Source organism: Nocardia sp. XZ_19_385 (genome assembly GCF_015355755.1).
Classification (GTDB): domain Bacteria; phylum Actinomycetota; class Actinomycetes; order Mycobacteriales; family Mycobacteriaceae; genus Nocardia.
The window spans coordinates 57,672-173,014 of sequence record NZ_JACVEE010000007.1; the positions used below are offsets into that span (position 1 = coordinate 57,672).

Below are 115,343 nucleotides of genomic sequence, written 5' to 3' on the forward strand. Positions count from 1 at the left end.
CACCGTGGCGATCGACTTCATTCGGGCCGCCATGGCGACCGCCGCCGCGCGCGGGGTCGATATGCGCGGTGTGCTGCGCGATGCGCGCATCACTCCCGAGATGATCGGGCACGACCGCGTGCGCGTCACGCGGGAGCAGGCCGCCCGCGTCATGCAGTCATTGTGGGAGCGCACCGACGACGAGCTCGCGGGTCTCGGTCCGCGCCCCATCCCGCGCGGCACCTTCCGAATGATCACCCTGGGCATCATTCACACACCCGATCTGCGAGCCGCGCTGTCCCGCTTCACCGAATTCGTCATGCTCAGCACCGGATTGCGCTCGGAGCTGTCGGTGGACGGCGCACGGGCGCGGCTGGCGATCCACGGCAATCCGGAGTCACCGCTGGACCCACTGGTGGTCGATATCGCCGTCGCGGTCACCCACCGGTTCGCGTCGTGGTTGATTCGCAAGCAGATTCGGCTTACCGCGGTGGAATTGCCCTATCCCGCACCGGCGGACGGCTCCGAGTACCACCTCATCTACGGCGTGCTACCGACATTCGACGCACCGTGCGCCGCATTCACCTTCGACTCCATGTATCTCCCGGTCCCTGTGGTGCGCACCGAACCGGAGTTGGAGGAGTTCCTGCGCAGCGCGCCGGCCGGCTTGCTGTTCCGCAGTCGCTACGACGTGACCACCGCTGACCGCGTGCGAAACATTCTGGAGCGCAACACCTCCGCCGAATGGCTCAGCACAGAGGAAGTCGCCAAACGACTGTCCCTGAGCGCACAGCACGTGCGCCGTCTCCTGCGCGAGGAGGGCACCTCGTTCCGCGCGATCCAGGAGGACATCCTGCGAGACCGTGCGATCGAAAGCCTGGTCCAGGGCGAGGAAACGATCGAAGAGCTCTCCGAACGGCTCGGCTACTCCGAGCCCAGTGCCTTCCGCCGCGCCTTCCGCCGGTGGACCGGCATCGCCCCCGGTTCCTACCAGGGCACCACCGGTCCCTAGGAAGGGCGTCGAGGCAGGCGGGATACACCGCCCCAGCACAGGGTGACCGTCGCCTCGACCGCTTCGGATTTGGGAATCGGGCGTCCGGCTTCGAGCCAGTACTGTGCGGCGAACTGGCTGGCGCCGACCAGGCCGACCGCCAGGGTCCGGGCGCGGTGGTTGTCGAGCCCGGAGTTGTGCGAGACCAGGTCGAAGATCGCGTCGACGCACGCCTCGATGCCCTGGGCCGTGCGCCATTGCACCGAAGGCTCGCTGGGCACGTCGGATTCGAAGACCACCCGATAGCCCTGGGTCCGGTCATCGACGAAGTCGAAATACGCCTCGACGGCGGCCCGCACCCGCTGCTCGTTGTCGGTGGTGGACCGCAGCGCGTGCCGGACATTGTGCACGAGCACGTCGATATGGCCTTGCAGGACCGCCAGGTAGAGATCCAACTTGTTCGAGAAATGCTGATATAAAATAGGTTTGGATACTCCAGCGATCCGGGAGATGTTATCCATGCTGGTGGCGTAGTATCCGCCGGCGGCGAAGGCTTCACCTGCGGCAACCAGTAATTGCTCGCGTCGCCTGCTACGGCGTGCCCGGCGTGCGTCGCCGCTGCTCAGCACGGGGGGTTCGCTGCTCTCGCCGCTGGTTACCCAGCGCTGTTCAGGTGCTGTTGCGGCCATTGTCATGGTCCGACGGTATTGCGCGTTCCGCGCGGTTCCCAGGACAGCGAAGCGCGTGAGCGATGACCGAACCGCGCGTGCCGTACAGGTGCGTCCGAGCGTCGTTCACCGGGATTATTTCCCGGGTAGCGCGCCGTCGAGGCCGCCGACGTCGGTGATTTTCCAACCGGCGTTCTCGTCGATGGTGACGGCGTAGGTGACGGTGGTTTGGGTGCCCTGAGGGGTTTGGGCGCTGGCGGAGTTGACGTTGAGGAAGACGTTTACCTTGCGGATGCCGGCGGATTCGGAGGTGACTACCGCGGTGAGCGGGGTGGCGCTCGATTTCCATTGCAGGGGGAGCAGGATTTGTTCGAGTTGGGGAGCGGTGGCGTCGAATTTGGCGGCCAGTTGGGGGACGGTGTTGGCCTTGAGGTTGGTGAACCAGGCGGAGATGTTCTTGTGGTCGATGGTGGAGGCGCCGAGGGCGTAGTCGGTGGCGAGCTGTTCGGCGTGCTTGTCCTCGGATGCGCGGGCGTCGCGGTCGCGCAGGTCGCCGCGCGCGGACAGCCACAGCGCCGCGAACAAGCTCAGGCCGAGCACGAGCGCGGTGATCACCACACCGGTGAGCACCGTCGAGAGCCGGATTTCCTTCGGCGGCGCGGCCTTTCGAGGTGTGGGAGGCGCGGGCTTTTCGAGTTCGACTGTGCTGCTGACGGTTTCGGTCATGGTCATCTCCGGTGTCTATTTGACGTTGATGCGCAGGCGGACCGTGCCGTCGGGGCTCACGGTGTTCAGCGCCTGGGTGATCAATACGCCGAGGTCGAGTTGCCCGGCGGCGTTGCGGGAAGCGTCGAAAAGCGGACGCAGCGCGGGCAATTGGGCTGCGGTGCGTGGGCCGATCTTTTCCAGGTAGGCGGTCAGGTCGTGCAGGAACGGCACCAGGCCGTCCGGTTGCAGGAAGTCGCCGGGTTGGATGCCCTTGTCGAAGCTGCGGGTGGTGACGGTGATCGCATGGGTCAGCCGCGCACCGATATCGGCCCATTCCGGGCCGCCCGCAGTGAGAGCCGGCCCGGCCCAGGCCATATCGCCGCCGATGGTTTGCAGGTCGATCAGGAGCTGGCGGATGGTGTCGGTGCGGCTCAGGATGGTGGCCGCGAGAAGTTTGCTCGCGTGTTCCAGGCGCGGTATCTCGTTCTCGGTGCCGGTGGTCGCGGTGTCGACGGTCTGGACCAGCGCGGAGATGATCTTCGGATCGAGTTGGTCGAGTACCTCGACCACCCGCACCGACACCTCGGGGATTGTCATCGGAAGCTGGACGGATGCGGCGTCGATGCGCTGGTTGTCCGAGATGTACGGTGCGGTGTCCTTGATCGGCTCGAACTCGATATACGGTTCGCCCAGCGCGGACAGGTTCTCGATGCGCACCGTGCTGGCGGTGGGGATGCGCGGCGAATCATCGAGGCGCAGCGCGATTTCGATGCCGGCGGCGGTCTTGCCGACAGCGGTCACCGCACCGACTTCGATACCGGAGAGCAGCACCGGCGTGCCGACGCCGACCCCACCGGCCTCGGGCAATGTCATGGTCGCGGTGATGTGGTCGGCGAACGGGTCCATTTTCAGGACGCCGAAACCGGGATAGGAAATTCCGCTGATCAGCACCAAAACTATTGCGCCGAGGGAGAATACGGAACGTTTCGTCATCGCACCGCACCGATCATCCGCAGGGCCTCGAGCATTTTGGCCGTCTGATCACCCGGCGCGTCGCCGACCGTCACGGCGGTGATATCCACCTTGGGGCCGTGCTGTGCGAACGGAATGAGCTTGGTCTGAATGAGATCCATGAGCTTTCGGAGATTCGCCGGCGAGTTCAGATCCAGTGGCCGGGCCCCGAACAGCGCCGGTACCAGCGCGGTGGTGGTGGCGTCGAGCGCACCGACCAGCGGCCCGAGCCACGCCGCCGAGCGTGACACCGGCCCGAGGTCGCTGAATACGTACACCAGTTGGACAGCGGAATTCACGTTGGCGGTGACGTGCTCGACACCGTAATCGGTGAGCAGCCGATCCAGAATGTCGCGATCGGCCTGGACGAAACCGACCGTCGCCTGCAAACCCTCGAGTAACGAATCGACGCTGTCGAGGCGGCCCGCGACATCGATGATGTCGGTGCCGATCACACCGAAAACCCGTGCCGTTTCAGCCGGATTCTCGTCGAAGACCCGATTCAGCTGGCGCACGATGTCCTGAAAGTTGGTGATCGTGCCGCCGCCGACGGCCGTCGCGAGCCCGGCCATGGTGTCCTCGACCTGGGGGGAGGGTTTGGTAGCGGCGATCGGAATGGTCGCACCGTCGGTGAGTGTGGCACCGGTGGCCGCTACGGGGGTGGTCAAGGCGATGTGCACGTCACCGAGCGGGGTCGCCTGCCGCAGCTGCGCGGTGGTGGCCGTGGGCAGCCGGGCCGAGCTCGAAATCCGCACTGTCGCACGGACATAGCCGGTGGGCGGGCCGGATCGGTCCATTTCCGGGGTGATGATCTCGATCTCGTCGAGATTGCCGACCAGCACGCCGTTGGCGGTGACCTTGGCTCCGGGCGGCAAGTTCAGGGCGTCCGCGAATTGGATGTGCACCTGGTAGGTGTCGCCGGAGACCGTGGTGCCGGGAATGGGCACCTCCGAGGGATCGAAGGCGCAGCCGCCCAAGGCGAGCGCCCCGGCCAGGGCAACGGCCAAGACCTGAGATCGATTGCGTGACACTGTCATCGGGCTCCCACCTGTCCGAGAATGAGCTGCGCCAACTGCACGTGCACCAGGCCATCGCCGGGATCGGCGCACCGGCCGGGCGCCACCGCGTTGACCGCCGCGCACACCTGCGCGGCGGACTCGGCCGGAATCGCGACCCGGGCCGGCGCGTAGTCGAGCGCGGCGCGGCCGCTCACACTGTCGACGGAATTGCTGAACGCGGCGGCCAGCGCGGGCGTCATCCGAATGACCTCCAGCAGCGATCCGATCCCGGCCCCGGCCAACAGCAGCGCCGGATCCGCGGCGTCGAGCTCGCGCAATGCCCGGCCGCCGAACATGAGGGTGAGGTCGTTGAGCATGGGCAGCACATCGCCGATATCGGTGAGTACCTGGGTAATCGGCGGCACCGCCATGGTGTTGGCGGCATGCAACCCGGAGGGCAGCCCGGTCAGCACGGTCTCCACCTCACCCCAGCCATTGGCGGCGCTGCGGGCGAGTGCGGCCAGGGCGTCGAGCAGCCGGCCCAGATGCCCGATGCCGGCATCGGGTGATTTCAGCGCGGAACCGAGGGCATGCACCAGATCGTTGATCTGCTGTCCGCGCCCGTCGGTGGCGGCGTTCACCGCCGCCAGGCCCTCAGCCAGGCCGCGCTGCCGGGTGGGATCGTTGGCGCCGTTGAGCTCGTCGGCCAATTTCGCTATGGCGGAAAAGGTTTGGCTCAGGCTCTGCGGCGTGATGGTTTTGCTGATGCACTGTCCGGCGTCCCAGCCGGGACCGGCGGCCGGGCGGTTGCCGATGATCGCCAGCCGGCGATTGGCGACGAGGGTGTCCGACACCGTGGTCGCACCGACGTCGGGCGGTAGCTTCTCGTCGGCGGGCAGCTCGAAATCTACTCGGACGCCGGTTCCTGCCGGGGCGATGCGGGTGACAGTGCCGGACGGGATACCGCGGATGGTGACATTGCCGCCGGTGTAGAGCCCGATGCTGTCGGACATGAGCGCGCAGTAGGTCCGCATCGGAGGCTGCGGTCGCGCCAGGTGAAATCCGGCGACGACGACCGCGGCGAGCACCGCGAGTGTGGTCAACGAGAGGAAGGCGCGGGAGGCGAACAGGCGTTGAAGCATCAGCAGGTCCTTCCCGGCACCGGGACACACAGGGCCGGTGCGGTGATGGTGGTGCCGGACTGGTCGATCGAGACGCCGCCCTGCGGAGTGACCAGCGGTTGCAGCCGGGCACCGAATTCGCGCAGGGATTCGAGCAGTTCACCGAGCCGAGTGCCGATCTCGGTCAGCTTCGGGATCGATTCGGCCAGTGGCTGTGCCATCGGTTTCAGTGTCGACTGCCAGGCCTGGCCGAGCGGCACCACCCGTTGGACGGTCGAGGCGAGCAGGTCGAGTTGCTTCGCCACCTGGAATTTGTTGTTCTCGACGAGCGTGATCAGCACACCGAGGGTCCGGATCAAGCGGATGATCACGTCCTTGTTGGTGTCGATCGCGGACAGGTACTCATCGGCGACGGTCAACGCGCGGGAGATGTCGGCGTTCTGCCGATCCAGGATGTCGACAATGGTGCCGGCGGCGGTCAGGGCCTGCCCGATTCCGTGGGGGCTCTTGTCGATCGAGTTCTGTAGTGCGGCGAAGTCGCGGCGCAGCACGTCACCGTCGACCTTGCGGATAGGGGCGATCGCATCCTGGAACACCTGCGGCAGGCTGTAGGGAAGCACCACCCGATCCATAGGAATAGTGGTGTGGCCCAGGGGTTTCGACCCGGCGGGAATGAGCGCGACGTAGTGCCCGCCGACCACGGTGAGCATGCGGACGTCGAGGGTGGACTGTGCGCCGACGAAGACCTCGTCATCGACGGTGAACGTCATGGTGGCGCGGTCGGATCCCAGCGCCAGGGACCGCACCTTGCCGACCGTGACACCCGCGACCCGCACCGAATCGCCGGGGCGCACCGAGCCCGCGTCGGCCAGGTCGGCGGTGTAGGTCCGCTGTTCGGTGTCGGCGACATAGACGACCCCGACCCCGGCCAGCATGATCAGCACGAGGACCACACCCGCCAGACCCCAGCGCAGGTCCGATCGTGCCGCGGCCGGTTCGCTCTGCGGCACAGCGCTATTGCCGGAGAGCCGTTCGAGCAGACCGCTCGCTGCGGTGATCAGGGGTTGCACAGCGTGATCCTTTGGCCGCCGACGAACACCTGTAGCAGCTCAGGGGTCGCCGCCACACCCTTCGTGCAGGTGATATTCACTCCGGGGGCGGTTCGCGGAATGGTCGCACCCAGCGATTGCAGAAGTCCGGGAACGCGATTGAGCATGTCGACGGTGTCCTTGGGATTCGGGAACAGGGTGCGCAGAATGTTGTCGAGGTCCGGATTCGTGTTCGGGGTGAGCCCGAGAACGCCCACCATATGTTCGGCGGGCTCCAGCACCGGCGGGATGATGTTCGCGAAGTCGATCAGGCCGGTAATGCGCTGGGTGAGGGTTTCGAACAGCAGGGTGAGCTGCGACATCGAGGCGATGCTGTGCCCGGATTTACCGCCCAGATCCTGCGCGACGGTTCCGAGGTTGGACACCAGGGTCGAGATCACCGCCTGCCGGTCGGTGGCGTAGCCGCTGAGCCGCTCGATGGCGGCCAGCGCCGGCCCGAGACTGGTGCTGGTGCCATCGATTACGGCCAGCAGGCTGGTCGCGAACTGGTTCAGGTCCTCGGGCGTCAACTGGGCCAGCACCGGCTGCAGGCCGTTGAACAGGGCGGTGATATCGAAGGACGGGACGGTGCGATCGGTGCCGATGCGGGTGCCCGGGGCCAGTTTCGCGCTGGGTTCGGCGGATTGGCGGACGTCGAGATAGCGCTGCCCGGTGAGGGATTCGTAGCGGATGGCGAAGGTGGTGCCGGTGTAGAGGGCGTACTTCTCGCGCACCGTGAAGGTCACCCGCGCGCGGTCGCCTTCTAGTTTCACACCGCCGACCTTGCCGACGGCGACGCCGTGCAGTTTCACCTCGTTATTGACGAAAAGACCGTTGGCGTCGGTGAATTCGGCCGTGTAGGTGGCGGTGTCACCATCGACCGGCCGATTGATGGCTTGCAGGATCATGATGAGCAGCAACGCCATGGCCGCGCCGAAAGCGACGAGGCGGGCGATCAACGGCGGCATCGATTTCATCGCACACCTTCGGTAATGGCGGCCGGAAGTCCTTGCAGCAGTGGCACAGCCATGCCGGGAACGCCGCGCAGATCGAGGTCCACCCGCAACACCGGACCGTGGGGTGTATCGGGCAGCGCGGCACGGAGCCGGTCGAGTAGTTCGCTGATCTCCCGGGTCGACCGGTCAGACGGAGGCAGTGCCCGCGCGATCATGGTCAACAACGGAGCCAGTTCGTCGGTGTAGCCGTTGGAATAGCGTTGCGCGGTATTCAGCAGGGGCGGCAGGGCGGCGATGACCTGGTCGCGCACCAGCACGACACTCGCGTCGAAGCGCGCTCGGTCGCTGTCGGACATCAGTTCTGGGCTGTTGTAGAACGAATCGAGCACGCGCAGTAGACCATCCGGCGTGGGCGGCAAACCTTGCAGCGTCGATCCGTACTGTTCGAGCAGGAACGACGACGGCAGCCGCTGCGTGTCGGCGATCAATTGTGATGTGACAACAATGGTGTGGATCAGCGGCGTGAAGGCCTTCAGGTCGGTGGAGATCCGGCTCAGCACGGTGGCCAACTGCGGGGTGAGCACCTCGTTGGTGAGCTGCCCGACCGACTGCAGGACCGTCGAGATCGTCGCGTCGACGACCCGATCCGCGTGGCGCCCGGTCAGATCGACCTGTGCGTTCTCGGTGAGCGCCGTCCCGCCGCTACCGGATTTCAGGGCCAGCTCGCTGATGCCGAACAGGTTGCCCGGCGCGTACGCGACACTCAAGGTGTCGGTCAGCCCGAAGAGCTGATTCTTGTTGAGCTGCAGGGTGATCCGCTGCCGTCCGATGTCGGCGGTCGCGATCGCGGTGATCTTCCCGACCTTGACGCCGTCGAGGCGGATATCGCTGCCCTCCTCGACACCGTCACCGACCTGCTCGGTCACCAGGGTGACCGTCATCGACTCCGAATCATTATCGAGGGGCGCGATTCGCCAGGCGGTGAGCAGTACCGCGGCGATCCCGGCGGCGATCAGCCCGGTTCGCCGCGCACCGCGCGGACTGATGGAAACTCCCGGCATTCCGAATGCGGGCATGGTCGTCACCCCGTGAAAGACAGGGGCGTAGTGAAGCCCCAGAGCGTAATGGTCAGGATCATGTCGAGGGTGATGATGGCGACCAGGCTGGCCCGGATCGCGCGACCCGAGGCCACCCCGACGCCTTCGGGGCCGCCGGTGGCGAAAAACCCTTGGTAGCAATGGATGATGATGACCGCGACGGCGAAGACGAGCACCTTGATGGTGGCCGCGACGATATCCCAGAGGGCCACGAACTGATCGAAGTAATGGTCGTAGACGCCGCTGGGTTCGCCATGCACGACGGTGATCACCGCGGCGGTCGTCAGGTAGCTCAGGATCAGCGCGATCAGGAAGGTGGGCACGATCGCGACCACCCCGGCGATCACCCGGGTGGTGACGACGAACGGCACCGACCGCACACCCAGGGATTCGATCGCGTCGATTTCCTCGGAGATCCGCATCGACCCGATTTCCGCGGTCATCCGGCAGCCGGCCTGTGCGGCGAACCCGACACCGGCCGCCATCGGCGCCAGTTCCCGAGTGTTCGCGAAAGCCGAGATGACGCCGGTGATTTGGCCCAGGCCTACCAGATCGAGTGCGGCATAGGCCTCGATACCGCTGGACGCGCCGATCGCCGCACCCATCACCACCATGACCGCCGCCGTACCGCCGCCGACGATGATCGACCCGCGACCCCAGGTCATATCGGTGATGGTGGCGAGCGTTTGCGCGCGATAGTGCCGCAGCGTCAACGGAATCGACGACAGCACCTGCCAGGTGAAGCCGAGGATGAAGCCGAGCCCGTCGAACATCGACCACGGCCGGATCTGACGCAGCCGGCCGGTCCACCGAAAGCCCTTGGGCACATAGGAACTGGCGGTCATCAGGCGAACCTCGCGGGCAGGAAGAGGGCGGCGATCTGGGTGATCACGACGTTGACCACCGCGATGGACACCACCGACAGGATCACCGCGGCGTTCACGCCGTCGGCGACTCCGCGCGGGCCGCCTTTGGCCTCGAGCCCGCGCTGACAGGCGATCAGCACGACGAAGTAGCCGAAGATCGTCGACTTGGCGAGGGACACCCACACATCGGCGGAGGAGGCGAAGGCCCCGAACGACTGCCAGTAACTGCCCGGCGTGACATCCAGGGCCGCGATGGCGACGATATATCCGGCGAGAATGCCGACGAAGATGATCAGCACATTGAGCAGCGGCGCGACGATCAGCATCGCGGCGATACGCGGAACCACCAGGCGCTGAACAGGATTGATCCCCATCACGCGCATGGCATCGATCTCCTCGCGGATCGTGCGCGCCCCCAGGTCGGCCGCGATGGCCGCGGCTCCGGCCCCGCCCAGCAGCAGACCGGTCGCCAGCGGGGCGCCCTGTTTGATCACCCCGAGCCCGCCGGCGGCTCCGATCAGTGAATTCGCGCCGAGTTGATGCACCAGGTTGCCGACCTGCGCGGACACCACGACACCGAACGGAACCGCCATCAGTACACTGGGTAGCGCGGTGACTGTGATGAGAAACCAGGCTTGCGTGAGGGTTTCACGCCATTGGAACCGCAACCGGCCCGCGTCGGCCACCCCGATCATCGTCGCCTGCGCACCGCTGCGCATGGCCCGCCCGAAGGTGCCCACACTGGCCAGCACGGTGCTCGAGAAGTTGCTGCGCAACACCCCGAGCGACGACGGCTGCGGTCCGGCGTTCCCCCCACGCTCACTCATGACGAGACGGCCGCGAATCGTTCGCGCAGCGTGCGCTTGAGGATCTTGCCGGATGGATTCCGCGGAATCTGCTCGGTGATCACCAGATCGTGCGGCAGTTTGTAGGCGGCGATCCGCTCGGCGCAGAACTCGCGCAGCGCGTCCAGGTCAAGGGCCGCACCCTCTTTCAGCACCGCGATGGCGACGATGCTCTCCCCGTATTCGGCGTGCTGACGAGCGATGATCGCGACGTCGAGGATGTCCGGGTGCGCGGCGATGGCGTTCTCGACCTCGACCGAGTACACGTTGCGGCCGCCGGTGATGATCATGTCCTTGAGCCGGTCGACCAGGGTCATGTAGCCGTCGGCGTCGAGGCGGGCCAGATCGCCGGTGTGTAGCCAGCCGTCGCGGATGGCGTCGGCGGTGGCTTCGGGCTTGTTCCAGTAGCCCTTCATGAGGGTTTCGCCGCGCAACAGCAATTCGCCGACCTCGCCGGGCTGCACGTCGTTGCCGTCCAGGTCGACGATCCGGCATTCCATCATCGGCAGCGCCTGCCGGCCGCTGGCGTCCGGGCGTTCGCACACCTGAGCGTGGTTGGCGAAGATGCCGCCGGGCCCGGCTTCGGTCTGACCGCAGGCCTGCATGAATTGGACCTGTGGCAGGGCCGCGAGCAACTGCTCCACCGCGCTCGCAGGCATGGGTGCGGCACCGTAAATGGCGGTGCGCCAGGTGGAGAGGTCGCGCTGGGCCAGATCCGGTACCCGGAGCAGGAACTGGTACATGGTGGGGACACCGAAGAGCAGGGTGATGCGTTCGCGCTCCAGCGCGTCGGCCACCTTCATCGGATCGAACCCGCTCTGCACGATGTGTGTGGCGCCGACCATCGTGCCGGGAATGATCAGCATGCACAGCTCGGCGGCATGGTACAGCGGCGCGACATGCAGGAGCCGGTCACCGTCGCGCAGACCGGCGGTCGCCATCACCCCCATTCCGACCCACAGCTCACGATGATGATCGAACAGCGCGCCCTTGGGTGAGCCGGTGGTTCCGGAGGTGTAGAGGATCTGCGCATCGTCGGTCTCCTCGACCGCGGCCTCTACCACCGGGCCGTCATACGCGGCGGCCGATGCGAACAAGTCCGGGAACCCGTCGATCTCGGACATGGCCAAGGTTCGAAGGGTCTCGGCGAGGCCGTTCTCCACGGCCTTGCGCACCGTAGGCGCCACCGCGGCGTCGAAAACCAGTGCGGCCGCATCGGAGTCGCGCACCAGGTAGTCGAGTTCGGGCGCGGCAGAACCGGGGTTCACCGGAACGAAGATCGCGCCGAGCCGGTGCGCGGCGTAGAAGACGATGACGAATCGATCGGAATTCGTCGCCATCAGAGCGAGGCGATCACCCTTGCGGATGCCCTGCGCGGCAAGCACTCCCGCGACCCGGTCGACCTGAGCGTCGAGTTCGGCATAGGTGTAGCGGTGATCGCCGAATACCAGGGCCTCGCGGTCCGGCACCCGCTTCGCAGTCGAGCGCAGCGTTGCACCGATTGTCGCCATGGATCCTCCAGAGATACGATATGTGAATTTGCGGTAGTGTAACAGTGATCACAGGTGTCTCCGCAAGGGGCAATATTCCGGACGTTTATCCAGGCAAACATCGCAACTGGAACTCGTACTTGTGTAATGCCGACGTGCGGTGTTCACTAAGTGAATAGCTGATAGTCACTGAAATCGGGAGATCGACATGAGCAGACGTGTGGTGGTGGCAGGTGTGGGAATGATTCCCTTCACCACGCCCAGCCGAACCGAGACCTACGACCTGATGGGCACCAAGGCCGCCAGGGCGGCGCTGACCGATGCCGGGGTCGAGTACTCGAAGGTCCAGCAGGCCTATGCCGGGTACGTCTACGGCGACTCGACCTGCGGCCAGGCCGTGGTCTACGGCCTCGGACAGACCGGCATTCCGGTCATCAACGTCAACAACAACTGCTCCACCGGATCCTCGGCCCTGTTCCTGGCGCGCCAGGCCGTGGAATCGGGTGCGGTGGATGTGGCGCTGGCCGTGGGCTTCGAGCAGATGCAGCGCGGTGCGCTGGCCATGGGTTACACCGACCGGCCCACACCGTTCGACCGCTTCAACGAGGTGATGGATCAGATCCAGGAGCGGACCGACGCGCCGTTCGCGGCGCAGATGTTCGGCGGTGCGGGGCGTGAGTACTCGGAGAAGTACGGCACCTCGCCGGAGACCTTCGCCAAGATCTCGGTGAAGTCGCGCAAGCATGCGGCCAATAACCCGTACGCGGTATTCCGGGACCCGGTGACGGTCGAGGAAGTGCTGGCCTCGCCGCACATCTACGGCTCGCTGACCCGTTTGCAATGCTGCCCGCCCACCTGCGGCGCCGCGGCGGCAGTGCTGGTGAGTGAGGAGTTCGCCAAGGCCAATGGCATCGACGCGTCGGTGATCATCAAGGCCCAGGCCATGGCGACGGATTTCCCGTCCACCTTCACCGACAACAGCATGGCCAAGATCGTCGGTTACGACATGTCCAAGGCCGCGGCACAACAGGTGTACGAGGCCTCGGGTGTCGCGCCGACCGATATCCGCGTGGTCGAACTGCACGACTGCTTCACCGCCAACGAACTGCTCACCTATGAGGCCATCGGCCTGACCCCGGAGGGCACGGCGGAGAAGTTCATCAATGACGGCGACAACACCTACGGCGGCAGGGTTGTCACCAACCCCTCCGGCGGCCTGCTGTCCAAGGGGCATCCGCTCGGCGCGACCGGTCTGGCGCAGTGCGCGGAACTGGTGTGGCAGCTGCGTGGTCAGGCCGAGGCTCGACAGGTCGAGGGTGACTTGACAGTGGCGCTGCAGCACAACATCGGGCTCGGCGGCGCGGCTGTCGTGACCCTGTACGAGAAGGTGAGCTGAACCAATGCCCCTGGATCCCAGCGTGATCGGCAAGCAATTGCCGTCGAGCACCCTTGCGGTCGATGCCGGACGGCTGCGCTTCTTCGCCACGGCCATCGGTGAGACGAACCCGATCTTCACCGATCTCGCGGCGGCGCAGGCGGCGGGGTACGCCGATCTTCCGGTGCCTCCGACGTTCTTGTTCGGCATCGAACTCGAGAATCCGGACTCCTTCGGCTGGCTGGCCGAACTCGGTATCGATCTGCGCCGAGTGCTGCATGGCGAGCAGTCGTTCACCTATCACTCGACAGCGGTGGCCGGTGACGTACTCACCTCGACCCCGACCATCGGGAACGTGTACAGCAAGAAGGGTGGGACGCTCGATTTCCTCGAGAAGACCTCCACTGTCACGCGCGCCGACGGCGAACTGGTGGCCGAGCTGAAATCCGTTCTCGTCGTACGCAATCCGGAGGTAGGTGAATGACCACCATGCAAGCGGTCGAGGTCGGAACCGAGCTGCCGCCCTTGAAGATTCGGGCCATCTCGCGCACCACCCTCGCCCTGTTCGCGGGTGCCTCGGGTGATCACAATCCGATGCATATCGATATCGACGTCGCCAAGTCCGCCGGGCTCGACGACGTATTCGCACACGGCATGCTCTCGATGGCGTACCTCGGGCGACTGCTGACCGATTGGGTCGACCCGCAGGCGATTCGGTCCTACCGCGTGCGATTCGCCTCCATTACGCCCGTGCTCGCAAAGCCAACGGCCACGGGCAAAGTCGTCTCGATCGACGAGGTAGACGGCGAACGCCGTGCCACCTTGGAACTCACCGTCGCGCTCGCCGACGGCACCGTAACCCTTACCGGCGACGCCGTCGTCGCACTCCCGAACTGAAAGGTCCTCTCTCTCATGGGAACTCTTGATGGCAAGGTCGCTATTGTCTCCGGCTCCGGTCGCGGCATCGGCCGTGAAATCGCGCTGAAGCTCGCCGCCGAGGGCGCGAAGGTCGTGGTCAACGACCTCGACGCCGAACCCGCCAAGGAAACCGTCGCCGCGATCGAAGCCGCAGGCGGCACCGCGGTCTCGTGCGTCGGCAGCGTCACCGAAGAAGGCTTCGCCGAACGCTTCGTGCAGACCGCCGTCGAGGAGTTCGACGGACTCGACATCATCGTCAATAACGCCGGCTACACCTGGGATTCGGTCATTCAGAAGATGACCGACGAGCAGTGGGACGCGATCATCGACGTCCACCTCAAGGCGCCGTTCCGGATTCTGCGCGCCGCGCAGCCGGTCATCGCCGCGCAGGTGAAGAAGGCGAAAGAGGCGGGGGAGCCGATCCCGTGCCGCAAGGTCGTCAATATCTCCTCGATGGCGGGCACCGGAGGCAATGCGGGACAGGCGAATTACTCCTCGGCCAAGGCGGGCATCACCGGTCTGACCAAGACCATCGCCAAGGAGTGGGGCCGCTACAACGTCACCGTCAACACCGTGGCGTTCGGCTTCATCAAGACCCGACTCACCGAGGCCTCGGCCGACGGTGACAGCACCATCGACATCGAAGGCAAGAAGCTCAAGGTCGGCGTCAACCCGAACCTGCTGGCCGCCATGGAGCAGATGATCCCGCTCGGTCGCGCGGGTACCCCGACCGAGGCCGCCGGAGCGGTTTACCTGTTCTGCACTCCCGAATCCGATTACGTCAGCGCGCAGACCCTCATCTGCGGTGGCGGCTTCAACATCTAAGGACGCGACCCCGTGACCACCCCTGTGTACCGATCCCCGTGGATCGATGAGGAAGTTCTCGCGCTCAAGGATATGGCGACGAAGTTCTTCGAAGCCGAATTACTGCCCCACCAGGAACGTTTCGCGGACCAGAAGCATGTGGACCGCGAATTCTGGAACAAGGCGGGCGAACTCGGCCTGCTGTGCGCCTCGATACCCGAGGAATACGGTGGCGGCGGAGGCACTTTCGCGCACGATTTCGCCATCTTCGACGCGCAGTACGGACTGGGTGACACCGCTTTCGGCAATATGGTGCACAGTGGGCTGGTCGCGCACTACATCCTCGCCTACGGGAATGAGGAGCAGAAGCGGCGGTGGCTGCCCGGGATGGCTTCCGGGGCGCTCGTCGGGGCCATCGCCATGACCGAACCCGGAGCGGGTTCGGACCTGAAAGCCTTGCGCACCAGCGCTGTTCGTGACGCGGATGGCTACGTCATCAATGGCGCGAAGACCTTTATCTCCAATGGCAAGCACGCCGATCTGGTGATCGTGGTGGCCAAGACCGATGCCACCGCCGGGGCCAAGGGCATCTCACTCATCGTGGTCGAGACCGCAGGCGCCCAGGGTTATCAGGTCGGCAGGCTGCTCGACAAGGTCGGCATGAAGGGCCAGGACACCGCAGAGTTGTCCTTCACCGATGTTCGAGTTCCGGTCGGGAATTTGCTCGGCGAGGCGGGCGCGGGTTTCGGCTACCTGATGAACCAACTCGCGCACGAACGGCTCGTCGTAGCGGTCTGTGCGGCAGCGGCCACCGCGGCAGCCGTCGACTGGACGGTGCGATACAACAAGGAGCGCAAGGCATTCGGCGCCCCGCTGTTCGAAATGCAGAACACCCGTTTCGAACTCGCCCAGTGCGCCACCCTCGCGCGCGTGTGCCGAGTATTCGTCGACGACTGCATTCAACGGCACCTGCGCGGTGAACTCGACGGACCGACCGCGTCGATGGCCAAGGCGTACGCCACCGATATTCAAGGTCAAGTCGTCGATCGCTGCGTGCAGTTGTTCGGCGGTTACGGGTACATGCTCGAATACCCCATCGCGCGCATGTACGCCGATGCCAGGGTGCAGCGCATCTATGCCGGCGCCAACGAGGTGATGAAGGAACTCATCGCACGTTCGCTGTAGACGCGCAACACGAAGCAGCCGCGTGGCCGCTTCCGAACAACCATCAGGTAGACAAGTGAGGTGATCGACCGTCGACAGCGGCGACGACACCACCCGACTGGAGATGAACGATATGGCACACGGACCGGACGGACAGGCGCTGATCAGTCCGGCCCGTGGCACTCGACCGGCGAATCGGCGCGAGCTGATCGTGCGGGCGGCGACGGATCTGTTCTATCGCAAGGGTTATGCCACGGTCGGGATGGGTGAAGTCGCCGAGGCGGTGGCAATCGGTCCCTCCGCGCTGTATCGGCATTTTCGTGGCAAACAGGATCTACTGGCCACGGTGGTCGGTGATGCGCTCGGAGCGGTCGACGCGCGGCTGGCGGCCTCCTCGTCAGCCGATGTGGGGGTGCGGCTGGCCGGGTTCGCCCTCGAGCACCGGGGGATCGGGGTGCTGTGGCGGCGCGAGGCGCGCCATCTATCCGCCGACAACCGCGCCGAATTGCGAGTGGTCACCGACCGCATCGTCACCCGGCTCACCGACCTGATCCGCGAACGCCGACCCACCCTCGGCCTCGCCGAAGCCGACCTGCTGGCACGGTCCGCGCTCGCCGTCGGCATCAGCGCTTCGTTCCACAGCTTGTCCTTGCCCGAACCCGGTTTCACGAACCTGCTCGGGGAGCTCATCACAACGACCATCGACGCGCCGATCGCCCTGGCCGACCCGATGTCCGGCAACCCGGACGCCGCTGCGACCGTGCTGACCAGGTCCAGGCGCGAGACCATTCTGGTCGAGGCCTCGAAACTGTTCGCCCGCAACGGTTTCGCAGGCGTGAGCATGGACGATATTGGGGCGGCCGTGGGCATCGCCGGGCCTAGCGTCTACAACCACTTCCCGGCCAAGACCGACATCCTCACCGCGGCCATGTTCCGCGGCGACGAATGGTTGCGCATGGGCATGAACCGCGCCTTCGCACAGGCAACCGACCCCCGCGACGCCCTGCGCCGGCTGCTGCGCAGCTACGGCGAATTCGTCTTCGAGAACCCCGACCTCATCCAACTGCTCATTTCCGAGTCGGTACACCTCCCCGAGGCCGATCGCCATCGCACCCGCGTCGCCCAGCACTCCTACATCGCCGAATGGGTACACCTGGCCGATCAGGTGCATCCCTCCTGGGATCACAGCGCCGCCCGCATCCGCGTCCAGGCCGCCCAGACCATTCTCAACGAGATCTCTTTGACGCCGCAATTCCGCATGAACCCGGCCGTCGAATCGGCCGTCTGCGTGATCAGCGCGGAATTGCTGGCAATCCAGCAAGACTGACTGCATCATCTCGCTCGAGTGCGGCGTAGTCACAACTCTGGAGCTGGTGCGGGCCGCGGACTCGCAGTAAGCGAGTCGTTGAAACCAACCCCCTCGTCGCATCGGATAGCTGGGTTCTAGTGAAATACCCCGGCTCCGTTTGGAACTCGGCACTAGCGTCCTGAGTCGCAAATTCGTTGGCGGGCTACGATGTTTGGGTGTCGCCGAAGGCGGAGACTTGGGGTGTCTCGCGAGAAGCGATGCGCAAGTGGAGAACTCGGCTCGAACGTGACCGGCAGTCAGCAGCTCAACGTCGCCACCGGAAATGAGCCAGAGCCATTGTCTGGACAGACCCGTGGCGATGGCCGCCGCGATACCCCCGTGCGCACCGGCCATCTGATATCCGACGAGAAAGCCAGTACCGGTCCCACAGCGTCGGCACTGCGTTTGAATCCGTTGAGCTGCTTGAATTTAGCGAACACCTCGGCGGCGGGCGAGCTGTCAGGAGTGGTTCGTGGCGCGTCCTGGCCCTCGCCGGTCATCGTGCGGTCGGCTACCGGCGATCGATGCGCGTTCCATGACCCGGATCGCCGGCCGATAGTCGCTGGCGGCGTAGTGCTGTACCGCTCGGTTATCCCAGAACGCCACCGTGTGTGGCTGCCAGCGTGATGCGTGTCAAGCGCCCAGTCGAGTTCGACGCTGCCGAATCCCCCTCAGCCTGCAGGTCCGGTGGCTACTGCAACTGCGGCAGACTCGAGCGACACGCCACGACAGGCGCCCCGGCGCGTATTCGCGCACCGAGCAGGTCCCGCGCTCCGCAGCCCGAGAAAGCTGCGGAAGCTTGGACCTGCGCCAGATCCCGACTCTGGTGTCGGGCAGCGCCAGAATGCACAGCAGAGCCAGCAACGCCATAGCGCTCAGGAAGAAGCCGACGGCTATGGTGCCGGAGGTCTCGCTGATTCGAGCTACCAGCAGCGGCGCGATGACAGAACCTAGTCGGCGTCGTCGCCGATGAAATGCGAGCTGTCGCTCGGAGGCTCGGAGTTCAGGTGCACCGGAAGTGATTCCAGGCGTCGGAAGAAGACGCTGCGGCGCCAGCGTAGTGCGGTGGGTGGGACGGCGAGGGTGATGTTGGGGTATCGGTGGAGGAGGTAGGTGATTGCGGCGGTGGTTTCTGCGCGGGCGAGGCGGGCTCCGAGGCAGTGGTGGATCCCGGTGCCGAATGAGAGGTGCCGGGTGGGGCGGTCTGGGTGGAATGTTGTTGGGTGGCTGGTGGTTTGGGGGTCGTGGTTGGCTGCGAGGAGGGAGACCAGGAGGAGCTCTCCGGGTGTGATGTGTTGTCCGGTCAGTTCGATGGGGGTGTGGGCTTGACGCAGGGTGGCCACCGGTAGTGGGGGATCGGTGCGCAGGGCTTCGTCGATGACGGCGTTGAGTCTGACGGGGTCGGTTCGCACCCGCTGCAGTTCCTCGGGATTTCGCAGGAGCGCGAGCAGTGTGGCGAGGATGAGGTTGGCGGTGGTTTCGTGTCCGGCGATCAGCAGTAGCGCGACTGTCGAGAGTGACTCTTTGAGGTTGACCTGGCCTGTCTTCATTTGTTGGGTCAGGGCGGTGATGAGGTCCTCGCGGGGGCGGAGGCGGCGGGTGGCGAAGTGCGGCAGGATCAGTCGTGTGAAATCGAGGCTGGCACTGCGCAGTTCGCGTGCGCGGGCGACGGTGACGTCGGAGAGGATCGCTGAGGAGCGTTCGATGCGGTGTTGGTGACGGTCGGAGACGCCGAGGATTTCGCAGATCACGGCGACCGGCAGTGGGCAGGCGAGTGCGGTTACCAGATCGACAGGGTCTGTGGGGTCCATCGTGTCGATGAATCCTTGTGTGAGTGTGTCGATTCGAGGCTGCAACGCGGTGACGGCGCGGGGTGTGAAGTGGTCGGCGACGGCGTGGCGTAATCGTGTGTGGTCGGGTGGGTCGGAGCCGAGCATGTGGCTGACGACCCACTCGCTGCTCGCGCGCAGCAATCGCTGGCGCAGGCTCAGGCCGGTGTTGTTGCCGGAGACGCCGAGCATGGTGTCGCGGCCCTTGCCGATGCGAGCGTCGGTGAGCACGGCGCGGGCCAGAGGTGCGCTGGTGATGAGCCAGCCATGGACCCCGGACGGTGTGGTGAACCGGTGCAGCGGGCCTTGCTGTTGGATCTGCTGGTAGAAGGCGTGGGGGTCCCGGAAGTAGGTGTCGTCGAAAACGACGTCGGTGACTGGCATGTGTTCCTTGGTCCGCGGTCGTAGAGCAGAGTTGGGGAGCATCATGGGACCCTCTACCGGTGTTGATCTGCGCCAGCGCCGAAGTGTCGACTCGTCGACTCCGAGAAGCTTGGCGACTTCGGCGGTGGTGAACATGCGCTGGTTTAAAAGACGCTCGTGATCGATCATGACGAGCCTCCTTTCGGAACACGACTCCGCGCCAAAAGTTTCGCGTGCAAAACCTGGAGCGGCGGTCACTGAACGGAATGGGCGTGCCGTCGCGCGCGGGCTTATCGGCCGACGCTTCCTCCGGCTCCGCCAGCGCGGTTACCGGGAATGCCCTGCAAAAGGGCTGAACACCAAGGTAAGTCAGCGCTCGATATGCCCGCAACCGTTCAGTTGCCTCGAGAGGGAATTGGTTGTGGCATCTGGTGCCGCGCTGGGGACCACCCGTGTCGGCGATGCGCGGAGGGCCGTAGAGCGACCCGTTGGACTCGTTGACGCTGCCTGTGCCCGCCAGTCCCGCTGTGCGCGGGGTGGAGCTCTTGGTCCAAGATTGGTCCAAGAAAAACGACCAGGAGGGGCGGAAAACCGCCCCTGACCTGGTCGGGCTGACAGGATTTGAACCTGCGACCACCTGACACCGGTTCCAGTCTCCCGGAGAGGCCTCATCAAGACCTAACACTGCTGGTCACAACGAATTTCGATGAAACGAGACTGCTGAACAAGACTCATCAGAACCGGATACATCCCGCCAAAAGTGTGGGATTTCTGTGGGGCGGATCGAATCCCCGCGCTGGCACCACCATCCGAGTCGTCCTCGGCCCTGGCCTCGGGCGCTCGTCACGCCGATCGGGAGATGAGCGGGGGAGTGTACTTATCCGGGACGGCAGTCCCAGGGCCCCGGCAAAGTCCCTTTTAGCAACTTTTGAGCAGTTCTAAGGGGCGTTGGTGCTGGTAGGAGTGGTAGCGCAGGCCGTGTGCGATGTTGTGATGGCCACTTATCCGTAACAGACCGATCGTTGTGTTTCGCAAAGTGGCCATCACTTGTGCTCCGGCGCCGGTGCGGACTCGGCATCGGTCTTCGTCGAAGGTGACGTCGCGGACGTAGTGCACTCGGTTCTCGATGTGCCAATGTCCGCGCAACCAGGCCGCTATCTGGCGGGGTGTGGCCTCGGCCGGCGTCAGACTGGTGATGGCGTAGATGGTGGCGCTCTGGAATTTTCGGGTCTTGGCATCGACGCGGCGGCGGGTGATTTTCAATGCGGTTCTGGCGCCGGGAAAATGGATGGCGGGCCCGCGGATCGCGAGGGCTTTGAGGGTGCGGGTTTCCTCGCGGCCGTGCTTTCGCGTGCGGGTGCGGTCGTGGGTGCGGACCGAATGCCAGGGCAGTTTCTTCAAAGCCTTGCGCAGGCGGGGTTGGTTGTCTTTGACCGTCAGCAAGTAGTGCCCGCCCAGATCGGTGATGTAGGTGGCGGTGTCGCGGTTGGTGTGCAACGCATCGGCGGTGATGACCATCCCGTCGATGTCGATTCCTCCCAAAAGCTCACGCAGCATGGGGATTTCGTTGGTTTTGATGTCCACACCGATCTGCCCCACGATCACGCCCAACTGTTGACAGACACCGGCGAGCAGGTGGATCGGCCGGTCCTCGCCATCGCGGGTGCCGCGCAAGGATTTCCCGTCGAAGGACACCACTCGGCGACCGCGCGCGCCGGTCTTGCGCCACATCCATTCCCCGATCGCCCTGTCGAAAGCGTCCGCGTCCAGGGCTTGCAGGAATCGGCGGATCGTCGATTCCGTCGGCACAGAACCCTCGAACCCGAGCTGGGAGACCACCGTCGCGGGGGCCTCGGCGACCCACTGACCGATCGCGGTCAGCGACCGCGAACCCGCCACCACCGCTGCCAGCGCAGCTGCCAAAGTCGCTCGTGCCGAATACCGCACACCCCGGCGAGCCCTTGGATCGACCACCTCTCCCAGCACATCCAGCAAACTCACAACACCAGCAAAAGCGACCGATTCACCACCCTCCCAAGACATCTCGACGGCACGGGCAGGAATGGGAGATGATGACACGGGCACGGCAGAACTCCGGATGTGACGCACTTGTGGAAGAGGCGATCAACTCGAGCGCTGCCGTGCCCACCCCTCATTTCTTGCCTGGCGTGTCGGACAAATCGGACACAAAACCGCAGGTCAGCGCTCATGTGCGGACTTTGCCGGAACCCTGACGGCAGTCCCGGGCAGCGCTGTGCTGGCGTGTCGCAGTGCGACGCGCGGATGAGTTTCAGCCCGTGGCAACTAGATAGCAAACTATGATGTCGCATTCGGTGTCCCCCGTCGGTCAATGTAGAACGCGTTGAGAACATCCTGTATTGGCACCCCACCGTCCAGCCTGCGGGTGATGACACGCAGGCCGACGCTGACTTGACCGGGCTCGTGGGAAGCCGGTTCATCTACACCTACGACAACGGCTGGCGCTACGAGATGTACGTCAAGAACGCCGAGGCAATCGACTACCGCTCCACTCCGGGATGGTCGGCGGTCGATGGGTGAAGAATCAGGGCGTGGACATCGCGCGCCTCAGCGACGGACACTTCAAGGTCTGCTGGACCGAGCCGACGGGAACTTCCGTGGCCGTGGACATTAGGGACTGCCCCGAGTTCGGTTGACTCGCGGGGTGTGGTGGTTCAGGCCGCGAGTGCGGGCTGATTGATTGTCTCAAATTCGACCGGTGTCAGGCGTCCGAGTCGGCGTTGCCGCCGTCGGCGGTGATAAGTCCGTTCGATCCAGACGGCGATGGCCAGCCGTAGTTCCTCGCGTGTCGCCCAGCGCCGGCGGTCGAGCACGTTGCGTTGCAGCAGCGCGAAGAACGACTCCATCGCGGCGTTGTCACCACACGCCCCGACCCGCCCCATGGATCCGCGTAATCCATTGGCCGACAATGCATGCACGAATCTTCGGGAGCGGAACTGGCTACCTCTGTCGGAGTGGACCACGGTGGCGACCGGTGAGCGGATCGCGACCGCGTTGCGCAGCGCTGCCACCGCCAGTGAGGCGGTCGTGCGCTCATCGATCGAATAGCCGACGATCCGGTTGGAGAAGCAATCCTTGATCGCGCAGAGATAGAGTTTCCCTTCACCGGTGGAGTGTTCGGTGATATCTGTGAGCCACAACCGATTTGGTGCCGCAGCGGTGAACTCACGAGCCACTAGATCGTCATGAACGGGTGGTCCCGCACGTCTGCTGAGCCCACGTTTGCGGGCGAACGCCGACCAAATCCGCTGCTGTGAACACAATCGCTGCACCCGATTCTCACCCGCGCGGATGCCGCGGTCGCCCAGTTCGTCGGCGATGAACCGATAACGCGGGGTCGTCGGCGTGGATGTCGCGGGCCGCGTCGATCAGGTGGGCATCGGCCCAATCGCGTTGGGACACAGGGTTTTGCTGCCATTTATAGAAAGCTTGCGGTGTGAAGCCGAGGGCCCGGCAGGTCACCGCGACAGGAAACCCGTCCGCGGCCAGGTCGAGGACCAGCGGGAACCTCATTTTGGGGGCAGCTCGCGGGCGAAGAACGCCGCAGCGCGCCGCAGGATCTCATTCTCTTGCTCGAGCTGCTTGGTGCGTTTACGCAGCTCCCGCAGCTCCGCGGACTCTTCCCGGGTCAGGCCGGGCTTGTTCCCGTCCTCGACGTCGGCCTGTTTGAGCCAGTTGTGCAGGCAGGCTTCGGAAATCCCGAAATCCTTGGCCACCTGCTTCATCGAGGCATTGCCCTTGCGGGCGACGGCGACGACATCGCGGCGGAACTCCTCCGGATACGGCTTGGGCATGGTGGACATCCTTCCAGCGAGGACCAAGTCCTCACAGATCAGGAATCAACCAAACCGGGGGCAGTCCCTGATGCCCACAACCTTCCCAAGAAAGAAGGTGTGCATCAAACACGGGAGGGTTCACAGGCACTTCCGTACCTCGTCTGGCTGTGTCATGCTGATTCGGCAGTCAAGGAGGTCTTCCGACAGGACGTGCTCGGGTTGCTCGGCACTTAGCGCTCTGGCCGGTTGAGATTCCTCGCACCATGTTGTCCAGCCACACTTTGCTCTGATTCTGCGTCAAGATTTTGCCACAGAGGTGGGCGAGACACTCTCTGTTCCCGCGGCGCGCTTGAAGGCTCCTCGACCGCCCCGATCTCGCTCTGCAAGCACCGCTTCGGGGCGGGTCTCAACGTGGCGGCTGTGGTGCCAGCCAAGTGTCAAAGTGCTGCAAGGCTATCGCTGTGATTCGGGAATATGCCCCACGTCAGGGGTACCCAGCGCGGCCGCCGCTCTCAAACGCCGAATTCGGGCGCGTGTCCGAACCACTGATTCGTATCCAACTGATTCGTAACGTCTTTGGGTGAGGGGAGGGTATGGCCGGCACAGTGCGGTTCCGCATCCGTCCGCTACTGAGTTGCATGGTGGTCAGCTTTCTCCTGGCCGTGGCTGCCGGACTCCTGCTACCGGATTGTCGGCTGGCAGGTGGCGCGATCGATCCGGCAGCGGACTCGGCGCTGGTAGCGCAGGAAATCGGTGTCATCGCCCCGCAGGCCGCGCCGAATCTTTTCCTGCTCGTTTCCACGCCCGGCGGTGTGTCTTCGGTCGATGACCCGCGGGTTAGCGAGGCGGGCCGACGGCTGGCCGCCGCTCTTGCGGCGACGGACGGTGTCACTGGGGTGGTCTCCGCGTGGACGCTGCCGGTGGCGACACTGCGCTCTATGGATGGGAGGTCCGGGCTCGTCCTTGCGCATATCGAAGGTGACGAGGCTGTGCAGGATCGCACCCTGGCGGCTGTGCGTGCGCGACTCCCCGATGTCGGCCCCGGGATCAGCGTCCGGTTGGGTGGGCCCGCGGCCGTGCGAGCGGAGGTGCTCGCGGCCATCAAGGCGGACCTGATCAAGGCTGAAGTTGTTGCTGTGCCGCTGGTGCTGATCATTCTGCTGATAGTTTTCGGCGGATTCACCGCCGCGCTGCTTCCGATCGCGGTCGGCGTGTTCTCCATAGTGACAACCGATGCCGCGTTGAAATTTCTCAGCCAGTTCACCGAGGTGTCGATATTCTCGCAAAACCTCACAACCGCCGTCGGATTGGGACTCGCCGTCGATTACGCCCTGCTCTTGGTGCGCCGCTTCCGGGAGGAACTTGTCACTGCGGAGAGCGTGGACGCGGCTGTCGAGCGGACTGTCGCTACCGCTGGCCGTACTGTGCTCGTGTCCGCGGCGACCTTCGCGGCGGTGGTGGCCGTGCTGATGCTGTTTCCGATGTACTTTCTGCGTTCGTTCGCTTACGCCGGTGTTGTGGTAGTTGCGATTTCGACTTTCGCGGCTCTGGTTTTCCTGCCCGAGGCGCTGAGGGTGGTCGGTCATCGGATCGGAGCTAGGCGGCCCGAGGACACCGCGCCTGATGGGGGCAGATGGGCTCGCTGGACGCGTAGGGTCCTGCGCCGCCCCTGGGTGTTCGGTATCGCCTCGATGGGACTGCTGGTATCGCTCGCGGCCCCGTTCGGCTCTGTGCTCTATGGCACCATGGACGATCGGCAACTGCCCCCTGGTGCCGACATGCGGGCTACCCATGACATGCTGCGCTCCGACTTCGACTCGGCCGCGCTACCAATTGTTCAGCTGACAATTCCGGCCGATATGAATCTTCAAGACGTGCACCGGATTTCGTCCGAGCTGCGTGAAATCGATGATGTCACGAGCGTCGCACCACCGCCTTTGCTGGCGGAGCCAAAGGCGAGTTCGGCCGCGAGGAACCGAGTGCTGCTGGTGTCGGCGCGCAATGGAATCGAACCCACCTCTGCGCAGGGGCAGGCCTTGGTTGCCGAAATCCAGCGTGTCGCCCGCGATCACGATATCCGAGCGGGCGGTGAGATCGCGACGCTGCTGGACACCAAAGCTGCGCTCGCCGGAACCGCGCCGATAGCTGCGGTCTTGGTGATCGCTGTCGCGTTGCTGGCGACCTTCGTGCTGACCGGAAGCGTAACTCTCGCGGTGGTTTCGGTGTTACTCAACGGCATGAGTTTGACCGCGAGTCTCGGCGCGATCGTGCTCGTCTTCCAGCAAGGGCACCTCTCCGGATTGCTCGGTTTCACCCCGACCGGCGTCATCGACACCACGCTTCCGATCCTGATCGTCTGCATTGCGTTCGGATTGTCTATGGACTATGGGGTTTTCGTGATGGCGCGGTTGACCGAGGAGCGGCAACTCGGTGCCGCACACGGCGATGCCATCGTTCGAGCCATCCAGCGTACCGGTGGAATCATCACCTCCGCGGCGGCCATTTTGACCATTGTGTTGCTCGCCATTGGCGCGTCTCGGGTCGCCGCGACAAAGATGGTCGGCCTGGGTGTCGCCCTCGCCGCTGTCGTGGACGCCAGCATCGTTCGGCTGATCCTGGTGCCGGCTGTCCTCGGGATTCTCGGTGAGAGGGTTTGGTGGGCTCCGCAGTTCCTGCTGAAGGTTGCCGCGCGGATAAGTTGTTGCACAACGGATTCCATCCTTGCTCGTGATGGTTCGGTTGTCCGAGCCGGAGTGGCAAGCCCGGCCACCGATCGGAGGTCACCCCTGACCGGAAACGTGGACCGCGCCAACAAGGCGGACGCGCGAAAAACGAAGGCATGGTAGGTATTCGAACAGTTCCAACCAACCTCAGGAGACTGAGCATGACATCATCGAGCAGGCTGATCCGGCGACTGGCTCCGAGCGAGGCATTCTTCGCCACCGTGAGCGTCTATGTGAGTTGTTCGACCCATGTCTCCGGGCCGCTGGACATGGTCGCGTTGTCGCGTGCCTTCGACGCACTGCGGGCGGAATATCCTGTGCTGTCGTGTCGAATAGTGTCCGACGGCGCGGGGCAGGCGGTCCTCGAAACGGTCCCCGTCGTCTCGGCCGGCGTCAGTCAGAAGCGGGCGAGCAGTGACGACCCGCTCGACCAGCTGTCGGACTTGCGGGGATCGGCGGCTGCCGTACACGTCGTGCGACGCGACAGGGAGACATCTTCGGTCACGCTGCTGACCCATCACGCCATTGCGGACGGGCCGCATTCGCTGCGGCTGCTGGCCACTCTGTGGTCGTACTACACCGACACGATCGCGGGCAGGCGATCGCAGGCGCCCGTGCGCCCGTACCCCCGGTGCCTCGAGGACTTGTTGTCCGAGCGCGGGATCGTCGCACCTACCGATGGCGTCGCAGCGCAAAAATCAACGCCGGCAGGTGATCAGGCCTCGGACCCGCCCGAGCCCGAGCCCGAGCCCGAAGAGGTTGTATGGACTCGCACGCGGCTGACTATGCAGGAGACGGAGTCGCTGCTCGCGCTCGGGCGGCAGGAAAACACTACTTTGAACGGGGTGGTCTCGGCGGCCCTGCTGCGCGCCGCAGCCGACGCCCTTGGCGTCGCGGTCGCCGATTTGACCTACGAATATGCGGTCGACTTACGTCGACGACTGGTTCCGCCGGTGGATACCACCGACGGAACCAACGTTCAGGGCACTGCGCGGTTTGTCGCCGAAGTCGTCACCGGGGGAGAGGATCTCGCTTTGGCCCGGGCAATCAGTGCTCGACTGACCCGAGACCTGGCGACTGGTGCCATACAGCGTTCATGGCTGTGCGTCGCTGACCGGCTGGCCTCGCTCATCGCATCACCAAAAACCCTTGTGCAGTCCGCGAACTGGGGCACCCTACCCCCGCTTAGCGCACCAGAAGGGTTGACGATCGAAGACTTTCATCCCGCGCTGTACCTCATCACCGAGGCCATGACGGTACAGGTGAAGATTCCGCGGCACAGCTTCATCACCACTTTTGACGGCAGGCTAACGATCGACTCCACCGGGCCGTTGTCGTATGTACAGCGAGTGGATAGCCGTATACGCGAATACCTTTCGAAGTGCAGCGCGGCCGAAAGCCAACGATAAGTCAGCACGCCATCTGTACCGGGTGCGGGGCCCGCGTAGGCCCAAACCAGGTACTGAAAATCCATGCTATTTAACTCCAGGCGTCCATAGATCGCTTCGACGAAAAATGCGGTTGGCGCATCTTTCGTGGCTTAGACCTGCTCAAATATGATTTGCATGGCAGTTCACTGTTGGCTCTTCGCAACAATATTCGATTTCTCGCAAATTCTTGGGAAACGATGCTCGCTTCAAACTGTGCTGCCATGCTTGACGAATGGCTACCTTGCTGACTGGCGGTACCGGATTCATGGGCTCGCGGCTGCTGGCTCGTCTGATGGAAGACCCCCAGCGGGATGTGATCGTGCTGGGCAGGGGCAGTGCGGCTGAAGTTCGCGAGCGGGTGTTGGCGGCATTGGAGGGATCGCAGATCAACGGGCGACTGCGCTTCGTCACCGGTGACATCACCCGTCCCTGGCTCGGCATGACACCCGCGATGCACGGGCGGCTGCTAGGCGAGACCACCGAGCTCTGGCACTGTGCCGGTGACATCGCACTCATGGGACGACGCGAGCGGCTCATCCGAACGAATGTTCTGGGAACCCGTAACGTGTTGGAATTCGCCGGGCAGACGGTTCATCCATGCCGGCTGGTGTACGGGAGCTCCGTCAGTGTCGCCGGCGCGCGTCCCGATGGCCTGGTCTCCGAAGACGACCTCGACGACCGGTACGGGTTCAAATCCGCCTATGACGAATCCAAGTATCAGGCAGAGCTTTTGGTCCGGGAATGGGGCGCGCGACCCGGGCGTTCGACCGTCGTGTTCCGTCCCAGCGTATTGATCACTGACGAGACGCTCGCCGCGCAAGCGCCACGCCACCCGGCGCTCATTTTCGGTGAGGTGATCGACGACCTCCAACTCGGCGGCACGCCCGGAATTGCGACGACCCTGATGCCTGCGGCGCACCGAGACATCACGGTGCGGGTGCCCATGAGTGCGAATTCGTGTGTCAACTTCGTTCAGATCGAGTACGCAGTCGAGGCGATGGTGCGCACAGCGGCTGAACCGGAGCCAGGGCTGCGCGCTTTCCATGTCGTCCACCCGGTGAACACCCCGCTGCGCACTGTTCTCGACATTATCGAGAACCGCCGACCAGGGATGGTGATCAAGTGTGTCGATCATGTGATGGATCCCACGCCCGAAGAACGGCTGGTGACAAACACATTGGACGGCTATCTGCGTTTCAGCCAATACAGCCGAAGCTACGACCGCACCGCACTCCTCACCCGTATCGGCGACCTCGCCGACCCGCAACCGATAGATGCGGCCTACTTGGCGCGCGCGATGGGATTCGACAGGGATCACACGACTGCTCCACAACAATAGGAGATATGTCATGGCGCACTTGCCGTCCGACGCGATCGCGATCGTCGGCGTAGCCTGCCGTCTTCCCGGAGGTATCAACAGCCTCGACGACCTCTGGGCGGCGCTGTCGTCCGGTCGTGACCTGGTCGGCGAAGTCCCCCGTGATCGATTCCCGGTCGAGGACTTCGTCGATCCCCGGGGGGCTAGCCCCTCCCGCAGCTACACCGCGGCGGGCGGTTTCCTGGCCGATATCGACGGTTTCGATACATCGTTCTTCACCAGGATCTCGTCGCGGGAAGCATCCCGGATGGATCCCCAGCAGCGTTTACTGCTCGAACTGGCGGTAGAAGCTCTGGACGATGCCGCAATCGATCACGCCGAGACAGCCGGGTCGGATACCGCGGTGTTCGTCGGCTGCTCCAGCCGCGACTACGGCGAACTCCAGTCCTGCGTGCCCGAAATGGGAAACCCGTACACGATCAGCGGGTCAGCCGCCTGCAACACCGCCAACAGGGTGTCCTATTACTTCGACTGGCACGGACAGAGTGTGGCTGTCGACACTGCGTGCTCCTCGGCGCTGACCGCGTTGCATCAGGCATGCGAGCATTTGCGAGCCGGCCATTCCAAGCTCGCGCTCGCCGGTGGTGTCAACATTTTGATCAACCCGATGACGTTCGCGGGCTTCTCAGGCGCGGCCATGCTGTCGCCGAGCGGACGGTGTCGCGCCTTCTCCGCGCATGCCGACGGCTTCGTGCGAGCCGAAGGTGGTGGCCTGGTGCTGCTGAAACCCCTGGCCGATGCCATCGCCGCCGGTGACCGGATTCACGGGATGGTCCTCGCCACCGGGGTCAACAACGACGGCCGTACCCCTGGGCTGGCCGTGCCGAACGCCGCAGCGCAGGAAGATTTGTTGCGTGCGGTGTGCACCCGTGCACGTGCTCTGCCGGACGACCTGGCCTACCTCGAGGCGCACGGAACTGGAACACCAGTCGGTGACCCGGTCGAGTGCGAGGCTGTCGGTCGCGCACTGGGGTCGCCGCGCGCCACGGCACTCGCCATCGGCTCGGTCAAAAGCAATATCGGTCACCTGGAGGCCGCGGCGGGCATTGCCGGGTTGCTCAAGGCGCTGCTGGTTCTGCAGCACGGCCGGATTCCTGCCACTCTGCACGCCGAGCCGCTCAACCCAGCGATCGACTTCGACCGCTGGAATCTGCGCCCGGTGCTGCGCATCGAGCCGTTGGCGACGACCGGGCGTCGGCTGGCGGGTGTCAACTCCTTCGGGTTCGGTGGCGCGAATGCTTGTGCGCTGCTGGCGGGACCACCACAGGCGGACCGCCTCGATAGGCAGTCCGCACCCTCGGGCCGAGTGCCGGTGGTGGCCTCCGCGCGCACAGCCGAGGCGCTGCGCGCCGCGAGTGAGAGTTTCGCCGAACACCTGGCTTTCGCGTCTCCAAATGAGTTCTACGATCTGGCCTACACGTCTGCGGTGCGCCGTACCCGTCACGAGTTGCGCACCGTGGTACTTGCACGCAATCCCACCGAGGCGGCCGAAGCTTTCTATGGTGCGGCGCGCGGAGATTCTCCGGCTGCGACCGCCATCGCGGTACACGCCAATCCGGGGAAAGTCGCATTTGTGTTCTCCGGCAACGGATCGCAATGGCACGGTATGGGCGTCGAACTGCTGGCTGCTGAGCCCGTCTTTCGCGCGGCAATCGAGGAAATCGATGCCGAACTGGCACCGTTACTCGGCTGGTCGGTCCGCGACGAACTGGTCGCCGAGGAATCCAGAATCGCCCGTACCGAGATCGCGCAGCCGCTGCTGTTCGCTGTGCAACTCGGCTTGGTGCGGCTGCTGGAGGCCGGCGGCATCCGTCCGGACGCGGTTCTCGGGCACAGTGTGGGCGAGATTGCCGCCGCATACGTCTGTGGCGCAACGGATTTGACGACCGCCTGCCGAGTTGTGTTCGAGCGCAGCCGCGCTCAAGCGCGCACTGCGGGAAAAGGGCGAATGGCTGCTGTTGGACTCTCCCGTGAGGATGCGCTGGCCGAACTGAGCACCTACGAGGGCCGGTTGGAATTGGCGGGAGTCAACAGCCACCGAGACGTCACAGTTTCTGGTGCTGCCGATGCGCTCAGCGACCTCGGTCGGGAACTGGCCGGGCGCGAAATCTTCTTCCGCGAACTGGGTCTCGACTACGGGTTCCACAGCGCTGCGATGAACGAGCTCGAACTCGACTTGCGCACTTCCCTTGCCGATCTCGCCCCCGGTCCGGCGCGCGCCGTTTTCTATTCCACGGTGACCGGTGCACAGCTGAACGGCGAACGGCTGGATGCCGAGTACTGGTGGCGCAATATCCGGGAACCGGTGCTGTTCTGCGAGGCAGTCGAGACCGCTGCTGCGAACGGCTGCGGCATCTTCGTCGAGGTCGGTCCCCACGCGGTGCTCGCCTCGTACCTGCGCCATACCGCACCCGCTGCCGTCGTGATCCCCACCGCCCGGCGCATGAAGGACGGTCCCGGCGATATCGGGCGCACCGTGGCAACGGTGCTGGCTGCCGGAGCGCGGCCCGGCACCGAATACTTTCCCCGCCCTGGCGGCCTTGTCCAGATGCCCAGCTATCCCTGGCAACGTGAGCGGCACTGGGTCGGAACACCCGACGATTGGTGCCGCGTCCCGCAGAATCGGTCGTTTGTCCACCCATTGCTCGGTCGGCGCGTCGCTGTCGCTGAACCCGCCTGGCATCAAATCGTCAGTTCGCAACGACTGCCCTGGTTGCGCGACCATCGTGTAGACGGCGCAGTGGTCATGCCCGGCGCGGCGTATCTGGAGGCGGCGCTCGCCGTGGGACGGGTTACTTTCGGTGTGGCGGCCGAGGTTACCGACCTGGACATCGTGCGGGCTCTGGTGCTTTCCAGCGATCGCGACGGCACCGAGTTGCTGCAGACCTCGCTTTCGGAGGAAGACGGGGTTGTCCGAATCGCCTCTCGCGGTGAACAGTCCACCGAGTGGCGGACCCATGCCCGCGCCCGAGTGCGCCGCCTGCTCGGCTCCTCTCCCGCGCGGTTGGACCTCGCCGCTGTGCTCGATCGTCCCGAGCTTCAGCGGGCCGACGCCGAACTGCACTACAGCGAAATGAACCGGGTGGGCCTCGACTATGGTCGCCATTTCCAGGTGCTCACCGAATTGCTGGTGGGCGTGGACGAGGTGCTCGCGGCCTACACCTATGAGAGCGCGACGCTCGATGAATACGAAGCGCATCCGGTGGTATTGGATGGTGCGCTACAAGCCGTCGCGCCACTGTTGGGCGGGCTGCACGATGCGTCGATGTACGTGCCGATCGCGATCGGCGCGGCACGAGTGTGGCGACGCCCCGTCGTACAGGGATGGATCTTCACCCGCGTGACGTGCCGCGATGCTCGGGATGTCGTGTGCGACATCACGATCACCGACCCTGATGGGGAGGTCGTGGCGGAGCTGACCGGCTGCCGGATGCACGGCGTCACCGCCGGGGGCGCCGATTCAACGCAAACTCTCGAGCAGGTGCTCCGGGCTGCACCGCCGCCCCGTACAGCGGGTGCGGGACCAGTCGGGCTGCCCGCTCCGGCCGAGATGGTGGCTGCGACCATCGGTGAACGTGCCGAACTGTCGGCCGGATACGACGATCGCTATCCCGCGTTCGCCCGGCGGCTCCAGGAGGTGTTCACGCACTGGGTAGTGCGCGCGTTCCAGCAATTGCTCTCCGGCGCTGCGGTATTCGACCAAGATCTGCTGATCATGGCAGGCGTTCGGCCGGAGCACATTCGATACGCGCTGCTGTTGGCAAGTATGGCCGAGCGAACACGGCTGCTGGAGCAGATCGACGGCGCGCAGCGCTGGCGCGTCCGCAACCTGCCGCAGCCGCAGGAGACCACCCGACGCTGTGCGGCGGACTTCCCCGAGTGGATTTCCGCGCTGGCCGTGTACAGCCGGTGTGGCATGCACCTGCCGGATCTGCTGCGCGGAACCGCCGACGCGGTCGAGCTGCTGCTGGACGCGGAAGTCGATCGGGACCATGTCGAATCGGTCTACAGCGGCTCACCACCGATAGTGCTGCACAACCGATACCTGCGTAGCCTGCTGCGAGCGGCAATAGCCGAGTGGCCGGCCGACCGGCCACTCCGAATTCTCGAGGTCGGTGCGGGCACGGGCGCGTGCACGGCCGAAGTGTTACCCATCTTGGCGCCGCAGCTCACCACGTACACCTACACCGATGTCACGGCGAACTTGTTCCCGCGCGCTCAATCACGTTTCAGCGCTTACGATTTCATCGAATACCGCACGCTCGACCTGGGCAAGGAGCCGGTAGATCAAGACTTTCCCCCGAGAGCATACGACGTCGTCATCGCGTCGAACGCACTGCACGCCACCAGCGGTCTCCGGGACACGGTGCGTAGGGTCGGCGCGCTCCTGGCCGACGGGGGCTGCTTATTCGCCGTGGAGTGTCACGACGAACAGATCCTTGCTCCTTGCTTCGGACTGTTCCCGAATTTCTGGGATTTCGCCGATCCGGATCTGCGATCGACACCGCTGTTGCCGGTACAGGATTGGCCGCCGCTGTTGGCGGACGGCGACTTCGATGCCGTCGTCCAGGTGGGGAGCGCGATCGAGACCCCGAGCGGCGGCTTTTCGGTGACCGTCGCGCGGCACCGCGGTGTGTCCCAGACTGCTGCCGACCTTCCGGCGGCCGGGGCTATGACCGGCAGTTGGCATATCATCACCGACGGTCCCGACGAGGGCATTGGCGCGGCTCTCGCCAAGGAGTTGACGACTCTCGGGGCCGACGCGCTTGTCGTCAAGGGTGAGGCTGCCGGGCAGCGGATCTGGGCGGATGGATTCGCAAGTGGACGGTCGCCACAGGGTGTCGTGCTATTCCTCGGCGCCGAACCTGGTGCCAACGGCGGCGATCCGGTGGCGACTGAGGTCCGGCGGGCCGGGCTGATCCGTGCGGCCGCGGCGGCTCTCGGTGCCGAGCCGGATACGACTCCGGCGCTGTGGCTGGTGACTGATCCGACCGGATTGTTTCCCGCCCCCGATGGTCCGGCGGGGGGCGGTGCCGGCGTGTGGGGCGTCGGCAGGGTTCTTGCCAACGAACGACCCAGCCTGAAGGTGCACAGGTTGTCGCTGGTGCGGTCGGACGATCCGGTCGCCGACGCTCTCCGTGTGTTGAGCGAGCTTTGCGAATCCGGCGACGAGGATGAGGTAGTCCTCACCGCGGCAGGTCGTTTCGTACCCCGGACGGTCGCAGTCGCGCCCAGCTTCGCATCGACGGATCCGGATCGGTGGTACGCCCTCCGGTTACGTGAGCAGCGGTCGCCGGACTGCCGTTTGATGTGGACTCCGAGAGAACCAGCGCAGCCCGGCCCCGGTGAAGTGATCGTGAAGGTGCGCGCGGCGGCCCTGAATTACCGGGACGTGTTGCTGGCGGCCGGAATGCTGCCACCTGGTGCCGAACCGCCGGTGCGCGGCGGTCCAGCGCTCGGCCTGGAATGCGCGGGTGATGTAGTCGCCGTCGGCGCAGAAGTTACGACACCCGCGGTGGGCGACCGCGTCTTCGCGCTCGGACAGGGCACGATGGCCTCCCACGTCCGGGTTCGGGCAGAGCAGACCGGGCGCATACCCGAGGGCATGCGATATGCGGACGCGACGACGCTGCCCGCGGTCTATCTCACCGTGCAGTACAGCTTGGAAGACTTGGCACGGCTGGCACCCGGCGAGACTGTTTTGGTTCATGGCGGGGCGGGTGGTATCGGGCTCGCTACTCTGCGCTTCGCCCAGAATGTGGGAGCCCGAGTAATCGCGACCGCCGGGTCGCCCACCAAACGGGATCTGTTACGCGTGCTCGGCGCCGAGCATGTGCTGGACTCCCGCAACCTGACCTTCGAGTCCGAGGTGCTGGCCTGCACCGAGGGGCGTGGCGTCGATGTTGTAGTCAATTCCCTTGCCGGGGAGGCGATCTCACGTGGCTTGGCATGTCTGCGGCCCGGCGGCCGCTTTGTCGAGCTAGGAAAGCGCGATATCTACACCAACCAGCCGCTGCTGCTGCGCCCCTTCCGCAACAACCTGTCCTATTTCGGCGTGGATATCACCCGCTTGGCGGCGGACTCGCCCCACCTGGCCGCCGAAGCCTTCGAGCGCCTCGCCCAGCGGGCCGGGACCGGTCAGTATTCGCCTCTGCCGCACCAGCTTTACCCAGCAGCGCGGATCGGCAATGCCCTGCATGCCCTGCGCCATTCGCGCCATATCGGCAAGGTTGTCGTCACATTCGAAGACGGCGACCCGGTTCCGGTCCACCAACCCGACCGGCCCCTGAGTCTTGATCCGGAGGCGACCTATCTGGTCAGCGGCGGTCTCGGGGGATTCGGCGCGGCAACGGCACGCCATCTCGCCGCGGCCGGCGCCCGCCATCTCGCCCTGATCGGCCGGCGGGGCGCGGCATCCCCGGAAGCGGGGACTTTGCTCACCGCATTGACCGCCATGAACTGTCAAGCGCGGCCCCATGCTGTCGATATCACCGATGCCGAAGCGGTCCGCCGAATTTTCGAGCAGGCCGACGCCGCCGGCCACCCGATACGTGGGGTTGTGCACGCCGCCATGGTGCTCGACGACGGCCTGCTCGAGGAGTTGACCGCCGAGCGGTTCGCCGCCGTGCTGGCCCCCAAAGTCCGTGGTGCGACGGTGCTCGACGAGCTCACCCGGGACCGGGATCTGGACTTCTTCGTCGTCTATTCTTCCGTCGCCGCGCTCGTCGGCAATATTCGTCAAGCACCCTACGCCGCCGCCAATCTCCAGCTGGAAGCGCTGATGCGATCGCGACGAGCGGCTGGACGGGCGGGGCTGGCGCTCGCCTGGGGCGGTATCGGAGAGGTCGGGTACACCGCGCGAAGAATGGCGGACACCAGCAGGCGCGCAGGCATCGGGCTGCTGCCAACGGGCACGGCCAGCACCGAATTCGACCGCTTCGTCGGCCGCGTTTCGCCAGTCGTCACAGTAGGCCAAATGAACTGGGGACTCATGGTTCAGCTGCTGCCAGCGCTGCGTAGTAAGCGGTTCGCAGGCCTGGTCCCCGAAGAAAGTGACGATCTCGGAGTAGATGTCTTCCAGGATCGATATTCGAGAGCAAGCAGCGACCGGGAACGCAACACGCTTGTGGCAGAAGCACTGACTTCGCTGGTGGCCACCACTTTGCAGACCACCCCAGAACATCTCGACCCCGCCGCGAACCTCGGTGACCTGGGCTTGGACTCGCTGATGGGTAGTGAGCTCAGGGTGGCGCTACACCGAGTATTCGACCGTGAGATTCCGGCGATGGAACTGCTGGCGGCGGGAAATATTCACGGACTCACCGACGCCGTCTCTCGGGCGCTGCGAAATTCATGACGGACAGGCACGGCATCCGGTCAGTCGTTTTCGAAGAAGAATGGTGGTGATCCGCATGGATATCGGCCGAGAACCGCGGGTATTGGTAACGACAAATCCCTTCGAATCGCATTTCCGTGGACTGGTCACACTCGTCGATACGGTTCGCGCCTACGGTCACGATGTGCGGGTTGCAGCACCCGCGGAGTGGTCGCCGTGGTTGCGTAGTACTTACGGCGTCGAAACCATCGACGCGGGCGCCCTCTGGGTCGACCTCGAATTCGATGACAGACTTTTCGGCAGTCTGATCGAACAGGGAGCGGACGCTTTCGACAGGCAGCTGTTGTCCGCGTTCGTATCCGATCGGGTTGCCTTGCGGACAGCCGAAGGCGTGATCGAATTGTCCGATACCTGGCGGCCCGATGTCGTGGTGCATGAGTGCACGGAGTTCGGCGGATATTTGGCAGCTGAAGCGCTCGGAATACCAAATATTACCGTGGATATCGGGCCGCTGCCGATCGTGCGAAAACTGCACCAGGACTTGATCAGGCCTGCATTGACCGCGCAACGAGAAAAACTGGGGCTCCCGGAGGAGCCCTCTGTACCTGGGATCCTGCGCCATCTAGCAGTCTCCCTCGCTCCGCGGGAGTTCGACCACGCAGATTTCGAGACCCCTTTGGTTCGTTATCGGCACCAGCTTCCGGTCCGCCGTGGCGAACAGCTTCCGGAGATCTTCGCTAGATTTCCTCAGGACCGGCCTATCGTCTACGTTTCGCTGGGCTCGATAGGGCCGTATTCTCCGCGATTCATGGATCGCATGACCGACCTCTACGAGGAGATTTTCATCGCTCTGGCCGAAATCAACTGCACTGCGGTGGTTTCCCTGCCGTCGCTGTATCGTAATGCATTCAGGTCATTGGCACCGCATATTCACTTATTTCCCTACATTTCGCAGTCCTTGCTGTTGCCTAATGCAGACCTATTCATCACTCATGGCGGGCTGAACTCGATACGCGACACTCTCACTTGCGGTGTGCCGCAGCTGCTCATGCCTTTCTTCGCGGATCACCCCGGGAACGCGGCGCGGTGCGAATCTCTCGGGACCGGAATCCGCGTCGATCCGATGTCGGTGCAGGCAGCAGAGATCCACGCTTCCTGCGAGAAAATACTTCAGGACGATGACTATCGAGCAGTTGCGAAATCGCTGAAGCGACACATGTGGGCGCTGCCACCGCAGAGCGCTTTTGTCGACGACCTGCTCCACCTCATCCCGGCGAACGCACGTGGGGAGTAGACGGATGACCGACAGGGAAGATCTGCTGAGCAGGATACGAGAGTTTCACAACAGGGCCGAAGAGCGTCGCTTCGTCGCGGGAATCACCGAAATCCAATCCTCTGGCGCCTGCCTCGACGCCGACGACAAGACCGCACTGGCCGAGGCTGCATTGGATATGCGTATCGCGGGCGGAATAGTTACTCGAAAATTTGAAACCGCATTCGCCCGAAAGCTTGGAATGCGGAAGGCTCGGCTCACGAACTCCGGCTCGTCGGCGAATCTATTGGCGCTGACCACGTTAACCGCTGCGGAGCTCGAAGATGCTCGACTCCAGCCGGGAGACGAGGTGGTCACGGCGGCCGCCGGATTCCCAACGACGATCAACCCTATCCTGCAGAACGGTCTGAAACCGGTGTTCGTCGACATCGATTCAACTACTTACAACACGACGCCGGAGGCGGTCGAAGAAGCAATCGGACCGCGAACCCGGGCCGTAATGCTTGCCCATACTCTGGGTAACCCGTATCCGGTGGCGGAAATCTCCGAAATATGCCGCCAGCACGACCTTTTCCTGATCGAAGACAACTGTGATGCGGTCGGTTCGACATATCGGTCCCAACTCACCGGCACGTTCGGTGATCTGGCCACTGTCAGTTTCTATCCGGCGCACCACCTCACTACCGGCGAGGGCGGATGTGTCCTCACCGATAACCTCGTGATGGCCCGCGTGGTGAAATCCTTGCGGGATTGGGGACGTGATTGCTGGTGTGAGCCGGGCGAGAGCGACAAGTGTGGCAAGCGATTCAAACACCTGCTCGGTGAGCTGCCGTACGGATACGACCACAAATACATCTACTCACATATCGGGTACAACCTGAAGACAACGGACCTCCAGGCAGCACTCGGCTTATCCCAGCTGACCCGGCTGGACGACTTCTGCGCTCGGCGCCGGCATAATTGGCGACAACTACGCCAGGGACTCGATGGAATCACCTACCTGGCCATGCCGGAACCAACCCTCGGAAGTGACCCGAGTTGGTTCGGCTTCGCTATGACGGTCATGCCCGACGCTCCTTTCGGTCGCATCGATATCGTCAACTTCCTGGAAGGGCGGCGGATCGCAACCCGGGGACTGTTCGCCGGAAATCTGCTGCGCCATCCGGCCTACTCGGGCATCGCCTGTCGCATCGCCGCGAACTTGACGAACAGCGATTACGTTGCGGAGAACACCTTTTGGGTAGGTGTATACCCTGAAATAACCGATGAGATGACCGATTACGTGATCGCGTCGATCCGAGAATTCGTCTCCGGGTATCGGAAGGCGGCGGCGTGGACGCCCGCGAAAACTGTGGAGGAGAAGGCTTGACCAGGTTGGTCGTCACCGGTGCGGACGGACTTCTGGGCAGTCGAATTGCGAGTCCGGTCAGTCCTTTCCAGGGTGATACACGACCGGTTCTCGGGTACGGATCAAAATCTCTCGACATTACCGACTGGGTGGCACTGAAAGACACCATTTCGCCGGGCGATTTAGTCATCAACTGCGCTGCCTACACCGATGTCGATGCCGCCGAGACCGAGTCCCAGGAAGCCTTTCGGGTCAACGCTCTCGGTCCGAAGCTGTTGGCACGCGCATGCGCACGAGCCCGGGCAAGGCTGGTCCATATCTCGACCGCTTATGTATTCGATGGCGCGACGGCCGGGCAGTGGGAGACAGGGTCGCCGGTGGCACCGCTGAGTGTCTACGGGAGATCCAAACTGGCTGGTGAAAGAGCCGTCCGAGCAGAGTCGCCAGACGCACTGATTGTCCGCACGATGTGGTTATACGCGGGGATCGACGGGGATTTTCCGGCGCGGTTGATTCGGAAGTGCTCGCACGGTGAGCCAGTAGCGGTTGTCAACGATCAGATCGCATCCCCAACCTACGTTGTCGATTTCGTAGCCGCATTGTTCGACCTCGTCACACACCCCGGTCCGCCGCGTCTCCTCCACGCGACGAACGGCGGGTCTGCGTCCAAATACGAGTTCGCACAGACGATCCTGAAAGAGAGCGGCCTGGACGTCGACCTGGTGAAAGTCTGTCGCACTGCAGATTTCCGAGACGCCGCAGCCAGGCCACTCAACTCCCTGCTGTCGAATTCGGCGTGGATCAATTGCGGCCTCACTCCGTTGCCACACTGGCGTGACGGACTGCGCCGCGCCATCGAGGGGGCGGGCCCAGCCTAGGTTCGCACCCGTGCCGCCGGGCCCTCGACCGACCGGACAATGTGTTCACCCGTTCCGCGCGCCGCGCGCTGCCCGGATTCCCTGCGTTCGAAGGCTTTCAGTCGATGCGTGCGGGGATGTTCGGGTCTCTACAGGGTCGAGGGGCAGGACCGCCCACACGACTTTTCCGACGCCGTGCTGGCGTGTGGTGGCGCTGGCGATCGCGGTGCCGGCGATCAGTTGCAGGTCGTGCGGGTCAGTACCAACGGTGGGCAGGGTGGGATCGGGTCACTGACCGCGACGATCAGCAGGTCACCGCGCGGCTCCCGGATACAGGCCTCTGGCATACGAAACCCCGGTCCTCCCACGCCGTTGGCACGCATGTTCGAGTGGTGGCCGGGCGGGCCCGGCTGCATCAATCGGGGCTGTCGTTCCGGGCTGCGGAGCCGCCAGGAATAATTCGTATTCGCTTTGCGGGACAGATAGTTCGCGATGCGGCAGCAGGAGCAGTGCGGGCGGGAAGCCTGGACAGGGCGTGACGAGCGGGCCGTCCGGGCCTTGTGGGTAGCGGCGCACCCATGCCCGGATCGTGGGTGTGTTGAGGCTGGGCAGGTAGCGCACGGCGTGGTCCCAACTAACAACCCTCGGCAGCATCGCGTGCCCGGTTCGTTGCTGGTAGATCTGTTGTGTGGTGGTGGATTGTGCTGTGGCCGAGCTGGATTCGTTGATGGACAGGATCGGGGGCCGGTTTACGCGTCGAGCCGCGGGTGCGGGCGGGTGAGTATGTTTCGGGTCTGGTCGCGGGTTTAGAACGTAAGAACGGATGGACCCTCGCCGAACGCTCTGGTCGGCGAGCGCTCCGGATGGGATGCAGCGACTGCTGCGCGCGGCGGACTGGGACCACGAGGGTGTGCGTGACGACGTGCGTGACTACGTCGTCGAACGCCTCGGCGACCCCGGCGCGGTGCTAGCTGGTGACGAGACCGGATTCCTGAAGAAGGGCGTGAAATCGGTTGGGGTGCCCTCGTGGCAGCGGCTCTCGGTCGGTGCCGGCGCGCACGGTCCGCGCGGATTCGACTGGGCCCACCGACAGATCGAGGGCACCTGGAAGAGCGGGCGCGGGCACTGGCTGCTGGCCCGGCGCAGCATCAGCAACCCCGCTGAGATCGCTTACTACCTCTGCTACGGCCCGGCCACTACCAGGCTGGTAGATCTGGCCTGGACTGCCGGATCGCGCTGGCACGTGGAAGAAGCGTTTCAGCAGGCCAAAGGGGAGGCCGGGCTCGATCACTACCAGGTCCGCAAATGGCGCGCCTGGTATGCCCACATCACCCTGTCGATGCTCGCCATTGCCTGACTCGCGGCCACGAAAACCCTTGCCGCAAAAGAGAACCAACGACCTCGATGAGGGCATGATCGCCCTCACGCTACCGGAGATCCGCCGCCTACTCATCGCGTTCGTCCTCACCCCGGTCCATGCCGCCGACCACATCTGGGCCTGGTCACGCTGGCCACGACGCCGACAACACCAAGCCCGGCTCTCGCACTACCGGCGACGCGGCCACCCACCCGAGTGCAGTTGCAGTACTAGCACGACAGTGGTATTTCGTTGTTTCATAATCGGTTTCGTTGTTGGCGGAGTTGGCGGGCGTGGTCTTGATGGCGTCGTCTCCAGTAGGACGCCGCCAGGGCGTGGGTGAGTGTGCGGGCTGGGTGTAGGACTATCGCCAGGAGACGGCGGATGTCGGCGACTGTGAGTGGGCCCAACCCGCGTGGGCTTTTGGGTCGGTGGCCGCGGTGACGGCGAGGAAGGCGTGGGCCAGCATCGCGAGGGTGATGTGGCGGTACCAGGGTTCCCATTTCCGAACCTGGTAGTGGTCGAGGCCACATTGGTCCTTGGCGGCTTGGAAGCATTCCTCGACCGCCCATCTGGCTCCGGCGACCGCGACGACCTGTTCGCGGTGACGGTGGCGGGGTGGAAACACAGGTAGTAGGCGATATCGGTCAGGTCATCGAGGGATCTGCGAGCCAGCAGGGTCCGCGCGTATCCGGCGGGGAGGTCCCCGAAATGCGGGAGGGTGGCCCACGCCCAGTCGTATACGCGTTCTCCGCGCACGCCGAGTCCGGCCGAGACCCGATGCCAGGCGTCGCCCGGTGCACGCCCGACCAGGGTGTCGACGCGTCGGCGACCGTCCAGATCGGTCACCGTTTGACGCACCGGCACTTCCAGAACGTAGGACAGGCGGCGGGCCTCACAGAATGCCCGGAACTTACCGTCGCGCCCGTAAGCGGCGTCCGCGGCCACCCACCCCGCGCTCACTCCGGCGTCCAGGGTCCGGGCGATCATCGTCTCCGCAAGCCTGGGCTTCGTTAAAAGTCCCTCTTCGCAACGGATTTCAGGAATTCCCGCCTCGGTGCACCGGTCGATGTCACCGATCCACGACTCGGGCAGGTAGAGCTCCCTGTCGATCAGCGCCCGACCCGAACGCCCGGCATAGGCCAAGAACACCCCCAGTTGAGAATTTTCCACACGCCCGGCGGTACCGGAATACTGGCGTTGTACCCCTGCCGACTTCACCCCCTTCTTCAAGAATGCGGTCTCGTCCGGCACCAGAACACCATCCGGGCAGGCCAAAGCCTCGGCCACATACGAGCGCACACAATCGCGCAGCTCGTCGGCATCCCAGCGCGACCGATTCAGAAAGTGCTGCAACCGGCCGGGATCGACCTCCCCCGCGGCCTCGGACAACTGCCAGGTGTTCTTGCGCTCCACAGGCGCCAGCAACCCCGTCAGATACGCCCGCGCCCACAGCCGCGGCTCCGCCCGATAGAACACCCCCGCCACCCGAGCGAACACCTCGTCGAAACCCGCCCGCCACGCCGAAACATCTTCGGCCACAACATCACCCAACACGGACGACAAAATACAACAACATCAGACATACTGCAGCGCAACGAAATACCACTGTCGTGCTAGTCCGCCCTGCCCTGTTCCACGAACACGACCATCGAGATCGCAGGAGCGCGCAGGGAGGCTACGTCGGGCCGCCAGCTTTCCCTCGCGAGTGCGCTGCTGCGAAGACTGCTGCACGGCAGCGTGTTCGGATTTGTGGCAGCTCGTTCAAGGCGTGCCAGTGGACAGGAGCGCTGCGCTAGCGCCGGTTAGCTATCCGCCGCGTCGGGATTGAAGTAGCTGCGCCACGCGTGGTGTGCGGCGATGCTGCGAAGGAGGGGAGCGACGAGAGACTCCGCCACGGCTCGGGGATCGCGGGTGAGGTCGAGCAGCGTTGCTTCGGTGGCCCGCTCGTAGGTCTCGGCAGTGAAGATTGACCCCTCCCGGCCAAAATCCCGATTTGCGAGGGTCCAGGACTGGGCTCCCCGAAGCCCGGTGATGACCAAACCGATCCGCCACGTGCCGGTGAATCCGTAGCGCTCCGCGACCTGCGCGGCCACGCGCACCAGCAGGTCGGTGTTACCGATGATCAAGGTTTCGAAGATAACCTCCGTCGGTGGCGGCTGTGGCGCGACATGGGTGAATGTCAGTGTTTCGACAGCGCGCTCGGAGGCCAGCAGAAGTGATCCGTCTTCGTGAAAGCTGAGTTCGGCTGCCTTCTGCTCGCCCTGCCAGCGCCCGTTGTACATGCCGGTCGTCAGAGCGACCGCGTTGGCCCGGCGTCCGAAGCCGCTGGCATCGGCCAGAGTTGGGGAGTAGCCTCCGTGCTCAGGTTTCGCAGCCGAGCGCACGAGTTGGAGCACTCCTTCGTGCCAGTCTGCCGGGTCGGTTAGTGGCACCAAGAGATCGTCAGGGGCACCGAGGGGTTCGGCGAGGATGGCCAAGATCGAGTTGCGGCCCTTGCGCGGGCCGAGCTCGGCGATGGCGCGGTGGGTGTTGGCGATGATGTCGCTGCGCCCGCCGAGTCGGCGTTGGTGCAGTCGCAGGACTTCTTCCTGAGGCAGGACGCGATTCTTCTTGTCGCCGCGCCCGTAGTAGCGGCCGTCGACCATGTGCGGGGCGCGCGGCGACTGGGGGATGTGGACGATGAGGTAGCCGAAACCGGGTTTGCGGGCAGCGTCGATACGGGTCGTGGTGACCTGGACCGCTTCGTGCACAGCCGTGGCGGCGATGCTTTCGATGCGTTCGGGCAGGCCGGCCAGCTCGATCGGCCACAGGCTCAGGGCGCCCTGTTCGTCCTCATCGATGCCGATGACGATGATGCCGCCGTCGAGAGCGAAAGCCGCGATGTCACAGGCGATCTTGCCATTGGCGGACTTTCTGGGGTCCAGCGTGCGCTTCAGGTCGAGGTAGTGAGTTTCCTCGAGTAACCCGTTGTCGAGCGCAGTGGAAAGTTCAACCTCGGTGCGGGGGCTCCAAAGTGATCCGGTGTGCGTCACGAGGGTGCAGCGTAGCGGCGGGGTCTGCCTGCAAACAGCGATTTTCGCTGCAACACGCGTAGGAGTAAGGGTCCTGGCTGAAAAGATCTGAGTTCAATGGCGCGCCAGTGGTTTTCGTGGGGACAAACTACCTCGGGAGGTCGCGGCTCTGTGCACCGTCGTCGCCGAAATCGTCGAACGGCAAGTTGGCCTCACCGCGTGGAGGGTTACCGGAGCGACGTCGGGATGGCTTGGTGAGGGTGAGTTCGCTGGGGGAGAAGGCGAGGGTGTCGTTCAACCCGGCGGGGCGCACGCGTAAGGAGTCGGGTTCGGAGAGGTCGGCGACGGCGACCACCTTGCCGGATCGGCCTTCGACCATGCCGGCCGCAGCCTCGGTGAAGTAGACACGGGGCGCTCGTCCAGATTCGATTGCCGTGGCGATTACCTGGATCTGGTTGTCAGACAACGAGGTCGGCATGATGTCCTCCGGCACAAATCGGCTGTCCTATAGAGGATGCCCGACAGCACCGACATCATGTTTGGCGGTCGCTCTGGCTCGGTGCTCGCGACGAATCGGCGACCGAAAGGCGGGGCTTAACGCCGGCATCGTCCTGGGGCCTCGGGCCAGCCTGCCCGGACCCACCTTCGCGCGACGCTCCGCACACCCGGGGTCAATGTGAGGCAGTCCGTCAGAATGATCGCGGCCACGGGCTGGGCGCTGCGGTGCGAGCGGGTTGTCGGACGGGGTGTTTCGCTACAGCCGCGTGCTGCTCGGTTCGGTGATGATTCAAGCGAGAACGGTCTCTGGACTCAGAGATAATTTGTGACCCGGGTTTACTTTGCGTCCCTAGTTCATTATCGTGCGGTCCAGACCGGCTGGGGCTGTGAGGCCAACCACTGTTAGCTGCCCGTCGAGTCGCGCATCACAAGGTTTGCTGCAGGAGGAATTGGTGTCTCGGACCGTTTTGCTAGGCGCTACCGGGTACATGGGAGCGCGGATTCTCGGTGCCCTCGCCGGGGATCAGCGTGCTTCGGTGCTCCTCCTCGGGCGGTCGGCCACTCGATTGCGGGAAGTTTCCGGCGCCTCGTCGGTGGACTGTGAGATCGCGGAGGCCGACGTGTCGGTGCCGGGGGCGCTGGATGGTTTGCTGCGCGGTGACGACGTGGTCGTTTCGACGGTGGGCCCGTTTCTGCGGCTGGGGCGGGAGGCGGCGCGGGCGGCGGCTAAAGCTGGCGCGGTATACCTGGATTCGACCGGTGTGCCGCCGTTCATCGAGTGGATGTCCCGGACCCTGGGATCGAGCGCTGTCGATACGGGGGCATTGCTGGTTCCCGCTTTCGGTTACGACTTCGTGCCCGGCCATGTCGCTGCGGCGTCCGCGCTCGACGAAGCGGGACCGAGGCGGTGGCGGCGGAGATCGGATACTTCCTCGCCCCGGGTCTGCCGGGCACACCGGGTATCGAGGAGGTCCCGACGTTGCGGCAACTGATCGGCTTGACCACGCCCGGCACCAGAGCTTCGCTGACCGGAGGGGTGGCCGAAGCGTCGTTCGCGTTCCGCCGCGACCCCTCGGATCTGTTCGGTGTCCGGCGCGCCGCCGGCGGGGAGCGGCTGTTGCGCTTCGGAATCGCGGGGACCGAGCGCACGGCGCTGACTATCGGCGCGTCCGAACATTTCGGGCTGCCCGAGGTCCATGAACATTTGGAGCGGGTCGATGTGGGGTTGGGCTGGTTCGGCACCGCCACCCCGATGATCCAGCGGCTCACCTCACTCGGTAGCCGGGTGTTGCGCTCATCGGCCACGGGATCGGCCACTCAGCGCCTGGCCGAGCGGCTCCCGTGGCAGATGGCGCTACCCAGCTTGCCCGGGCGCACACTGGTCGCCGCGCGGGCCTTGGATCGCGACGGTGTCTCGTTGGCTTTGTCGGGGCTCGAGGGGCCGGAACCCTACGAATTCACCGCACGGCTATTGGCCACCACCGCAACAGCATTCGCGGCCGATCGACCTGACCCCACCGGTGTTCGCGGGCCGCTGTCGGCCGTCGGCGCTGCCGCCCTGCGGGAATATACCGAGGCCGCGGGGCTGCGCTCCGCATGCTTGAATCCTCTCTCGCCGACGGGCCCTGGGGAGTCGGCCCGGTGACTCGCGCGGACTCACCGGGCGAGGCCAAGGAGATCGCCAGACTCGCGGGCGCGAACGTTTCCCGCACGGCGCGGTCGAGCCTGCGGACTTTCGGCCGGGTGGCGCTGCTGGCCGGGGAGACTGGGCGCGGCGCGGTGACCGACCTGGTGTCCGGCCGCTTCCAGTGGCGCGAAATGCTGCTGCAGACTTGGTATCTGATCACGGTGACCGCAATACCCGCGGTCCTCATGGCGGTGCCGTTCGGTGTGGTCGTCTCCATCCAGGTCGGCAATCTCATCCATCAGATCGGCGCGGATTCGCTGATCGGCGCGGCCGGGGGGCTCGGGGTGATCCAGCAGGGCGCGCCCATCGCCACCGGGCTATTACTCGGTGGCGCGGGAGCTTCGGCGATCGCCGCCGACCTGGGCGCGCGGACCATTCGCGATGAGATCGACGCGCTGCGGGTGATGGGTATCAGTCCCGTGCACCGGCTGGTGATTCCGCGTGCGGTCGCGATGCTGCTGGTCGCTCCGCTGCTGAACATCCTGATCATCTTCGTCGGCGTCGTCGCGGGTTACGCGGTGGCCATCGGGGCGCAGAACGTCACTCCGGGCAGTTACTGGGCGACCTTCGGTGCGTTCACCTCGCTGACCGATATCTGGATTTCGCTGGTGAAAGCCTTGTTGTTCGGGTTCATCGTGGTCATCGTGGCCTGTCAGCGTGGGCTGGAGGCCGGAGGCGGGCCGCGCGGGGTGGCCGACGGCGTGAATGCTGCGGTGGTGCTCTCGGTTGCCGGGATCATCGTGGTCAATCTTGCGATCACCCAGGTGGTCACGATGTTCATGCCGGTGCGGGTGGCGTGATGGCCGTTTCCTCCTATCACCCCAAGGGCTTGCGCTTGGCCCACCGGATGCTGGCGGCGCGCGGCAAGATCTTCGCGCCGTTCGACAGTCTGGGTTTCGCGCTGCGTTTCACCGGGCAGGCGCTGGCGGCCATTCCGCTGACACTGCGCCGCTATCGCGGGGAGACGTTGCGCACCATCACCGACATGACTTGGGGCCGAGGCTCTTTCATCGTCGGCGGTGGCGCGGTCCCGATGCTGATCGTGCTCGGCGTCGCCGTGGGCGCCGCCACCGGCATCCAGGCTTTCGCCGTCTTGGACCTGATCGGGCTGGGCCCGGTGACCGGTGTGGTGTCGGCGTTCGCCAACACCCGCGAACTCGCGCCTATCGTCGCCGCGGTTGGATTCGCCGCCCAGGCGGGCTGCCGGATGACCGCCGAGATCGGGTCGATGCGCATTTCGGAGGAGATCGACGCGCTGGAATCGCTTGGCCTGCGGTCGATTCCCTATGTGGTCACCACCCGGGTGATCGGGGGAGCGGTGGCGATCGTGCCGACCTTCTTGATCGCGCTGATTCTGTCCTACCTGTCGTGCTCGACGGTGGTGGTGCTACTGCACGGCCAGGCCGCCGGGGTCTATGACCACTACTTCTCGCAATTCACCAGCGGCTTCGATGTTTTCGCGGCCGTGCTGAAGATCCTGGTCTTCGGGGTGGCGGTGATTCTCATCCACTGCTACTACGGGTTCTTCGCCACCGGCGGGCCGGAAGGGGTCGGTGTCGCCTCGGGGCGGGCGGTGCGCGCGAGCTTCGTGGCGATCATCGGTTTGGACATGGTGATGACGCTGGCCCTGTGGGGCGTCAACTCCTCGATCGAATTCACCGGGTGAGCCCGATGCCGCAATTCACTATGCCCGGCGTGAACATCAGCCGCGTCGGCGCGCGTCTGACCGGCATCCTTGCTGTCGCCCTCGCGGTCTGCGTCGGCGTCGCCATCACCGCTTTCGACAACGCCGGCGACGCACGGAACTTGCGTCTGCAATTGCGCACCGATCAGGTTGGCGACGGTGTCACCACCGGCACCCGGATCCGGTTCGACGGCGTGGAGGTCGGGCGGGTCACCGCGGTGGACGCCCTCGGCGACGCCGCCCAGATGCTCAGTGTCGAGCTCGACCGCACCCAGGTCAGCGCACTCACCGATACCCTGCGCGTCGATTACGCCCCGGAGAATCTGTTCGGAATCACCAGCCTGGCACTGCATTCCGGCGTCGGCGGCCAACCGCTGCGCGCGGGTACCGTGCTCGATTTGACCGGCCGCACCACCGATCTCACCATGGGCACGCTGTTGCGCTCGCTCACCGAAACCTCGACCGAGGTCTTCACTCCCCAGCTGACGGCTCTGCTCACCCGAGTCGGCAGCGACCTGCGCGCCTTCACTCCGATCCTGCGGGCCATGGTCAGCCTCGGGCGCACGGTCGCCGACACCCAGCAGTATCTGCCTTCCTACCTGATCGATCAGTACGCGCAATTCCTCGACGGCACAGGCGCGTTCGGCTCGTCAACATTCGTTCTGTTGCACAGTGTCCTCAACATCGAGGCCTTCGTCACCGACCGGCCCGGCTACGACGCCGGGGTCGACATGATCGCCAACGAGCTGTTCCCGACCATCGCCACCACACTCGACACCGCCCGCAAACATCTGGGCGGTTACGCCGATGTGGCCGCGCCGCTGCTGTCGGCCATCGCCGCGACTGTCCCCACGCCGGGCCGGTCGCAGGCCGAACTGAGTGAGCTACTCACCCGCCTGGACCGAATCTTCGCCGAGGCCCCGGAGGGACCCAGAGTCCGCGTGGCGATGGTTCTGCGCACCGTTCCCGGTCTGGCGGTCCCACTGCTCGGACAGTCGGCCGCGCTGCCCGTCCTGTCCCCGGAGGGCGTGCGATGGCCACGCTGACGACACGCTCGGTGCTGTGGCGACTTGCTCTGTTCGCGACCACGATCGCCGTGCTGCTCCTGGTGATCATTACCGCCATCACCCGCCCGGTCGGCACCGAAACCACCGGCTACCGGGCCGAATTCAGCGACGTGAACGGTCTGCGTGTCGGCAGCGACGTCCGCATGTACGGCGTGGGGGTCGGCAAGGTCGAGGCGATCGAGCTCTCCGGCGCGACCGCGGTCGTCGAGTTCACCGTCGAACGCGAGCGCCCGGTCTACCTCAGCACGGTGCCCGCCATCCGCTACCAGTCCTTGACCGGGCAACGCTATATCGATCTGCGTCAACCGGATCGTCCCGGCGAGCGGCTCGCGCCCGGCAGGACAGTGCCGCTCGACAAGACCATTCCGTCCTTCGACCTCACCCAGTTGTTCAACGGCCTGCAACCGGTGCTGCGTGAGTTCTCCCCGGAGGCGCTCAACCAGTTCACCGAATCCGTGCTCGCCGTCATCGAGGGCAACGGCGCCGGTGTGGGCCCCGCACTGGACGCTTTCGAACGCATGAGCCGCTACGTCAGCGATCGCCAAACCGTGCTGTCGACGATCGTGACGAACCTCGAGGGCATCAACCGCCAGATCGGGGGTCGCTCACAATATCTGACGGTGCTGCTGCGCGGACTGGCCGAAGTATTCACCGTCTTCCGCGAAAAGCTGGACGGGCTCATCGGTTTCGCGGCGGTGGCGCCCTCGACACTGGGGCCGCTCAACAGCCTGCTCGCCACCCTGGGGTTCACCGAGACCACCAACCCGAACCTCGATTCGGCGCTGCGGCGGCTGTTTCCGGACCCGCAGCAAGCACTCGCCGTCCTCGGCAAGCTCCCCGGTCTGCTGCAGCAGCTCGCCAATCTGCTCCCGCCGCCCGGCCCGGGCGCTCGCGCCGACCTGACCTGCTCGCAGGGCGCCGCCGCATTGCCCATGCCGATCGAAGTGATGATCAGCGGACAAAGGATCGCCGTATGCAACGGGTGAAGACCGCCGGACACGACCACACCGCCCGCGCCGACCGACGCGAGTTGCGGTGGGGCGCCTATGCGGCGGCGTTCGTGGTGGCCGTGCTCGTCGCGGCCGCGGTCCTGTACCTCATCCCGTTCGGGAAGAGCAGCTACACCGCCGATCTCGCCGAAGCCCGCTCCGTGCAGGCCGGTGACGAGATCCGGATCGCCGGCGTCACCGTCGGCAAGGTCACCGGTCTCGAACTCGCCGATGACCACGTGCGCATGAGCTTCACCATCGACAGTGACATCTTCCTCGGTGACCAGACCACCTTGGATGTGCGCATGCTGACCGCTGTCGGCGGCCATTACATCGCCGCGCACCCTGCGGGCAGCACCCCGCTGGGCTCGAAAACCATTCCCGCCGACCGTGTTCGGTTGCCATACAGCCTGGTGCGCACCCTCCAGGACGCCGCCGCACCGCTCGGCAGGGTCGACGGCGCGACCCTGCGGGAGAATTTCGCCGCAGTCGGAGAGTCGCTCACCGCTAATCCAGATGCGTTGCGCCGCATGGGAACCGCTCTCGCCGACTTCGTCGAGGTGCTCGAACGTCAGAACAACGAGGTCTCCCAAGCCCTGGAAGTCTCGAGTGAGTATCTACGTAATATCGCCGACAACAAGGCGTTGCTGGGCACTTTCATTCGCCAGATCGGGATGCTGGAAACCCTCGGATTGAACAAGCAGGCCGAGATCGAGGAGGCGCTGCGCATCACCGGCGAGCTGCTGGCACGTATCGCCGCGCTGGAACCGATCTGGCGCAACCGGCTCGAACCGCTCGTCGACGCCCTGCACCGGTCGCTGCCACAGCTCAAAGACATCGGCGCGCGACTGCTGCAAGCGCAGAACAACTTTCTCGACTTGAAGCAACGCCTCACCACCGCGGTCGGCCCGGAGGGGATCACCCTCGACCAGTCCCACCTCACCCTGGACACGCCCCGGCTGTGTGTGCCCGTCCCGGGGCGGGGGTGCTGAGCGATGCGACGACTGGTCAGCGCGCAAGGTTTCGTCACCGCGGTCGGAGTTGGGTTGGTCGTGCTTCTCGCCCTGGTGGGCTACGTGGTGGTGGCCGACCCGCTGCGTGCCACGATCTCCTACTGCGCGGACATGCCGGACGCGGTGGGCTTGTACCCGGGCAATCACGTCACCATGCTCGGTGTTCCGGTCGGCACCGTGACCGCCGTGGAACCACGAAACGGTAGAGCGCGAGTGGAATTCACCGTCGCGGCCGAGCACCGACTCCGGGGGGAGGTACTGGCGACCACGGTGTCGGACACCCTGGTAGCCGACCGAGAGCTCGAGGTCCTCGGCGAATCGGGGCCGCTGCCGGAGTGGTCGCGCGAGTCCTGTGTAACCAACACCTTCACCCCCAAGAGCATCAGCGAAACCCTGCGCGCCCTGCGCGCCTTCTCCGGATTGGCCGACCAGCTCAACGGCGGCGACAACCCCGCAGACCAGGACAAGCTCCGGACCGGCCTGCAGTCCTTCGCCGGCGCCACCGCGGGCACCGGCCCGCAACTGAACCAGACCATCCGCGACCTGGCGACCGCGCTCAAACGACCCGACGCCGCAATCGGCAACATCGGGTCACTCATCGACTCCTTCGCCACGATCATGTCCAGCGTCGCCGTCAACTGGGCAGACATCGAAACAGCCGTCACCCAGGCCGCACCCGGCATCACCCTGATCAACGAGATCTGGACCGACGTTGTCCAGATCGTGCAATCACTGACCGTGATCCTGCCCTGGCTGAACAACCTGTCCCGCAAGTACGGCTATGACATCCTCAACGGCCTCGACGAAACCATCCCCTACCTGAAGCTGCTGTCGGCCAATGTCGCAGGCCTGCAACAACTCCTGGAAACGCTACCCGTCCTGGCCGGCGCCTTCACCAACACCCTCGACCCGGCCACCGGCGCGCCGCGGGTGAATTGGGCGCCGCCGAAAGCCGCGCTCCCGCCCGAACAAGCCGGCCTGATCTGCGCGTTGCTACGGTCCGCGACTCCGGGCAGTTGCCGCGCCGCGGCCAACGGACTCGTCGACACCGACCTCGTCCCCCTCGTCCTCGGATTGGCAGGTGCCCCGTGACCGCACGCCGACCCCGCCGCGGCATCGCCGCGCTCGCCGCTGTGGCCGCCACGATCTCCGCCTGCACCTTGGACCCGGCCAAGATGCCCGTTCCCGGCGCTGCCGTCGCGGGACCGACCTACTCCGTACACATCCAATTCACCAACGCGCTGAACCTGCCCGCCCAAGCCAAAGTCGTCGCCAACGGAGCCAAGGTCGGCAGCCTGCGCTCGGTTACCATCGTCGACCCGTCCGCCACCGCGCCGGGCTATGTGGAAGCTATTGTCGATATCAGCACCGCGGTGCGGCTGCCGGCGAGCACCACCGCCCAACTGCGCCAAAGCACCGTGCTCGGCGACATCTACATCGGACTCAGCACACCCGAGCCCGGTCCGCCGCTCGCCGACGGCGGCGCCATCGGACTCGAACAGACGAAACCGCCCCTGCAAATCGAGGATCTACTGCTCGGACTGTCCTCCTTCGTCGGAGGTGGTTCGCTGCAACAGATTCAACGGATCATCGACCAAGCCAACGCCGCGCTGCCCGAAGAGCCCGCCGACACCGCCCGCATCTTCGACACCCTCGGCCGCGACGTCCAAGACGTCAGCCTCAACCTGGACGCAGTCGACCGCTTGCTCGACGGGCTGCGCGCGAACCTGTCCGCGGTCACCGACAACCGCGCCGCCCTCGATGCCTTGCTCAGCCCGCGCGGCGCGACCGAGATCCCCGCCAGTGCCAACTCCATCGCCCAAACCCTCGGCATCGTCGGACAACTCAGCTTGATCGCGAACGCACTGGTCTGGCTCGGCCCGCTGCTGCAGGCCGGTGACAGCGCGGCCAAGGCCCTGGTGCCTCTGCTGTTCGCCGCGAACCCCCTCGACCTGGCCGCCCCCTCCAATCTCAACCGGCTCGTCGCGCTGTTGCACGACAAGGTTATTCCGTTCGCCGAGCGGCCCGCGATCGACATCACCTCGGTCACCGTCGAATCCTCCCGCACCGAGCAAACCGAAGACATGGTGCGCGCTCTACGCGTGATCGGACTGGTGCGATGAAGCCCACCGCCCTGGCTTCCCTGGCCAGCATCGTGGTCCTTCTCATCGCCGGGGGCACCTATCTGGTTTTCGGCGTGGTGCGCGTCAGCTGGCTCGATGACACCCTTACCGCCACCCTGCAGGTGCCCGACTCCGGCGGCCTGGCCGCCGGTTCGAAGGTGTTGCTGTCCGGAGTCGAGATCGGCAGGGTGACAGCGGTTTCGCACACCAGCACCGCGGTGGAGGTACGGCTGCGGATCGATAGCCGGTATCCGGTTCCCGCCGCCAGCGCCGCCCGCATCGAAGCGCTGTCCGCGCTCGGCGAGCCGTACCTGGACTTCCGGCCCGCCGACGGCGGGGGCCCCTATCTGCGTGACGGGCAGACGGTGCCGGCCCGCAATGTGCAAACGCCGGTTTCCTTGCCCGAAGTCGCCGCGGACACCACCGGGTTGCTACGGCAGCTGGACCCGGCCGCGCTCACCTCGATCGTCGACACCTTCTCCATTGCCCTCGCCGGTACCGACCGGCTGACCCCCGAGATCGCCCGCGCCACCGACCTGCTCGCCGCCACCATCCTCAGCCGCAGCGCCGTGCTGCGCCAACTGCTGCTGGACCTGCAAGCCCACGCGCCCCGCACCGGCGCCATCGGTTCCGGGCTGGCCGAGGCCGCACAACCTTGGCAGGACTTCGGACCTCGCGTCGCCGAAGTCGCCGATGCACTCGCCGGCATGATTCGCGCCGGTCAGATGCCGCAGGCCTTCCATTTCGACGACGGCATCAGCTTGGGCCTGCTGCCTTTCCTGGAGAAACTGTCGGCGAAGATCGAGGCTCTCGGTCCCGAGCTCCAAGAACTTCTGCCGCTGTTGGCCGCGCTGGCCGCCACCGCCACCCGCAGCGCGGGACAACTAGACCTGAGCGCCCTGATCACCCAAGCGCTGCATGCGACCACCCTGGACGGCACCCTGCGCCTGCAACTCGCCGTTAAATAATCCCGAAAGGCTCACTGTCCCATGACTACCGACACCAAGGAGCGACCCGCCCGCTCGCGACACACCGAACCCCCTGTTACCCGGTCGATCTCGATCAACGTCAACACTGTCATCTCCGCCGCGGTGATCGCAGTCCTGGTCGTCGCTGTCATTGCACTGAGCGGACTGCTCGTGGCGGCGCGCTCCGACATCTCCAACCGGGAGCGGGCCGCAGTCGACGACCGCCACGCCGAACAGGTCGCCACCGACTACGCCCTCGGCTCCGCGACGGTCAAGTTCGACGATATTCCCGCTTGGGTGGGACGGCTGAAAACCAACGCCAGTCCGGCCCTCGCCGCCAAATTCGACGCGACTGCGCCGAAGCTGCAGGAAATCCTGGTTCCGTTGCAGTGGAACTCGACCGCCACACCGATCGCGGCGAAAGTCGTTTCCGAATCCGGCGGACGCTACACGGTGAGCGTGTTCATCGACGTGAACTCCACCAACGCCCAGAACCCCGCCGGCGCCCGCAGCACCGTGACCTACACCGTCACCGTCGACCGCGGCGCCGGCTGGCAGGTCACCGATGTCGGCGGGTCCGACGGCGCTTTGCCCTTGAAATAGCGCATCCTGCCCCAGGATCGAAAACCGTTGCACCACAGAGGATCGCCATGACCACCCCGAATCCGCTACTGGACCAGCTCGGCGAACCCGCCGAGGTACTGACCCTGCTCACACCGAGCGAATCGCAGCGCCTCAGCGATCTGCTGCGTCAAGCCAAGCGCAGCGAACAACGCAGCCTGGACGAGACCATCGACCGCGCCTTGACGGTTCTGCCGCGCCTGATGCGAATGCCCGCTCGCAAGATCCTCTTCGGAAAGTAGACCGTGATGACCGAGTCCATTGCGTCAGCCCGCATCGACCAGCTCGCGCGCATACTGGGCGTCTGGTCCGATGACCTGCCAGATCTGCGGCGTCTGGCACCCGAGCAAATTGCGGCGCTGACTCGGAGGCTTTCCGATGACCTGTTCGACGCCCTGGCGCCCACCTTCGACCGCATCAGCGCACTCGCTCCGCTGATGCCAGACGCGCTCGTCGCTTCGGTAGCGCACAAGGCGATACCCGCCGACGTAGCCGGACGCGCCGCCGGTGCCCTCGGCACCACCCTCCCCGATCGGATCGCCGGCATTCTGAGTCGCATGCAGCCGAGCTATCTGGCCGAGGCCGCACCGTATGTAGATCCACGCGTGGTCTCGATAGTGGGGCCGCGTGTGCCCGCCGCGGTGCTCGTGCCGGCTGCGCAGGAGTTGTTGCGGCGCGGAGAGTTCGGTGTCGCCGCCACGTTCCTGGCCTGCCTCGGCGATGACCTGGTCCGCGCGCTGGAGCAAGCCATCACCGACGACCGGGCGCTGCTGCGCACCGTGGCCATGATCGATTCGGGGGAGCGGTTGCGGTCGGTGGTCGCGCTGGTGCCTGAGACGCGGCGAAACCGCATCGTGGCTGACGCCGCACAAGGGGATGCGGCGACGGTTGCGGCAGCGCTGTCGGTCCTGTCTCGGCTCGATGGGGACTTCGCTGGCCCCCTGGGGGCGGTCTTGTTCGAACGCGGCGAGGGCGCCACCGTCGACCGGATCGTCACGGCCGCGGTGGCCACCGACGCCATGCGAGATCTACTGATACTCAGCGACTCGATGGACGACGGCATCATCAACCGCTTGGCACAACACGAAGTGTTCCTGCGGCACTCGATGGCGAGAGACAGTCGGCCAGCGGCGGGATAGGTTTCAGCAGCGCCCGTGTTGTGCAAGCGCATGAGTATCGTTAGGTAGATTGTAAACAGCAGACAAAAGGTGAACCAGGGTCATGACGACGACGCCGACTAGCAGACGCCAGATGTATGCGGCCGCCACCCGCACCGCGCTCCTCGACGCGGGACGCGAGTCCTTCGCCGAACGCGGCTACGCCGGAACCAGCATCGAAGACATCACCGCAGCGGCTCTGATCAGCAAGGGCGCCTTCTACCGCCACTTCGCCGACAAACAGGCTATCTTCCTGGACCTTTTCGCGGAACGACTGCACGACGCGGCCGAATCGATCGAGGAGGCGGTGACCGGGATCCAGCAGGCCGAGCCCGGCGCAGGGCCGCCGATCGCGATCGCGTGTGCCTACGCGTTCGCGGCGAGATCGATCAGCGACCCCGTACATCGTGAGCTGCTACGGCAAGCACCCGAGGTCCTCGGTGAACAGAAGTACAACGCCATCGACGATAAGCTGGTGCTCCCCCCAGTCCAGCGCCTGCTCGCCGTGCTTGCCGAGCGAGGGGAGCTACGTGACGGTGTTCCACTCGAAACGACCGCTCGCCTGCTGCTACGGCTGATGTGCGCCAGCAACACGATCATCGCCAACGCCGCAGACCGCGAATCGATGCTGGCCGAATGCGCGACCACGATGATGTTCATCTTCGCAGGGGTGCTGAAGACCGCCGAAACCTAAGGGCGAGTTGGGTGTTCCAGCTGGTGTGGCGATACCCCCAGACGAACCAGCCACAGGCGAAAAGTCTCGATGAAGCCTGCTGCGGACCCGTCGGCATCGACAGTGCCTAGCACCTGGGCGATCACCAGACCGATTCCTGAGCCGATGATCGCCACGATTGCGCGGTCGAGTAGCTCGAGATCATGGATGTCGAGATCGATGCTTGCCGCTTGCGTCAACAACACGACCCGTACCGCCGCACGCAGGCCGTCGGTGGTCTCGGCGATGGTCTTTGCTTGTTCAGGATCCTGCCTGGTCGCGAAGACGAACTCGGCCGCGAGCGTGGTCCAGTCGGTCTCCGCACTGAGGATGCGCCATTGTTGTTCCAGGACAACGAGTTTGGCGGCGATGTCATCAACTTCGATCAAGGCCGTGGCAAGCCGGGCGAGGACCTCCTCGAAGTGCTGGCGCAGAATCTCCTGGCCCAGTGCCTCCTTGCTCGCGAAGTGACCATAGAGCGCCCCGTGTGTACGGCCGGCCGCCTTGGCGATTTTTGCGATCGTCGTACCGTGATAGCCGCTGGTGAGGAAGACCTGTTGCGCCGCGGCGAGGATGACCTCACGAGTGATCGCCTGCTGCTCTTCGCGGGTCAACGCCTTGGGCATGGATCCCTTCCTCGTCGTATCGCGCTGGATCGCCTGCGCCGGACCGGTGGTGCGAGCGCTGGACAGCGTATCAATGCACGCAGTTCGCGGACCTAAATGCGGGCCGTGACCCGAGGTCATATTGCGTCGTAACATGGATTATGTTAATGTCATATTACATCGCAATATGAAACTCCGACGGATGAGGCCGAGTTCTGAACAGGCCGGGTCCGCGCAATCAGCTATGTCGAGCCGAGAGGCAAGTGTCATGGGCAATGTCGCCGACGACAACAGAAAGTACGACTTCCTCCTCAAACTTCATGGAAAGAATGGGGAGAAGGCGCTGACGATGGCCGAGGCGCCCCGTCTCGATGACGGGTACTTCGGTCCGGATTCGATCAGCTGGAAGATCTACAACAACTTCCTGGTGGCCGGCATGGGTGCGCTGTCCGGTTTGTTCATCTCGGTCCTGGATCCAGACGGCGGCTACGGCGTAGGCCAGCACACCGTGTACCACTCCGACACCCTGGGACGGGTGCGCCGTAGCGTGCAGTTCTTCGGCGGAGCTGTATTCGGTGACACCGCCGGCGCCGAGAAGGTCGGCCGTGACCTTTTCCGCAAGCACTCGCATGTCAACGGTGTGGTGCCGGCGACGGGTGAGTCCTACCGCGCGAACCATGTCGAGACCCTCAAGTTCACCTACGTCGTGGGCTGGCCGCATCTGTGGCGGGCCTACAAGGCATTCGGTGACCCGAACGCGACCGCCGAGGACGAGCGGCAGTTCTACGCCGAGCAGCACATCGTCGCCGAGCTGCTCGGGATCCCGTCGGGCGAGCTGCCGCGGACACCTGAGGAGGTCGATGCCTGGGTGCAGAACGCGGAGCAGAACATCATGGCCTTCACCCGGCCGGCGCAGGAGCTCACAGACTTCCTCACCAAGCCGCCGTGGACACCCGTCTGGCCGCTGGGTGTGCTCAATATCCCGCTCCGAGTTCTGATCTGGGCATCGGTTCCACTGCTGACACCTCATGTTCGGGCAATGTGCGGGTTGGAAAACAAGCCGATTCGGACGGCGGTTTCTACCGCTCTCGTTCGCCGTGCAGCGAAATTGGTATCGAACCCCATCGTGGACAGGGCACTGGCGTCCTGGTTCGGCTACGAATACTGGGGCTACATGCACAACGCCGCGCGCCATGCCGCAGGCACGGGGCGCGTGCCCTTCACCCATGATCCCGGCCTGCGACTGCAGCAGGGCAAAGGCGGAACTTTGCAGTCCACGGAGTCGGCCGACGCGCGATCCTCGGCGACTGCGGGACACAGCAACGGCATCGCCCAGGAGGTGGGACTGTGACCAGAGTCGACGTCATCGCCAATGAACGGCTGCTCACCGACCGGCACTACTGGCGCGAGTTCCAGGAGTTCTGGCAGGACAAGCCCGTGGCATTGGTATTCCTGCGCCAGTTCGGCAGTGCTTTCGCGCTGCAGCAGGCTCAGAAAATCAGTGCGCACTATGACGAGATCACCGCTGCCGGTGGCGATGTGGTGTTCATCGGGCTCGGCACACCGATCCAAGCTTTCACCTTCCGGCAGAAGGCGAAGACCCGTTTCACGGTGCTGGCGACCAACGACCAGACGCTGTACCGCACCATGGGGCTGTGGCGGGCCGTCCTCGGCACGATCGGGCCGCGGAACCTGGTCCCCTTTGTGCACCTACTCCGTAACGGCGTCTACCCGGCTCAGCGTACGGGCGACAACGCCCAGCTAGGCGGCGCATTCGTCGTCGCGGCCGGCGGCAAAGAGGTCGTGTGGGACTTCCGTGCACACCGCGCCTCCGACATCCCACCCACCGCGGACATCGTCGCGGCCCTCCGCGCGGCATCGAAAGTGGCAGCGGCGTGACCGAAAACCCGCTCCGGGCAGCGATCTCGATGTCCTGATCATCGGCGCCGGTATCTCCGGTATCGGCGCCGGGCGATACCTGAAGACCCAGCTGCCGGACAAGACGTTCGCGATCCTGGAAGCGCGCGGTGCTTCCGGCGGAACCTGGGATCTGTTCCGCTACCCGGGAATTCGATCGGATTCGGATCTGCACACCTTCTGCTACGCGTTCAAGCCATGGGTGGACCGGGAGTCCATCGCCTCGGCGTCGAAGATCTTGAAATACCTGCGCGACACCATCACCGAGAACGACCTGGAGCCGCACATCCGGTACCGGCATCGGGTGGCCGGTGCGCACTGGTCGTCGGAGACCGCGCGCTGGACGGTCGAGATCGAAAACCCCGACACCGGTGCACGATTCGAGCTGCACGCCCGCTGGCTGTTCAGCGCCGCGGGCTACTACCGCTACGACGAAGGATTCACTCCGCCCTTCGAGGGGTGCGAACGCTTCGAGGGCACGATCGTGCACCCGCAGCGCTGGCCGGAGGACCTGGAGTACGCGGGCAAGCGGGTCGTGGTGGTCGGCAGCGGCGCGACTGCGGTGACGCTGGTGCCGGCCATGGCCGAGATCGCGGAACACGTCACGATGGTGCAGCGCACACCGAGCTATGTGATTCCGATTCCGCAGGTGGATCACATCGCCAACCTGCTGCGCGGCTACTCGGCGAAGAGCGCGGGTATGCGATCGCGCGGCGCAAGAACATCTTTGAGCAGCGTCTGATCTGGGAGATCTGCCGCCGCTATCCGCAGCGCGCGGAAGATCATTCGCGGCCTCAACGCCTGGCAGTTGCCGTCGGGCTACCCGGTGGACACGCATTTCAATCCGCCGTACGACCCGTGGGATCAGCGGTTGTGCATGGTGCCCAATGGTGATCTGTTCCGGGCTATTCGGGACGGCCGTGCCTCGGTGGCCACCGACACCATAGCGACCTTCACCGAGAACGGAATCCTGCTGGACTCCGGCCGCGAGCTCTCCGCCGACATCATCATCACCGCAACAGGTTTGAACGTCCAGGCCTTCGGAGGCATACCGATGACCGTCGACGGTCACGCGATCGACCTGGCCGAGACGATCGCCTACCGCGGCATGATGCTGTCCTCGGTGCCGAACTACGCCTTCGTTGTCAGCTACACGAACCTCTCGTGGACGCTGAAGGTGGGTCTGTTGTGCGAGCAATCCTGTAACTTGCTGGCGCACATGGATTCCGAAGCTACGACATCTGTGTGCCGCGCGTCGACGATGCCACGAGGCCCACCAAGCCCTTCCTGGATTTCGACGCGGGCTATGTCAAACGGGTCCTGCATGAGCTGCCCGGCAGGGTGATCGTTGCCCTGGCTGACCTCGCTGAGCTACTACTCCGATGTGATCTTGCTCCGCGAACCTGCTTGGGAGGACCCGGAATTGAAGTTCGCGCGGGTGCCGGCTCCGGTGGAATTGATTGCGGCAGGTCCGTGAGCGGGATGGCATCGGGTGATTCCGGTGAGCAGTTCGTGGAGCTGTCCACCGGAATTCGCCTCTGTTACCGGGTCGATGGTCCGTCCGGCGGACAGCCGCTGCTGCTGGTCGCCGGGCTCGGCCTGGACCTGTATTCCTGGCCACAGCAAATGGTCGAGGGCCTGATCGCCCGGGGCTTCCGCGTGATCCGCTTCGACAATCGCGACATCGGCCGCTCCACGGTGATATCCAACCCGCCACCGAGCCGACTGCGCCGGCTACTGGCAGTCCCGCGAGCCGACGCCTACGACCTCGCCGACATGGCCGCCGACACCCATGAGCTGATCCGAATATCGGGCGGCCGCGGTTTGCGCGATCATGCCGCCCATAGACATGCCGACCAGATGCACCCCATGGAGGTCGAGCTGTTCCAGCAGACCGCCTGTCGTCTCACCCCTTCCGCGAGCGAGTGACCCACCCGCCACCCCCGCGTTCCGCATCACAGGCCTCGATCGAGAGCCGGACCCGACCCGCCTCTCACAAGCGGCCCTGAACGGGTCGCGCTGGCGATCGCATGGGTGTGCTCACGTTCGCGCTGCCCGAATCGGGGGACTGTCGCTGAACCGCGCGGTTTGCCATGCGAATCACCGGGTAGTAGCTGTGATGTAGCTGGCTCCATCTGATTGGCCGGGCATCCGCAAGTCCGTGATCGTGCCAGAGTCCGCATAGGCCGGTCGATCGCGCGAGATGTCGCTCTGTGTGTGTTCGCTCTCCGAAGACCGAAATCTCGAGGAGGAATCATGACAGGACTACTCGACGAAATCATCGGCAATTCCGTGTACGACCGTAGTGGTGACAAGATCGGCAAGGTCAAGCAGATCTATGTCGACAGGGCCTCCGGCGCGCCCACCTGGGCTGCCGTATCGACCGGCTTCTTTCACGAGGATTCCCTCGTCCCGCTGGTCGGTGCGCAGCACGCCGCAGGTTCCGACGCGCTGAAACTGCAGGTCGAGAAGCGAGAGGTGAAATCCGCCCCGCATATCCCGCTGGACCACGACATCAGCGCCGACGAGGAACAGCAGCTGTTCACCCACTATCACGTGGACCCGCGCACGGCCGGATGGGACGCGTTCGACCAAACCGCCGACCAGCACGGGCGTGGTAACCGGTCCACGACCGATGAGGGGATGATCCGCTCGGAGGAGCACCTCGAGGTGAACCGGGAGCGCGCCGAGAGCGGTCGGGCGCGGTTGCGTAAGTACGTGGTGACCGAGGAGCAAACCATCAAGGTGCCGACCACGCACGAGGAGGTCCGCATCGAACGTGAGCCGATCTCCGACCCCAGCATGGTCGGCCGTGCCGATATCGGTGAGCAGGAACGCGAGGTGACCCTGCACGAGGATCGCCTGACGGTAGACAAGCAAGCCGTGCCGGTCGAGCGGGTCCGTTTGGCCGTCGATGAGGTCGAGGACACTCAGGCCGTGTCGGGCACCGTGCGCAAGGAACGCGTCGAGACCGAAGGCATCGACGACGAGCCCAAGCGCAAGCGGTAATCACGCACCCTGCCGACAGGCGTCCACCGGCGACTTCACGACCCGGTGGACGTCATCACCGTTCGCACCTGAATGACACTGCGACACAGTCGAAACGGTGCGGGCCCTCGTCTCTTCCTGACACCGGCCGGTACCTAGCAGGGCGGCGGCAGCCCGCCAGGTCAGACCAGTGGCCGTTGTGTGCCGCCGCCATAGGGGCCTGTTTCGAAGTGACTGATGGTGGGGCACCGCATCACGGTGCCCCACCATCAGCATGTTTGTTGAAAGCTGTTGGCTGCGTTGGCATATGGGCGAGGTCTCCGGTAGATCGATCAGCTGTCGAAGAAGAACCTGAATACCGGAGACCTCGTGGCCAGCGTAGCGGTGGCGGGGTGGGCGGATCTGACCGATGCCCAGTGGGTGCGGTTGGACCCGCTGTTGCCTCACGCGAAGAAGGCGGGACACCCGCCGAAATGGACGAAACGTCAGCTCATCGACGGGATTCGATGGCGGACCCGGGTCGGCTCTCCCTGGCGGGACGTCCCGGCATCCTATGGGTCGTGGCAGGCGGTATACGGATTGTTCCGTCGCTGGCAGCGGGCAGGTGCGTGGGCAGTGATCATCAAATCGTTGCAGGTCTTCGCCAATGCGGCCGGTGAGACCGTCTGGCAGGTAAGCGTGGACTCCACGATCACCCGCGTCCATCAACACGCTGCCGGAGCCCGCCGCGAAGGCGCCCGGCAACTTGAACCGCCAGCAGGGCCCGGTGAGTGCGAGCCGCCTGATCATGGCTTGGGCCGCTCCCGTGGTGGATGGACCAGCAAGCTGCATCTAGCAACCGAACAGGGCTGCCGGGTGCTGTCGATACTGGTCACTGCCGGTCAGGTCGGTGACAGCCCCCACTTCACCACGGTGCTCGATGCGATCGAGATCCCCCGTCTCGGTGGCGGCCGGGCCCGAGTTCGACCGGAACGAGTGCTGGCCGACAAGGCGTATTCGGCTCGCGCCAACCGGGATTGGCTTCGTCGTTACGGCATCAAGGCAACCATTCCCATCCCGGCGGACCAGGCCGGGCACCGACGTCGCCGTGGCAGCGCCGGTGGTCGGCCACCGGCATTCGACCCCACGATCTACCGCGACCGCAACGCTGTCGAACGAGGGATCAACCAGCTCAAACAACACCGAGCCGTAGCCACCAGGTACGACAAACTCGCCGTCCGCTACTTGGCCACCATCCACATCGCGGTCATCAACCAATGGCTGCCACACCGGTGAGGGCAGGCCGCTGGCCTGCCCTTGGTTCTCGAGCGGAGAGATACGGTCTCGGTTTCGTCAGGTGTTTCGCAGGACTCGGGATAGGAGCGCGGTGAGGCCGTGGATGTTTCCCGCTGCAAGGAGTTCAATGGACGGGATTTCACGGCCGAATACCCGATGCCGCGTGAACTTCAGCTCGGTGCCCATGAGTGAGTCCAAACCCACAGGCCATTTGGTCACATCCATTCATTTGCAATCTTGAATGCAATCTCGTTCGGCACATTCCACTGTTCGTCGGCGTCGCGGGCGCCGGCGCGGCTGTCGCCGCCCCGCTGGGTGTGGGACGGCGACACACCGCGGTCGGAACCCGTCAGCTCAGGGCTGCGCGGGCGATTTCCGCGTCCTGTTCAGGTGTCCCACCCGAAACTCCTATGCCGCCGATCAGGCGGTCTTCGTCATCGAGGATGGGTAGCCCGCCGCCCATGAGCAGTAGCCCGTCGTTGAGGTGGTCGAAATGCGCAACCGGCTGCCCCAGCTGCAAGGGTGCATTCAGCGCTTCGCTGGGGGCTTGGAACTTGACCGAGGTGCGGGCCTTGGCCACCGCGAGCTCGCTGGATGCCAGCCACGCGCGGTCCATCCGCGCGAACGCCACCATGTTCGCGCCGGTGTCGAGCACGGCGAACACCGCCCGCAAACCCAGCTCATCGGCCGCGGCCCGGCCTCGTGCGATGAGCTGATCAGCGTGGTCGAGCCCGATCTGCATCGTCAGAACATTATGGGTTTCAGGCATTCTGGGCCCACTCTGTTTCTTGCCACTGCTTGGCAGCGGCGACAGTCTCCATCGGACGCATGGTGCGGTAGAGATGTTCGGTGGTGGCGATCACCTCGACCATCGCGTCGATCATTTCCTGTGGGTCGGCCTGATCGGCAAGGCTGGCGGAGAAATCAGGCATCGGCACCACAGCGGTGTCGGGGTTGTACCACTGGACGTAGCTCTCCGCGCCGGTGTCGTTGAACCCGGTGCCGAATACCCCCGGATTCACCGTCGCGACCTTCACGCCGTGCGGTTCGAGTTCGGCCTTCATCGACCCCGCGATGGCCTCGATGGCATGTTTGGTCGCGCAGTATGCCCCGAGGAACGGTACAACCAGAATCCCGCCCATCGAGGAGGTCCATACGACCTTGCCCGACTTGCGCGCGACCATCTTCGGCACGATCGCTTGCACCAACCGCAGATGCCCGAACACATTGATATCGAAAGACTCGCGCACCCGCTGCAGCGGGATATCCACTATCGAGCCGCCCTCCATCACCCCGGCGTTGAGCACCAGCACATCCGGATCGAAGGACCCCGCGTGCGCGATGTCGATCTCATCGAGCAGGTTGAGCTTGATCACTTCCAGCTCGACCCCCGCGGCGGCGGCATCCGCGCGCAGGCTGCGCACCTGCGGCCAGGTCTCCGCCGCCGCAACCACCTCATCGCCACGTCGGGCCAGCTCCAGGGCCGCGCCGCGGCCGAATCCGGAGCTCGCGCCGGTAATCAGAATTTTCTGAGGCATCCACATCTCCCAAGGTAACTAGCCGGATACTTACCTAGGCGACTGTGCCGGACTCTTCATTGATTGTCAATAACTAGATAGTTACATTCAATCTGAAGTATCATCGACCGCGTGCCACCGGATGCTTCTGATACCAAACGACGCATCTTGGAGGCGGCGCGAGCCGAGTTCGCCCGCTACGGCTTGGCCGGTGCCCGCATCGATCGCATCGCCGAGGAAGCCAAAGCCAACAAGCGGTCGATCTACGTGCACTTCGGGCCCAAAGAGCAGTTGTTCGACCTTGTCGTCGAGCGGGCACTGACCGATCTATCGGCGGCTGTCCCGTTCAGCGCGGGTGATCTGCCCGGTTACGGCGGCAGACTGTTCGACCACCTCCTCGAAGACCCTGCCGTCCTGCGCCTGTCGACATGGGCCAATCTCGAGCGGCCCCTGGCCACCTCCGGGGAGGTCGACGCCTACCAACCCAAAATCCGGGCAATGGAAGACCACTTCGATGGCAACGCAACCGATCTGCTGGCGCTCACCCTTGGGCTCGTGACCGCCTGGTTCAACGCATCGCCGTCGCTACAGTCCCTCGCCGGCGAGGAGCCCGGGTCCTGCGAACGGCTCCAATCCCATCGCGCCGCCATGGTCGCCGCGATCGCCGCGCTGTGTGCCGAGTTCGGCCAACACCCACAACCCCACAACCGGCGCCCACTGTAGAGCGCCCCTCAGTATCCCAGGGCGTGGCTACACACCGAGCCCTCCACATCGCCGTACGCTTCAGGCTTCGGCGAACATTGATTTCCCGAATGCGGACTGTGCACACGAAAGAGAGCGGTAAGTCTAAGACAATCTCGTTCGAGGTAGTAGGCAACTCCTGCGTGATCACGGCGGACCGCCGGGGATAGTCGCTGCCGCCGTGTGGTATTGGGCGAGGATGTGACCTTCCCAAACGTTGTCGGTCGTGTGATGTCTCGGGACATTTCGGCGATCAACACCACAGACGTTGCAGCGCAGACATATTGGAGACTTGTGATGTTTTCGATGCGTCCACCAGGGGACGGAACAACGGCATTGCCCGATCAGCTGCTTGCGGAGTGCCACGGATGGATCGACGATGCGCTGTCGGAGTTTCTCTCCGAGAAGCAGCGTCGGGCGACGATCCCGGAGTTGCGGGTGTTCGTCGGATGGTTGCAGGATTTCTTGGCCGGGGGTAAACGGTTGCGGCCGCTGTTGTGCTGCTGCGGCTGGTGGGCCGTTGCTGGGCAGCGAGTTCCCTCGAGGGTTATTTCGGTAGCAGCGGCGCTGGAGTTGTTCCACGCCTTCGCTCTCTTGCACGACGACGTGATGGACGGAAGCGCTACCCGTAGGGGCCGGCCGGTGATGCACCGACAGATCGCCTTGTCCCACCCCACGCACTCATCGGCGGATCGGCTCGGGGTGAATACCGCGATCCTGGTGGGTGATCTAGCGTTGGGCTGGTCTTATGACCTGCTTCACACCGCTGGACTGGATACTGGTATGGCCGAGGATGTTTGGGCGCTGTTGGACGCTATGCGTACCGAGACGATGAGCGGTCAGTACCTCGATCTGCTCAGCGAAGGCGACCTCGCCGCCGACCTGGACACCGCCTTGGCCATCGCGCGGTACAAGACCGGGCAGTACACCGTTGAGAAACCGCTGCGCCTGGGGGCGGTCCTCGCCGGCGCCGACGAGAGTCTGTTGGCCTCCTGCTCCTCCTATGCCCTGCCATTGGGCGAGGCGTTCCAGCTGCGTGACGACCTGCTCGGGGTCTTCGGCGATCCCACAGTAACCGGTAAGCCGGTCCTCGATGACCTACGAGCAGGCAAGCACACCACTCTGATCGCTGTCGCCCGCCGAGACGCTGACTCCAGGCAACGCCGCGGCCTGGATCGCTTGGTCGGTGATCCGAACCTGGACGAAGACGGCGCACGGCAAGTCCGCGAAATCCTGATCGCCTGCGGTGCACGAGATGCCATCGAGGCCATGATCGCCGACCGCTGTCACCAGGCACGCCTCGCCGTGGACGGCGCGCCCTTCCACCCTTCCGCCGCCGCCGTGCTGCACGACCTCGCGTCCACCTGCACCCGTCGCGCCCGATAACGGCCCGGACTCGGGAGACCCTCTGGTTGCTCTCGGCGCCTACACGCTTCACCGCGTCGCCAACACCGCGTGGCGCGGGCACGCCTGTTCCACGACCACTCTATCCACATGGTCGATTGCAATGCCCTGTCCCGCAACCTGATTCGCCTACGTGCTGACATTCTATCGAGGAGTCGACCATGGCCGCGCAGTCTCTTCCCGGGGATCGAGTCTTCGACGAGAGCGCACCCGTTACGCTCGCGTTCTACTGCCCGATCCCATCGTCGTTTCATCCGAATGCGCAACTCGTACAGGACCGTTCGTTCGACTGGATGGAGCGCTTCCGGCTGTTCGGGGACGCGTCGATGCCACGAAGGAGTGCATTGGCCACCGAAAGCGCCCGAGTCACCGGGAGCATGACCCCCGGCGCACCCGATGATCTGCTGTTGTTCGTAATGACCTTCATGTATTGGGGGTTCCTGGTCGACGACCTCTTCGATACCGGCACCGTCACACAACGGCGCCAGCAGTACCGTGAGCTGGCACCGCGATTGATGCGGGCGGTAGAAGCGCCGCTGGCGCAGGTCCACGACGACCCTGCGCAGGTGGCGCTGCTGCGTGACATGCGCCGCTATCTGGACCTGCACCTCTCGCCGGCTCTGGTCAGGTGGTGGGTCGCCTCGTATCAGACAGTGCTGCTCGGGGTGGCCCTCGAATTGGACGATGCGCTGAATGAGACGCTGCCCGGCATCGATGAGTACCTGTTCACCAAAATGCTCGACGGTGCGGCCCGCGCCGTCACCACCACCGTGGAGGTGTGCGGAGGCACCGAACTTCCCGCGGCCGAGCGGGAAAGCCCAGCCGTCACCGCGCTGACCCACGCCGCAGGCTTGCTGATGACCCTGTTCGCTGATGTGTCGTCCCACACCAAGGACTCCGTGACTGACCGCAATATCATCAATGTGCTGCGGTGCGCGGGGCGCAGCTGCGACCAAGCTCTGGACGATGCCGTCGAGTTGTGCGACCGGATCATGGCGTTGTTCCTCGAATTGCGCACGCAGACCCTCCCCCGGGTCAGCCCCTCGACCTCGGTCTATCTGACCAACCTCGGCACCTCGCTGAGTGGAGTCCTGGACTGGTCCGCGATGACCGCCCGGTATGCCGCAGCAGGACGCCCGTGCGTGACTCGTACCGATCAGCCGCCCCGAGCCGGGCTCACGCCACCGCCATACGTGAACATCGCCTGGTGGTGGGACCAACTCGACTCGTAGGTCCACGACTACTCACTCGCTCGAGCAATTGGCGAGTCCCGGCACAATCGAGCCCAGCGGCTACGTCATATTCATTGTTTTCGCGCGCAGTCTGCAACCAAAGCCGCGGGCGGCGGCTCGTTCCTCAGCACCATATCGGCCCGACAAAGTATCCCGTTCGTGCACGACGGCAATTCCAGGGCGCGGCTACGCATTGAGCCCACCACATCGCTGTAGGGTTCAAGCCGCCTAGATTCTAGGTTCTCCGCTGAATTCTGCACCAGCTTTTCGCAAGATCGCGACGACCTCCAGCGGGGTTGTTCCCACGGAGGCTTCGCTTCAACGACCGCACAGTCGATGGGAAGGATTGCGATGGCACGCGAAGGAACAGAAGGACTCGAGCCGGTAAATCAGGTTGGTGGTCGTCGTCGGAGAACCCGGCGTTCGGTCGCGCTCGCCGCAGGACTGCTGGCTGTTTCCGGGATCGGCTACTGCCTTGTCAGTGCCCCGGGCTCGATGGCCCAGGCGGAGCCCGAGAATGCCTCGTGTACCGAAGGCACCGGAAAACTCACGGTCAGCGAGGATGTGCCCGATTCGATCGAGGCCCCGATAGATCCCGACTCCGCCCCGGCCCCGAAGGCCCCCACCCCGGTCAAGGCTTCGGCGAACATTGATTTCCCGAATGCGGACTGTGCACGCGAAGAGAGCGGGAAGTCTAAGACAATCTCGTTCGAGGTAGTGGACAACTCCTGCGTGATCACCGCGGAGATCGATGAGGCCGAGGCCAAGACCGCCAGCGGTGGCGTCGACAAGTCAACGGAGGGAACGTTCGAGTTGAAAGTTCCACTCGACGGTAAGCCGGCAACAGCGATACTCACCGAAAAACTGACCGCGGACAGCGAAAACGCATCGAAAACCGTGACGGCCGAAGGAACCATTACCGGCATCAAACTGCCAGGGTGCACTGCAGTTCCAACAGGAACATTCGCTCTGGAATACGTCTCCTACACCTTTGCGGAGTAGATGATCGGCACTAGTTCAGTTCCGCAAACCAACTTTGTTCGCAGCGTCGCGCCGATAACTATCGGCGCGACGCTTGGTAGAGAAGCGCTTAGAAGAAGGGGTGGAGAGTGCCTATCGGGCGCAGGGATTCGTTGGCGCGGCTGGCTGGGCTGATGACCCGATATCGAAGTCGGGTATTCGCCGGATGGTTGATCGCGGTGGTGCTCGGCCTGTTCGGGCTGCCACACCTGCTGGGATCGTTGGTCTCTCCACCGTTCGAGGTAACTGGCTCCCAATCGCAACAGGCAGGCGCGGTGCTCGCCGCGGGCCTGCCGTCCCTCGGCAACGAGCCAATGATTGCCGTATTCCATTCTCCGTCGTTGCGGGCGACGGACCCAGCATTCCGGGCGGCAATCAACGCCGGAATGGCCGCATTAGGTCAACAGGACGGCATCTCCGGAGTGATCTTGCTTCCGGTGGTCGGCGACCCCGAGCTCTCGCCGGTGCTGGACGAGACCCTGGAACCGCTGCGACCGCTGCTCCACGACGAGCACACCGCCTACATGCTGGTGGGAGCCTCCGGCAACGACCAGGAACGTCAAGACCGGGCGCCGGCCCAACAGGCCGCCGTCGACCAAGCGTCCGGGGCCGCGTCTGCGGGCGCGGTTCGCACCTACCTGGTCGCAGCGTCGGCCTTCGGCCAGGTATTGCAGGAAGCCGAAATCGCGGACTGGTTGCGCATCGAGCTGGTCGCGGTGCCCGCCGCAATCGTTGTGCTGCTGTTGGGCCTGCGAGCACCGGTGGCCGCGCTGGTGCCGATGATCATCGCAGGCGCATCGATCGTGACCACCCTGGGGTTGTTCGCCCTGCTGGCCGCAGCCTTCCCGGTGGACGGCATGTTACTGATCGGGGTGAACACGATCGGATTGGGAATCGGCATCGATTACGCGTTGTTCGTGACGAACCGCTACCGGGAGGAACTGGCCGCCGGAGTCGACCCGGAGAAAGCCCTCCGGACCGCGTCGGCCACGACGGGCCGCACAGTGGTGTACTCAGGATTGATCTTGTTTATGGCGTCTGTGAGCCTGTTCCTGGTGCGTTGGCCGATATTCGCCCAGTTCGTCGTCGGTATCATGGCGGTGACCGCAGTGACATTGGCGGCCTCGCTCTCGCTGCTGCCCGCCGTGCTGGCGTCGCTGACCAAGCGGCTCGAATGGCAGCCCCGGCTCCTGTCGCCGCGGGTTCCGCTCGCTGACGGCGCGACCAGAAATCGACAGTGGCTGGCTCGCTGGGCTGAGCACCTGATGCGCCACCCCTGGCCGTACGCCATCGCAGTCACCGCGGGCCTGCTGTTGACCGCGACGCCGCTACCCGACATGAGACTGGGTATCGACCTGGAACGCCGCGCACTGGCCGACACGTCATACATGACCGGTCTCGAGCTCACCGAACCGGATGTGCCGGGTTTGGCGAGCGCTGTGACCGTGCTACTCGAGCGGCCCGCCGACACCGGTGCGCCGGACCTCGGGCCACTGCTGGCAGCCCTGCGGACGGACCCAGAAGTGGCCGCGGTCACCGAACTCGACAATGGCGTCGACCTCACCACCGTGATTGTCATCCCGAAGCACGTACCCGCCGCACTGCCCGCTGTCGAACTGGTGCACCGGATCCGTACGCAGATCGTCCCCGCGACCGCTCCGAACGGTCTCCCCGTGCTCGTCGGCGGCACCAACGCCGTCGTCGCCGATATTCTGACCGAAACCTCGACGAAGCTGTGGTGGGTGGTCGCCTGTGTGCTGACCCTGATGTTCTTGATGCTGGTCGTCATACTCCGCAGCCTGCTCCTGCCGCTGAAGGCCATCCTGATGAACCTGCTGGCCACCGGCGCGGCGTTCGGACTCACCGTGCTGCTGTTCCAAAACGACAGCGAAGGCATGATCTGGCCGCAGGTGCCATTGATCGTGTTCGTGCTGCTGTTCGGGTTGTCCACCGACTACGAACTATTCCTCGTCCGTCGGATCCAAGAGGAATATCTCCGCACCGGAGACAACCGCGCCGCGGTCGTGACCGGTCTGCAACGCACCGCGCGACCGCTCTCGCTCGCCGCAGCGATCCTGGCCGTCGGATTCGGCAGCCTACTGGTGTCGGAGATCAACGGCCTGAAGGAACTCGGATTCGCCATCGCCGCGGCCTTGATCATCGACGCCACCGTGATCCGCCTCATCCTGGTGCCCGCGCTGATGCAGATCATGGGCAGCTGGAACTGGTGGCTTCCCGTGCTCGACCGCCGAGCACCGAACGCTCGAACCGAGCGAGTCGCCGAACCAGTTCCAGCCGCATGACGGGGTTGGTAACGCTGGCTCAGCGAGCGACTACCAAAGAGGCGAATTCGTCTCGGAGTGCGATTTCAGAGTGCTGCGCAGACCACCAGTAGGCGCACGTGATCAGGCATTCCCGCATATCAGGCACCTCGTGCGTAATATTCATCGGTGTGGTGATGACCGTGTAAGGAAGAAAAGGCCGCAGCAGCGTATCCGCTCGGTGCCGGACCTCCCGCTCGTCGGGCGAGCCCGGCATCTGCTGCCATTGCTCCCAGCTGCAGATATTGGGGATGGGAACGCTGGGCTTTTCGTTCTCGGTCCGCCATCGGTTCACGCCTTCCACAAGGAGTTCGACGCTGGCGGCCAATGTCGGTGCCGACGTGCCTGAGCCCAGGATTTCCAGGCGATTGTCGGCTGGACGGTCAGCTGCGGCGATCGTGAGAACGAGTTCGGCGATGTCTGTCGTCGACACCGTCTCCACGTAGGCCGACGGGTCTCCGATAACGCAGGGAACGAGCCCTGTCGCCCAGCCCGCCATGAGCTGGTACAGACCGCTGAATCGGGCGGCCAGGCCGTCTGAGCGCCGTCCGACCACCAACGGCGGTCGGACGATGCTGACGTGGCGGAACCGTGAGGTTGCCTCGCGTTCAGCTACAGCTTTGGACCACTCGTAGGCATTGCGGTAGTCGGCGAGTTCGTCGGATTCGATACTGCCCGCGAGACCGTTGGCGTACGCGGTGGAGAGATGGATCAGGTGCGTCTCGTCGTCGGCCAGAGCCTCCAACTCCAGCAGCGGGACGACATTCGCGGCGTAGGCAACCTCAGGGGTCAGATCGAAACGCGGCCGCGCGGCACTGTGAACAATGACGTCCCAATGGCGTCGAAGCTGGGCTGGGGGAGCCGAGTCCCCCATGGCCCAGCTCATCACCCCGGGCCCACCGCTGGCAGAGCAAGCTAGGAGTTCCCAACCATCTGCCCGCGCCGCCGCCGCCAGCTCGAAACCGACAACTCCGGTCGCTCCAGTCAAAAGCATTGTCCCGCGCGTCATTTCGCTCCTCAAGTGATCGAATGAATGTGAACGGCCCGTTCTTCTATCCGCGGTGGTGCCCGCGTCGGCGAACGGCAATGATGACAACGCGGGCCCAGCAACGGCCTTCGGCGATCAAGCTCAGACAACCACGATCATCACGGGTTGAGGCTGTGGTCGCGTCAACGACACACCCCGAATTTGGAGACAGTTCGGCCTTGGACGCGGGGCAACTCGTCGTGCGAGTGTGACGACGTCAGCCAATTGCGTTCCAGCACGCCGAGTTCGGTACACGGCGGTGCGTCGTAGAACCATTCCCGCGCGATGCGATGCCAGTTGCCGCTGGCCCGGAGTTTCCCGAGCAGGGCCAGGGTGCCGTACTCCACGCGACGAGCGAGAGCGTGTTCGGCGGGGGCATACTCCCGCCGCCACATCTCGAAGTAGCCGCGGCGTGGATCGATGAAGGCGAGAAGGGATGTCGCGGCGGCGTCTTCAGCGATACGGATCTCGGCGTCGGTCAGCAGCCAGCCCGAGACCTCGTGCAGCAACCGCAGGCATTCGTCCGAGGTTGCCGGTGAGTCCGGTTCCAGCACACCGTAATCCACCAGCAGCGCGCGTAGTTCCGCGCCGCGGTATTCGGCAGCCGCTCGGACGCAGGCGAGTTCGAAGTCGACGGCGGCGTGGTCCATATGTTTGAACAGGCCGAAATCGAGGAACGCGACTTTCTCGTCGGGTGTGAGCAGAATATTGCCGGGGTGCGGATCGCCGGTGAAGCGCCGTTCCCGGATCATCGTTCCCAGGTAGAAGCGCAGCAGGATCTCGCCCACACGGTCGCGTTCGGCGTCGGTGAGCGCGGCCATCGCATCGAATCGGCGCCCCTCGATCAGCTCGGTGACGAGCACCCGTGCGGTGCACAGTTCCGTCTCGATGCCGGGGATGCGGATGAACGGATGACCGCGGTAGATCCCAGCGAGGGTCGCGTGGTGTTCGGCTTCGGTGCGGTAATCGATTTCCTCGGCGAAATGGGTGGCGAGTTCCCGGATGAGCGCATGGTCGGTGATGGCCGGCGCGACGCTGCGCAGTAGGCGCGTCACCAGGCTGAGGTTCTTCAGGTCGGCTCGGATCGCGACGTCGATGCCGGGGTACTGGACCTTGACCGCGACCGCGCGTCCATCGGCGAGCCGGGCACGGTAGACCTGGCCGATCGAGGCCGCCCCTATCGGCTGCTCGTCGAATTCGCTGAACACCGTGTCCATCGGACGCCCGTAGTCGCCCTCGATGACTGTCCGCATCTGCTCGAACGGGACCGGCGCCGCCTGGTCGTAGAGGGCGGCGAGCTTCTGCCGAAATCGCTCGCGTTGCCGAGACGGCAGCGTGTCGGTGCCGAAGACTGCCAGAAGATCGAACATCGACAGCAGCTGCCCGGCCTTCATGGCCAGACCTTTCATACTGCCCAGCACGGTGACGATGTCCTCGGCCGCGTCGGCGAGCGCGCGTTCGGTCCGGGCGATGCGTTCGGCATCGGTATCGCGGACCATCGACAGCGTGACGCCCGCGCCTCGAACAGCTTGCCCCACAACGAGTTTGCCCACCTTGGCGCCGCGGCGCGCACGGGAGAGGGGAATCTCCTTCGCCATCGAAGTCCTCTTTTCAGCGACCAGTCGAGATTAACAGACGTACACGTCGACTAATCAGCTGTTCGCCGCCGCGTTCCGCAGACCCGGAGTCAGTACCGCCATCGCGGTGTCGATGTAGCGCCGCCGGTCGGCTGCACCGCGCCCCTGCAGCGCGCGCATGACCGGCGGAATCGTGAGGGCCAGCAGCATCCAGCCGACATCGTCTGTATGCACGTCGTCCCGGAGGGCGCCGGAATCGACTGCGCGGGCGAGGAATCGGTCGACGGTGGCGGCGAGGATGCCACCCAGGCCCAGGATCCTGGAGTTGAGTTCGTCGTCGATGCCCGGCAATTCGAACAATAGTGCGCGCATGAGCGCCGGATCGGATTCGGCGATGTGGCACATCCGCTCGACGGCACCCGACCAGGTTCGGATCAGCTCGTCGACGGTGATCTCGGAATCCAGGGTGGCTGGCTCGAACACATCGCCGGCGATCTCGGTGAGCAGCCGATCGAGACCGTAGTCGACGACATCGTCGAGAATCGCGCGCTTGCTGTCGAAGTAGCGGTAGAAGGTGCCGTAGCCGACGCCCACCTCGGCGGCGATGTCCGCGGCCGAGGCCGCGGCGTAGCCCTTGGTGGTGAACACACGGTAGGCGGCCGCGATGAACTCGCGCCGACGCCGCTCACTGTTCTGTTCGTCGCGCGGTCGGCCGGGCCCGCGACCGCGCTTGGCTGGTTCGGTCATCCAGCACATCGTATGCGCATCGACCTCGGATCAACTCTTGCACTTCTGTCTGGGACAGTTTATTTTATGACGTACTCGTCCGCTAATTGAGTACCGATCAAAGACGTATTCGTGCCGCCGGACGTTCTGGACAAAGGGGTCGCTCTATGAGGAAATCGAACCTGGCCGTGGTGACCGGGGCCGGCAGCGGGATCGGCCGGGCCACCGCTCTGCGATTCGCTGCCCACGGCGCCACCGTGATCGTCGCCGACATCGATGAGCGCGCTGGCAACGAAACCGTCACGCTGGCACGGGCAGCCGGTGGCGGGGCGGAATACCGCTGGCTCGACGTCGCCGACGCCACCGCGTGGGAGGACTTCGCCGCGCGGACAACGCGCGACAACGGCGTCCCGGACGTGGTCGTCAACAATGCCGGGATTCTGATCTCGGGCGGATTTCTGGAGCAGAGCGGGGACGACTGGCGGCGCATGATCGCGGTCAACATGATGGGCCCCCTCCTGGGCTCTCGAGTGTTCGTCCAGCAGATGGTCGACGCGGGAAAACGTGGAGCCATCGTCAATATCTGCTCGGTCGGCGCGTTTCTGCCGACCTCCCTGGCCCCCTCCTACGTGACTGCCAAAGCCGGAGCGTGGATGGGCACCCAGGCATTGCGGGCCGAGTTCGCGGGCCAGGGCATCCGGGTGAGTGCGGTGTGTCCCGGGCTGATCGATACCGAGTTGTCGGCCAACGGCAGCCGCGCGGGCGCCGACGAGCTCGCCGAGGCGGAATGGGCCGCGAAACTCGCTCGCGGCCAACGGTTCTTCGGCAGATCCCCGGATCGGGTCGCGGCGGCGGTCGAACGCGCGATTCGCTGGAACCTCGCGACCGTGCCGGTGGGCATCGAAGCCTGGGCCGGGTGGTACCTGGCCCGGCTGTCACCCGGATTGCTGCGCGGCCTCAACGGGCTGGTCCGGATGCCCTTGGCGGAGAAGGCCGTTCGGCTGTCCGATCGAGTGCTGGGTGGGCGGCGATGAGAACAGCGATCGTGACCGGTGGCGGCGCCGGCATCGGACGGGAGACGGCTCGGCTGCTCGCGAGCACCGGCTATCGGGTGGTGGTAGCCGATATCGACGAGAGCAGCGCCCAGACGGTGGCCGACGAGATCACCACCGCCGGTGGACGCGCGCACCCCTACCGGCTGGACGTGGCGAGTGAAGCGCAGTGGGACAAATGCGCCGAGTGGATCCGCGGAGAGTTCGGTCCGGCCCATGTGCTGATCAACAACGCGGGGGTCATGGACACCGGCGGATTCGTCGAAACCAGTGCGGTGCAATGGCAGCGCACCATCGACGTCGACCTGATGAGCGTGATCTACGGATCCCGGGTGTTCGCCCGACAGATGATCGACGCCGGCATCGAAGGCCACATCGTCAACCTCTCCTCCGGGGCCGCGTTCTTCCCCGCCAAGTACATCCCCGCCTACGCCTCGGCCAAGGCCGCGGTACTCATGGCCAGCCAGGCGCTACGAGTGGAGTTGCGGCCCAAAGGGATCGGTGTCACAGCCATCTGCCCCGGCGCCGTCCGGACCGACCTGATCGCGCACGGAGAACGCGCCGGACTCGATGCGACCCAGCAGGCCGCCTGGCGTGCCGAGGCCGGCCGCGTGCAGGGACTGGCTTTCGCGAAACCGGACAAGGTCGCGCGAATCATCGAACGCGCGATTCGCCGGAATCCGGCGATCGTGCCGGTGAACCCCGAGGCCTGGATCGGCTACGGACTATTCCGCCTGTCACCCGGCTTGGTTCGCGCCGTCGGCAGTGTGGGGTCGCTCGACCTCGCCGACCGCCTGCTGTCGCGAGTGCAGCCGCTACTGAACCGAATCACGAGGTGAGACATGATGAATGACACTGTGTACCCGCAGTATGAGGTCGCCGTGGTGGGCGCGGGGCCGGGCGGCATCGCGGCCGGGGTGAAACTGCGCCGGGCCGGTATCGATGACTTCGTCGTGCTCGAGCGTGCTGACGAAGTCGGCGGCAGCTGGCACGAGAACCACTATCCCGGTCTGGGCGTGGACGTTCCGGCGCTGGCCTACCAGTACTCGTTCGCGCGCAAGTCGACCTGGAGCCGGGTCTTTCCGCTCGGGCCGGAGGTCAAGCAGTATCACGTCGAGGTCGCGCAACGGTTCGGGGTGCGCGACCGGGTGCGCTTCGGCGCCGAGGTCGATCGCGAGGAATGGGACGACGATGCCGAGTACTGGACGCTGCACCTGACGGACGGGACCACGGTCACGGCACGATTCGTCATCAGCGCGGTCGGTGCGTTCGTACGGCCCAAGGCCGATGTCGGCATCCCCGGAGCCCGGTCGTTCAAAGGCATGGTGCTGCGGCCCAGTAGTTGGGACCACGACTACGACCTGGCCGGCAAACGGGTCGGCATCATCGGCACCGGAGCCAGCGCGGTCCAGATCATCCCGTCGATCGCGCCGGAGGCCGGACGGCTGAGCGTCTTCCAGCGCACCCCGGTGTGGTCACTGCCCAAGCCCGATTTCCGGATTCCCATTGCGCTGCAACGTATTCTGGCGCTGCCGGGCATTCAGCCGGTCTTGCACGCCAGCGCGCTGGTGGTCGTCGATCTCGCTTTGCGCGCCGTGGTCGGCCTGCCGGGCACGGTCATCCATCCGCTCATGGATCGCTTCGACGCCGGTTGCCAGGCGTTGTATCGGCGCTATCTGGCGCGCGTGATCAGCGATCCGGAAACCAGGGCGGGTCTGACGCCGGATTTCGGGGTGCTGGCCAAACGCCCGACGCTGTCGAACAGCTATCTGCGCGCCTACAACCGGGACAATGTCACGCTGGTGACCACGCCGATCGAGAAGATCACGCCCACCGGTGTTCGGACCGCAGATCGGAGGCTGCATCGGTTCGACGCGCTGATTCTGGCGACCGGTTACGAGGTGTTCTCCGATCCGGAGACCTACCGCCCGGGAACAGTGCTGGGCCGCGCTGGATTCGATCTGGCCAAGTTCTACAACGAGCAGGGACTACAGGCGTATCAGAGCGTGTCGGTCCCCGGCCTGCCCAACCGCTGGACGCTGGTCGGGCCCTACTCTTGGACCGGGTCCGGATGGCATGCCTTCGTGGAGATGACCGCCGACCACGCGGTACGCGCCATCGGTGAAACTCGTCGGCGCGGCACGCGGTGGTGTGAGGTCCGCAAGGAAGCCGCCGATGCCTATCACCGTGATATCCACCGGCGCGGTGCGGCGCTGCGCTACTACCTGGCCGACCTCAATGGTCACGTCCCGACCTACTACCGGAACTCCCAGGGTGACAGCACCTATGTGCGGCCGTCCGGATTCTTCGAGGCGCGCCGAGGCAACCGTCGGTTCCCGCTCGACGACTACCGGTACGGAGTTCGAGCAGCGGCAGGGGCACCGGCATGACCACGCCCGCAACGTCTTCCGCCGTTCCTGTGACGCGAGAGGTCGTCAGTATCGAGTTCGCGAGCCGGGCCAGCGTCCGGTTGCGCCTAGCGCATGCTTTGCTGCGCGCCGTGCTGCGGCCCGCGGTCGACGGGCTGTGCGTGCTCGCCGAGCGAACCCCGCTCCGCGGGGCCCCGGCCTTTCGCATCGCCAACCACGCCGAGTTGCTGGCCGTTCCGCTGCGTGCGCCGCGCGGTACCCGGCGGGAACCGGTGCGATTCCCGGACTTCCGGGCCGAATGGCTGTGGCACCGAGACGATCCCGGACCGGACGCAACCGAACACGGGGCGATTCTGTACTTCCACGGTGGCGGGTTTCTGGCCGGCGGCTTGCACAGCCACCGCCGCCTTGCTGCTCGTATCGGCCGAGCGTCGGGTGTGGCACTGCTCAACGTCGACTACCGCCAGCTGCCGAGGGGACATTTCACCGATACCGTCGCGGACGCGATGACCGCGTATCGCTATCTGCTCGAGCGTGGATTTCCCGCCGACCGCATCGTCTTCGCCGGTGACTCGGCCGGCGGGGGATTGGCCTTCGCGCTCGCGCTGGCCGCACGCGCACAAGCGATTCCGCTTCCGGCCGCCATCGCGGCCATCGCCCCGTTCGCCGATCTCGATCCCACGATCCGGCGCTCCCATCCCAACGATCGGCGCGATGCGGTGTTGTCGGCGCGGGCACTGGCGATCCCCGCGCTGATCGGTTTCGCTCGCGACGGCGTCCTCGATCCGATGTGGTCGCCGGTCAATCATGATTTCACCGGCATGCCCCCGGCGCTGATCCAAGTCAGCAATGTCGAAGTGCTGCTTCCGGATTCGGAGGCGCTGGTGCGCCGATGTGCCGAAGCCGGCGTTCCGCACACTCTGCAGATCTGGGACAACGCCATCCACGTCTTCCACGCCGGTGCTGATCTGCTGCCGGACGCGCGAGCGGCCATCACCGAGATCGGTGCCTTTGTTCGCCGCGTCATCGACACCCGGACGAGCCTCGCCGCCGACCGGACCACCGCGGCGTGACCCCGCCGCACGACCACGGACAGGTTTCCATGAGTTCCACCAGTACACCCTCCTATGAGGTGCTCGTCATCGGCGCGGGTTTCGGCGGGATCGGCACCGGCGTCGCACTGCGCCGCGCGGGCATCGAGAACTTCCTGATCATCGACAAATGGCATACGGTCGGCGGCACCTGGAACGCCAATACCTATCCCGGCGTGGCCGTCGACGTGCCCGCGCCGATCTACAACTTCTCTTTTCAGCAGCGCTCGACCTGGTCTCGATTCTTCGCGCCCGGCACCGAGATTCAGCGCTATGCCGAGGAAGTGGTGGACCGCCAGCAGTTGCGTGGCAAGCTGCGGTTGGGATGCGGTGCCAGCGCGGCGCGTTTCGACGAAGCCGCAGATCTGTGGCGGGTGCAAACCACCGACGGCGACGAGATCACCGCCCGATTCGTGGTGAGCGCGGTCGGGGCGCTCGAACAGCCGAAGCCACCGGCGATTCCCGGCATCGACGCCTACGCGGGTACCCTCATGCACACCGCGCGCTGGGATCACTCCTACGACTACCGCGGCAAGCGCGTCGCTGTCATCGGCACCGGAGCCACCGCCCTGCAAGTGATTCCGAAGCTGGCCGAACTTGCCGGGCAGCTGACCGTGTTCCAGCGCACCGCGATCTGGGTCGCGCCCAAGCCGGACTTTCCGATGGGCGCGCTGAGCAACCGGGTGCTCGACTTCGCGCCCGCCCAGCGGGCGGTTCGGCTTCTCGGCAATGTCGCGGTCAACGCCTTCCTCGGTCTCGGATTGGCGTTGTCGGACTATCCGCGGGTGACCTCCGGTGTCCTCGGAACCGGCGAGGCGCTGCTCAAGGCCTATCTGTTCACCCAGGTTCGGGACCGCGGCTTGCGACGCGCGCTCACCCCGGCCTACCGGCTCGGGTGTAAACGACCGTCGATCTCCAACAGCTACTTCAAGACCTACACCCGCCCGCACGTGGACCTGGTCACCACACCGATCGAGCGTTTCACCGCGGGCGGCATCGTCACCGACGACGGCGCGCTGCGCGAATTCGACATGGTGGTGACCGCCACCGGATTTCGGGTCATGGATCGCGGCGCGACACCGCCCTATCCCGTATACGGTTGCGGCGGAATCGAACTGGGTGAGTTCTGGGATACCAACAAGTACCAGGCGTACGAGGGTGTATCGGTCCCGGCGTTCCCCAACATGTTCCACATCTTCGGGCCCTACGGCTACGCGCCGGGTTCGGTGATCCCACTCATCGAGGCGACCGCAGCGCACAGCGCACGGGCGATCGGGCAGGCGCGACGGCGCGGCGCCACACGCGTGCAGATCCGCCAGGAACCACACGACGCGTACTTCGCGCGAATGTATGCCCGCAACAAGAACACCTACCTGTTCCAGCAGGGTTGCGCGGCCTCGCGCACGTACTACATCAACTACCAGGGCGACGGGCCGGCGTTCCGGGCCACCACGCAACTCGGAATGTATTGGAGCAACCGGCATTTCCCCCTCGACCACTACCGATACACCACGACGCGACCCCTCGTGTCCGACACCCCGCCGGCCCCCGCTCGGGCGCTGACCACCGACCACTGATCCGGAGACGGCCATGAGTATCACTTCGTTCCTGCACACCCAGCACGCCGCACGACAGCCGGTCGACGACTCCGTGTTCGATTCCGCCGCATTGGTCTTCACCGTCGAGCGGATCTTCGACGCACCGGTCCAGGCCGTGTGGACCGCCCTGGACGACGAGCACGCCTGGAAGTGGTTGCCAATTCCTCGCTCCGGCGTGCACTACGACGCACCGGCGCGCGGCGCCGGGGTGGTGCGAGAAATGGGGTCCGTGTTCGCGCCACTGCGCTTCCTGTGGGTGGAACGCGAGAAGTTCTGGCGGTACGAACCGAACCAGCGCATCACCTTCGGTGTCGTGAGCGGGAACTGGAGCCAGTACCTGCTGGTGCGCCAGTACGCCGAGGATATGACCTTCGCCGATATCGGTGACGGCCGGACAAGGCTGGTGTGGACGGTCGCGGTCACCCCGCGACTGGCCGTGCGTTTCGCCACCTGGTTCCCGCCGCTGTGGCGCGCGGCGTACTCACTCGGTGGTGTCGGCCCCCTCTTTCGGCGGCGCGTCGCCCACGTAGCACGCACAACCGCAGCGCCGGGACCGATCAACACGAACGGTATCTCCTCAGCCGAGCCGGCCGGTCGAAATGTCGAGGAAGGTATCCAATGACTCGAAGCAACGGAGCCGCAACGGGATTCGCCGTTTCGCCGGAGATCCCCCAGCATGAGGTGGTCGTGATCGGTGCCGGCATCGGCGGTATCTGCGCCGGTGTAAAACTCCAGGAGATCGGGATCGAGAACTTCCTCATCGTCGATCGGATCGGCGGTCTCGGCGGCACCTGGTACAGCCACAGCTACCCCGACGCTGGCTGCGATATCCCCAGCACCACCTATCAGTTCTCCTTCGCCCGGAAACCTGACTGGGACCGATTCTTCGCCAAACGCGATCAGATCCTGGAATATCTCGAAGAGGTAGCGGCGAATTACGACCTGCCGCGCCGAATGCGCTTCCACACCACCATCGTTCGCGAGGAATGGGATGACCAGCACGCACTGTGGCGGCTGCATACAGCATCCGGGGGAGTGCTGACCGCCAGGTTCGTGATCAGTGCCGTCGGCGCCTACATCAACCCGAAGACCGCGCCGAACATCCCCGGGTTGGACTCCTACACCGGGGTTTCCATGCATCCGGCGAGTTGGAATCACGACTTCGACTTCACCGGCAAGCGAGTGGCGATCGTCGGCGTCGGTGCCAGCACCATGCAGATCGCGCCGAAGCTCGCCGCGCAGGTCGAGCGACTCGACATCTACCAGCGGACCCCGCAGGTCTACCTGCCGAAACCGGATTTCGTGCTGCGCCCGTGGATGCAGCGGCTCCTCGCCGTGCCCGGCGGCTCGGCGGTGGCCAACGGTCTCGCCCAGACAGTGATCGACTCGATGCTGCGGGTCGCTGTCTACACTCCGGCTCCGGTGTGGAAGATCGGCGCGCGGCTGGTCGACTTCCTCGGCCGGAACGCCTATGCGGGATGGGTGCGATACAAGGTGAAGGACAAGGCGATTCGCCAGCTGCTGCGTCCCGGCTTCGGCATCGTCTGCATCCGCGGCGGCGCGGGCGGCGACTACCTACCCACCCTCAACCGCGACAACGTCGAACTGCTTACCGCCGGCATCGCCGAGATCACCCCGACCGGCATTCGCAGCGCCGACGGCCTCGAACGCGAAATCGACGCCCTGATCCTGGCCACCGGCTACGAGGTGTTCTCCGACCCCGAGAGCTACAAACCCGGAACCGTGATCGGCCGGGACGGATTCGACCTCGGCGCTTTCTACAACACCAAGGAGCTCAAGGCCTACTACAGCACCGCCGTCGCCGGTATCCCGAACCGCTTCATCATGATCGGTCCCTACTCCTGGACCGGCACCGCGTTTCACTACTTCGTGGAGAACGCCATGCGGCACATCGCCACCGTCATCGACGAGACCCGGCGCCGAGGGGCCACCGTCGTCGAGGTGCGCGCCGAGGCCCAGGAGCGTTTCCATCAGGAAATGCTCCGCAGCGGCCGGAATCTGGCCTATTACCTGGAAACCCGATGCTCGGGATCCAACAGCTATTTCATCAATTCGCAGGGGAAATCGCCCTACATTCGACCGTGGTCGCTACTGAAGACCTACCGCAAAGCCGTCCGCTTCGACCGCGAGGATTACAGTTACCGCCACTCCCTCGAACTGGAACCGGTCGTCCTATCGGGTGCGGAGATGGAAATCGCACGACGCCCACCAGCGGAAATTCGAACTCAGTAGTGCAGGGGGCCGTGAGCTTCGCTGAGCGGGCGGGCGGACCCGTGGCCGCGTTCGGCCAGAATCTGCGCTGCGATCGATTATCGCGGTTTCGCACCGTGGTCTGCGTGCTCACCCACGACACCAAATTCGGTCGGGGGTCATCCGCGCGAGGTTAGCGCCGCACGCTGCCCGTATGACCGCCGCTATCGGCCGTCGTGCCGATGATGTCGCCCGCCCGGGGAAGGGGTCGAGTTGGGTCGGCAGGATGGTAGTTCAATGGTGGGATAGTCGAGCAGTCGGTGCAGATGGGCACAGAAGTCGTCGACGCTGCCGTAGCGGGCCAGGATCTCGCTCAGCAGACGGCGCGCGCCGAGGTCGCCCAGCGAGTGTTCCATCACAAACCCCTATGTCCTGTGCGCCCTGTGGCGTAGCCCCTGGTCGTGCGGAGGTCTCGTCCGGCCCCATCCAGCGGAACCCAGTTCGGACGAGATTGCCTCTGCCCCTTCAGAGGTCCCGGGGCTCCCGGGGTCGGCGCCGAGTGTAGCGGCCAAGCACGCGGGCCAGACAACTTGTGGCCAGCCATGCTCACTACAAGCAACCGAATCGGGACTATTCGCCCGCTTTCACTCATTTTCCAGCTCTTCGGCTAGGCAGATCGTAGGCTTCGGGCGGTGTTCGACGCTGGTGCAACCGATCTCGTGGCAAGTTCGCTCACCGCGAGCAACCGGGGGTTACCGTGTCGAGTCGCTGGACGGCTTGCTGGTTGCCGTTCCTTTGGGCCGCCCGCCCAAGTAGGTCCGGGTGCTCGGTGCCCCTGAGTCAGGTGCCGAAGCGTCCCGGGCAGGCAGTGTTCGAGCGCCCGGGCCCGCGGGACACCCCGACTCCTGCGGGCCCGGCTGCCTCTCAGATGCCACCCCCGGGCGTGGGAGCCTGCGAGACGCTGGTCTCGATCGATAGGGTGCGCCGGGTGAGCCGCTACGACATGTGAGTGCTCGGTGGGCCGGAAAACGCCATTCCCAACTCGACACCTTCACGACTGCAATCTGCCGGATGTCATTCACGCACTCCTCGACCCGGCGCCCGGCCGCATCAAGACGCAGATAGCCATGCCCAGCGGTTTCATCGTCCATGTCGCAGGCGACCTCGATCTGCGCACGGCAGGCGGATTCGACGCCGGGCTACAGCAAACCGAAGCCTTGACAGTCCCTGGTGCTCGGATGCTGCTGAACCTGCGCGAGGTCGGATTCCTCGGTGTTGCCGGGCTCAACGTGCACGACACCGCCTATCAACGGTGCGCCCGAAAGCATGTGAGACTGTCGGTGCTCGCCGCACACCGAACCGTCACCCGCCCGATCAGCCTGGCCGGGCTGACTCACTGCTTGGACTGATTCGGTGTGTCCTGGCCAACCTTGCACCAACCTTTGGTGTTTCAACCCTATGGCCGGGCCCGCCTCACCCATGCGCCCGGTCTGTTCTGGCACAGTGGCCGGTGTGGGCGACTCCGAGACCGACATACGACTGACCTACACCGTGGAGATCTCGGCCCCGGGCCGTTACGCGCACCGGTGGTGGCAGGTCAGCAACGTCGGAAACCCAGCCCAGGTCGCCGCGGCGCTGACCGAACTCGCCGCCCGCCTCGAGCGCGACTTGCACTACCCGGCGCGTCGGGATCGGCGCTTGCGCAGTTGGTTTCGGTGCGAGCTGTGCGGACCCGACGGTCTCGTGCTCGAATGCCCTGAAGGCCCGGCGGCGGCGCGTCACCTGCCGGGCGTGTTACGTGGACTCGCCCTGACTGTCGCGTCGATTCCTGTTCGGGCCCGACACGTGGCGATCAAGGGCCGCGACTGATCGCGGTGTCCTCGTCTCGATGACTGCCTCACCCACACCCATACCGCACAGTCCAAGCGACTAGGCGCGTGTCAGTGCAGGTCACCCGGCCTTGGCGCGTCTACGCTGATGAGTTGTCAGATGCACGTTTCTCGATGGTGTGGAACGGGGTAGCGATGGCAGGCAAGTTCGAACTTTTCACCGATGCGGCGGACAAGGTTCGGTGGCGGCTCAAGGCGGGCAATGGTGAGGTGATCGCGCAAAGTCAGGCGTATGCGAGCAAGGACGCGGCCAGTAAGGGGATCTCGTCGGTGCAGAGCAACGCTGCTGGCGCGGCGGTCGTAGACCTCACCGAGGCAGCCAAATAGCTGTTCAGAGCCTGAGCCCTGACCGTGCCGAAGCCACGTGGTCAGGGCTCAGCCTTCTTATACGGCGCCGCCACGGGGCCCAAGCGGCACGGAAGTCCGGGGACGAAGTCGACACTCCCGATTATGGACGAAAGCGACAGGTCAGAGCGCAGCGCGGGGGGCCGGAATCCGGGATCAAGCAAAGTCCGTACGATCCCCGCGGTGCTTTCCACGCCGAGCCATCTCTCGCCAGCCTGTCGCTGTTGCGTGGTTCATGAACATGCGGTGCTCGGCGTTTTCGGAGGTAACTGCGGCGGTGCGGGAGCTGGCTGGTGGGGCGGAATCTATCGAACTCGAGTCCTAGGAAGATGTGGACTGAGGCGAATCGAGACACTGTGCGTCTAATGAGCAGACCGACGAGTTGCGTCTATTCAGGCGAGGTCGACGCAAGCGTGGCCAGGAACTTGGCAGTGGCATGGTAAGCCTGAATTATGTGGGCGTCGGCTCGCGCCAGCGACGCGGACAGATCCACGCCTACTATCCGGCCGATGAGGCGGGGGGCCGCAGTCGGAGCTGGGCGGCCCAGGGGCAGGCAATGAACTGTTGCCTTGTCGCCGATAGCATCGAGTTGGTGGTGAAATCGAGCGCTGAACCCGGTGATTGTAGGCACCGGCGCGATCCAGCGCAGAACCTCCACGGGGCCACGAGGGCGCCTGAGATCGGTGGCGGGCAAGACATAAATCGTACGGGCGCCGAGTTTCACGGCGCGTTGGATCGGTATAGGATCTGCGAATGCTCCATCGATGAGCTCGCGTCCGTCGACCTGAGCGGGCGGAAGCACCCAGGGGCCGGCCATCGAGGCTAAAAGAGCTGGCAACAACGGACCGGAAGTCAGCCAGTGGGTGCGGGTGGGGTGCGCGAGATCGATGGCCGGGCACTGGAACCGCACCTGTAGATCTTCGAATTTGGCGGCCGGTAGATGTCTTTGCAGAGCTGCGGCGACTTCGTCCCGGGACCGTTGTTGTAGAGGCGGCCAGTAGGGACGGGCAAGCGAGTATGTCCACAGGCCCGCAAGGCGAGGAGAGGAAACGAACTCCAGCCAGAATTCTCGCACGGCGCGCAGGCCGTCGGCATCTGGCTTTGCTGCGAAAAACGCGCCGAGGGCTGCGCCTGCGGAGGCTCCGAGTATCAGGTCCGGCCGGATTTCTGCCTCCAGTAAGGCAGCCAGCATCCCGATCTCAGCACTTGCCTCTTTGCCGCCGCCCGACAGGACGAAAGCGGTTACCGATCTATCAGCCATATCTCACATCCTGCGAACGATTAAACAGCTGGCTGTGAAGCCGGCGGTCACGGCGTCTTCTGCCGTAGATAGCCGTGCGGATAGCCACTCGGCTGCGCAGAAAATGTAGATCCCTGATCCTCTTTGGCTTGGAGTCCACCGCTATCGAAGCCTGACGAAGCCGAGATAATTCGTCCGATGTTGCTTCGACTGTCAGGTCTCGGCTCCGGCGAGTTGCATTATTTCGCCCATCTTCTCTTCGAGTAGGTCGCGGAACAGTGCCCCATCGGTGAATACCGCAGGGTCGAGGTGTAGAGCGATCGACCAGTGGTCCAGGTGATAGACCATGGTGGCGTTGCATGGGCTGGTTCCACGCGGTGCGAAGCATATACTGGAAACCCATTGGGCGCCTGCCAGGAACGAGGGGCGGCGCACGCCGTTGACAACGCTGATCACAGCGTCGGTCATGCCGCCGGCGTACGGCGCGATGGCATCGACCCAGATACCGGGAACCCAGCTGCCGGCGGTGGCGAGAATGGGGACGTAGTCATCGAAGTAACTCGTGCGTGTCTCCATGAGCTGTTTATGTATGGATTGGATGCGCTGAACGACTGTCGTGCCGTCGAGCGATACCTTGAGTGGCGTCAATCCGAAGAAGTTTCCGGAATCGTTGTTCCCTGGGCGACGCAGATTCACCGGAACGTTGACAGTAATGGTGTTGGTCGGCCTGCGGTTATCTCGACTGTAATCGCGATATGCGTCGGCGAATGCGGCAAGGTAAACTGCGGCGGTTCCGGCGTGGGCAACCCGGGCGGCATTACTCAGCGCGTCGCTGTCAACTCGTATGACCTCGAAGTGGGGTGAGGGGCTGCTCGCGCGCGGAAAAGAGGGAAAAGACGGCCCTGGCACTGTGTAGAAGTTTTTGAGAAGCCGTGTCATTCGACGCGGGACCTGAGCCATGTCCTGAGCGGACAGCGTGGGCATCTTCTTCATTTGAGTAAACGCCCAGCTGGCATTGCGGTAGGTGTCGTAAGCAGCCGAAACCATGCTGACACCCATTTTCACGGGCAGCTCGGCGGCCGCGGCCAGGGGGGTGGCCGGCACCCGCCGGCTTTCGGACAGCGGCTCTACTCCGGCGTGACGTGCGGTCCTTTGCTCGGTCTCCCTGGTGGGCGAGGTGAGCTGCTCGAACAACCATGCGCTGCCGATCCCGTCAGCCAGACTGTGGTGCCACCGGATGACGAGTGCGGCCTTGTCCGACTCGTGCCCTTCGATCAGCACCGCGTCCCACGGCGGGCGAGCCGGATTGAGCTCCTCGGCGGCCGCTCGTTCGGCATAGTCGAGGATTTGACGCAGATCTCCCGGTGCGGGTAGGGCGATCCTGCTGAGATGGTTGGTGATCCGGAACCCCGGATCCGGTGCCCACGCCGGCGGCCCGGCGTCGAATAGTGGTTCGACGACGCGATGTGCCAGTCGGGGCGCCTTCCTGATGGCGTAATGGAAACAGTCCAGTAGACGTTCCCACTCCGGCACCGTATCCAGCAGCCAGATATCGACGAGGTTCATTCTGGTCAGCGGATTCCGGCCGACCCTCCACATCAAAGCGTCGGTGCCGCTCATCGGCCCAGGCGTCGACCAACCAGGAAGTGACGTACTGCCCTTGCTCACAATGACGACCTCTCGCATCTGCTAATACACGCATAGACAAGCGCGCGCAGCTGGCTCACGCGAAAGTTGATCGAGCGCGCACCGAGCCGAATTAATAATCGCATGCACAGTGATCTATTTCTGTTAATGCATAGAATTTCTTATCGGATCTTCAACCGTCACTCAACCATAGATTAGTTGACCGAGGTGGTCAACAGGTTCGAGCGCGTCGATGGGCCATCGGCCGCCGTTCTCGGCGCCCGCTCTGTCGCCTTAATCGGAGATATGAAACCGACTGGTATCACTATTTTTCCGCTTGAAAAGTTGATTTCCCTCGTTCAGCGAACTGCAAGCTCGCCCCGGATTTGCAGCTGTGAGTACATTTCGACCGCGGCCGTCCGATCACTCGCAAACCCTGCGCATCATATAATCCGCCGACGTCATATCTTCATGTCTCATTTTTTTCGAGCCGGTTGCTCCTCGGCGGTGGGAAATTGCTGCCTCATAACGCAAGCAGCATTGACCGAGCGCAGTTCGCCCACGATTCGCCGCTCAGCACGCCTGCCCCCGCCTTTGCCTCGCATTTCTTTGCTAACCCACCTGTGTCACTACTAGTCGCTGGGTATCTTCATTACATGGTTCGCTCAATTTCCTGGGCAGCAGCAACTTTGGCCGATGCCGTTTCGTCACAGGCTCAAGCGCGGCCGAATGCCCTCACGACTTTTCCCGGCACCCGGCAGAAGATCACTCTCGCCGAACTGGAGGTGGCGTCTGCGCGGTTCGGGCATGGGCTGATCGGGGCCGGCGTCGAACCGGGTGACGTCGTCGGGCTGCTGTTGCCGATCGGGTCCGAACTGCTGGTTTCCCTGCTGGGAACTGTAAGTGCGGGCGCGGTGGCGACCGTGCTGCCGGTCGGGCCCGGGGATGCTCGATCGACCGCGCGACGGCTATTGCCGTTGGTATGTGCCTCCGATATGCGCGCGGTGGTCACTGACGACGCCTTCGATGCGGTGGCGGCCGAGTTGTCCTGTGCACGATCAGGTCTCGTGATTGTGCCGGCCTCGGAGAGCCGTCCCGGTGCCGGGGCGCTTCCGCGGGTATCCGGGGCGGATCTGGCCGTCTTGCAGTTCACCTCTGGCAGTACGATGGCGCCGCGTGGAGTGGGACTGACCCACAGCAATATCTTGGCGGGATTGGCCGCCATCGCGATATCGGCGGAAATGACTCCGGCGGACGTATGGGTACAGTGGACACCGCCCTACCACGATCTGGGTTTGTTCGGGATGCTGACCAGTGTGCTCAACGGCGGCACCACCCACGCGATGGCACCGCAGGACTTCGTCCGCCGCCCGGAAAGGTTCCTGTCGCTGATCGCCGAGACGGGCGGCACCCTGACCACCGGCCCGAACTTCAGCTACGACCTGCTGAACCGCGCCGCCACAGCGGGCAAGGCACGCGAGCTTGATCTGTCGAGTTGGCGGCTGGCGTTCAACGGGGGCGAGCCGATCTCGGCGCAGACCGTCGAAACCTTCGCGACAGTGTTTGCTGAGGCTGGGGTCGGTCCGTCGGTGATGTACCCGGTCTACGGGATGGCCGAGTCGACGCTGGCCATCTCGTTCCCCGCGCCGGGAACTGTGCCGAAGGCCACCTGGGTGGAACGGGAAGACCTCGGCGCGAAAGGTGTTGCCAGGCAGGTGGATCGGTCCGATCCAGCCGCGGTCGGCCTTGTGTGTGTCGGAAGGCCGGTCGCCGGTATGCAGCTTCGGATCCTCGCTGAGGAGACCGTGTGCGACGAATGCCGGCTCGGCGAGATTCAGCTGCGAGGTCCGGCGGTCACCTCCGGCTATTACCGCAATGCCCAGGCCACCGCCCAGTTGTGCACCGACGGCTGGCTGCGTACCGGCGATCTGGGCTTCTGGCTCGACGGCGAACTCTATGTGGGTGGCCGGATCAAGGAGATGGTTATCGTCAACGGCTGCAACTACTTTCCCACCGATGTCGAACAACTGGCCCGGCGGGTGCCCGGCGTGTATCGAGGTCACCTCGTCGCGTTCGCCGATACCGCCGCAGACGGCGGCGAGTGCATCGGCCTGATCGCCGAGACCGATCTGCCCGAACACCGGCATCATGAGCTGGCGAGCGCGATTCGTGAGCGGGTCACCGCAACGATCGGCACCACGCGCCTCGAGGTGCACCCGGCACCGCCGCACTTCCTGACTCGTTCGACCAGCGGCAAATGGCAACGGCTTTCCGCCGCCGAGCGCATCGGGGCATCGCGCCGTTCTCACTCCCGAGGCGAGACGTCATGACACCCGAGACGACCCGCAGCCCCGCCTGCCCGGTCGCGGGCAGCATGCACGTTGTCCCGCATGGCTGTTCGCGTGACATTCACACTATTCTGAGCGACCTGCCGGGCCCGATCGATCGTGTGATCGTGTTGGACGATCTGCCGGTGTGGGTGGTTACCGGATACGACAATGTCCGCGACGTGCTCGCCGACGAGCACTTGGTGAAAGACCCCTTGCGTCTGCCGCCCGCGGTGCATCCGTTTCGCGGGCGACGCTACCCCGAGGACGGGTACTCACTCGGTGGCCGACATCTGATCAGTTCCGACGCCGCCGACCACACCCGCCTGCGCAAGATCAGCACACCGTTGCTGTCGCGGCGCGCTGTGCAGCAGTGGCGTCCCGACATCGAGAACACCACCGGCGATCTGCTGCGCGCGATCCTCGAGCACGGGGCAGGAGAGCTGGTCGGCGAGCTGTTCGAACCCCTGTCCACCACAATCATCTGCCGTGTCCTCGGCATCCCCGCCACCGCCGAGCAGACCGTCCTGGCCGGCAGCCGCACTCTGTTGGGGCCGTACCATCCGCGCGATCCCCAGTATCTGCGCGCCTCGGCAGACCTGCAGCAGTTGCTGACCGAGCTGCTGAGTGAGCGCGCCGACCGTCCCGGCACGGACACAGATCTGGCCAGCGCCGCCGCCGCGGCCTGGCAGAACGGAACGGTCAGCCTGCGTGACGCTTTGGGCGTCGTGCGCCAATTCATCACCGCGAACACCATCAACACCGCGTCGGTGCTCGCGCGCACCGCGGTCACCGTGCTCAGCGATCGACAGCTCGCGGAAACCGTTGCCAGCGAACCGGACTCGGTTGCTGCGGTGACCGAGGAACTGTTACGGCTGCAATCCTCGGCTCCCTTGGCGACCTGGCGGTTCGCGCCCGAGCCGATGACATTGTTCGGTGCGCGCCTCGCCGCCGGAGACATCGTCTTGGCCGCGGTGGACACCGCCGATCACGATCCCGCGGTCTATCCCGACCCGCATGAGCTGATCCCCAACAGAGCGGGGCCGCCCCATCTGGCCTTCGGGTACGGGCGCCACTACTGCGCCGGTGCCGAACTGGCGCGCCTGGAGATCCAGGCTGTGCTCCTCGCGCTCGCCCGGCACGCCCATCAGTTGGAGCTGGCCGAAGCACCCGAGCAGTTGCCGTGGACGGCCATGGTGCTGTGCCACGGCATCGCCCGTGTCCCCGTCACCGCGCACCCGCAGGAGAAAGGAGATTCAGCATCATGACAGAGCTATCGGCGGTCTCGCCCGATGACCGCGGCACAACCTCCGACCACACGAGGGAGCCGATTCCGGGGCTGCCGTTCATGGACATCCGCGCCTGTGTCGAGCCGGCTGTGCAGCTCGGCGCCGACCGAGGATGGAATCTCGCCGATGTGCGATGGGACGCGATCCAACCCGGCACGCTGACCAAATCCGATGAATTCGTCATCCGCTTCACCACGTTCATCGAAGACCACATCCCCGGCTATGTGACCTCGCTGCTGGAGAACTTTCCCGTCGTCGGAGAAGACATCGACCTCGACGAGTTCTGCGGCAACCGCGAATACTTCCGATTCCTGGTGGCGTGGGCTTACGACGAGGAACGCCACGCCTCCGCGCTCACCCACTACCAGACCGCCGCGGGGTTGGCCGACGAGGAAGAGCTGCTGCGCGAGCTGGCTGCCGAGGGCCGCAAGCAGTTTCAGGAACTACCGGACACGCCCCTGGAAGCCTTCGTTTACACCATGGTGCAGGAAAAGGCCACCCATCTGTTCTATCAGCGCTTCCACGCCGTCGCCCGGGAGCCTGTCCTGCGTGATCTCCTGCAACGACTCGGCCGCGACGAGGCCAGGCACTTCTCGCTCTACCGCGACCTGGTCGCCGCCTACCTGCGCCGCCACGGAACACGCACCCTCCCGCACGTGAAGAACGTGCTGGAGAACTTCAAGATGCCGCTGACCGCCAGCCTGACCGATTACTGGAAGTGGTCACTGTGCGCGCCGAAGAGTGTCCGGTTCGATGTCACCGACGCTTACGAACCGGTCGGTCGCCTCGTCCGCGAGCTAGTCGATTCCCCTGGAAATCCCGACGTGGACGACCTGCTGTCGTTCATCACCGAAATGAGGCAGCTCGCGTGACACACAACGAAACCCACACCTCCAGCGAAGTCACCGACACCGTCCTGGGCATGTTCGGCACCGAACTCGACACGCAGGTGCGTTCGCAAGACGCGATCTCAGACCTTTCCTCGATCGACTCGGTGAGGCTCATGCGCTTGATCACCCAGCTCGAAGACCACTATGGCATCAGCCTCGATGACGACGCGGTATTCACGGTAACCACCGTCGGCGACCTGATCGATCTCATCAGCACCACACTGGAAAGCCGATTATGAGTCCGCGCCACTCGGCATCGCGTCCCGCAGTGCAGCCAAATTCCGGCGCGTACGCCATCGCGGCAACGCCGACGAACAGCGGTTGACGCACGACGGCATCGGGGTCAATGGGACTGTCGGATTAACCCGACAGTCCCGCGGGGCGCGCTCAGGCCGATGAACGAGAGCTCGGCCTCAAGTTTCGGATCGCTCTGCTCTGCAAGGCCGGAGCGCTGAGCTGGCCGGATTTGATTTGCTTTGATCGTCATCAAAGCTGTTGGTGCCGCGCAGGTTTCCTCTCGTCGAAAGGTTGGCAGGTGAGTACGTCGACGCACGCAGACAACTCGCATTACAGCTCGTCGGCTGTCCGCAGCCGTTCGGTTAGGTCCTGGTTGGGGGCCGGTGGAACCTGCTGGAATCGTTCGGCACCGTGGGCGACTGCTTCGATAACGCCGTCATGGAATCGTTCTGGGGACGCATGCAAACCGAGTTACTCGATACCCGAAAGTGGTCCACGACACTGGAATTGACCATCGCGATGGCCGACAACATCGATAACTTCTACAACGTGCAACGCCGGCACAGCTATCTCGGCCAGCTCAGCCCTGCCGAGTATGAGATGCTCTGGCACGACATCCAACCAAGCTCTCAACTCTCATAACGGCGGCCTACCGCCAGGGGGCCACATCAAGCGGACCGAATCATGGGGTCCGTCAACGAGACCCGCGGATCGGTCCACCATCCGCGCGAGCAATTGGTGAACGCAGGATGAATATGGTCGGCGGTTCCGCGCTACATGGACGAGGCGTGCATTCTGTGAACGTAGACATCGAATTCGGCTGTCAAGACTGTGGTTTCGCCGTGAGCGAGTGTGCCGGACAGGCGTATCAGCGCATGCTGGGGATGACTGTAGGTGGCCTCCGCGATGCGGAGGGTGCCCCGTAGCGTGGCACCAGCGGCTATCGGGTTCGTAAATCGGATGTCTCGTATACTTCGGCACCCGATGATCGACCAGTCTCGGTAGGCCCTCAGAGCTGCTAGACGTTGGAACACGGCCAGGGTATGTATTCCGCTGGCAATCATCTCGTCGGACGGACGCGTTGCGCCGACGTCGCAGTCGGTGTGAAGTCGTTGGGGGTCCCATTGTCCGGCGAAGGTGGAAATATCTGCACCGGTCAGCGTGTACTGACCGAGGTCGATTGTCGTGCCGACCTGGAGGTCGTCGGCGTAAAGGATATTTCTCCGCTGGTTCGGGTCGGTGAGCGGGCTCGTCGCGGTTGACGCCGAGCCGGGTGCGTTCGGCGCAGGCGGGGCGGCTTGTTCGGCAGCCAGGCACCACACTCTTCGGTCGTCAGAAGGGTCGGTTCCGGCGAACGGGGGTACCGGCCGGTTGTGGGTTGCGGCCAAGTCCCGGATGTCGTGGGTGTCTGCAGTCCAACCGAAGCGTGCGAGCCATCGGGTGGGTTCGTCGAGCTGGGAGAGCCAGGGTTCGCCCAGTGTCGCGACCAGTTTCGCCACTGTGCGGCCTTCCTGCGCGGACTGGGCGGCGTGGTTGACGTGCTCGACCAGCAGCGTGCTGCCCGAAGCGCTGTGCGCGGTGAGGGTGGTGAGTAACTGGTTGCCTTGTTCAGCAGTCAAATACAGTAAGAGGCCCTCGGCCAGCCATGCGGTGGGCTCGCCGGGATCGAAACCGCCCCGGATCAGGGGCGCTGTCCAGTCATTGGTCAGATCGGTGGGTACGACTACTCGTCGGCATGTTGGTTTATTGGGAGAACCGGCGAGCACCGCCTCCTTGAACTCCAGCATTCCGGGGCGGTCGATCTCGAACACCGTTGTGCGGGAAGGCCAATCCAGTCGATGTGTCCGGCTATCGAGTCCCGAGCCGAGGATTACGCACTGTCTGCCACCGGCCTCGGCGAAACGCAGTAGCTGTTCGTCGAAGAACCGGGATCGGAGGGTGAACATGTCCCCGAGCAGATGCGCGATGTCGTCATCCACTGCAGGTGCCAGGCGGCGTCTTGCAGCGGCCGTGAGGAACACCTCGGCCAGGGGATCGTTGATGAGCGGGTCGGGTCGGCGGCTTTCGGCCATACGCCCGGCGGCGGCCAGAATGGCGGTGGCGCTGATATCTCCCGGAGCGAAGGGGTTCCCGCGCGTCACCTCACCCATTGCCAGTCTCCACCGTCGCGGAGGCCATCGCAGCCGTCACGATAGATGCGATGGTCTCGAGGGTCGGTTTGTTCCAGAACACTGTGGGAGGTAGGTCGATGTGGAAGCTGCGGTTGATTCGGGTTCGCAGCCGGACGGTGAGCACCGAGTCCATGCCGTAGTCCGAGAGGGGGCGATCGACATCGAGATCGGCGGGTGGCATATGTAGTTCCGCGCTAATCTGCTCGCGCAAATCAGACTCAATTGCCTGTGCGCGTTCGCCTTCCGAAAGCGATTTCCAGCTGTCTCGGCTGTCGTCGGGCTCCTCGGTGTCGCGTGCGGCCAACTCGGAGAGTACGGGTATGGGTACGGTGGCGTGTTCGGCTGGAAGGAGGGGGGTGACGACGAAATATGGGTCCGGGTAGCGTGCGGCGAATTGCCACGACCCGAACACGTCGGCGGTCGACAGGGCGCCCATGCCGCGGGCGTGTGCCTCTTCCATCGCTGCGGTATTGCCCACCGACATTCCGGTATTCAAGACGGTGGTCATAGCGAGGCTGAGGGCGCCCTTGCATCCCACAGCTCGGCGCCGGGCAGCGAACGCGTCGAGGAAGGCATTGGCTGCGGCATAGCCGGTTTGGCCGGTGACTCGTGCCAGCTGGCCACAGGAGGAGAACGAGACGAAGAAGTCGACCGTGCCGGGCGGGAAGATCCGGTCGAGCACCACGATGCCGCGGACTTTCGGCCGCATCACCCGTGCCAAGGTTTGCTCGGCGATGTCTTGGAGCAACGTGCCGTCGGAGGCTCCCGCGGCGTGCACGATTCCCCGGATCGGCGGCAGATCGAGCGCGGCCAGAGAAGTTTTGGTGCTGTCCAGGTCGGTGATGTCGAGAGCAACGACGTGAACCGAGACTCCTGCCGTTTCGAGGGCGCGGACCTCCGCGATCCGGCGAGCCGTTTCGAGGTGGTCGATGCTGTTCCATGTCTGCCGTGGGGGCAGCCCGTGTCGGCTGGTGAGAACCATGCGACGCGCACCACGCTCGGCGAGCCACTGCGCGGTTTTCAGTCCGAGTGCGCCGAGTCCGCCGGTGATCAGGTAACTGCTGCCGGCGTGGCATTCGAATTCCGGCCGGACTGGTGCGGTTTCGATGTGCTGCAGTCTGGGGACCAGCTCACCGTCAGCGGTCAGCGCGACGACGTCCTCGTTGGACTGATAGCCCACGACGTCAGCGACACAATGCAGGGGTAGGTCTGGATCCAGATCGACCAATCCGCCCCAGAACTCAGGGTATTCGCCCGCGATAATGCGGGCCGCGCCCCACAGCGCGCCGCCGGGGGCGTTGACTCCTGCTCGAACCCCTCTGGTCACACACCACAAGCTGTGTGGTCGCGCCGAACCGGAAGATGCCATCCTTTGTGCTGTTCGAACCAGTGCCCACGTGCTCTTTTCGGCGGTATCTTCCATCGGACCCTCTACCGAGGGGAGGACCACGACAGCGTCGGCACACGCGCTCATTGCATTGTCAGGACCATCTGCGAGCACGCAGTTGATTCCTTTGCCCCGATAGAACTCCAGCAGTTGTGAGAGCGCGCGGTGGTCGTCGCCGATGAGAACCACACTGCCCGGGATCTGTGGTGTTGCCGGATGGGGGCGGGGACGCCAGGCCAGTTGATGGACGAGGTCGTGCGGATGAGCCGGGGTGTTCGGCGTGCCTCCGACCGGCTTCAGTTGCAGGTGAAGCAACACGGCCCGCACGGTGCCGTCTTCGGTGAGCATCTGGAGGTCGACAGTGCCGTCTGGATGCTCGAGCCCGTGCACGAGTAGTCGTTGGTTCGGTTCGCCATTCAACGTGATGCCGCCGATGGTGCTGAGTACACGCTGCTGGGCGTCGTGGGGTGCGAGGATCTGAACGAGTGTGAGTGCAGCGTCGAGCAGCGGTGCCCATTGGGTGAGGGGTCCGCCCTGCCCCGAGGAGGAGATGACCGCGAGGAATTCGCTCTCACCGACCTGCGGATCTTCTGTGTGCCACTCCAAGCCGTAACTGGCGACACCGTTTCGGGCGAATGTTTCCTCGGCGTCCTCCCATCGCATGATCCGTCCACACCGCTGCCGGATCGCCGCAAGATCGGCACGTGCGACCGACGCCGTCGCCTGCGCGCGGACGACTGCGGCGGTGGCGTGGGTGGTGTGTTCCTCGAGGCCGGTGGAGGTCTGCTCGTCGCTGGATGTTCGGCTTGTCATACTCAGGCGCGCGGTGTGCAGCACAACCTGAACCTGTTGCGGTGTATCGAGCATCAGCGGAACGTGGAATTCGACGGTGTCCAGTCTGAGTGGCCATGCTGTGGGGTGCGTCCCGGCTGCAGCCGCGAGGAAGGTTGTGAGCAGCACTGCGGCCGGAAGGATCTCGACACCGAGTACCTGATGGTGTCCAGGGTAGGGGCGGCTGTCGAAGTCGGCTGTGGTCTCCCATACTCGCAGCGAAGGCGATCCGGCGATGTGGTGCCGGGCGCCGAGCAATATATGACTGCTGGCGTCATGTACCGCCGGGCGAACCGAGTGCTTCGCTGTCGGCTCGATCCAATAGGGGTGGTGTTGCCACGCCATTGTCGGCAGATCTACCCAGGTGTCGGTGGCGTAGGAACGTGACCAGTCCACTGCTGCCCCCTGGCAATGCAGCTGGGCGAGATTGCTCAACAGGGTCTTGGTTTCGGGTTGTCCGCGACGAAGACTGTGGGCGACGGTGGTCTGGTGGTGGCCGAACTCTTCGAGAATTTCGCTGATTGAATGGGCCACGATGGGATGAGTAGAGACTTCGACGAACATCCGATGCCCGTCCTCGGCAGCGGCCTGGATCGCTTCGAGGAATCGGACCGGTTCGCGCACGGCCTTGCCCCAATAGGTTCCGTCGCGAGGGGAATTCGATCGAGCATCCGGGGTCACGGTGCTGTACAGCGGAATCTTCGCGGCTTGCGGGTCCAGGCAGTCCGCCGCGGCGGCGGCCACCTTGCGCACGAACGGGTCGAGCAGAGCGGAATGGAACGCGATGGATGTATCGACGCGGCGCACCGCCAATCCTTCCGCCGACCACTGTTGTATGGCCTGGTCCAGGTTCGCGGTCGCACCCGATACGACCGTCCAGGTGGTCGAGGCCGAAACGGCGGCCTCGACCCCCGTGGGGGTTTGACCGTGAAGTTGCGCGAATGGCAGATTCACCATCGCCATCGCGCCTGTCCCCGCCGCGGAGGATAAGGCGACGGCGCGCCGACAGTTGAAACGTGCGGCGGATTCGAGATCGAGCACACCGGCTACCACCGCTGCGGCGATTTCGCCGGTTGAATGCCCGACGACCGCCCCTGCCCGCAATCCGCGATCGGCCCACACCTGTGCCAGCGCCATTTGCATGGCAAAGACCATCGACAGCGTGCGTTCAGGAGACGACCAGTCACCTGTGGCGATCGCGTCGCGGGGGCTGAAACCGCACTCCTGCTCGAAGATCGGCACCAGTCGATCGATCATGGAGGCGAAAACGGGCTCCTCTGCCAGCAAATGCCGGCCCATGCCCTGCCATTGCGCACCCTGACCGGAAAATACCCAGACTGGATCGCGCCGGTCGGTCGGCAGTATCCGCGTGCACTCGACTCCAACTCCCTTGCCCTGGGCCAAGTCCCGCAACGCTGTGCCGAGTTTTTCGATCTCTGAGGCAGTGATCGCGGACCGGACCTCCACATGGGAGCGTCGCAGGGCCAGCGTCGATGCTACGGCCGACAACCGGGTATCACGATGCTCGTCGAGCCAATCTGCCAACCGGGCGGCGTTGGCACGAACGGCGGACTCTGACCTGGCGGACAAAACGAAGACCTTCGGCCCGCCCCTGTCGACGGTGTGCGGCATGGAAGTCATGTCGGGAGCCTGTTCCACGATGAGGTGCGCGATCGCCCCACCGACGCCGAATCCTGAGACACCGGCCCGTCTCGGTCGGCTACCTTTCGGCCAGGCAGTCAGCGCCGAGACGACGCGAAGCCCAGAATCAGCCCAGTTGACCGCCGGGGTGAGTTCGGAATACACACTCGGTGGGATCTGCCCGTGCACCAGAGCAAGCACCGTTTTGATGAGTCCAGCTACCCCGGCCCCGGCTTCGAGATGGCCGATGTTCGGCTTCACCGAACCGATCAAACAGGGATTCTCAGCAGTCCTGTCCACACCGAAGAACCGGGACAGCGCCTGAACCTCGATCGGGTCACCGACCGGCGTGCCGGTGCCATGAGCTTCCACGTAGTCGATGCTCTTCGCGTCGATGCCCCACCGGGCGTATACCTTGCGTAACATCTGTTCCTGCGCTTCACCGTTAGGCACCATGAAGCCCTGCCCCGCCCCATCGTGAAAGGTCCCGGTCCCCCGGATGAGCGCCAGAACGTGGTCACCATCTCTGCGGGCGTCGACGTAGCGCTTCAACACAACTAACGCCGCGCCTTCTCCACGGCCGTAGCCATCGGCAGCAGAATCAAAGGTTTTGCATCGACCGTCGCGCGCGGTAGCACCGGTCCCCTCGAGCGCCACGGTAGACCCGGGTGCGGCGATCACATTCACCCCGCCCACGATCGCGGCCGGGATCTCACCGCGCCACAGATGCTGGCAAGCCAAATGTATCGCTGTGAGCGAACCAGCGCACGCGGTATCGACCGTCATGCTCGGTCCTCGCAGGTCCAGTGCGTAGGAAATCCGGTTGGAAATTCCGAACGAGTTCGCTCCGTTGACCGCCCACGCCTCCAAGTTCGGCAGATCAGCGCGCAGCCGCTCGGAATAGTCATGGCATGTGGACGCGACGAACACCCCCGCGTCGGTCCCACCCCAACGGAACGGCGGAATCCCCGCATGCTCCAACGCTTCCCACGCCAGCTCAAGGACAATCCGCTGCTGCGGATCTACCATCACCGCTTCTCTGGGGGAGATTCCGAAGAAGGCGGCATCGAACCCTTTGACATCATCGAGATAGGAGGCAAGTCGGGTCGTGCGCTGCCAAATCGCGTCGGCGGCAGGGTCTTCGGACTCCCAGCGATCATCAGGTAATTCAGAAACCGCGTGGCCACCCTCGACCAGCATCTTCCACAACTGTTCAGGGGTTTCGATGCCACCGGCGAAGCGACAGCTCATCCCGACCACCGCCACCGCGTCCATATCGTCGATCTGAGAAGTGGTGACGTCGATCATGATTGGCCCTCCCGGTCGTTCCGGTGCCTCACGCTCAAAATGATCTCAGAATTCAAGCTCCGCGTGGTGAAGGTGCTAACCCGACCATAGCGAATCTCAATTATACGAGAAATACCCCCACCGTGGGATCGAAAGGGGCTGCCACACGACCAACGGACAAGTTCGATCACGCGGTCTTACTCCGTTGGGGTTCCGATGTTCTCGTATCCACCAAGGCCAAACCCCTCGGGGCGGCCCGCCGTCGCCAACCCTCGATCTCAGCGGCGATCACGATTCGAGGCTGCACCAGATTCGACGGACCAGGACACTCCTCGACACCAACCAGACGGAAACTCAACATTCGGTTCGCGGCACCCGGATCACGCAGGGGCATCCCGCGCCCGCGGGAAGGCTCCGCTCATTTCGAGATGGCGGCTCTACAAGTTTCTTAGTAGCGGGATGGTCTGCGACCGGCTCAAACCGAGCTCGCCGCCGAACGCAACGCCAACGCGGCCCTGCGACGCATCACCGCCGAACTGTCCCTCGAGCTCGAACAGGCCCACACCGAGCTCGTCGCGGCAAGCCGGGTCACACGCAGCAAATCAGCACTGCCACGCAATCATTGACACTCAACGGGATGCCAAACGCGCAGAAAGCTTCTCCAGGAACGGGACTGCCCCCGGTTCGGTTGATCTTTGACCTGCCACAGGGTTTGTTACCCGTTTCGGTGTGAAGATCAGCGCCAACTGAGAGGCTCTGATCTCATGCCCCGACCGTATCCGCCGGAGTTCCGTTTGCGTGCCGTTGCGCTAGTGCGGGCCGGCAAGCCGATCACCACCGCCTCCACCGAGTTGGGATCAGCGCCGCGGCCCTGCACAACTGGGTCCGCCAGGACCAGATCGACCGTGGTGAACGCCCCGGTTACACCACTCCGGAGAACGCGGCGCTGGCCAAGGCCAACAAACGCATCCGCCAACTCGAAGTCGAGGTCGAAATCCTGCGCAAAGCGGCTGGGCTGCTCGGGGATCCGGCCTGCCCCAAAAGGATTCACCCGGTAATCGATGCCCTCGTCGATGCCGGACACCCGGCCAAGGTCTGCTGCCGCCTGCTGGGCGTCTCCGGACCCGGCTACTACAAATACCGCAACCGCCCGATGGCGCCGACCAAGATGCGCCGCCAATGGCTCACTGGGCTGATCCGAGAGGTCCATCGCGCATCACGCCAAACCTACGGATCACGAAGAGTCCACGCGGAACTGACCCGCGGAATGGGCATCGTGGTCAGCGAAAACCTCGTCGCGGAACTGATGAACCTGGCCGGCGTCGCAGGCCTTCCAGGACCGGCCAAGGTCAAACGACTGCGCGGCGTCGCGACCGGCGACGATCTCGTGCACCGCAAGTTCCACCGAATCAAGCCAAATGGGTTGTGGGTCACCGACATCACCGAACACCCCACACGAGAAGGGAAGGTCTACTGCTGCGCGGTGATGGACACCTTCAGCCGCAAGATCATCGGCTGGTCGATCGACAACTGCCAGGATTCAACCCTGGTCGTCAACGCCCTCGACATGGCCATCAAGAACCGGAAACCGTTGCCGGGCAGGATTGTTCACGCTGATCATGGCGTCCAGTTCACCTCTTGGGCGTTCACCAACAAGATTCGCGCCACCGGTCTGATGCCCTCGTTCGGGACGATCGGCGACGGCTACGACAACGCGATGATGGAATCGTTCTGGTCGAGCATGCAGATCGAGCTGTTGAACCGGAAGAAGTGGCGAACACGAGTGGATCTGGCGAACGCGATCTTCGACTACATCGAGATCTTCTACAACCGGCAACGCCGCCACTCCCAGCTCGACTATGTGTCGCCAGTCGAGCACGAGTTACGCTACGAACGCCAGTCCGCCACCGCCTGAGATTCACATCCTGGCGGGTAACGAAAGCTGGGGCAGGTCAGCGAGTCAACCGAACTCGGGGCAGTCCCAACCGACTGAAACCGGTATCGAAATCGCCCCCGGAAAATAGCAAGTTCGTCACGCTCGGCCTTGGCGATGACGAGGTACTCGAGCTTGCCGAATGCGGCCAACTGCTGTTCGGGAGAGGGGGTCCCCGGCGGCAGCGGCGCGAGGTGCCAGTGAACATGCGCGACTTCCTGCATGCTGCCGAAGCTGAACACGTAGAGGCGCTCGGAGGGCGTGATCTCGGCCAGGACCCGACCGAGGCGCTGACAGCGTTGTTGCAGAGCGAGGTAGTCGTCCTCGGTGAAGTCCGACACGATGTTGGTCGCGTGGCGCCGGGGTGCGAGCAGGCAGTAGCCGTAGAGGCGAGGGTAGGGCGAAAATAACACGACGCAGTGTTCGTCACGATAGGCGACAGTTTCGCGCTTCCGAGTTGTCTTCTCCTCGGCCAGTTCGCAGATGAAGCTCCGACCGGCAGCGGTCTCGGACTGGACCCGGTCTACGTAGACATCCGCATCGATCGTCGCGGTCGGCCGCCGAAGATGGTGCGGGCACTGCGTGTTTCAGGGTGCCGGCGAAAGCCGCCTCGATCCGATGTCGCGTTTGCTCAGCTGTCTCGCAGCGAACCAGGGTCAGCAGACTCCCGTGCAGGTTTGCCGGTGTCGGGACAGCTTTTCGCCGGGGGTCAGTCGCGGGTTTGCTGTGCCGTGGTGTTGAGGAGTTTGCTCATGGCGCCCGCGAAGTCGGGGTTCATTTCGGTATGGAACAGGTGGGAGCCAGAAACTATGTGGTCGGAAAATTCTGCGGTGGTGTGTGGTCTCCAATGCCGCACGATCTCGTACGGCACGAAGTTGTCGTTGCTGCCGGCGAATACGTGGATCGGACTGCTGATCGGCTCGTCGGTGGGGCATGTGTAGCTGGAGAGGAGTTTCAAATAGTAGCGGGTCTGGGAGATGAGAGGTGTCATCAGCTCCGGATGTCGGAGGATGATCGGAGAAACGCTGCCGTGCTCGATGAAGAATTGAATGACTCGCTCGTCCGGCCAGTTGAGAGCTGTTTCGTACCACTCCGAACTCAGATGAGGGGCCCTGCTGGCACCCAGAATGAGGCATTCCGGCATCCGTTCGCCTTTGCGCATCCGCGTTCGGACGAAGCCGTGGGCGAGAAGTCCGCCCATGCACTGGCCGTATATCGCGTAAGGCGCATCGAGAAGCGGACCCAGGTGGGTGTCCAGGTCGTAGAGGAGGGTGTCCCGGTCGTCGATGGAAGGCTCCGCGCTGCGCTCACCGTAGCCGGGGAGATGGACCGGCAGTATGGAGATTTCGGGGCCGAATGCGCCGATCCACTTGGCGAACGGTGCGGGGGAACCGCCGGCCTCACGGAAGCAGAACACTCGGAGGCGGGCTGCGGGGTCGGGGGATGCGGTCAGGTAGGGCGTCGCGGTCATGGCGTGTTCCTCCGTCGGGATCATCGGATCGCCGGTTCAGGCTCGGATAGGTCTTCTGTGCGCAGCAGTGCGGTGATGCGTCCTGCGATAGCGTCGATGCTGGGTGCACTGGTCAGTTCCAGGACCGGAATCACACATCCGAGCCGGCTTCTGATGAGAGCGGCGAATTCCGAAGCCATGAGCGATTCGACGCCCAGTTGGTCGAGTTTGCGGGTCGTATCGATCTGCTCCGGGGTCGAATTCATGACTTTGGCCAGCAAGTCGAGGAGGATGCCGTCCACGTGCGAGCGCGCCTGCTCAGGTGAGAGGCTCGACAGGTCGTCTATGACATCGGTACGTGAGCGCGACCGGACCTCATCGATGAGGTGCGCGGTGCGTGGCGCGCGCAGCGACGGTCTATTCAATGATAGTTCCGGCCACGGGGTGTTGGAAACACAGACGACGCCGATGTGGGGGTCTGCTAGCACCTCGATCGTCGCTTGGATGACCTGGGCGACCTGCAGTCCGCCGAGTCCGATGCGGGCGAGTTGGTCGGCGAGCTTGGTTCGTTCGACGAAACCGGCGTCGACAACGGGTCCCAGCTGGATGGCCTGGCCTGGCAGGCCTGCCGCCCGCCGACTCCGGACGAGGGCCTCCATGGCGATATTGGCTCCGACATAGGGGGCCTGTAAGGAATTGCCGACCAGCGCGGCCACCGAAGAGTAAACCAGGAAGAATTCGAGATCGAGGGAACGGGTCAGCTCATCGAGTATCGCGGAGGCTTGCAGCTTGGGGGCGAGAACGGCTCGCAGCCGATCGGTGGACAGCTCTGCGAGAGGCGCGTCATCCAAGACCATCGCAGCATGGATGAGCCCGCCGAGCGGATATCCGCTGTGTTCGATGTCTTCGATCAGGGTGGTCATTGCCTGGAGGTCTGTGGTGTCGGCGGTGTGGATTCGAACCTCGACACCGCGTCCGGTGAGTTCGTCGCGAACCGATGCAGCTTCGGGTGCGTGTTTTCCGCGTCTGCTGACCAGGCGGATATGGCGTGCGCCGTGGTCGGCGAGAGCGATCGCCGAGCGGGCGCCGATTCCGCTCAACCCGCCTGTGATCAAGTAGGTTCGGTCACCGCGGAGCTTGAGTGAGCGTTGTGCGGGGTGGATGGTGGGTGCCTCGTCGAGGCTGATGACGACTTTGCCGATATGGCGTGAGTGTTGCAGGAGTTTGAAGCCGCTGGTGACTTCTCGTGCGGGGAGCAGATGGTAGGGCAGGGGACGGTAGCGTCCGGCGTTGATGCCATCCGACAGCAGGGTGCGGAGCCGTTCGGTCACGGCGGGGGATTCGAGTGCGGCGTGGAGCTCGACGCTGGCGAAGGTGATGTTGTGCTTGAACGCGACCAGTGGTATCGGGTTGTCGGCGAGGATGTCTCGCTTGCCGATCTCGATGAAGCGGCCGTGTGGTTTGAGCAGTTCGAGGCTGCGGACCAGGCTTTCGCCGGCGAGCGAGTTGAGTACCACATCGACTCCCGCACCGTTGGTGCAGGCCCGCACATCATGGTCGAACGTGTTTCCGCGGGAGTCGAATACGTGCTCAATGCCGAGCGCGTGGAGCATGTCGCGCTTGGCGGGTGTGCCGGCTGTCGCGATGACGGTTGCCCCGAGGTGGTCTGCGACCTGCAGTGCGGCGAGTCCGACTCCGCCGGCCGCGCCGTGGATCAGAACTGTTTCTCCTGAGGAGAGTCGGGCGATGTGTTGAAGGCTTTGCAACACGGTGAGGAACACGACCGGGATGGTCGCTGCCGCGTGGAATGTCATTCCGTCGGGTAGCGGGATCGCGCGCTCGGCGAACGCGAGTGTGTGGGAGGCGAGGCTGTTGTCGGCGGGGGCCATGACGCGGTCACCGATGTCGAATCCGCTGACGTCCGGCCCTATCTCGGCGATGATGCCCGCGCACTCCACTCCCAGCGGGATCGGCCCGCCGGCGGGGTTACGGGGTGCGAACGGTGGGACGTGGCCCATGACGGTCATCACGTCGGCGTAGTTGAGCGCTGCGGCGCGCACCTCGATGAGTAGTTCGCCGGCTCCGGGGCGCGGGCGCGCGCATTCCCGCCAGGCCAATTCGTAGTTCGGGCCGAAGGTTTGCCCGGCGAGAACATAGGCGGCTCCGTCCCCTGGCTTTGTTGCGCGCGGCAGCGTCGCCACTCTGGAGACGAAACGACCGCCCTGGGTAATGACTATTTCGTCTTCTTCCGAACCGTTGATCAACAGCTCGCACAGTGACTCCAGCGCGGTTGCGTCGGTGTCGGAATGCACCAAGCCGACACGGCGCACCGCGATCTCGGGACGCTCGTTGGCCAGGGTCCGCGCCGCGCCCCACAGGGCGGCCGCGGGCCCGGCAACCGGTGGCACGGCAACCGGCTCTTGGTGTCGGGTGTGGACCACGATCCATAGTGTCGGGCGTTCGGATTGTGAGCTGTCGAGCGCGGAGGCGGCCTCGTGCAGGCGGGTGCAGTATTGGGCAGCTGTTTGCGCCAGGTCCGATAGTGGCACCGGGGCGTCACCGTCGACGACGAGCACGAGGTCACTCCACTCGGCGCCCGATTGCTCGCTACTCGGGAATTCGTCAGTGCCCGTTAGACGGTGGATGGCGCGCGGAAGCCGGGTTTCGAGGCTATCGGCAATAGCCGAGCCGAAGTCGTTGGAGGGTGCGCCGGGCTTACCGGCGCGGGCGAGCAGCCACCGTCGAGTTTCACCGGTATCAGCGATGGTTCGCGCACCATCGCCCTCGGGATGCACCGCTGTGGCCTGCGGCGCTCGGGTGGCGACCATCACGGTGAAGTCGCTGCGGGCGGGTTCTTCGCTGTCGCCGTAGTGGACGATGTCGCGGTAGCCGCAGTCGGTGAGTACTTGCGTCCATTGCGGACGGCTGAGCAGCGGGCCATTCGTGCGCAGGTCGGTGTCCTGGAAGCCCCAGAGCGAGGTGAGCCACCCGAAGATGGGGATCAGCATGATAGGACTGGTTTCCTCAAGCACCAGAACCTGGCCACCCTCGGCCAGCAGCCACGCGATTCGCTCCAAGCTCGCCCGGATGTCACTGGTCGCGTGCAGGACATCGAAAGCTACGACGAGGTCGAATGATTGCGCTGTCAGGCCTTGGTCGGCCGGATCGGAATTCAGGTCCAGGGTCTGGTAGTGGATGAAGTCGACATCCTTGAATCGGTTTTTCGCGGTGGAGAAGAAGCCTTGCGAGAGGTCGGTGTACCAGTAGACGGTCTGCTCAGCGGGGAGCTCTGCCAGCAGAGCCGCGGTGACGGCGCCGGTTCCGGCGCCCACCTCGAGGATGCGCAGTGGCCGGTCGGCCGGCCAGCCCGCCACCGCGCGCCGGACCAAGGCCCGGGCATGATCGAACTGGTAGTCGACGTAGGAGCATTCGTAGGTAACGGGCCCGAGAGGTTCCGGGCTTGTCACGATCAGCTCGGTGGCGTCCACCGTTCCGCGCAGCAGTCCTGGCAATTGGGAGCCGAGCGTCCTGAATGCTTGCAAGACCGGTGCGTCACCGGGAACATCGCCGAGGGCGGCGGCGAAAACCGCTGACAGTTGCGGGCTTTCGCGCGATTGCCATCCAGAATCCGGACTTCGAGACAGCGTGCCGTGCTCGACGGCGACGGCCAGCAGAATCTCGAGGGCGCGCAGGTGATGGTCGAGGATACCGAGGGCGCGCAGGTCGGCCAGGGTGAACGTCGCCGCGCCCGGCAGCAGCTCTGCCACAGCAGCGGCAGCGAGGTGTGCTGTCAGCCTTGTCAAATGGGGTCGAAGCCGCAGATAGCGGGTGCGTGAGGCCGCTACCAATTCCCGTACCGCCGGGGCCGCTTCGGTGCTGGGTCGGGCCAACTCGGTAGGCCGTATCGGCCCATCGGGCAGTAGGTCCGGCCGGAACTTTTCGGTCAGGCGCGCCACGGTGTCGACAGCGCCGTCGAAGCGCCGGACCACCAAGCCCTGTACTTGCAGGCAGACACGCCCGCTGGAATCGGCCACGGCGAGGTTCATCGTGGCTTCGAGCCCGTGCAGCGACAGTCCCCAAGCGTGGATGTATCCGGAATCGGGTACCGGACGCCATGACCGCACGGTCTCGATGCTGAGCGGCAGATAGGCCACCGTGTCTTCGATGGCCCGGGCCACCAGGACGACCGCCACCTGAAAGGCGCCATCGAGAACGGTGGGGTGAACCTGGTGGCCGCCTGCGGCGGAAAGCCCGGCCCGGAACTGGGCCAACGTCTCGTCGTTTCCTGCCCGGATGTCCTCGAGAGGCTGGAAGTCGGGACCGTAGGAGAGTCCGATCCGCTCGCAGAATTCGTAGTGCCGGCTGGTGGGTATGCGATCAGGTGACCGTTGCAGCAGCCGGGGGAGATCCAGCTGCGGTGTGTCCTGGTCGGTCAGCGACCGCACACGACACGCCACATGCGCTGTCCAGGTCCTCTGATCGCCGGTCCGGCTCGCGATCGTCAACCGGCCGTCTCGGTCCGAAATCCGTGTGCTCAGCAGCACGATGCCCGCCGATTCCTCGCCGGGCAAGGTCAGTGGCGATTCGATGGTGAAGGTTTTGATTTCGGCGGGGGTGCCCCATTTCTCGCGTGTGGCGGACAGGGCGATGTCGACGAACGCCGCGGCGGGCATGACGGCGGCTCCAGCGACACGGTGCTGGTCCAGCCATTCCAGTCCCGGCGCATCCATCGATTGCCGCCACAGCGCATCCGCCGCCGCTAAACGTTTGCCCAACAATGGATTTCCGACCGCCAGGCCCGCTACGTCCGAGGCGCCGTCGGTCGACCACCAATCCGCGGAACCGTGCCAATGCTCGGTTCGCTGCCATGGATAAGCGGGCAGATCGCAAACTCGGTGCTCGTGTTCGGCGGCGAAGTAGTGCCCCATGTCGACTCGGCCGTCGCCGGCGAGAACTTCGGCGATGGTGGCATCCAAGGAGGCAGCCTCGGCACTGTCGCGTCGCATGCTCGCAATGACAGAAACCGGTCCGAGGTCGGCACAGGTCTGGCGTAGATAGCTGCTCAATACGGGGTGCGGGCCGATCTCGACCAGAAAGGTGCAACCGCTGTCTCGGAACATCCGCGTCGTCGCTTCGGAGAACTGGACGGGCTCACGCATGTTGCGCCACCAGTATTCGGCGTCGAGCCGCGCGCCGGCGAGTGCGGTACCGGTGACCGTGGAGTAGAACGCGTTGCTCGGGTCTGTCGGTCCGATGTCGGACAACTCGCTGATGAAGCTATCTCGAAGGCTGTCCATTGCCGGAGAATGAAACGCATACGCTAGGTCCAGGTCGCGGAAGAATATGCCTCGCTCGGTAAGGGTTTCGCCCCATCGGGTGAGGATCTTCTCCGCGCCGGCCACGGTGACACTGGTGGGGGAGTTCGTGGCGGTGATGTGGAGGTTTCCCGCGTACGGGGGCGCCTCCAATTCCTGTGTGGCTTCGGCGATGCCCAGTCCGACCGCGGCCATGCGTCCGGCTCCGATCGTTGTGCCTTGCAGTCGGCTGCGGGTGTAGGTGATCCGACATGCCGTGACCAGATCCAGAGCGCCGGCGCAGTACGCGGCGGCTACTTCTCCCACGCTGTGGCCGCAGACAGCGGTGGCGCGCAGGCCGCGTGCAGCCAGAGCGGCCACCAATGCGACTTGGACTGCGAACAGAAGTGGCTGCGCGACTTCGGTTTTCGTCCAGCGTTCCGGATCCGGGCGGGTCAGCTCCGAGCGGATCGACCAGCCCAGCAACGGCCGCATAGTCTCATCGATCCGATCGATTTCGGCGGCGAAGACATCGTCTTGCGCGAGGAGTGCGGCGCCCATGCCGGGCCAGGGGGAGCCGTTGCCAGCGAAAACGAATCCGATGTTCCCGGCAGTCGCACCGACTGCGGATGCGGCTGCTGGCGCGGGGTCACCGCCGGAAAGAAGGCGAAGCTGGGATGCAGCCTGGCTTCCGTTGTGGGCGAGGACGACGTGGCGATGAGAGTGACGTGCCCGGCGCCATGAGGTATGGGCGGCGTCGGCGAATCCGTGATCAGTCGTGTCGAGGAGATGGTCGGCCATTCGTTGAGCGGCGGTGTGCAGCGCTTGTGCCGAGCGGGCGGTGACCAGCACCGGCTTGGGCGAACTGCGGTGACCATTGGTAATTGGGTTTGCCGACAGCGTCGGGGGCGAGGCCAGAACGACGTGGGCATTGGCGCCACCGAACCCGAAGGAGTTAACTCCCACGACATGTCGATCGCTCTCGGGTAGTCGACATTCTTCGGTGACGGGTCTGAGCCCAAGACCGGTGAAATTGATGCCTTCGCTCGGGGGTAGCGAGTGCAACGTTGCCGGGATCCGGCGTTCACGCAAGACCAGCAGCGCTTTACACATCCCGGCGACACCGGCCGCGGACTCGAGATGGCCCAGGTTCGACTTCACTGATCCGATCGGCAGCGGCTCGCCCGTACGTGTCCGGCCGATAACCTCACCGAGCGCGGCGCACTCGACCGGGTCGCCGGCTTTGGTTCCGGTTCCGTGTGCTTCCACGTAGGCGACCTCCTCGGGTTCCACCTCTGCGGCGGCGTAGGCAAGGCGCAGCATCTCGGCTTGGCCTTGCTCACCGGGCATCGCCAATCCCGCGGTGTGCCCGTCACAGGTCACGGCACTGCCCAGAATCACGCCGTGAATACGATCGCCCTCGACCAGTGCGGCAGTCAGGGGTTTCAGTACGAACATTCCCACCCCCTCGGCCCGGACGAACCCATCGGCCAGAGCGGAGAAGGGATGACAGCGTCCGGTCGGTGAGAGCATCGATGCCTGCGAAGCCGCCACGAAGGTCATAGGCCCGATCAGGAGGTTGACACCGCCGGCGAGAGCGAGACGAGATCGCCCGGATCGCAGCACTTCGCACGCCTCATGGATGGCGGTCAAACTTGACGAGCATGCTGTGTCGAGAGCCATCGACGGGCCACGGAGATCGAAAAAGTAGGACAAGCGGTTCGCAGAATTATTCAAGGCACCGCCAGCGAGATTGAAGGCGTTCGATGTCCGCGGATGGCGGAACTGGAGATCGCCGTAGTCGCGATTGGAGATCCCTACATACACCGCGGTATCGCTTCCGGTCAGCGTCGTGGGATCGATGGCGGCGTCGTCGAATGCCTCGGCTGCGCATTCGAGTAGCAGCCGGTGCTGGGGATCGACACGTGATGCTTCTTTGGGTGACAGTCCGAAATATTCTGCGTCGAAGTTCGAGATATCATCCAGGAATCCGCCGGATACGGTGTAGGTCTTTCCTGGTCGGATGTCTCCGGCGCTGAAGAACTCAGCGTGATCGAACCGGTCCGGGGGAGCCGTGGTCACGAGGTCTCGGCCTTGTGACAGGGCTAACCAGAGGTCGTCGAGATTCGCGATCCCACCGGGCAGGCGACATCCGACACCGACGACCGCGATGGCCTGATTCGGGTATTCAGGCGGCTCGCTGGATTTCGCTACCACAACTGCTCCTTCTGCGGGTATTCCTAGCTGCTTCACCGGTCGAGGTTGTGAGTCGAGGTGTGTGGCCCGTGCGCGGCAAAGACGAATCCGTGCGCATAGCGACGAAGGATTGTGCGGCTATGTCCGACGGCATTGAACAGCTATGCGGGCCGATATCCCCACACGGCGATCAAGGCCCCCGCGATGTCCACGAAATCGGGATCAGTAAATCGGCGCAGGGGTGCCTCGACGATCGCGGCCAGCTCGGGGTCCGGTTCGGTGAGCGAAGCACTCACCTGAAGAAATGACGCTCGAATAAAATCCTCGGTGGCCGACCCGTTGCCGACGATCAGTGGCAGCACTTGCATGTCGATCGACTCGTATCCGCTGCGGTGTAGCAAGCCCGGAAGGTGTCGCGCCCAGCGGAGATCGGTACCAATGCTGCGGTCGAAGGCGACCTGCACAGCGCCTACGGCGGCGGCCAGTTCGGGATTCGGTGCAGATTCTCCGATGCTGATGTCGCTGTCCTCGATACACAAAACGCCCCCGGGCTTGAGCCAGTGCCAGGCTCGGGTGAGGATAGCGTCGCGCTGGGGGATGTGACCTAAAACGGCACGAGCATGAATCACGTCGAATGTGTTGTCGGGGAATCCCTCGGTGCGGATGTCGTGAGTAATAGCCCGCACCCCAGGGTGCTCGGTAAGGTAACGAATATCCAAGTCCGTCGCAACCACAGTGTTGCCGTCATCGCGTCCTGCTATCCATTCGGCTATCGTTCCCGTACCCGCGCCAATCTCCAGGAAGTCGATAGGGGTGTGAGTTATCGCCGCATTCAAACATCGTGTGCTGAACGAGTCTACAGCGCGTTCCAGCGCTCGCAGCCTGATTAGTTCGTCGCCCTCATGCCTGAGCATACTCACGCCATATTCCTGGCTATCGCTTCGGGGGCCGATCCCAGTTGTCAATATGATCATCTCCCCTCGTATCCGCCGGCTGATCCGCAGTAGAAGCGGTGGTTTCAGTTTAACCAGAGAGGTAGCGACGAAAACCTCGTTGGGTCAAAAGTTTAGATGGAACCAGTCGGTTTCTATTGCTGAATGTTGCCTCTCATTGGCAAGATGAAACTTATCGACACCAACCGGTCTGCAGGTTATCGAGGCATCAACTTAGAATTGGTCGCGGTGGCTACCGCAATTTCGGGTATTTTCTGCGATCGCCTTCGGGTCATATCCGGTGGTTGGCTCGATAATCTCATCTCAGTGGAACTCGCATGCCTGATCTAGGTGCGAAATCGGTAAAATACTGGCAACGCCGATATGTCGTTTTCATTTGCAAGAACGTTGGTCAGAGTGACCCAGAATCGAACGCTCGAGCAACGGTTCTGGCTTCCCTGAAGTAAGTGATCGTGCTGCGTTAGCGGCCTGGGCCACGGCTCCACTCTGTGAAAGACGCTCCTGCCGACAGGGCTGGGGGACGCCGAGGCGGTTCGCGATTTTGATATCGGGGCGGTCATCCAGACCGTCCAGGCAGGGGCCGGCTGGTTGGCGTTCTTCCGTGATCTGGTCGTGCGGGGTTTGTCCGGGGTCGAGTTGGTGATCTCGGATGCGCACGCGGGGCTGGTCGCCGCGATTGGGGCGACGTTGCCGGGAGCGTCATGGCAGCGGTGTCGCACCGGGCTTGTGGAACCCGGCAGCCAGCCCGCTGCGCGGCCAGTCTGCCGCTCCCACATGCGGAAAATTACGATCGAAACACCAATACGAAGCCGCTCAGGCCAGAACGTCAGCCCTGCGAAAGATCGAGGCTAGAGGTACTTTGCCGATGTTTCGACGGTGCACAACCTATGTTCAAAAGCGGGTCACTCTAACGGAGGCAGTTTCCGATGGCGCTCAGGAGCGAATGGGGATACCGACCGAAGCGAGTATTAGCGTGGGCTTTCGAACTGGACATCGTTCTCTGGTGTACCGGTAGTAAGACGAGCAGACCGACGAGTTGCGTCTATTCAGGCGACGCCGACGCAAGCGTGGCCAGGAACTTAGCACTGGCATGGTAAGCCTGAATTATGTGGGCGTCGGCTCGCGCCAGCGACGCGGACAGATCCACGCCTACTATCCGGCCGATGAGGCGGGGGGTCGCAGTCGGAGCTTGGCGGCCCAGTGGCAGGCAATGAACTATGCTGGATGATGTTGTGGCCGAGGATGTTTCGGCGTGGCGTGCGGGTTTCGATGAGGTGTTCGCGCGGGTGGCGGGGGTGTTATATCGCGCTGAGCCGCGCCGATGGGCGCGGTCATATCTCGACGGGGCTACTGGCGCCGGTGGAGCGGAAGAACAGTTGGCAGTTGTCCGAGGCCGGGGGTGAGGTGGGTCCGGCCCGGTTGCAGCATTTCCTGAATAGGTCCCGGTGGGACGCTGATGAACTGCGCGATTGTCTGCGTTCGTACGTCGGCGAGGCACTGGCTTGTCCGGATGGCGTCCTGGTCCCGGATGAGACCGGCTTCTTGAAGAAGGGAACGAAGTCGGCAGGTGTGCAACGCCAGTACTCGGGAACGGCTGGACGTGTGGAGAATTCTCAGCTCGGAGTCTTCCTGGCCTACGCCGGGCGCTCGGGTCGGGCGCTGATCGATAGAGAGCTCTACCTGCCCGAGTCCTGGATCGGCGACCGTGACCGTTGTGCCGAAGCGGGAATTCCTGAAAGCCGTTGCGGTCAAGGGGTTATCACGAAACCACGGTCGGCCGAAGCGATGATCGCCCGCGCCTTGGACGCCGGCGTAGTCGCTGGATGGGTAGCTGCGGATTCCGCCTACGGGCGAGACGGGAAGTTCCGTGCCTTCTGCGAGGCACGCCGCCTGTCCTATGTGGTCGAGGTCCCCGTCAAACAGACCGTGGCTGATCTCGATGGACGCCGACGTGTCGACACACTCATCGGCCGCGCTCCCGCCCAAGCGTGGCATCGGGTCTCGTGCGGTCCCGGAGTCCGCGGTGAACGCGAATACGACTTCGCAGGGGCGACCCTGCCCTCCTTCGGTGACCTTCGGGCCGGATATGTGCGGACCCTGCTCGCGCGCCGCAGTCTCGACGATCCCGCCGATATCGCCTACTACCTGTGTTTTCACCCCGGCACCGTCACCCGAGAACAGATCGTCACCGTCGCTGGAGCCCGGTGGGCCGTCGAGGAGTGTTCTCAAGCTGCCAAGGACCAATGCGGCCTGGACCACTACCAAGTCCGCAAATGGGACCCCTGGTATCGGCACATCACTCTGGCCATGCTCGCCCACGCCTTCCTCGCCGTCACCGCAGCCACCGACCCAAAAGCCCACGCGGGCTGGGTCCGATCACAGTCGCCGACATCCGCCGTCTCCTGGCGATAGCGCTCCACCCCGCCCGCGAACTGACGCACGCTCTGGCCGCCTGCCGCTGGCGCCGACACCACCAAGCCCACGCCCGCCAACTCCGATATCGACGAAACGATTATGAAACAACAAAATACAAGTGTCGCGCTAGTTCTGCGAGCAATATCCAATCTCTGCCCCCGCAGCGTTAAAGGCATGGTGGAGGCTCTCTGCGCGGGCCTGCATCTGCTGCTCGATCCACCGACCGATGTCTACCCGGTGTCGGCCCCCGTGCAGGATGCGCCGGTAGCGGGCGGACGCCACAGGCTTCGAGAACGCTGACACGCCAATCGAGTTCTTCGTTCGGCCCCACTGCGTTTGACCGGAACTTGACATTGTCGTTTCCGAAACGCGGGCATGCACTGAGGTCACGGTGCTGTAGATGTACCCGGCATGGCCGGTTGCTGCCGCTCCGAGCTGTTGCGCTGGGCGGTATTACGGGCGCATGCGGCGCGACCACAATGCGCCGATGGCGGCCCCGAGAGTGAGAAGGACGAGCTTATTCGAGCCGAGCCGGCTACTGTCGGTTTCGTGTTGTATACCCTTGAGCAGTCCGACGCGAACGGTGAAATCACGTTCCGTTA

At 64.5% G+C, this 115,343-nt stretch carries 86 protein-coding genes and 8 pseudogenes (2 of these 94 cut by a window edge); 60 read left to right on the plus strand and 34 right to left on the minus strand.

All coding sequences use genetic code 11. From position 1 onward, the window contains the following. On the plus strand, window positions 1-991 hold the 3' portion of the coding sequence (locus IBX22_RS35180) for an AraC family transcriptional regulator (protein WP_194820159.1). It extends 14 nt beyond the left edge of the window; only the last 991 of its 1,005 coding nucleotides appear in the window; the start codon falls outside the window, past its left edge; its stop codon occupies window positions 989-991. Here the strand turns inward: IBX22_RS35180 and IBX22_RS35185 are convergent. The 11 genes from IBX22_RS35185 to IBX22_RS35235 all read right to left on the minus strand — a co-directional run bounded on the left by IBX22_RS35185 (window position 988) and on the right by IBX22_RS35235 (window position 11,839). Continuing rightward, the gene (locus IBX22_RS35185) at window positions 988-1,665 is read right to left on the minus strand and encodes a TetR/AcrR family transcriptional regulator (RefSeq protein ID WP_375540314.1); all 678 of its coding nucleotides are present in this window, start codon (window positions 1,663-1,665) and stop codon (window positions 988-990) included. The two genes, IBX22_RS35180 and IBX22_RS35185, sit on opposite strands and share 4 nt — an antisense overlap. Window positions 1,666-1,773: 108 nt before the next feature. Next, window positions 1,774-2,370 carry a hypothetical protein gene (locus IBX22_RS35190; RefSeq protein WP_228540130.1) on the minus strand — a complete coding sequence of 199 codons (597 nt, stop codon included), beginning with the start codon at window positions 2,368-2,370 and terminating at the stop codon, window positions 1,774-1,776. Between the two features lie 9 nt (window positions 2,371-2,379). Further along, window positions 2,380-3,339: an MlaD family protein gene (locus IBX22_RS35195; protein ID WP_194820160.1), complete on the minus strand. Its 960-nt coding sequence runs from the start codon at window positions 3,337-3,339 to the stop codon at window positions 2,380-2,382. Further along, window positions 3,336-4,394, minus strand: coding sequence for an MlaD family protein (locus tag IBX22_RS35200; protein WP_194820161.1), 1,059 nt, complete (start codon window positions 4,392-4,394; stop codon window positions 3,336-3,338). Before IBX22_RS35200 ends, IBX22_RS35195 begins: the two co-directional genes overlap by 4 nt. Beyond that, on the minus strand, window positions 4,391-5,497 hold the full coding sequence (locus tag IBX22_RS35205) for an MlaD family protein (protein ID WP_194820162.1): 1,107 nt from the start codon (window positions 5,495-5,497) through the stop codon (window positions 4,391-4,393). Before IBX22_RS35205 ends, IBX22_RS35200 begins: the two co-directional genes overlap by 4 nt. Beyond that, on the minus strand, window positions 5,497-6,546 hold the full coding sequence (locus IBX22_RS35210; RefSeq protein ID WP_309234921.1) for an MlaD family protein: 1,050 nt from the start codon (window positions 6,544-6,546) through the stop codon (window positions 5,497-5,499). The genes IBX22_RS35205 and IBX22_RS35210 overlap by 1 nt, the downstream gene beginning before the upstream one ends. Next, window positions 6,534-7,541 (minus strand): MlaD family protein, encoded by a 1,008-nt coding sequence (locus IBX22_RS35215; RefSeq protein ID WP_194820163.1) that lies wholly within the window; start codon window positions 7,539-7,541, stop codon window positions 6,534-6,536. Before IBX22_RS35215 ends, IBX22_RS35210 begins: the two co-directional genes overlap by 13 nt. Beyond that, window positions 7,538-8,596 carry an MlaD family protein gene (locus IBX22_RS35220; RefSeq protein WP_194820164.1) on the minus strand — a complete coding sequence of 353 codons (1,059 nt, stop codon included), beginning with the start codon at window positions 8,594-8,596 and terminating at the stop codon, window positions 7,538-7,540. The genes IBX22_RS35215 and IBX22_RS35220 overlap by 4 nt, the downstream gene beginning before the upstream one ends. Window positions 8,597-8,601: 5 nt before the next feature. Continuing rightward, on the minus strand, window positions 8,602-9,462 hold the full coding sequence (locus tag IBX22_RS35225; RefSeq protein WP_194820165.1) for an ABC transporter permease: 861 nt from the start codon (window positions 9,460-9,462) through the stop codon (window positions 8,602-8,604). Further along, entirely contained in the window at window positions 9,462-10,310 is an 849-nt protein-coding gene (locus tag IBX22_RS35230) for an ABC transporter permease (RefSeq protein WP_194820166.1), read from the minus strand. The genes IBX22_RS35225 and IBX22_RS35230 overlap by 1 nt, the downstream gene beginning before the upstream one ends. Beyond that, window positions 10,307-11,839, minus strand: coding sequence for a class I adenylate-forming enzyme family protein (locus tag IBX22_RS35235; RefSeq protein ID WP_194820167.1), 1,533 nt, complete (start codon window positions 11,837-11,839; stop codon window positions 10,307-10,309). Before IBX22_RS35235 ends, IBX22_RS35230 begins: the two co-directional genes overlap by 4 nt. 187 nt (window positions 11,840-12,026) lie before the next feature. Between IBX22_RS35235 and IBX22_RS35240 the strand changes: the two genes are divergently transcribed. The 6 genes from IBX22_RS35240 (at window position 12,027) to IBX22_RS35265 (ending at window position 17,406) form a co-directional block, all read left to right on the plus strand. Further along, complete coding sequence (locus IBX22_RS35240; protein ID WP_194820168.1) at window positions 12,027-13,214, plus strand: lipid-transfer protein; 1,188 nt, start codon at window positions 12,027-12,029, stop codon at window positions 13,212-13,214. 4 nt (window positions 13,215-13,218) lie between these two features. Continuing rightward, window positions 13,219-13,677, plus strand: coding sequence for a MaoC family dehydratase N-terminal domain-containing protein (locus tag IBX22_RS35245; RefSeq protein ID WP_194820169.1), 459 nt, complete (start codon window positions 13,219-13,221; stop codon window positions 13,675-13,677). Next, the gene (locus tag IBX22_RS35250; RefSeq protein ID WP_194820170.1) at window positions 13,674-14,090 is read left to right on the plus strand and encodes a MaoC/PaaZ C-terminal domain-containing protein; all 417 of its coding nucleotides are present in this window, start codon (window positions 13,674-13,676) and stop codon (window positions 14,088-14,090) included. The genes IBX22_RS35245 and IBX22_RS35250 overlap by 4 nt, the downstream gene beginning before the upstream one ends. 15 nt (window positions 14,091-14,105) lie before the next feature. Further along, window positions 14,106-14,936, plus strand: coding sequence for an SDR family NAD(P)-dependent oxidoreductase (locus IBX22_RS35255; RefSeq protein ID WP_194820171.1), 831 nt, complete (start codon window positions 14,106-14,108; stop codon window positions 14,934-14,936). A gap of 12 nt (window positions 14,937-14,948) precedes the next feature. Further along, window positions 14,949-16,100 carry an acyl-CoA dehydrogenase family protein gene (locus IBX22_RS35260; RefSeq protein WP_375540315.1) on the plus strand — a complete coding sequence of 384 codons (1,152 nt, stop codon included), beginning with the start codon at window positions 14,949-14,951 and terminating at the stop codon, window positions 16,098-16,100. Between the two features lie 112 nt (window positions 16,101-16,212). Continuing rightward, window positions 16,213-17,406: a TetR/AcrR family transcriptional regulator gene (locus tag IBX22_RS35265; RefSeq protein WP_194820172.1), complete on the plus strand. Its 1,194-nt coding sequence runs from the start codon at window positions 16,213-16,215 to the stop codon at window positions 17,404-17,406. Between the two features lie 480 nt (window positions 17,407-17,886). Here the strand turns inward: IBX22_RS35265 and IBX22_RS38645 are convergent. The 3 genes and pseudogenes from IBX22_RS38645 to IBX22_RS35280 all read right to left on the minus strand — a co-directional run. Continuing rightward, window positions 17,887-18,039, minus strand: a pseudogene (locus IBX22_RS38645) (hypothetical protein); the annotation flags it as partial. Between the two features lie 338 nt (window positions 18,040-18,377). Further along, window positions 18,378-19,808, minus strand: a complete 1,431-nt coding sequence (locus tag IBX22_RS35275) for a cytochrome P450 (protein WP_194820174.1) — start codon at window positions 19,806-19,808, stop codon at window positions 18,378-18,380. Between the two features lie 729 nt (window positions 19,809-20,537). After that, entirely contained in the window at window positions 20,538-21,620 is a 1,083-nt protein-coding gene (locus tag IBX22_RS35280) for an ISAs1 family transposase (RefSeq protein ID WP_309234922.1), read from the minus strand. A gap of 372 nt (window positions 21,621-21,992) precedes the next feature. On the opposite strand from IBX22_RS35280, the pseudogene IBX22_RS37795 reads away from it, so the two are divergent. Further along, window positions 21,993-22,270 (plus strand): annotated as a pseudogene (locus IBX22_RS37795) (phenolic acid decarboxylase); the annotation flags it as partial. A 42-nt stretch (window positions 22,271-22,312) separates the two neighbouring features. Here the strand turns inward: IBX22_RS37795 and IBX22_RS35290 are convergent. Continuing rightward, a pseudogene (locus IBX22_RS35290) lies at window positions 22,313-23,452 on the minus strand (IS3 family transposase). 575 nt (window positions 23,453-24,027) lie between these two features. Between IBX22_RS35290 and IBX22_RS35295 the strand changes: the two are divergent. The 8 genes and pseudogenes from IBX22_RS35295 to IBX22_RS35330 all read left to right on the plus strand — a co-directional run bounded on the left by IBX22_RS35295 (window position 24,028) and on the right by IBX22_RS35330 (window position 41,136). Beyond that, window positions 24,028-26,280 carry an MMPL family transporter gene (locus IBX22_RS35295; RefSeq protein WP_194820175.1) on the plus strand — a complete coding sequence of 751 codons (2,253 nt, stop codon included), beginning with the start codon at window positions 24,028-24,030 and terminating at the stop codon, window positions 26,278-26,280. A gap of 38 nt (window positions 26,281-26,318) precedes the next feature. Beyond that, the gene (locus tag IBX22_RS35300; RefSeq protein ID WP_194820176.1) at window positions 26,319-27,566 is read left to right on the plus strand and encodes a hypothetical protein; all 1,248 of its coding nucleotides are present in this window, start codon (window positions 26,319-26,321) and stop codon (window positions 27,564-27,566) included. Window positions 27,567-27,819: 253 nt separating this feature from the next. Then, window positions 27,820-28,926, plus strand: coding sequence for an SDR family oxidoreductase (locus IBX22_RS35305; RefSeq protein ID WP_194820177.1), 1,107 nt, complete (start codon window positions 27,820-27,822; stop codon window positions 28,924-28,926). A 10-nt stretch (window positions 28,927-28,936) separates the two neighbouring features. Beyond that, the gene (locus IBX22_RS35310; RefSeq protein ID WP_194820178.1) at window positions 28,937-36,322 is read left to right on the plus strand and encodes a type I polyketide synthase; all 7,386 of its coding nucleotides are present in this window, start codon (window positions 28,937-28,939) and stop codon (window positions 36,320-36,322) included. 55 nt (window positions 36,323-36,377) lie between these two features. Next, window positions 36,378-37,595 (plus strand): glycosyltransferase, encoded by a 1,218-nt coding sequence (locus IBX22_RS35315; protein ID WP_228540148.1) that lies wholly within the window; start codon window positions 36,378-36,380, stop codon window positions 37,593-37,595. A gap of 4 nt (window positions 37,596-37,599) precedes the next feature. Then, window positions 37,600-38,943, plus strand: a complete 1,344-nt coding sequence (rfbH, locus tag IBX22_RS35320; protein ID WP_194820180.1) for a lipopolysaccharide biosynthesis protein RfbH — start codon at window positions 37,600-37,602, stop codon at window positions 38,941-38,943. Next, window positions 38,940-39,800, plus strand: a complete 861-nt coding sequence (rfbD, locus tag IBX22_RS35325; RefSeq protein ID WP_194820181.1) for a dTDP-4-dehydrorhamnose reductase — start codon at window positions 38,940-38,942, stop codon at window positions 39,798-39,800. Before rfbH ends, rfbD begins: the two co-directional genes overlap by 4 nt. Window positions 39,801-40,467: 667 nt before the next feature. Further along, window positions 40,468-41,136, plus strand: a pseudogene (locus IBX22_RS35330) (transposase). 364 nt (window positions 41,137-41,500) lie between these two features. Here the strand turns inward: IBX22_RS35330 and IBX22_RS35335 are convergent. The 3 genes and pseudogenes from IBX22_RS35335 to IBX22_RS35345 all read right to left on the minus strand — a co-directional run bounded on the left by IBX22_RS35335 (window position 41,501) and on the right by IBX22_RS35345 (window position 44,628). Next, window positions 41,501-42,693, minus strand: a pseudogene (locus IBX22_RS35335) (IS701 family transposase). A gap of 248 nt (window positions 42,694-42,941) precedes the next feature. Next, window positions 42,942-44,171 (minus strand): helix-turn-helix domain-containing protein, encoded by a 1,230-nt coding sequence (locus tag IBX22_RS35340; protein ID WP_194820182.1) that lies wholly within the window; start codon window positions 44,169-44,171, stop codon window positions 42,942-42,944. 127 nt (window positions 44,172-44,298) lie between these two features. Continuing rightward, on the minus strand, window positions 44,299-44,628 hold the full coding sequence (locus IBX22_RS35345; protein ID WP_194820183.1) for a hypothetical protein: 330 nt from the start codon (window positions 44,626-44,628) through the stop codon (window positions 44,299-44,301). A gap of 472 nt (window positions 44,629-45,100) precedes the next feature. Between IBX22_RS35345 and IBX22_RS35350 the strand changes: the two genes are divergently transcribed. From IBX22_RS35350 to IBX22_RS35415, 14 genes are all read left to right on the plus strand, one after another. Further along, window positions 45,101-45,640 (plus strand): saccharopine dehydrogenase NADP-binding domain-containing protein, encoded by a 540-nt coding sequence (locus IBX22_RS35350; protein WP_194820184.1) that lies wholly within the window; start codon window positions 45,101-45,103, stop codon window positions 45,638-45,640. Further along, entirely contained in the window at window positions 45,556-46,293 is a 738-nt protein-coding gene (locus tag IBX22_RS35355) for a hypothetical protein (RefSeq protein WP_194820185.1), read from the plus strand. The genes IBX22_RS35350 and IBX22_RS35355 overlap by 85 nt, the downstream gene beginning before the upstream one ends. Beyond that, on the plus strand, window positions 46,290-47,135 hold the full coding sequence (locus tag IBX22_RS35360) for an MlaE family ABC transporter permease (RefSeq protein ID WP_375540316.1): 846 nt from the start codon (window positions 46,290-46,292) through the stop codon (window positions 47,133-47,135). Before IBX22_RS35355 ends, IBX22_RS35360 begins: the two co-directional genes overlap by 4 nt. Continuing rightward, the gene (locus IBX22_RS35365) at window positions 47,135-48,001 is read left to right on the plus strand and encodes an ABC transporter permease (protein ID WP_194820187.1); all 867 of its coding nucleotides are present in this window, start codon (window positions 47,135-47,137) and stop codon (window positions 47,999-48,001) included. The genes IBX22_RS35360 and IBX22_RS35365 overlap by 1 nt, the downstream gene beginning before the upstream one ends. A gap of 5 nt (window positions 48,002-48,006) precedes the next feature. Continuing rightward, window positions 48,007-49,065: an MlaD family protein gene (locus IBX22_RS35370; protein WP_194820188.1), complete on the plus strand. Its 1,059-nt coding sequence runs from the start codon at window positions 48,007-48,009 to the stop codon at window positions 49,063-49,065. Beyond that, a complete protein-coding gene (locus IBX22_RS35375; RefSeq protein WP_194820189.1) occupies window positions 49,053-50,072 on the plus strand; it encodes an MlaD family protein in 1,020 nt (339 codons plus the stop codon). The genes IBX22_RS35370 and IBX22_RS35375 overlap by 13 nt, the downstream gene beginning before the upstream one ends. After that, window positions 50,060-51,067 (plus strand): MlaD family protein, encoded by a 1,008-nt coding sequence (locus IBX22_RS35380; RefSeq protein ID WP_194820190.1) that lies wholly within the window; start codon window positions 50,060-50,062, stop codon window positions 51,065-51,067. Before IBX22_RS35375 ends, IBX22_RS35380 begins: the two co-directional genes overlap by 13 nt. Before the next feature lie 3 nt (window positions 51,068-51,070). After that, a complete protein-coding gene (locus IBX22_RS35385; protein WP_194820191.1) occupies window positions 51,071-52,180 on the plus strand; it encodes an MlaD family protein in 1,110 nt (369 codons plus the stop codon). Continuing rightward, complete coding sequence (locus IBX22_RS35390; protein WP_309234923.1) at window positions 52,177-53,211, plus strand: MlaD family protein; 1,035 nt, start codon at window positions 52,177-52,179, stop codon at window positions 53,209-53,211. Before IBX22_RS35385 ends, IBX22_RS35390 begins: the two co-directional genes overlap by 4 nt. Continuing rightward, a complete protein-coding gene (locus IBX22_RS35395; protein ID WP_194820192.1) occupies window positions 53,208-54,179 on the plus strand; it encodes an MlaD family protein in 972 nt (323 codons plus the stop codon). The genes IBX22_RS35390 and IBX22_RS35395 overlap by 4 nt, the downstream gene beginning before the upstream one ends. A 21-nt stretch (window positions 54,180-54,200) precedes the next feature. Continuing rightward, window positions 54,201-54,782: a hypothetical protein gene (locus tag IBX22_RS35400; protein WP_228540131.1), complete on the plus strand. Its 582-nt coding sequence runs from the start codon at window positions 54,201-54,203 to the stop codon at window positions 54,780-54,782. A gap of 47 nt (window positions 54,783-54,829) precedes the next feature. Further along, on the plus strand, window positions 54,830-55,042 hold the full coding sequence (locus IBX22_RS35405; RefSeq protein WP_194820193.1) for a hypothetical protein: 213 nt from the start codon (window positions 54,830-54,832) through the stop codon (window positions 55,040-55,042). A gap of 6 nt (window positions 55,043-55,048) precedes the next feature. Continuing rightward, window positions 55,049-55,939 carry a hypothetical protein gene (locus IBX22_RS35410; RefSeq protein WP_194820194.1) on the plus strand — a complete coding sequence of 297 codons (891 nt, stop codon included), beginning with the start codon at window positions 55,049-55,051 and terminating at the stop codon, window positions 55,937-55,939. An 82-nt stretch (window positions 55,940-56,021) separates the two neighbouring features. Then, window positions 56,022-56,651: a TetR/AcrR family transcriptional regulator gene (locus IBX22_RS35415; RefSeq protein WP_194820195.1), complete on the plus strand. Its 630-nt coding sequence runs from the start codon at window positions 56,022-56,024 to the stop codon at window positions 56,649-56,651. Here the strand turns inward: IBX22_RS35415 and IBX22_RS35420 are convergent. Further along, a complete protein-coding gene (locus IBX22_RS35420) occupies window positions 56,648-57,295 on the minus strand; it encodes a TetR/AcrR family transcriptional regulator (protein WP_194820196.1) in 648 nt (215 codons plus the stop codon). The genes IBX22_RS35415 and IBX22_RS35420 overlap by 4 nt on opposite strands. Before the next feature lie 247 nt (window positions 57,296-57,542). Here IBX22_RS35420 and IBX22_RS35425 point away from each other — a divergent pair, with 247 nt between their 5' ends. The 6 genes and pseudogenes from IBX22_RS35425 to IBX22_RS35450 all read left to right on the plus strand — a co-directional run bounded on the left by IBX22_RS35425 (window position 57,543) and on the right by IBX22_RS35450 (window position 63,454). Then, a complete protein-coding gene (locus tag IBX22_RS35425) occupies window positions 57,543-58,625 on the plus strand; it encodes an oxygenase MpaB family protein (RefSeq protein WP_375540318.1) in 1,083 nt (360 codons plus the stop codon). Next, window positions 58,622-59,173 carry a peroxiredoxin-like family protein gene (locus IBX22_RS35430; protein WP_194820197.1) on the plus strand — a complete coding sequence of 184 codons (552 nt, stop codon included), beginning with the start codon at window positions 58,622-58,624 and terminating at the stop codon, window positions 59,171-59,173. The genes IBX22_RS35425 and IBX22_RS35430 overlap by 4 nt, the downstream gene beginning before the upstream one ends. A 34-nt stretch (window positions 59,174-59,207) precedes the next feature. Further along, a pseudogene (locus IBX22_RS35435) lies at window positions 59,208-60,668 on the plus strand (flavin-containing monooxygenase). A 5-nt stretch (window positions 60,669-60,673) separates the two neighbouring features. Then, the gene (locus IBX22_RS35440; RefSeq protein ID WP_228540133.1) at window positions 60,674-61,120 is read left to right on the plus strand and encodes an alpha/beta fold hydrolase; all 447 of its coding nucleotides are present in this window, start codon (window positions 60,674-60,676) and stop codon (window positions 61,118-61,120) included. A gap of 327 nt (window positions 61,121-61,447) precedes the next feature. After that, window positions 61,448-62,200, plus strand: a complete 753-nt coding sequence (locus IBX22_RS35445) for a PRC and DUF2382 domain-containing protein (RefSeq protein WP_194820198.1) — start codon at window positions 61,448-61,450, stop codon at window positions 62,198-62,200. A gap of 348 nt (window positions 62,201-62,548) precedes the next feature. Next, a complete protein-coding gene (locus IBX22_RS35450; protein ID WP_194820199.1) occupies window positions 62,549-63,454 on the plus strand; it encodes an IS5 family transposase in 906 nt (301 codons plus the stop codon). A 349-nt stretch (window positions 63,455-63,803) separates the two neighbouring features. Here the strand turns inward: IBX22_RS35450 and IBX22_RS35455 are convergent, their stop codons facing one another. Further along, window positions 63,804-64,196 (minus strand): heme-binding protein, encoded by a 393-nt coding sequence (locus IBX22_RS35455; protein ID WP_194820200.1) that lies wholly within the window; start codon window positions 64,194-64,196, stop codon window positions 63,804-63,806. A 19-nt stretch (window positions 64,197-64,215) separates the two neighbouring features. Beyond that, complete coding sequence (locus IBX22_RS35460; protein WP_194820201.1) at window positions 64,216-64,992, minus strand: SDR family oxidoreductase; 777 nt, start codon at window positions 64,990-64,992, stop codon at window positions 64,216-64,218. Window positions 64,993-65,103: 111 nt separating this feature from the next. Here IBX22_RS35460 and IBX22_RS35465 point away from each other — a divergent pair, with 111 nt between their 5' ends. From IBX22_RS35465 to IBX22_RS35485, 5 genes are all read left to right on the plus strand, one after another. Beyond that, on the plus strand, window positions 65,104-65,694 hold the full coding sequence (locus tag IBX22_RS35465; protein WP_194820202.1) for a TetR family transcriptional regulator: 591 nt from the start codon (window positions 65,104-65,106) through the stop codon (window positions 65,692-65,694). Between the two features lie 324 nt (window positions 65,695-66,018). After that, entirely contained in the window at window positions 66,019-67,098 is a 1,080-nt protein-coding gene (locus IBX22_RS35470) for a polyprenyl synthetase family protein (RefSeq protein WP_194820203.1), read from the plus strand. A 179-nt stretch (window positions 67,099-67,277) separates the two neighbouring features. Then, complete coding sequence (locus IBX22_RS35475; protein WP_194820204.1) at window positions 67,278-68,348, plus strand: hypothetical protein; 1,071 nt, start codon at window positions 67,278-67,280, stop codon at window positions 68,346-68,348. A gap of 351 nt (window positions 68,349-68,699) precedes the next feature. Continuing rightward, the gene (locus tag IBX22_RS35480) at window positions 68,700-69,350 is read left to right on the plus strand and encodes a hypothetical protein (RefSeq protein WP_194820205.1); all 651 of its coding nucleotides are present in this window, start codon (window positions 68,700-68,702) and stop codon (window positions 69,348-69,350) included. 152 nt (window positions 69,351-69,502) lie between these two features. Beyond that, window positions 69,503-71,671 (plus strand): MMPL family transporter, encoded by a 2,169-nt coding sequence (locus IBX22_RS35485; protein WP_194820206.1) that lies wholly within the window; start codon window positions 69,503-69,505, stop codon window positions 71,669-71,671. A gap of 19 nt (window positions 71,672-71,690) precedes the next feature. Here the strand turns inward: IBX22_RS35485 and IBX22_RS35490 are convergent, their stop codons facing one another. From IBX22_RS35490 to IBX22_RS35500, 3 genes are all read right to left on the minus strand, one after another. Further along, entirely contained in the window at window positions 71,691-72,698 is a 1,008-nt protein-coding gene (locus IBX22_RS35490; protein ID WP_194820207.1) for an NAD(P)-dependent oxidoreductase, read from the minus strand. Window positions 72,699-72,859: 161 nt separating this feature from the next. Then, window positions 72,860-74,314, minus strand: coding sequence for an AarF/ABC1/UbiB kinase family protein (locus tag IBX22_RS35495; protein WP_194820208.1), 1,455 nt, complete (start codon window positions 74,312-74,314; stop codon window positions 72,860-72,862). A 54-nt stretch (window positions 74,315-74,368) separates the two neighbouring features. After that, window positions 74,369-75,040, minus strand: a complete 672-nt coding sequence (locus IBX22_RS35500; protein ID WP_194820209.1) for a TetR/AcrR family transcriptional regulator — start codon at window positions 75,038-75,040, stop codon at window positions 74,369-74,371. A gap of 146 nt (window positions 75,041-75,186) precedes the next feature. Here IBX22_RS35500 and IBX22_RS35505 point away from each other — a divergent pair, with 146 nt between their 5' ends. The 7 genes from IBX22_RS35505 to IBX22_RS35535 are packed head-to-tail and all read left to right on the plus strand — an operon-like array spanning window position 75,187 to window position 83,382. After that, entirely contained in the window at window positions 75,187-76,053 is an 867-nt protein-coding gene (locus tag IBX22_RS35505; protein WP_194820210.1) for an SDR family NAD(P)-dependent oxidoreductase, read from the plus strand. Continuing rightward, window positions 76,050-76,910, plus strand: coding sequence for an SDR family NAD(P)-dependent oxidoreductase (locus tag IBX22_RS35510; protein ID WP_194820211.1), 861 nt, complete (start codon window positions 76,050-76,052; stop codon window positions 76,908-76,910). Before IBX22_RS35505 ends, IBX22_RS35510 begins: the two co-directional genes overlap by 4 nt. A gap of 6 nt (window positions 76,911-76,916) precedes the next feature. Then, window positions 76,917-78,461 (plus strand): NAD(P)/FAD-dependent oxidoreductase, encoded by a 1,545-nt coding sequence (locus IBX22_RS35515; RefSeq protein ID WP_194820254.1) that lies wholly within the window; start codon window positions 76,917-76,919, stop codon window positions 78,459-78,461. After that, window positions 78,458-79,513: an alpha/beta hydrolase gene (locus IBX22_RS35520; RefSeq protein WP_194820212.1), complete on the plus strand. Its 1,056-nt coding sequence runs from the start codon at window positions 78,458-78,460 to the stop codon at window positions 79,511-79,513. The genes IBX22_RS35515 and IBX22_RS35520 overlap by 4 nt, the downstream gene beginning before the upstream one ends. A 29-nt stretch (window positions 79,514-79,542) precedes the next feature. Then, window positions 79,543-81,108, plus strand: a complete 1,566-nt coding sequence (locus tag IBX22_RS35525; protein ID WP_194820213.1) for an NAD(P)/FAD-dependent oxidoreductase — start codon at window positions 79,543-79,545, stop codon at window positions 81,106-81,108. A 13-nt stretch (window positions 81,109-81,121) separates the two neighbouring features. Then, complete coding sequence (locus tag IBX22_RS35530) at window positions 81,122-81,751, plus strand: SRPBCC family protein (RefSeq protein WP_194820214.1); 630 nt, start codon at window positions 81,122-81,124, stop codon at window positions 81,749-81,751. Beyond that, complete coding sequence (locus tag IBX22_RS35535; RefSeq protein WP_194820215.1) at window positions 81,748-83,382, plus strand: NAD(P)/FAD-dependent oxidoreductase; 1,635 nt, start codon at window positions 81,748-81,750, stop codon at window positions 83,380-83,382. The genes IBX22_RS35530 and IBX22_RS35535 overlap by 4 nt, the downstream gene beginning before the upstream one ends. A 182-nt stretch (window positions 83,383-83,564) precedes the next feature. On the opposite strand, the gene IBX22_RS35540 is transcribed toward IBX22_RS35535, so the two are convergent. After that, on the minus strand, window positions 83,565-83,756 hold the full coding sequence (locus IBX22_RS35540; RefSeq protein ID WP_194820216.1) for a hypothetical protein: 192 nt from the start codon (window positions 83,754-83,756) through the stop codon (window positions 83,565-83,567). 711 nt (window positions 83,757-84,467) lie between these two features. Between IBX22_RS35540 and IBX22_RS35545 the strand changes: the two genes are divergently transcribed. The 3 genes from IBX22_RS35545 to IBX22_RS35555 all read left to right on the plus strand — a co-directional run bounded on the left by IBX22_RS35545 (window position 84,468) and on the right by IBX22_RS35555 (window position 85,556). Then, a complete protein-coding gene (locus IBX22_RS35545; protein WP_194820217.1) occupies window positions 84,468-84,749 on the plus strand; it encodes an STAS domain-containing protein in 282 nt (93 codons plus the stop codon). A 103-nt stretch (window positions 84,750-84,852) separates the two neighbouring features. Then, window positions 84,853-85,209: a hypothetical protein gene (locus IBX22_RS35550; protein ID WP_194820218.1), complete on the plus strand. Its 357-nt coding sequence runs from the start codon at window positions 84,853-84,855 to the stop codon at window positions 85,207-85,209. Between the two features lie 68 nt (window positions 85,210-85,277). Continuing rightward, window positions 85,278-85,556: a YegP family protein gene (locus IBX22_RS35555; protein ID WP_375540317.1), complete on the plus strand. Its 279-nt coding sequence runs from the start codon at window positions 85,278-85,280 to the stop codon at window positions 85,554-85,556. A 406-nt stretch (window positions 85,557-85,962) separates the two neighbouring features. On the opposite strand, the gene IBX22_RS35560 is transcribed toward IBX22_RS35555, so the two are convergent. Further along, window positions 85,963-86,835, minus strand: coding sequence for a patatin-like phospholipase family protein (locus tag IBX22_RS35560; protein ID WP_194820219.1), 873 nt, complete (start codon window positions 86,833-86,835; stop codon window positions 85,963-85,965). Between the two features lie 192 nt (window positions 86,836-87,027). Beyond that, the gene (locus IBX22_RS35565) at window positions 87,028-88,434 is read right to left on the minus strand and encodes a wax ester/triacylglycerol synthase domain-containing protein (protein WP_194820220.1); all 1,407 of its coding nucleotides are present in this window, start codon (window positions 88,432-88,434) and stop codon (window positions 87,028-87,030) included. 500 nt (window positions 88,435-88,934) lie between these two features. Here IBX22_RS35565 and IBX22_RS35570 point away from each other — a divergent pair, with 500 nt between their 5' ends. From IBX22_RS35570 to IBX22_RS35590, 5 genes are all read left to right on the plus strand, one after another. Beyond that, on the plus strand, window positions 88,935-90,770 hold the full coding sequence (locus IBX22_RS35570; protein WP_194820221.1) for an AMP-binding protein: 1,836 nt from the start codon (window positions 88,935-88,937) through the stop codon (window positions 90,768-90,770). Next, window positions 90,767-92,035, plus strand: coding sequence for a cytochrome P450 (locus IBX22_RS35575; protein ID WP_194820222.1), 1,269 nt, complete (start codon window positions 90,767-90,769; stop codon window positions 92,033-92,035). The genes IBX22_RS35570 and IBX22_RS35575 overlap by 4 nt, the downstream gene beginning before the upstream one ends. Then, window positions 92,032-92,928, plus strand: coding sequence for an acyl-ACP desaturase (locus IBX22_RS35580; protein WP_228540134.1), 897 nt, complete (start codon window positions 92,032-92,034; stop codon window positions 92,926-92,928). The genes IBX22_RS35575 and IBX22_RS35580 overlap by 4 nt, the downstream gene beginning before the upstream one ends. Beyond that, a complete protein-coding gene (locus tag IBX22_RS35585; RefSeq protein WP_194820223.1) occupies window positions 92,925-93,185 on the plus strand; it encodes an acyl carrier protein in 261 nt (86 codons plus the stop codon). The genes IBX22_RS35580 and IBX22_RS35585 overlap by 4 nt, the downstream gene beginning before the upstream one ends. Before the next feature lie 409 nt (window positions 93,186-93,594). Beyond that, complete coding sequence (locus tag IBX22_RS35590) at window positions 93,595-93,825, plus strand: integrase core domain-containing protein (RefSeq protein ID WP_309234924.1); 231 nt, start codon at window positions 93,595-93,597, stop codon at window positions 93,823-93,825. Between the two features lie 131 nt (window positions 93,826-93,956). Here the strand turns inward: IBX22_RS35590 and IBX22_RS35595 are convergent, their stop codons facing one another. Then, window positions 93,957-95,333, minus strand: coding sequence for an SAM-dependent methyltransferase (locus tag IBX22_RS35595; RefSeq protein WP_194820225.1), 1,377 nt, complete (start codon window positions 95,331-95,333; stop codon window positions 93,957-93,959). Then, window positions 95,326-100,521, minus strand: a complete 5,196-nt coding sequence (locus tag IBX22_RS35600) for a type I polyketide synthase (protein WP_194820226.1) — start codon at window positions 100,519-100,521, stop codon at window positions 95,326-95,328. The genes IBX22_RS35595 and IBX22_RS35600 overlap by 8 nt, the downstream gene beginning before the upstream one ends. Window positions 100,522-101,264: 743 nt before the next feature. On the opposite strand from IBX22_RS35600, the gene IBX22_RS35605 reads away from it, so the two are divergent. Continuing rightward, window positions 101,265-102,415 (plus strand): IS3 family transposase gene (locus IBX22_RS35605; RefSeq protein ID WP_194820227.1). Its coding sequence is split into 2 segments (ribosomal slippage): window positions 101,265-101,352 and window positions 101,352-102,415, totalling 1,152 coding nucleotides; the frame shifts between segments, so codons are not numbered across the junction. Here IBX22_RS35605 and IBX22_RS35610 read toward each other — a convergent pair. The 4 genes from IBX22_RS35610 to IBX22_RS35625 all read right to left on the minus strand — a co-directional run bounded on the left by IBX22_RS35610 (window position 102,388) and on the right by IBX22_RS35625 (window position 112,287). Next, complete coding sequence (locus tag IBX22_RS35610) at window positions 102,388-102,978, minus strand: HIT family protein (protein WP_309234931.1); 591 nt, start codon at window positions 102,976-102,978, stop codon at window positions 102,388-102,390. The genes IBX22_RS35605 and IBX22_RS35610 overlap by 28 nt on opposite strands. Window positions 102,979-103,142: 164 nt before the next feature. Then, on the minus strand, window positions 103,143-103,904 hold the full coding sequence (locus IBX22_RS35615; RefSeq protein ID WP_194820229.1) for a thioesterase II family protein: 762 nt from the start codon (window positions 103,902-103,904) through the stop codon (window positions 103,143-103,145). A 20-nt stretch (window positions 103,905-103,924) separates the two neighbouring features. Then, window positions 103,925-111,430, minus strand: coding sequence for an SDR family NAD(P)-dependent oxidoreductase (locus IBX22_RS35620; RefSeq protein WP_309234925.1), 7,506 nt, complete (start codon window positions 111,428-111,430; stop codon window positions 103,925-103,927). 104 nt (window positions 111,431-111,534) lie between these two features. Next, window positions 111,535-112,287 carry a trans-aconitate 2-methyltransferase gene (locus IBX22_RS35625; RefSeq protein ID WP_228540159.1) on the minus strand — a complete coding sequence of 251 codons (753 nt, stop codon included), beginning with the start codon at window positions 112,285-112,287 and terminating at the stop codon, window positions 111,535-111,537. 537 nt (window positions 112,288-112,824) lie between these two features. Between IBX22_RS35625 and IBX22_RS38650 the strand changes: the two are divergent. The 3 genes and pseudogenes from IBX22_RS38650 to IBX22_RS38100 all read left to right on the plus strand — a co-directional run. Beyond that, window positions 112,825-113,046, plus strand: a pseudogene (locus IBX22_RS38650) (transposase); the annotation flags it as partial. Window positions 113,047-113,543: 497 nt separating this feature from the next. Then, window positions 113,544-114,738: pseudogene (locus IBX22_RS35635) on the plus strand (IS701 family transposase). Between the two features lie 177 nt (window positions 114,739-114,915). Beyond that, a complete protein-coding gene (locus IBX22_RS38100) occupies window positions 114,916-115,041 on the plus strand; it encodes a hypothetical protein (protein WP_255526584.1) in 126 nt (41 codons plus the stop codon). A 153-nt stretch (window positions 115,042-115,194) separates the two neighbouring features. On the opposite strand, the gene IBX22_RS35640 is transcribed toward IBX22_RS38100, so the two are convergent. Next, window positions 115,195-115,343 carry the final stretch of an AarF/ABC1/UbiB kinase family protein gene (locus IBX22_RS35640; protein WP_194820232.1) on the minus strand. 1,465 nt of this gene lie beyond the right edge of the window, so 149 of the gene's 1,614 nt are visible here — the last part of the coding sequence; the start codon falls outside the window, past its right edge — the gene reads right to left on this strand; the stop codon is at window positions 115,195-115,197.

Coding starts and splice junctions, on each gene's coding strand:
- IBX22_RS35190 (WP_228540130.1), bottom strand. CDS start 2,370: ATGACCATGACCGAAACCGTCAGCAGCACAGTCGAACTCGAAAAGCCC.
- IBX22_RS35315 (WP_228540148.1), top strand. CDS start 36,378: ATGGATATCGGCCGAGAACCGCGGGTATTGGTAACGACAAATCCCTTC.
- IBX22_RS35565 (WP_194820220.1), bottom strand. CDS start 88,434: ATGAGCGGCACCGACGCTTTGATGTGGAGGGTCGGCCGGAATCCGCTG.
- IBX22_RS35345 (WP_194820183.1), bottom strand. CDS start 44,628: ATGCCGACCTCGTTGTCTGACAACCAGATCCAGGTAATCGCCACGGCA.
- IBX22_RS35305 (WP_194820177.1), top strand. CDS start 27,820: ATGGCTACCTTGCTGACTGGCGGTACCGGATTCATGGGCTCGCGGCTG.
- rfbH (WP_194820180.1), top strand. CDS start 37,600: ATGACCGACAGGGAAGATCTGCTGAGCAGGATACGAGAGTTTCACAAC.
- IBX22_RS35560 (WP_194820219.1), bottom strand. CDS start 86,835: ATGGCTGATAGATCGGTAACCGCTTTCGTCCTGTCGGGCGGCGGCAAA.
- IBX22_RS35425 (WP_375540318.1), top strand. CDS start 57,543: ATGGGCAATGTCGCCGACGACAACAGAAAGTACGACTTCCTCCTCAAA.
- IBX22_RS35515 (WP_194820254.1), top strand. CDS start 76,917: ATGAATGACACTGTGTACCCGCAGTATGAGGTCGCCGTGGTGGGCGCG.
- IBX22_RS35395 (WP_194820192.1), top strand. CDS start 53,208: ATGAAGCCCACCGCCCTGGCTTCCCTGGCCAGCATCGTGGTCCTTCTC.
- IBX22_RS35240 (WP_194820168.1), top strand. CDS start 12,027: ATGAGCAGACGTGTGGTGGTGGCAGGTGTGGGAATGATTCCCTTCACC.
- IBX22_RS35385 (WP_194820191.1), top strand. CDS start 51,071: ATGCGACGACTGGTCAGCGCGCAAGGTTTCGTCACCGCGGTCGGAGTT.
- IBX22_RS35475 (WP_194820204.1), top strand. CDS start 67,278: ATGGCCGCGCAGTCTCTTCCCGGGGATCGAGTCTTCGACGAGAGCGCA.
- IBX22_RS35185 (WP_375540314.1), bottom strand. CDS start 1,665: ATGACAATGGCCGCAACAGCACCTGAACAGCGCTGGGTAACCAGCGGC.
- IBX22_RS35400 (WP_228540131.1), top strand. CDS start 54,201: ATGACTACCGACACCAAGGAGCGACCCGCCCGCTCGCGACACACCGAA.
- IBX22_RS35485 (WP_194820206.1), top strand. CDS start 69,503: ATGACCCGATATCGAAGTCGGGTATTCGCCGGATGGTTGATCGCGGTG.
- IBX22_RS35205 (WP_194820162.1), bottom strand. CDS start 5,497: ATGCTTCAACGCCTGTTCGCCTCCCGCGCCTTCCTCTCGTTGACCACA.
- IBX22_RS35625 (WP_228540159.1), bottom strand. CDS start 112,287: ATGCTCAGGCATGAGGGCGACGAACTAATCAGGCTGCGAGCGCTGGAA.
- IBX22_RS35490 (WP_194820207.1), bottom strand. CDS start 72,698: ATGACGCGCGGGACAATGCTTTTGACTGGAGCGACCGGAGTTGTCGGT.
- IBX22_RS35480 (WP_194820205.1), top strand. CDS start 68,700: ATGGCACGCGAAGGAACAGAAGGACTCGAGCCGGTAAATCAGGTTGGT.
- IBX22_RS35540 (WP_194820216.1), bottom strand. CDS start 83,756: ATGGAACACTCGCTGGGCGACCTCGGCGCGCGCCGTCTGCTGAGCGAG.
- IBX22_RS35510 (WP_194820211.1), top strand. CDS start 76,050: ATGAGAACAGCGATCGTGACCGGTGGCGGCGCCGGCATCGGACGGGAG.
- IBX22_RS35535 (WP_194820215.1), top strand. CDS start 81,748: ATGACTCGAAGCAACGGAGCCGCAACGGGATTCGCCGTTTCGCCGGAG.
- IBX22_RS35375 (WP_194820189.1), top strand. CDS start 49,053: ATGGCCACGCTGACGACACGCTCGGTGCTGTGGCGACTTGCTCTGTTC.
- IBX22_RS35505 (WP_194820210.1), top strand. CDS start 75,187: ATGAGGAAATCGAACCTGGCCGTGGTGACCGGGGCCGGCAGCGGGATC.
- IBX22_RS35230 (WP_194820166.1), bottom strand. CDS start 10,310: ATGAGTGAGCGTGGGGGGAACGCCGGACCGCAGCCGTCGTCGCTCGGG.
- IBX22_RS35600 (WP_194820226.1), bottom strand. CDS start 100,521: ATGATCGACGTCACCACTTCTCAGATCGACGATATGGACGCGGTGGCG.
- IBX22_RS35575 (WP_194820222.1), top strand. CDS start 90,767: ATGACACCCGAGACGACCCGCAGCCCCGCCTGCCCGGTCGCGGGCAGC.
- IBX22_RS35500 (WP_194820209.1), bottom strand. CDS start 75,040: ATGACCGAACCAGCCAAGCGCGGTCGCGGGCCCGGCCGACCGCGCGAC.
- IBX22_RS35195 (WP_194820160.1), bottom strand. CDS start 3,339: ATGACGAAACGTTCCGTATTCTCCCTCGGCGCAATAGTTTTGGTGCTG.
- IBX22_RS35250 (WP_194820170.1), top strand. CDS start 13,674: ATGACCACCATGCAAGCGGTCGAGGTCGGAACCGAGCTGCCGCCCTTG.
- IBX22_RS35415 (WP_194820195.1), top strand. CDS start 56,022: ATGACGACGACGCCGACTAGCAGACGCCAGATGTATGCGGCCGCCACC.
- IBX22_RS35495 (WP_194820208.1), bottom strand. CDS start 74,314: ATGGCGAAGGAGATTCCCCTCTCCCGTGCGCGCCGCGGCGCCAAGGTG.
- IBX22_RS35580 (WP_228540134.1), top strand. CDS start 92,032: ATGACAGAGCTATCGGCGGTCTCGCCCGATGACCGCGGCACAACCTCC.
- IBX22_RS38100 (WP_255526584.1), top strand. CDS start 114,916: ATGGTGGAGGCTCTCTGCGCGGGCCTGCATCTGCTGCTCGATCCACCG.
- IBX22_RS35595 (WP_194820225.1), bottom strand. CDS start 95,333: ATGGGTGAGGTGACGCGCGGGAACCCCTTCGCTCCGGGAGATATCAGC.
- IBX22_RS35420 (WP_194820196.1), bottom strand. CDS start 57,295: ATGCCCAAGGCGTTGACCCGCGAAGAGCAGCAGGCGATCACTCGTGAG.
- IBX22_RS35615 (WP_194820229.1), bottom strand. CDS start 103,904: ATGACCGCGACGCCCTACCTGACCGCATCCCCCGACCCCGCAGCCCGC.
- IBX22_RS35365 (WP_194820187.1), top strand. CDS start 47,135: ATGGCCGTTTCCTCCTATCACCCCAAGGGCTTGCGCTTGGCCCACCGG.
- IBX22_RS35255 (WP_194820171.1), top strand. CDS start 14,106: ATGGGAACTCTTGATGGCAAGGTCGCTATTGTCTCCGGCTCCGGTCGC.
- IBX22_RS35215 (WP_194820163.1), bottom strand. CDS start 7,541: ATGAAATCGATGCCGCCGTTGATCGCCCGCCTCGTCGCTTTCGGCGCG.
- IBX22_RS35530 (WP_194820214.1), top strand. CDS start 81,122: ATGAGTATCACTTCGTTCCTGCACACCCAGCACGCCGCACGACAGCCG.
- IBX22_RS35235 (WP_194820167.1), bottom strand. CDS start 11,839: ATGGCGACAATCGGTGCAACGCTGCGCTCGACTGCGAAGCGGGTGCCG.
- IBX22_RS35245 (WP_194820169.1), top strand. CDS start 13,219: ATGCCCCTGGATCCCAGCGTGATCGGCAAGCAATTGCCGTCGAGCACC.
- IBX22_RS35295 (WP_194820175.1), top strand. CDS start 24,028: ATGGCCGGCACAGTGCGGTTCCGCATCCGTCCGCTACTGAGTTGCATG.
- IBX22_RS35275 (WP_194820174.1), bottom strand. CDS start 19,808: ATGATCGATCACGAGCGTCTTTTAAACCAGCGCATGTTCACCACCGCC.
- IBX22_RS35200 (WP_194820161.1), bottom strand. CDS start 4,394: ATGACAGTGTCACGCAATCGATCTCAGGTCTTGGCCGTTGCCCTGGCC.
- IBX22_RS35455 (WP_194820200.1), bottom strand. CDS start 64,196: ATGCAGATCGGGCTCGACCACGCTGATCAGCTCATCGCACGAGGCCGG.
- IBX22_RS35220 (WP_194820164.1), bottom strand. CDS start 8,596: ATGCCCGCATTCGGAATGCCGGGAGTTTCCATCAGTCCGCGCGGTGCG.
- IBX22_RS35460 (WP_194820201.1), bottom strand. CDS start 64,992: ATGCCTCAGAAAATTCTGATTACCGGCGCGAGCTCCGGATTCGGCCGC.
- IBX22_RS35405 (WP_194820193.1), top strand. CDS start 54,830: ATGACCACCCCGAATCCGCTACTGGACCAGCTCGGCGAACCCGCCGAG.
- IBX22_RS35225 (WP_194820165.1), bottom strand. CDS start 9,462: ATGACCGCCAGTTCCTATGTGCCCAAGGGCTTTCGGTGGACCGGCCGG.
- IBX22_RS35380 (WP_194820190.1), top strand. CDS start 50,060: ATGCAACGGGTGAAGACCGCCGGACACGACCACACCGCCCGCGCCGAC.
- IBX22_RS35525 (WP_194820213.1), top strand. CDS start 79,543: ATGAGTTCCACCAGTACACCCTCCTATGAGGTGCTCGTCATCGGCGCG.
- IBX22_RS35545 (WP_194820217.1), top strand. CDS start 84,468: ATGCCCAGCGGTTTCATCGTCCATGTCGCAGGCGACCTCGATCTGCGC.
- IBX22_RS35520 (WP_194820212.1), top strand. CDS start 78,458: ATGACCACGCCCGCAACGTCTTCCGCCGTTCCTGTGACGCGAGAGGTC.
- IBX22_RS35310 (WP_194820178.1), top strand. CDS start 28,937: ATGGCGCACTTGCCGTCCGACGCGATCGCGATCGTCGGCGTAGCCTGC.
- IBX22_RS35440 (WP_228540133.1), top strand. CDS start 60,674: ATGGCATCGGGTGATTCCGGTGAGCAGTTCGTGGAGCTGTCCACCGGA.
- IBX22_RS35300 (WP_194820176.1), top strand. CDS start 26,319: ATGACATCATCGAGCAGGCTGATCCGGCGACTGGCTCCGAGCGAGGCA.
- IBX22_RS35370 (WP_194820188.1), top strand. CDS start 48,007: ATGCCGCAATTCACTATGCCCGGCGTGAACATCAGCCGCGTCGGCGCG.
- IBX22_RS35445 (WP_194820198.1), top strand. CDS start 61,448: ATGACAGGACTACTCGACGAAATCATCGGCAATTCCGTGTACGACCGT.
- IBX22_RS35470 (WP_194820203.1), top strand. CDS start 66,019: ATGCGTCCACCAGGGGACGGAACAACGGCATTGCCCGATCAGCTGCTT.
- IBX22_RS35265 (WP_194820172.1), top strand. CDS start 16,213: ATGGCACACGGACCGGACGGACAGGCGCTGATCAGTCCGGCCCGTGGC.
- IBX22_RS35410 (WP_194820194.1), top strand. CDS start 55,049: ATGACCGAGTCCATTGCGTCAGCCCGCATCGACCAGCTCGCGCGCATA.